This window comes from Pseudogulbenkiania sp. MAI-1, from assembly GCF_000527175.1.
GTDB lineage: Bacteria > Pseudomonadota > Gammaproteobacteria > Burkholderiales > Chromobacteriaceae > Pseudogulbenkiania.
This window is the reverse complement of record NZ_AZUR01000001.1, coordinates 1-115,343: the sequence shown is the minus strand read 5'-3', so window position 1 is coordinate 115,343 and position 115,343 is coordinate 1. Positions and strand designations below refer to the sequence as shown.

Genomic DNA, 115,343 nt, shown 5'->3' with positions numbered 1-115,343 from the left:
GCCCCCGTCGGCCAACAGTTCGGCGATCGCCATCTGGTTGGGCAGCGGCGAGGCCAGCGTGGTGCTGACCTTGAGCCGGCACACCGCGTCGAGGTAACGCCCCGGCGCGATCCAGCCGACACGATAGCCCGGCGCCAGCGACTTGGAGAAGGTGGCGCAGTACAGCACGCGGCCGGCCGTGTCGCGCGCCTTGAACGGCGCCGGGGCCGGCGCCGCGAACGCCAGCTGGCGGTAGGCATCGTCTTCGATGATCGGCACGTCATAGCGCTCGGCCAGCCGCCACAGCGCGGCGCGGACGGCCTCGCCCAGGCAATGCCCGGTGGGATGCTGGAAGTTGGCCATCACCGCGATGCCGTGCACCCGGCCCTCGGCCAGGCCCTGTTCCAGCGGCGCTAGGTCGAGCGCGCCGTCGAGCCCGACCGGCAGCGCCAGCGTGGCGATGCCGTGCTGCGCCAGCAACCCCAAGAGGCCGGGGAAGGCCGGCGTCAGCACCGCCAGGCAGGGTTCCGCCACCTCGTGGGTCACCACCTGCACCGCCAGCGCGAGCGCCTCCATGCCGCCGCAGGTGATGACGATCCGGTCCCAGTCCAGCGCCATGCCCTCGGCGTGGCACTGGCGCGCGAGCTGGCGTCGCAGCGCGTCCAGCCCGAGCAGCTCGTGCCGCGCCAGCAGTTCGGGGTAGCGCCGCTGCACCCGGACGAAGGCCTGCGCCAAGGCGCGGCCGTCGAACAGCGCCGGGTTGATGAACGGCGAGCCCCACGGCAGCACCGTGTCCGCCTTGGCCGCCGCCGTCGCCCCGCCGCCCGCCGCCACGCGGAAACCGGCACGCGGCTGCGCCTCGACGTAGCCCTGCCGTTCCAGCTCGTAGTAGGCCCGCTTGGCGGTGTTCATGCCGACGCGGTGGGTGTCGCACAGGCGGCGCAGCGACGGTAGCGCGTCGCCGGGGCGGTAACTGCCGTGCTCGATGGCGGCAACGAAGAAATCGACCAGCGTGGCGTACTTGGACATCGGCACAGCTTCTGCGGCGGGAAAAACCCGCAGTGTAGCGGAGAAACCCCCGCTCAGGCCGGGTCGGACGTCGTACGGCGCAGCTGCCGGCCCAGCCACTCCGGCACCTCGTCGCCGGCGAGCAGCAGGTCGGCCGGCGCCACTGGCACCAGCCGGCAACCGGCGGCGCGCAGCAGGGCCTGCTGCTCCTCGTCCTCGACGCCACTGGCCACGACCTGCAGCTTGAGCAGTTGCGCCAGTTGCAGCAGGGTTTCGAGCAGGCCGGCCCGGCCATGTTCCTGGCCCAGGTGGCGAAGGAACTCGCGGTCCAGCGTCAGGTGCCGCAGCGGCAGCCGGGTCAGCTGCGACAGCGAAACGTAGCTGGTGCCGAAGCCGTCCATGAACAGGCTCACACCCAGGCCCGCCAGCTGCTGCAAGACGGCGCGGCCCAGCTCCGGGTTGCGCATCAGCTGCCCTTCGTCGATGCCGATGGTCAGCCGCGACGGCGCCAGCCCGGTCTGCAACAGGATGTCGCGCAGCAAGTCCGGCAAGCCGGCCTGCAGCCCTCCCGCCCCGGACAAGCGCACCGTCAGCGACACATTCCGCCCCTGCTGCTGCCAGTCGCCACCATCGCGGCAGGCCTGGCGCAGCATCCACTGGTTGAGCGTCTGGCTCAGTCCCGCCTCTTCGGCCTGGCCCAGGAAGTCCTCCGGCATCAGCACGCTGCCGTCCGGCTGGTTCCAGCAGGGCAGCGCCTCCACCATCGGCGTGCCGTCGACGCTCAGCGGCCGGTAGCACAAGGAGAGCTCGTTGCGCCCCAGCGCCGCGTCCAGCCGCACGCCGAAGGCCAGCCGCTGGCTGGAGCGCTGCTGCATCTCGCGGTTGAACAGGCTGCACTGCCCGCCGCCGGCCAGTTTGGCCTCGTACAGCGCCATGTCGGCGTGCCGGCACAGCGTGTCGGCGTCGTCGCCGTGCTGAGGGAAAAAGGCGATGCCGACGCTGGCGCTGACGAACAGCTCCTGGCCGTCCAGCAGCACCGGCTGGCTGACGCTCTGGATGATGCGCGCCGCCACCTGCAGCGCCTGCTCCTCGCCGTGCAGCTCGGCCAAGAGCACGGTGAACTCGTCCCCGCCCAGCCGCGCCAGGGTGTCGGCGTCGCGCACCACGCCACGCAGCCGGCCCGCCACCTCGCTCAACAGCCGGTCGCCGGCCGGATGGCCCAGGGTGTCGTTGACGGACTTGAAGCGGTCGAGGTCGATGTACATCACCGCCAGCTGCCCCGGTTCGCGGCGCGCCCCCGCCAGCGCCATCTGCAGGTGGTCGGCGAACAGCGCGCGGTTGGCGAGCCCGGTCAGCGGATCGTAGAACGCCAGCCGCTGCAGCTCGCGCTCGCCCTGCTTGAGCAGGGTGATGTCGCGCGAGATCCACACGGTATGCAGCAAGCGGCCGCGCTCGTTACGCAATTCGTTGAGCGTCACCCACGAGATGAAGCGCTCCCCGTCCTGGCGCCGGCCGGGCAGCTCGCCGCTCCAGCAGCCGCTCTCGCCCAGCGCGTGCTGCAACTCGCGCAGCGCCGGCGCCCCCAACAGCCCCTGGGTGGTATGGAACAGCGGCTTGCCGATCAGTTCCTCGCGCGCCGCGCCGCAGGCGACGGCATAGGCCGGGTTGACCTCGATGATGTGCCCCTCCGGGTCGGCGATCGCCACCGCTTCGCCGGTACTGCGGATCACCTCGGCGTAGAGGCGCAGGTCTTTTTCCGCCTGGCGCCGCCAGCTGGCATCGCGGATGTCGCTGAATACCAGCATGCCCTGCGAGCTGGGAATCAGGCTGACGCTGACCTCGATCGGCAATTCGCGGCCGTCGCGGCAGCGGATGTGAATGTCGGACAGGATCTCGTCGGGCGCGGCGAACTCGCCGTTCTCCACGTGCCGATACCAGCCGCGCAACGCCGGGCGCAACCGCTCCGGCACCAGGAGCTCGAACGGCTGGCCCTGCAACTCCTCGGCGGGGTAGCCCAGCAGCGTCTCGACCCGGGCGTTGGTCATCACGATGCGGCCGTCCCGGGTGCTGATGATGACCGCGTCGGGCGCCGCCTTGAGCAGGCCGCGCGCCCAAGCCTCGCTGTCGTGCAGCGCACGGGTGCGTTCCTCCACGCGCTGCTCCAGTTCCTCCTGGGCGCGCTGCAGGTCGCGGTTGAGCGCCAACAGCTGCTGCTCCTTGCTGCGCACCCGCCCCAGCACCATGCGGAACGCCTCGATCACGCCGCCCAGCCGCGCCAGTTCGTCGCCGCCACCCAGCGCGTGCAGGTTGGAACCGGCCTCGCGCCCCAGTTCCACCAACGCGGCGAACTGCTGTTCCAGCGAACGCGACAGCCAGCGCGTGCCCAGCAGCGCCAGCCCCAAGAGGGCGATGCACACCCCGCCGCCAGCCAGACTCCATCCCACCAGTTGCTCCTGGTTGCGGCTCACCTGGCGCTCGACATCTTGCCCCAGGGCACGGGTTTCCGCCCGCAGCATCGGTTCGAACAGCATGGCCAGTTGCAGGAACTGCCGGTCGGCCACCTCGAAATGCCGCCGCGCCGCCGCCGGATCGGCCGGCAGCTGCGCCGCCGCGACCGATACCTTGCGCTCGTAATCGGTCAGGCCGAGCAGGAACTGGCCGATGCCGGGGTCGCCGCCCTCGGCCAAGGGGGCCGGCGTGGACTTGTTCAACTGCGCGGCGGCGCGCACCAGCCCGGCCAGGCGCAGCCGGGCGTGTTTCACCAGCGCCGGGTCGGATGGCTCGCGCAGTAGGCCGCCCAACTCGGTGTGCAACTGCGTCAGGCCGGCGAACTGGGCCGCCAGCGCGTTCATCTGCTGCAGCCGCGCCGCGCTGACCTCCACCGCCGACAGGCTCTGACGCTGGGACGTCAACAGGAAGCCGCCGATCAGCGCGACGATCAGCACCAGCGCCAGCAACGGTGCCACCAGCAGGCGCTGGCGCAGCGATAAGGCATTCAGCCAGCCTGGTCGTGCATAGGCCCGCTTCGTTTCAGTCATTGCCATTCCCCCCTGCGCTAAACGCGGTGGCCGGGTCGAGACGCCCGCCATGTCAGGCATGATCACGCACCGCATTACCTACTTATAGTGCATATTCGCCGTCGGCAACGCGGCAAAGTGGGCGAGGCCGTATAATGCGGCCATGACGACACCACCTCCGCCGCCCTTCGCCGGGCTCACTCCCGACTGCCTGCTCGACGCGCTGGAAGGCCTCGGCCTGCCGGTCAGCGGCCAGCTGTTGGCGCTCAACAGCTACGAGAACCGCGTCTACCAGGTGGGACTGGACGAGGCGCCGCCGCTGGTGGCCAAGTTCTATCGCCCGGCGCGCTGGAGCGACGAACAGATCCTGGAGGAACACGCCTTCGTGGCCGAACTGGCCGAGCGCGAGATCCCGGTGGTGGGGGCATTGAGCCTCGCCGGGCGCACACTGCACCACCACGCCGGCTTCCGCTTCGCGCTGTTCCCGCGTCGCGGCGGACGCGCTCCGGAGCTGGACCGGCCGGACACACTGGAGTGGCTGGGGCGCTTTCTCGGCCGCATCCACGCGGTCGGGGCGGTGACGCCGTTCACGCGGCGGCCGACGCTGGATGCGGCCAGCTTCGGCGAGGAGCCGCTGGCCTACCTCGCCGGCTGCCCGTTCATCCCGGCGGAGCTGCACGAGGTCTACCTCGGTGTGGTACGCCAGGCGTTGGAAGGGGTGGAACGCTGCTACGGCCGTGCCGGCGACGTCGTGCTGCGCCGCCTGCACGGCGACTGCCACGCCGGCAACGTGCTGTGGACCGATGCCGGCCCGCATTTCGTCGACTTCGACGACAGCCGCATGGGACCGGCGGTGCAGGATCTGTGGATGCTGCTGTCGGGCGGGCGCGCCGAGCAGAGCGCCCAGCTGGCCGACCTGCTGGCCGGCTACGAGGATTTTTGCGAGTTCGATACGCGCGAGCTGTACCTGGTCGAGGCGCTGCGCACGCTGCGGCTGATCCACTACAGCGCCTGGCTGGCGCGGCGCTGGCACGACCCGGCCTTTCCCGCCGCCTTCCCGTGGTTCGACAGCCCGCGCTACTGGCAGGACCAGATCCTGGCGCTGCGCGAGCAGATCGCGCTGATGGACGAGCCGCCGCTGTGGCCGGTGTGAGCGGCATGCCCCCCCCGGCGGGAAGCCCCAATGCATCCCGTTAAGAGCCGCTGAAACCCAGCGCAGCGGTCTTGGCTAGGCGTGCGGCCGCAGACAGTACAAGTAGTACGGCAAGTGTTTGCTGGGCGAATCCCTGCAATGGATTCGCACGCGAGCACAACAACGCCAAGAGGGTTTGGTTAGCGGCTCTAAACCGCCGGACTGTCGGCCGTTTCCTCCACCAGCCGATGGCGGCGCGCCAGGCTCGGGAACAGCCGCATCCACAGCGCCGCTACCGCCAGCGTCCCCACCCCGCCCAGCACCACCGCCGGCACCGTGCCGAACAGCGCCGCGGTCGCGCCGGACTCGAACTCGCCCAACTGGTTCGAAGCGCCGATGAACAGCGAGTTGACCGCGCTGACCCGCCCGCGCATCTCGTCCGGCGTCTCCAACTGCACGAAGGTCTGGCGGATCACCACGCTGATCATGTCCGCGGCCCCCAGCACCACCAACGCCGCCAGCGACAGGCCGAACGAGGTGGACAGGCCAAAGACGATGGTGGCGAGCCCGAACACCGCCACCGCCGCGAACATCACTCGCCCCACGCGGCGCGCGATCGGAAAGCGCATCAGGTAGGCCGACATCAAGAGCGCGCCCACCGCCGGTGCCGAGCGCAGCAGGCCCAGCCCCCACGGTCCGGTATGCAGGATCTCGCCCGCATAGATCGGCAACAGCGCGGTGGCGCCACCCAGCAGCACCGCGAACAGGTCGAGAGAAATGGCGCCGAGGATGTCCGGCCGGCTCCGGATGTAGCGCACTCCCGCCAGCAGCGACTCCAGCGTCATGCGCTCTTGCGACGACTCCTGCCGCCGTGCCGGCAGGGTTGCGATCACCAGCGCGCCGGCCAGGTAGAGCAGCAGGTTCAGGGTGTAGGTGAACTCGGCACCGACCGCGTACAGCAGGCCGCCCAGCGCCGGCGCCAGGATCGTCGCCGCCTCGTTGGCCGAGGCCGAGGCCGCCACCGCCGGCGGGAACAGCGAGCTCGGCACCACGTTCGGCAGCAACGCCTGCATCGCCGGCATGTCGAAAGAGCGGCAAGTGCCAATCACCACCGACAGCACGAAGATCAGTTCGCGGTTGACCGCGAACCCGGCATGCATGCTGCCCAGCGCCAGCACCGCCGCCACCGCCGCCTGCACCACCAGGCTGATCATCACGATGCGCTTGCGGTCGAAGCGGTCCACCGCCGACCCCACCACCAGCACCAGCAACACCCGCGGCAGGAACTGCAGCAGCCCGACCAGGCCCAGGTCGAGCGCGCTGCCGGTGAGCGAGTACACCTGCCAGCCGATGGCGACGGTGAGAATCTGGAAACCGCTGGTGAGGCAGACCCGGGTCAGCCAATAGCGCCAGAACGGTCGGAAATGACGCAGCGAAGGGGGAACGGCCGGTGAGGCAGAGTTCATGACTGGGCAATAAAATGACGGGGGTGACGACAGCGTACGCCGGCTCCGCTCCGAGCGCCAGCCTGCGCCGTCGTTGCAGCCTGACACAGTCGCCGTCCCCGGCCGGTGTGTCAAGCTGACACAGTGTTGCAGAGTGTCGCAACCAACCCGGACGGCCCCGCCACGCCGCGCACCGGCCCCGCCCGTCGGCCGACGGCCAAATCCGGCAAAAACCCATTGCTTTCAACCAGATGGCCCACTCCATACCAAAGTCGTAGACGGATTTTCCCCTGCTGGGAATGGCGCTTGCACCTTGTGGCCGGCAGTCGCCTCGTTCGCCACCTCAAGGGAGAAATCATGAAAACCAAAACACAAACCACCCTGCTCGCCAGCCTCGTCGCCGCGCTGTTCGCCGGCCAGGCCATGGCGCTGGAAATCTACAACGACAAGGGCTGGTCGCTCGACATCAGCGGTTCGGTCAACGCCTTCTACACCACCAGCAAGGCCGACAACGGCGAGCGTTCCAGCCAGATCGAGAACGGCCTGTTGCCCGGCTACTTCAACATCACCGCCGCCACCAAGCAGAAGGGCTTCGACGTCAAGGGCGTGATCGGCATCTGGCCCGGCATCGACTCCGACTCGCCGGCGTTGCAATCCGCCACCGCCGGTGTCGGCAAATCCACGGTGGACGCCCGTACCAACTACCTGAGCTTCGGCAACGACAAGATCGGCACCTTCAAGTTCGGCCGCGACATCGGCCTGTTCCAGTCCAACGCCATCCTCAACGACATGACGCTGATCGGCGTCGGCGGCGGCGCCGGGCTCGCGCGCAACATCAACACCACGCTGGGCGGCATCGGCGCCGGCTACATCTACGCCGAATTCCAGCCGCAGATCACCTACACCACGCCCGATTACAACGGCTTCCACGCCAGCCTCGGCGTGTTCGACAACAAGGACGTCGACAGCAGCGGCACCACCGGCAGCCATCCCGGCTACCAGGGCCTGGCCGAATACGGCTTCAAGAGCAACGCGGTGGCGGGCAAGGCCTGGCTCGGCTTCGTCAACCAGCACTTCGACAAGCTCGCCAGGGACAACGCCACCGGCTTCGAGCTGGGCGCCAAGGCCGACATCGGCAACATCGGGCTGATGGCACAGGGCTTCACCGGCAAGGGCATCGGCGACACCATCCTGTTCGCCGGCGGCACCGACGCCGCGGGCGACAACCGCCGCTCGAACGGCTACCTGGCGCAGGCCACCTACAAGATCGACGACCTGAAGCTGGGCGTGAGCTACGGCGAGAGCCGCACCAAGGCCACCAGCGCCGAGGGCAGCGGCTACATCAACCGCGTCGCCGGCACCACGCTCGGCGCCTACTACAGCCTGACGCCGAACCTGACCCTGGTGGGCGAGCTGAACCGCCGCCAGGACAAGGTCAGCGACGTCGACACCGACAGCGTATCGGTGGGCGCCATCCTGTTCTTCTGAGGCGTGTGACCCGCCCGCCACCCGGCGGGTGCGGCCCCTTCGCCGCTTGGCGGCAAAACCACAAGCCCGGCGATCCACCGATGGATCGCCGGGCTTGTGTCGCCAGCAGAAGCGGGCCCAACCGGGGCGCGGGCAGGCCCGCCTCGTCAGCGGCGCACCGGCTTGAGGCGGCGATACAGCGTATTGCGGCTGACCCCCAGCCGGCGCGCGGCGGCGCTGACGTTGCCGTTGCAATCGGCCAGCACGCGGCGCATCAGTTGCAGTTCGACCTCGGCCAGCCGCTCGCCGTGGGCGGCGGCAAGGCTGGGCGGCGCCTCCTCCACCCCGCCGGTCTCCTCGGCGTCGATCTCCGGCATGACCTCCAGCAGCTCCTCCGGCAGATGGCTCAGTTGCAGCGTCTCGCCCGGTTCCAGCAAGGCACACAGCGTGCGCAACACGCCGTGCAGCTGGCGCAGGTTGCCCGGCCAGCGGTAGCGGCCAAACACCTGCCACACCGCCGGTGCCACCGCCACGACATGGCCGCCGGCTTCGTCGGCCAGCAGCTGCGCCACCAGCGGCACCAGGTCGCTGCGCTCGCGCAAGGGCGGCAGCGCCAGCCGCACGCCGTTGATGCGGTAGTACAGGTCGGAACGGAAACGGCCGGCCGCCACCGCCTCGGGCAAGGCACGGTGCGTGGCGCACACCAACGAGAAATCGACCGGCAGCACCCGGTTGGAACCGAGCGGCGTCACCTCGCGCTCCTGCAGCACGCGCAGCAGCCGCGCCTGCAAGGCGAGCGGCATGTCGCCGATCTCGTCGAGGAACAGCGTGCCGCCGTTGGCCTGCAGCAGCTTGCCGACGTGGCCGCGCCGGCGCGCCCCGCTGAACGCCCCCTCCTCGTAGCCGAACAGCTCCGATTCGATCAGCCCCTCGGGGATCGCCGCGCAGTTGACCGCGACGAACGGTTTGTCGAAGCGCGGCCCGCTGCGGTGGAAGGCGCGCGCGAACAGCTCCTTGCCGGTGCCGGTCTCGCCCTCGATCAAGAGCGGGATGTCCTTGCCGACGATCCTGAGTGCGCGCCGCGCGATGGCCGCCAGTTGCGCGTCGCCGCCGAGAAAGTCATCCAGCGTGCGCGGCCGGCTGCTGCCGGATGACCACGCTGTCTCTCCCGTCCGGGGCGCCGCCGGCGGCGGCACCGTGTGATGTTCCAGATAAGGCATGCCGTCTCTCCCAAGTCGCCGGGTTGACCGCCCCCGATGAAGGCACCCGGTCTATCCTGCTTTGTACAAGGGAGTAAGAGGCCCCACCATTCATCTTTGGTCGGGGATGGCTGCTGCCCGCGCTACAATGGCGCCATGTCCGACCTCCCCTACCTCGCCGGCTATCCGCCGGCCCTGCTCGAACACGTACGCGCGCTGGTCGCCGGAAACCGGCTGGGCGCGTGGCTGACCGAACGCTATCCCGGGCGCCACGACGTGCAGACCGACCGCGCGCTGTACCAGTACCTGGCCGAGCTGCGCCAGCGCTACCTGAAGAACGCCGCCCCCTTGGCCAAGGTGCGGTACGACAACCGCCAGCATCCCGTGCACGGCACGCTCGGCACCAACACCTTCGTGTCACGGGTGCAGGGCGGCAAGTTGAAGAGCAAGAACGAGATCCGCATCGCCACGCTGTTTCGCGAGGCGCCGCCGGAATTCCTGAAGATGATCGCGGTGCACGAGCTGTCGCACCTGAAGGAGAAGGAGCACAACAAGGCGTTCTACCAGTTGTGCTGCCACATGGAGCCGGATTACCACCAACTGGAGTTCGATTTGCGGCTGTGGCTGACAGAGCGCGAACTGAACCCGATCGCCGGCGGCTAAGCGCGTGGCTCAAAATGGAAAGGGCCGGCCGAAGCTTCGGGGCGTCGACCGGCCTTGAGACGGAAAAGACTCAGTAGTTCGTGCTCGCCGCCGGCGCAACGTTCGCCGGCTGCACGTCGACCGTCAGCTTCAGGCGCCGGCCCGGATCGTTGGGCAGCGTCACCGTGCTGCGCTTGCCGCGGTATTCATAGGTCACGTCGTAGCCGACCAGTTCCTCGCGCTGCGTCGGGCGGCACACGGTGCGCGTCGTCGCCGTCGGACGCGTGCCCTGGGTATTGCGCGCGATCTGCTGCCCGGCCATAGCGCCGCCGATGGCGCCGACGATGGTCGCCGCGGTCTTGCCCTTGCCGCCGCCGACCTGGTGGCCGAGCACCCCGCCGACGATACCGCCCAGCAGCGCCCCGCCGTTCTCCGCCGTCATCACGTCGCCCAAGCCGCCGGTCGTGGCCGGCGCCGCCGCCTGTTCGTTCACCTGCTCGCAGTTGTCGTCCTTGACGTTCTCATAGCGCGGCTCGCTCTTCAGCACCGTGGCGTAGTCGGTGAAGGTCATCGCTTGGGCGCTGCCGGCGGCTACCAGCAGCGCGATGATCAGCATTCTTTTCATGTTCGGGTTCTCCGTCGGCAACCGCCAAGGCGGCGGTGACGGCCAGTATAAGCAGGCGGTATGTATGCCTTGTAAATGGTTGTTAACGGATGTTAAGCCCGCCCCTTGCCCAGCTCGGCCACCAGCACGCTCGCCACGATCAGCGCGGCACCGCACACGGCCAGCACGGTGAGCCGCTCGCCGGCCAGCCAGCCCACCACCCCGCCCCACACCGGCTCCATGGCGTAGATCAGCGTCGCGCGCGTCGCCGGCACGGTCTGCTGCGCCCAGTTCATCGCCACCTGGATCAGTGCCGTGGCGAGGCCCAGCCCCAGCACGCAGCCGATCAGCCCCGGCGTCGGCTGCGGCGGCGCCTCGCCGGTCGCCACCGCGGCCAGCGCCGAGAGCAGCGCCACCGTCAGCAGCTGCACCACCGCCATGCGGCGCGGCTCGCAATGACCGGCGTAGCGGCCGAGCAGGCAGATCTCCAGCGCGATCATCGCCGCTCCGGCCAGGGTCAATGCCTCGCCTTTCCCGAACGACCACTCCAGCCCGCGCGGATCGGACAGCAGCACCAGCCCGGCGAAAGCCACGGCGATGCCGAGCCAGGCCGCCAGCGGCGGTGGACGGCGGAACAGCAGCAGCATGATGAGCGGCACCAGCGGCACGTAGAGCGCGGTCAGGAACGCCGACTTGCTGCTGGCGATCATGCCCAGCCCCATGGTCTGCAGCCCGTAGCTGCCGCACAGCACCACCCCCATCAGCACCCCGGCGCGCCACTCGGCGCGGGTCAGCCCGGCGAGCAGCCGCCACGACAGCAGCAGCGCCAGCCCCCCGGCCACGCCGAAGCGCAGCGCGACGAAGCCGAACGGCCCGGCCCATTGCAAGGCGGTCTGCACCGCGAGGAAGGTGCCGCCCCAGATCATGGTGATGCCGATCAGCACCAGGTCTGGCAGGCGCGACGGACGCGGCGAGGCGGAAAGCGGCAGGGCCGCAGAAGAGGAGGTCATGGCAGGGCTCCGGACAGGGAAACGGAAATTGCCGGGAAAGGCTTTTGTGCACTATACTGCACATATCGCTCAATGTGCAATATAGTGCTCAAATCATGCCCGATACCCCGCCGCAAGTGCTGCTCGACGTGTCCGCCAACCTGCGCCAGGCGCGCCAGTTCCTCGGCTGGAGCCAGGACAAGCTCGCCACCGCCGCCGGCGTCAGCCGCCGCATGCTGGTCAACATCGAAAGCGGCGACAGCAACGTCAGCCTCGGCACGCTCGACCGGCTGGCCGCCGCGCTCGGCCTGTCGTTCGCCGAGTTGGTGCGCCCGCCCGCCGCCAACCCGATGCAGGCCACGGCCCCGGTGACGGTATGGCGCGGCCGGCACGCCAACAGCCACGCCAGCCTGCTGCAAAGCCTGAGCAGCGCCGGCCGCACCGTCGAACTGTGGGTCTGGCAGTTGGCCGCCGGCGAGCGCTACGAGGCCGAGGCCGATCCCACCGGCAGCCATGAGATGCTCTACGTCATTGCCGGTGAGCTGGAACTGGAGCAAGCCGGAACGCGCCGGCGCCTCGCTGCCGGCGACTCGCTGGCCTTCGCCTCCGATTGCGCCTACAGCTACCTGAACAGCGGCGACATCCCGGTGCGCTTCACCAAGAACGTGCTGCTGCCGCGCTGAGCACCGGCTGCCGCAATAGAAAAAGCCGCCCCCCCGAAGGGCGGCGGCTGTGTGGTACTGCCCGCTACGCTCAGTAGCCCAGCGTGGCGCCATCCGGGTTGCGCGGATCGGAGTAGCCGTACAGGCCGTCCTCGCGCAGCTGGATGGTCTGGGTGCGGCCCATGGTCGGCTTGATCGACACCTTGTAGCCCTGCTTCTGCAGAATGGACAGCGTGTCCGGGCTCAAGCCCTTCTCCACGCGCAGCTCGTCCGGCAGCCACTGGTGATGCACACGCGGCGTGGAAGCCGCTTCGGCCGGGTTCATGCCGAAGTCGATGGCGTTGACGATGGTCTGCAGCGTGGTGGTGATGATGCGTGCACCGCCCGGGCTGCCGGTCACCAGCCACGGCTTGCCGTTCTTCAGCACCAGGGTCGGCGACATCGACGACAGCGGACGTTTGCCCGGCTGGATCGCGTTGGCCTCGCCGCCGATCAGGCCATAGGCGTTGGGCACGCCCGGCTTGGCCGAGAAGTCGTCCATCTCGTCGTTGAGCAGGATGCCGGTGCCCTTGGCGACGATGCCGCTACCGAAGTTCAGGTTCAGCGTGTAGGTCACCGCCACCGCGTTGCCCTTGGCGTCGACGATGGAGTAGTGCGTGGTCTGGTCGCTCTCGTACGGCTGCGGCTTGCCCGGCTTGATGGACGCGGCGGCCAGCACCTTGACCGGGTCGATCTTCTGCGCCAGCTCGTCGGCGTACTTCTTCGAGGTCAGCCCCTTGACCGGTACCTTGACGAAGCCCGGGTCGCCCAGGTACTCGGCACGGTCGGCGTAGGCCAGCTTCATGGCCTCGGCCATATAGTGGATGGTCTGTGCGCTGTTCACGCCGGACTGCGACAGCGGGTAGCGCTCCAGCATGTTGAGGATCTGGATGATGTGGGTGCCGCCCGAGCTCGGCGGCGGCATCGACACCACCTTGTAGCCGCGGTAGTCGCCGCTGACCGGCGCGCGCTCCTCGACCTTGTAGTTCTTCAGGTCGTCCTTGCCGATCAGGCCCCCGTGCTGCGCCATCTCGGCCACGATCTTGTCGCCGATCTCGCCGTTATAGAAGGCCTTGCTGCCCTGTTTGGCGATCAGCCGCATCGATTTGGCCAGATCCTTCTGCACCAGCTTGTCGCCGGCCTTGAGCGGGGCGCCGTTCTTGAAGAAGATGGCGCGCGTGGTTTCCCACTTGCCGAGGTTGTCCTTTTCCACCTCCAGCATCTTGGCCAGCGTCGGGCTGACCACGAAGCCCTCTTCGGCCAGCTTGATCGACGGGGCGATCAGGTCGGCGAGCTTCATCGTGCCCCAGCGCTTGAGCGCGTGCTCCATGCCGGCCACCGTGCCCGGCACGCCGACCGCGAGGTGAGTGTACAGCGAGCGGCCTTCGGCCACGTTGCCCTTCTCGTCCAGGTACATGTCGCGGCTGGCCTTGGCCGGGGCGATCTCGCGGAAGTCGAGCGCCACGTCCTGGCCGCTCTTGGCGTCGTGCAGCACCATGAAGCCGCCGCCGCCGAGGTTGCCGGCGTTGGGCAGCACCACCGCCAGCGCGAAGCCGACCGCCACGGCGGCATCGACGGCGTTGCCGCCGCGCTTCAGCACCTCCAGGCCGATGCGGCTGGCCAGCTCGTGCTCGGCGGCCACCATGCCATGCTTGGCGTAGACGGGGTGGAAGATGTCCTGCTCGTAGTCGTACTTGACCAGCGGTGCGGCGACCGGCGCTTCGGCCTGCGAGGCGACCGGGGCGAAGGCCAGCGCCAGGCCCAGTGCCATGGCACCCAGCGCGAAGGGACGACGGATACGGGAAGACTGCATGAATGACTCTCCTTTGTTGACGGCATCGGCCAGGCGTCTCTGCGCCCCGGCCAGGGGTGGCGGGCATGTCGTGCCGAAGACGGCACGGTCAGGCCCGGTGAAGCGGCAGGCTCTGCGGCCTGTTGAGATTTCATCCCCGTTTTGCCTGCATGATTCATGCCTGCGATGACAACATGATCGGCTGCGCTAACTCCTTCATTCTATGACGTAAGATTGATGATGAAATCGGCGAGCGTTCGGATTTCCGTTATTGGACGATTTTTCCCGTTCGGCAACTCGAACACCATGACAACCACCGACACGGCTGGTGCCGCCTTTGCGCTATCATCGCCCCATGCTTCTTTGCAACCCGAGACCGACATGAACCAGTCCGCCCCCGACACCCTCAAACCCTGCAACAAGTGCGGCTCACGCGCCGAGCTGATCAAGAGCGGTTCGCGCCGCTACTGGGTGCAATGCACGCGCTACGCCGGCAACGGCAACTGCAACGCTATCGGCGCGCAGGCCGACAACAAGAAGGAAGCGATACACAACTGGAACAGCACGCGCTGAGAGCGTGTGAATAAATCTGCTGCGCCCCCCGATCCCGGCCCTGTGATGCTCGCCGTACCATTTGTACGGCTGTGCTTCTCAAGCCGGCCTCGAGGCGCTCGCGACGATTTCTTCCCCACGCTCTGAGTTGCTGCTGGATATACAGGACTTAGGACACTCCCCCCATGTTCGCCTGGTTTGAAAAACGGCTGCACCCCTACCCCGACACGCCGCCGGCCCAGCCCCCCCAGGGCTTCTTCCCCTTCGTCTGGGCCTGCACCCGCGGCCTGAGGCCGCTGATCGCGGCGATGACCTCGCTGACCGCGCTGATCGGCGCCTTCGAGGCGCTGCTGTTCTCGATGCTGGGCTCGGTGGTCGACTGGCTGAGCAAGGTGCCGCCGTCCCAGCTGTGGCAGACGCAGCAGCACAACCTGCTGCTGTTGGCCGGCATCCTGCTCGCCAGCCCGCTCTTGATCGCGCTGCAGTCGCTGTGCAAGTACCAGGGCCTGGCCGGCAACTTCCCGATGCTGCTGCGCTGGAACTTCCACCGCCACCTGCTCGGACAGAGCATGAGCTTCTATCAGGACGAATTCGCCGGCCGGGTTTCGGCCAAGGTGATGCAGACCGCGCTGGCGGTGCGCGAAACGGTGATGATCGTCGCCGACATCCTGGTATTCGTGGTGATCTACTTCGTCACCATGGTGGCGGTGGTCGGCCGCTTCGACCTCACGCTGATGCTGCCCTTCCTGGGCTGGCTGGCACTCTACGTCGCCACGCTCGCCTTCTTCGTGCCGCGCCTTGGCAAGGCGGCCAGCGCCCAGGCCGACGCGCGCAGCCTGATGACCGGGCGCATCACCGACGCCTACACCAACATCGCCACCGTCAAGCTGTTCTCGCACGGCCAGCGCGAAGCCAGCTTCGCCAAGAGCGCGATGCAGGAATTCATGCACACCGTGTTCCGCCAGATGCGGCTGGTGAGCGGTTTCGAGGTGGTCAACCACACCCTCAGCATGGCGCTGATCGCCAGCACGGCCGGCTCGACGCTGTGGCTGTGGAGCCAGGGCCAGGTCGGCGTCGGCGCGGTGGCCGCCGCCACCGCCATGGCGCTGCGCCTCAACGGCATCTCGCACTGGATCATGTGGGAGATGTCGAGCCTGTTCGAGCACATCGGCACGGTGCAGGACGGCATCGCCACGCTGTCGCGCAGCATCGCCGTCACCGACCGTCCCGACGCCAGGCCGTTGCAAGTGACGCGCGGCGAAATCCGCTTCGAGGCGGTCGACTTCGGCTACGGCGGCGCCAACAAGGTGATCGATCAGCTCACGCTGACGGTGCGCCCCGGCGAGAAGATCGGCCTGGTCGGGCGCAGCGGCGCCGGCAAGTCGACCATCGTCAACCTGCTCCTGCGCTTCTACGACGTGGAAGGCGGCCGCATCCTGATCGACGGCCAGGACATCGCCCACGTGACGCAGGACAGCCTGCGCGCCCAGGTCGGCATGGTGACGCAAGACACCTCGCTGCTGCACCGCTCGGTGCGTGACAACCTGCTGTACGGCCGCCCCGACGCCAGCGACGAGCAGATGATCGCCGCCGCACGGCGCGCCGAGGCGCACGAGTTCATCCAGACGCTGACCGACCCGCGCGGCCGCCACGGCTACGAGGCCCACGTCGGCGAGCGCGGCGTCAAGCTGTCCGGCGGCCAGCGCCAGCGTGTGGCGATCGCGCGCGTGATGCTGAAGGACGCGCCCATCCTGCTGCTCGACGAGGCCACCAGCGCGCTCGACTCGGAAGTGGAAGCGGCGATCCAGGGTAGCCTGTACCGGCTGATGCAGGGCAAGACCGTGGTGGCGATCGCGCACCGGCTTTCCACCATCGCCGCGATGGACCGGCTGATCGTGCTCGACCGCGGCCGCATCGTCGAGGAAGGCACCCACGCCGCACTGCTGGCCCAGGGCGGGCTGTACGCCCGGCTGTGGGCGCACCAGAGCGGCGGCTTCCTCGGCGAGGAGGTGGAGGACGACGAGACGGTGGCGGCGGGTTAGCCGCCGATCAGCGGGAAGGCCCCGGTCAGCAGCGCCGCCACCATGATCAGCAGGCACACCAGCGCAGCCCACTTCAGGGTGAAGCGCTGATGGTCGCCGAACTCGATCTTCACCATCCCCAGCAGCAAATAGGTCGACGCCACCAACGGGCTCAGCAGGTGCACCGGCTGGCCGACGATCGAGGCGCGAGCGATCTCGGCGGCGCTGAAACCATACTCGGCCGCCACCTTGGCGATCACCGGCAGGATGCCGAAGTAGAACGCATCGTTCGACATGAAGAAGGTGAACGGCATGCTGGCCAGCGCGGTGATCACCCCCATGTGCGGCCCCAGTTGCGGCGGCAGCACGGCGAGGAAGCTCTGCGCCATCGCCTCGACCATGCCGGTCCCGCTCAGGATGCCGGTGAAGATGCCGGCGGCGAAGATCAGCGAGACCACGGCCAGGATGTTGTCGGCGTAGGCGGCGATGCGCTTGCGCTGCATCTGCGGGTCCGGGTAGTTGATCACCATGGCGATGGCGAAGGCGATCATGAACAGCACCGGCAGCGGCAGCAAGCCCTTGACCAGCGCCACCATCAGCGCCACGGTCAAGAGCGCGTTGACCCACAGCAGTTTCGGACGGCGGATGTTCTCGTGGCCGTCCACGCCTTCGACGTGGTGATCGCTGTTCTGCAGCTCCAGCACCCCCACCCGTGCCCGCTCACGCAGGCCGAACAGCCCGGCCAGCAACACGATGCCCAGCGCCCCGACCACCATGGCAGGAATCATCGGCACGAACACGTCGCTCGGGTCCACATGCAGCGCGCTGGCGGCGCGTGCGGTCGGCCCGCCCCACGGCGTCAAATTCATCACCCCGCTGGACAGCATCACGATACAGGCCAGCATCAGCGTATTGAGCCCCAGCCTGCGATACAGCGGCAGGAAGGCCGAGATCGCGATCATGTAGGTGGTGGAACCGTCGCCGTCGAGCCCGACGAACAGCGTCAGCAGCGCGGTGCCGACCAGCACCTTGAACGGATCGCCCTTCACCACCCGCAGGATGGCGTGCACCACCGGGTCGAACAGGCCGGCATCGATCATGATGCCGAAGTACAGAATGGCAAACATCAGCATCACGCCGGTCGGCGCCAGCTTGCGGATGCCTTCCAGCATCATGTCGCCGACGTCGGGGGCGAACCCGCCAGCCAGCGCGAACAGAATCGGCACCACGATCAGCGCCAAGAGCGCCGACAGGCGCTTGCGCATGATCAGGTACATGAAGTTGCTGACCATCCCGAATCCCAAAAGCGTCAGCATGATGTCACTCCTTGTTGTCCCATGTTCACTCCATCTCTATCGCTATTGTCGTGGCGCCGTCTGGCGCAAGGTCGCCACTATACAAACGAGAGCTGTCAAAAAGCTTTCAGTGGGGGGAGGGTGGAATATGTTGCGGGAGGGGGTGCAGCCAGGACGGGAGGCCTTTGCCGGTGGCTCCATGTTGCACTCCACGATGGGGAGAGGCGGACATGTGGGGGATTGGGGTGAGGTGAAGAATCAGGGAGAGGCCGCACGCTCGGACTTCCACCAAGCGATATTGGAACTTAAGAATCAAACATCAAAATTGATCAAGGAGACTTATATTAAAGTTAGCACGCAAAGAAATGCCTCAAGAAACCGGGAAACAACTTCCGAAAGGAAGATAGCATGTTTCATGATTTAGTAATCACATTCGTAATCGGGTTGCTCGGGGGAACCCTTGGTGGAACCATTTTTGGAGCTCTCCAAGCAATTTTTCACCCCAAGGTCATAATGACAGGCAGGGACAGTGCCATCAGGAATTCGCTTGCAAAAATTGGGGCCCGGCTTGGGCTAATGTGGGGTGCTATTTTAGGCATCCTTTTTGCGGGGCTGTCGGCAGGAATCTCACTCCTGTTCGAAGCAAACGTACATGGTATCATTGCCGCAGTCCTCATGCTGGGTGCAGGTTTTCTCGCTTGGCTTCTTGCATATCGGATGGAGCGCCGCCATGGAGAAGACGCCATAGGTTTCCTTGGCGCCTCAAGTGGAGGAGCGGCATTTGGCGCGCTCGGCGGTGTAGCAAGCCAACACCTAAACGAACCTGTCTTTTGGACCCAGTTTGTCACTTCACTAATAATCCTAACGATCCTTTCTCCGCGAGTTCAAAAAGTAAGTGCAACAGTCAATAGGTAAATCAATTCAGTGATTTGCTTCCTTCGAACAGCATCCTTGGCGTCTTCCAGTCCAGCCGTTTCCTGGGACGGTCATTCAACTTTCTTTCCACTTTGACCAGCGCAGCCCGAGTAATCCTCCTGAAGTCAGTCCCCTTTGGGAAGTATTGCCGGATGAGCCCGTTCAGGTTTTCGTTGCAGCCGCGCTGCCAAGAACTGTACGGGTCGGCAAAAAAGCAATCTGCTTTCAACCGCTTGGCAACCGTCTGGTGGCCAGCAAACTCCTTGCCGTTGTCGAACGTCAGCGTCAGCACCTGTTTCTGGTGTGGACGGAGCGCTTGGACAATCGCCTTCGTGACGCCCGCCGCTTCCTTGTTTGGCACCAGCATCAGCTTGGCGTAGCCGGTCTTGCGCTCAACCAGTGTCACGATGGCACCCTTGTTCCCGGCTCCGATCATCGTGTCAGCCTCCCAATCACCGACCCGGCTGCGCGCCTCAACTTCGGCGGGACGCTCCGTAATCGGCCGGCGGTTGGCTATCTGACCGCGACGCTCCGGCTTGCCGTAGCGCTTTCTGCGTTCTTTCTGGCAGCGCAGCGCTTTGTAGACATCACCGCCTTGGCGCTTGTTCTGCAGGACCCGCTGGTAAATCCATTCATGGCTGACTGCATAGTCACTACCTTTGAACACGCCGCTGATTTGTTCAGGACTCCAGCCCTCCCTCAGCAACGGGACGGCGATCTCGTCGAATACCGGCCCCCATGGCTGCCGCAATTTGCCCTTGGCTTGCAGGCGCTGGCGATAGCTGCGCTGGGCATCGCTGGCATGGTAACGGCCGCGCAGGCGATGGCGCCGCAGCTCTCGGCTGATCACGCTTTTACAGCGACCAATGCGCTGGCCGATGGCCGTAGGGCCAAAACCCTCGGCACTCAATGCCTGGATCTGGTATCGTTCACCCTCGGTGAGATGGCGGTATTTCATTCCTTGTGCTCCTGACTGGCCGGTCAAAGAGCGGGGGAATTTACCTCATCTCACCCCCTTCCTCCAGACCTGCCTGCCGTTGCACTTACTCCCTGAATCCGCCCTCTAATATTGATCTTCAATACATCCCCCTTCCTCGAAGCAATACAAACACTCAAATCTGTGCGGAGCCAAGCACGCGCTTCAGAAGCCACAAGAAACCTGGCCGATATCGAAAACATCCAATCAGAAGAGGACCTTGACATATTCCTTAACTCTTACTACCAGCATCCACGACCGGAGCAAGTTACCGAAGCCATTGGGGTATTGGGTGCAAGTGATATCCTTGAGAAGGACTCTGCTGCTGCACCAATTGTGGGATTTTTCAGCGAACTGTTTTCGGTCAACCCAGACAAGATTCCACAATGGCAAGCCATTATTGAAAAACAGCCACCACGAGCAAAAGACATTCTCAAACAAGCCATCCTGATCTCCAAAAATGGTGGAATACTTAGAAACACAGACCCCACCCCTCAATTAAATGACATGTGCTGGGGTGCTTTTCTAGCTAGTGGGCGAGCCGATTATATAAGGCAATTAATTAACCATATCAAATATTTTAACGAACAAAACGACCCCACACTCTTCATAACAGCTGGAACAGCCCGCTGGTCTTTAGCTAGTATGGCGATAGGCCACAAAGCAGTACGCTCCATTCTTGAGGCAGAGAGAGATACCCTCGACGGAAGGAGCAAGCATGATATTGAAAAGTTGCTATCCACCTCTCCTGATGATTTACATAAAGAAATGGAAGACATCGTTAGGAAGAAACAGGCGAGTGGAGAATGGTCTTCTTAAACAGGTAGCCCAGAGAAAATTACGTGCATCTTAGTTTTCTCATCCTAAAACAACAAAGCCCACCGGCCGTCAGGCACGATGGGCTTTGCTTTTCCCCGCGACGATCAAACCGTCGCACTTGGCTCAATAACGCACTATGAACGCGCCGCCGCCGCCACCACCGCCGGGCGGCTCTTGCTCCACGGCGTGCCGAACAGGCGCGAGCGCACCCAGCCCACCACCAGCAACGCCAGCGCCAGCACCCCGGTGCCGATCACTTCGACCTGGTGCTCCGGACGGATCGCCATCATTGCCACCACGCCGCAGATGAACAGGATCACCGCCCAGGTCAGCCACGGGAACAGCCACATCTTGAACGCCGGGGTCTCGCCCTTGGCGATCATGCGCTGGCGCATGCGCAGCTGCGAGATGGCGATCACCAGGTACACCAGCAGCGCGATGGTGCCGGAAGTGGCGAGCAGGATGTCGAACACTTCCTTCGGCATCAGGTAGTTGGCGATCACGGTGAGAAAACCCACCACCATCGAGCCCAGCACGGCTTTTTGCGGCGTGCCGTTGGACGCGGTTTCGCCGAACATCGCCAGCGCGTCGCGGCGGGTGGACAGCGAGTACAGCATGCGCGAGGCGGTGTACAGCGCCGAGTTGAGGCAGCTCGCCACCGAGATCAACACCACCACGTCGACGATGGCCTTGGCGTTGGGGATGCCGATCAGCTCCAGTGTGCGCTGGTAGGAGCCGGACGAGGCCAGCAGCGGATCGTTCCACGCCACCAGCGCGGTCACCACGAAAATCGAGCCCAGGTAGAACAGGCTGATACGCCACACCACCGAGTTGGTGGCCTTGGTGATCTGCTGCTGCGGGTTGTCGGATTCGGCGGCAGCGATGGTGACGATCTCGGTGCCGAGGAAGGTGAACATGGTGGTCAGCATCGCGCCCAGCACCGCGCCGAAGCCGTTGGGCATGAAGCCGCCGTGGGCGAACAGCTGCGACACCCCGCTCACCTGGCTGCCCGGGATCAGGCCCAGGATGGCGGCGCCGGCGATGGCGAGGAAGGCGACGATGGCCACCACCTTGACCAGCGCGAACCAGAACTCGAACTCGCCGTAGTTCTTGACGCTGAACAGGTTGGTGATGGTCAACAGCACGGTGATGCCGAGCGCGAACAGCCACATCGGCACGCCAGCAAACCAGGTGTGCAGGATGGTGGCGGCGGCGTTGGCCTCGAGCGGAATCACCAGCACCCAGAACCACCAGTACAGCCAGCCGATGATGTAGCCGGCCCAGTGGCCGATGGCGCGGTCGGCATAGGTGGAGAAGGAACCGGTATCGGGCGCGGCCACCGCCATCTCGCCCAGCATGCGCATGACGAGGACGACCAGCAGGCCGGCGATGGCGTAGGCGATCAGCACCGCCGGGCCGGCCTCGGCGATGGCGTGGCCGGAGCCGACGAACAGGCCGGCGCCGATTACCCCGGCGATCGACAGCATGGTGACGTGACGTTGCTTGAGCCCGTGGCTCAGCCCTTGGGATGAAACACTCATGAATAGATTCTCCTGACTACCCGGCCCCGTGCGCGGAACGCGCCGGGGCCTGTGCCCGGCTGCGGCAAGGGAGGCGGCGGCCGGTGTGTTATCGGTCTTTTTTTATGCATGGGGAAATGCAGGACGGGAGTGTAAGCGCGGATTGGCGATACAATTAGACCCAATCCGGTTTTTTTGATGGAGCCAATCCGGCTCAGACCCTGCCATGGCGCAACGACCCAGCCCCTCCGCCACCGCCTCGCCGCCGCTGCTGGCCGACCTGCTGCAACAGCATTTCGACCCGGCCAGCGCCGAACCGAACAACCGCCAGCTCTACCGCCTGCTGCGCGACGCCATCCTGCAGGAAACGCTGCCGCCGGGGCTGCGCCTGCCCTCCTCGCGCCAGCTGGCGAGCGAGCTGGGGCTCGCGCGCAATACCGTGATTCACGTCTACGAGCGGCTGGGCGCCGAGGGCTACGTCTCGGCCGGCGTCGGCCAAGGCACCTTCGTGCTCGACACCCGGCCGGACAAGCTCGCCAGCCGCGAGCCGCCCAGCCCGACCCGCCCCGTGCCGGCCAGTGGGGCGGCGATCTCGCGCCGTGGTGCGCAGTTGGTCGAGCAGGCCGGCGCCGGCGAGAAGCAGTGGGGTGCCTTCATGCCCGGCGTGCCGGAGGTGCGCACCTTCCCGTCGCGCACCTGGATGCGGCTGCACAACCGCCAGTGGCGCAAGCCGCAGCCGGACCTGCTGACCTACGCCGTCGGCCCCGGCCTGCCGGCGCTGCGCAACGCGCTGGCCGATTACCTGCACAGCTCGCGCGGGGTGCGCTGCACGCCGGAGCAGATCATCGTCACCAACGGCTCGCATGCGGCGCTGCAGCTGATCGCGCTGCTGCTGGGCGATGCCGGCGACACCGCCTGGGTGGAGAATCCGGGCTATTGGGGGGTGCACAGCGTGTGGCGCAGCGCCGGGCTGGCCACGCTGCCGGTGCCGGTGGACGGCGAGGGGCTGCAGGTGGACGAAGGCGCCCGGCTCGGGGTGCCGAGGCTGATCTACGCCTCGCCCTCGCACCAGTACCCGCTGGGCGCGGTGATGAGCCTGGCGCGGCGGCGCCGCCTCCTGGCCTACGCGCGCCGCCACGATAGCTGGATCGTCGAGGACGACTACGACAGCGAATTCCGCTACGGCCGCCCGCCGCTACCCTCGCTGCAGGGGCTGGACGGCCATGGCCGGGTGATCTACCTCGCCACCTTCTCCAAGGTAATCTACCCCGGGCTGCGGCTGGGCTACATGGTAGTGCCGGAGGAACTGGTGGAAAGCTTCCAGACCGGGCTATCGGAGCTGTTCCGTGGCGGCCAGTACCTGACCCAGGCGGTGCTGGCCGACTTCATCGCCGAGGGCCACTTCGTCTCGCACATCCGCCGCATGCGCCACCTCTACGCCGCCCGGCGCGAGGCGCTGCTGTCGGCCATCCGCCACCACTTCGACGACGGGCTCGCCATCCACGACGGCGCCGCCGGGCTGCACCTGGTGCTGGGTCTGCCGGAAGGCTGCGACGACCGCGCCGTCAGCGCCGCGGCGCTCGCACGCGGCATCCTGACCCGGCCACTGAGCGCCTATTACCGTGGCGACGCCCAGCACCAGCCCGGCCTGCTGCTGGGCTATGCCCACGTCGACGAGGATGATATCGCGCGCCACTTCGCCACGCTGGCCGGGGCGATCGGGGCCTGAGCGGCGCCGAGGCGGGCCATGCCGCACGCTCAGTCGGCGGTGGGCGCCTCGCGGGTTTCCGGTCGGCAGGCATGGCTCTCCAGCCACAGCAGCAGCAGGTGCTCCGGCATCGGCCGGGCGAACAAATAACCCTGCATCTGGACCACCCCCAGCTCCAGCAGGCGCAGACGCTCCCGCTCGGTTTCCACGCCTTCGGCGATCACCGCGAGCGCGAGATTGCGCGCCAGATCCGCCACGGTGCGGGCGATGGCGTCTTCGCCGTACTGCAGCGGGGTGACGAAGCGGCGGTCGATCTTCAGCGTGTGGATGGGCAGGCTCTGCAGCCGCTCCAGCGACGAATAGCCGGTGCCGAAATCGTCCAGGTGGAAGGAGAACCCCTGCGCCACCAGCCGGCTCATGGTCGGCAACAGTTCCTTTTCGTGCTGCGCCACCATGCTCTCGGTCAGCTCGAGGTGCAGGGCCGCGGCGGGAAGCCCATAGCGGGCCAGCACGGCCGGAATCTCGACCGCCAGCTCGCCATCGGTGAACTGCCGCACCGACAGGTTGACATTGCACGTCAGCGCCGGATGCTGCTGGCGCAGACGTGCCAGCACCTCGCAGGTCCGATCGAGCACGAAGGCCCCGAGCCGGTCGATCAGGCCGCTCTCCTCGGCGATGCCGATGAACTCGTCCGGCGGCACATAGCCGTCGTCGATCGGCCAGCGCACCAGCGCCTCCATGCCCACGAGACGCTTGTCGCGGCCATCGACGATGGGCTGGAACCACACCGCCAGGGCATCGCTGTCGAGGGCAGCGCGCAGGGCGTGCTCGAGCCGCAGCCGCCTGGCCGCCGAGGCGAGCAACCCCTTGTCGAACACGCTGATGCGGTGCTTGCCGAGCCGCTTGGCCTCATACATCGCCAGATCGGCGTTGCGCAGCCAGTCGGTCGCATTGAGCGAGGGCTCGGCCGGCGCGATGCCGATCGAAGCGCTGAGCGACAGCCGGTGCTCGTCCAGGTAGATGGGCTGGCGCAGCTCGGTGAGCAGGCGCTCGGCAAAGCTCGACACGGAGGCCAGCGAGGTGGCGGGCACCAGGATGGCGAACTCGTCGCCGCCGAGACGGACCGCGGTATCCTGCCGGCGAATCACGCGACCGATGCGGTCGGCGGCGATATGCAGCACCTCGTCCCCCGCCATATGGCCGAGGCTGTCGTTGATCAGCTTGAAGTCGTCCAGATCGATCAGCAGCAGGCAGCACACCCCCTGCGCCGGCCGGGGCGGTGCACCAGTCGCCGCCGCCAGCGCAGCCATCAGCTGGCGGCGGTTGCCCAGCGAGGTCAGCGCATCATGATCGGCCAAATACGACAAGGTGCCGTGCTGGCGGTCGATCTGGCTCATCATCTCGTTCAGCGACTGGCCGAGGTTGTCGAGCTCGTCCGTCCCGCCGACCGGCCAGCGGATGGTGAGGTCCTGGGAGGCGCGGTAGCTGTCGGCCAGGTGCGAGAAGTGCGCCAGGCGGCCCAGCACCTTGCGCCGCAACAGGGTCCCGGTGATGACGAGGGCGATCAGGCTGAGCGCCACCAGGTTGGCCGCCAGCAGGCCGTACGTCGTGGTCCGCTCGCCGTCCAGCCGCGGCGGACCGAGCGCCTCGATCGAGGCGGGCAGGCGGCCCAGCGGCGCCCGGCCCAACCAGTTCCCCTCCCCGGTCTGCGCCACGACGGGCGCGCCGGCGCCGGGACGGAGATGGAAGTCCACGCCGGTCAGCCGGACCAGCGCGTCACGGTAGCCGCCGTCGAGAAAGCGGGCCATCAGCAGACAACCCCGTGCCGGCTTGGTCATATCGGAGTCGGTCACGTCGGAATAGGCCACCGCCAGCGGACGCTGCCGATGCCAGAACAGCACCACGCCGGGCTTGGCGCAGGCGCCGTGGCGGGAAAAGTACTGCTCCAGCATGTGCCATTGCGGCCCGCTCAGCGGCTGGCCGACGGCCGGCCCCGACAGCTGGCGCGTCTGCACCGGCCTGGCCTGCACATCCAGCACCGCCCCCCAGTCCAGGCGCAGGTTGGCCGCCACCTCGACCGTGAAGTTGGCGTCGAAGAAGTCCGGTTTGGTCCCACCCAGGAACTGGTAGGCATCGTCCCAATGCGCGTAGTCGTTCGCCGAAGCCAAGAGCCCCTGCAGGTCGTTCTGGATAACGACGCTCACCCGCTTGAGATGACTCCGCACCTCGTGCCGCTCGAACTCGTCGAAGGTCCTCTCGAGGAGGAGATAGGAGCCCAGCAGCGCGGCGCAGCAGGCGGCGCCGAGCACGCCGGCCATGCGCCACGCGGCCCACCGGCCGAGTCTTACCCGCTTCATGCCACCCTCCCGCCAACAGGCGATCCCTAAAGCATAAACCCTTCAGAATCCACTTGCATTGGTACTTCATGGCAGCCGGGGTAGCGTCCTCAGCGCGCCGGCGGCTTGAACGACGGCCGGCCCTGCGGTGCCGGCAGGTGGTAGCGCTTCGCCAGCGCCTCGTAGAAGCCCTGCTGGTGCAAGAGGCGCAGCGCCTTGTTGAAGCGATCGCGCGCCACCGCATCGCGAAAAGCCAAGCGGTACGGCGTCGGCGGGAACAAGGCGTAGGGGCAGGGCGCCGGCTGGGCATCGATGCCGGGGCCGAGCTCGTCGTTGAACTGCAGGAAGACGTTGATGTCGGCCACCGCCACGTCGGTGCGGCCGGTGTACAGCAGGCGGTTGACGGTGATCTGCGGCGACTGCTCGACGTAATCGGGATTGCCCGCCGCCATCGCCGCGTAGTCCGGCCCGAGAAAGCGCTGCGCGTTCTGGAACGCCGCCACCCGGTAACGGCCGAGGTCCAGCACGCTGTCGAGCCGGATCTGGCGCCGGCACAGTGTGATCGCCATGTTCTGGTAGGCGATGTAAGGCTCGGACAGGTAACCGCCGTCGTTGGCGATGGCGGCGTCGACCCGCCCGGCGGCGAGCCACTCCTGGGCGCGCTTGTTGGGGGCGAACGACACCTGCGGCTGGTAGCCGGCCAGCTGCAGCGCGCTGGTGACCAGCTCGTACTCCACGCCGCGCTGCTCCTCCGCCATCACGTACGGCGCCTTGGTCTCGCCGATGGCGACGCGCAGCGGCAAGCCGGGCTCGGCGCCCAGCGCCGGCAGCGACAGCAGCACATACAGCAAGGCCGCCATGCGGCGGCCTGTGCGCGTGGAGAGAATACCCTTCATGACCTTCATCCCGGGGACGATAGCGCAGCCGTGGCCGCCGCAGTCGACGTTTACGTTTCTTTACATGGTGCAGCAAAGTCAGGCGGCCCGCCGTGAGCCAAGTCAATCTCCGCAGCCGGGCCGGGCATGCCAAAAAGTTGGCCGAAACCCAGAGGTTTCTGGCCAACCTTCGTCTCTCGCCGACGAGCGGAAGCCGGGCATTGTAGCCCAGCTTCGGCGCCGTGTCGGCACAGCGCGGCAGCGTCTCAGGCCGCACCGGCTTCCTCCTGCCGCAGCGCCGCGATCAACCGATAGAGCCCGTCGGTCAGCGCCCGCACCGAGCCCTCCAGATCCCAATCGTCGTGCCCCGGCTTCACCACGTTGGAAATGGCGCGGATCTCGACGAAGCGCTGCCCTTCCTCCAGGCAGACATGGAAAAACGCCGCCCCCTCCATGTTCTCGATCTCCACCTCGCGGCTATCGACGAACGGCGCCAGCGCCGCGTTCAGCGACACGCTCTTCGTCCGCGCGAAGCCCTCCGGCAGCCGCGGGCAATGCAAGGTATGGCGGCGCTCGAACGCCATGTCGAGCGGCAGATGCGCCAAGTGGGTGAACCCCTCGGGCGTGAAAAAGCCCAGATCGCCCTCCACCTCCGACTCCACCAGCACCACGTCGCCGATCTGCAGGCTCGCGTGCGGGTACACCCCGGCCACGCCGGCCAGGATCAGCACATCGGGCCGGTGCTGCTGGATGGCCTTCAGCGTGGCATAGGCGGTGGCGGTCAACCCGACGCCGGAAACGATGGTGGTGACGCCGGGATGGGAAAACAAACTCGCCTCGGTGGCGGTGGGAAACAGCACGGTGATGTTCATGGCAATCCAGCAGTTCTGAGCGGAGCGACGACGGCATTGTAAAACGGATACGCCGGGGCAGCAGCCGTCCCCAGCCAGCGGCTATAGTGAACCGAAGAGCCCGCCCATCCCGGGCCAGGAGGGACGCCATGAAGTACGAGAGCATTCTGGACGCCATCGGCCACACCCCGCTGGTGCGGCTGAACCGCCTGACCGCAACGCACCGCTGCGCGGTCTACGCCAAGCTCGAATTCATGAACCCGGGCGGCTCGGTGAAGGACCGCATCGGCCAGTTCATGGTCGGCGAGGCCGAGCGGCGCGGCGAGATCGCGCCGGGCGGCACCATCGTCGAATGCACCTCGGGCAACACCGGCATGGGGCTCGCCATGTTCGCCGCGGCGCGCGGCTACAAGACCGTGTTCACCATCGCCGACAAGCAATCCCGCGAGAAGATCGACATGCTGCGCGCGATGGGGGCGGAAGTGATCGTCTGCCCCACCGACCTGCCGCCGGACCACCCGCGCCAGTACATCGAGGTGGCGCGCCAGCTGGCGGCCGAGATTCCCGGCTCCTTCCTGTGCAACCAGTACCACAACCCCGACAACACCCAGGCGCACTACGTCAGCACCGGCCCGGAAATCTGGCGGGACACCGCCGGCAAGATCACTCACTTCGTCTGCGGCATGGGCACCTGCGGCACCATCAGCGGCATCGGCCGCTACCTGAAGCAACAGAACCCGGCGGTGCAGGTGATCGGCGTCGACCCGGAAGGCTCCATCCTCTACGACCTGTTCCACAGCGGGCGCGAGGTCGAGCCGCACGTCTACAAGCTGGAAGGCATCGGCGAGGACTTCGTGCCCAAGGCACTGGACTGGAGCGTGATCGACGACGTGGTGCAGGTGAACGACCGCGACAGCTTCCTGATGGCACGGCGCCTGGCGCGCACGGAAGGCATCTTCGCCGGCGGCTCCAGCGGCGCGGCGGTGCTGGGCGCGCTGCGCGTGGCCGAGCGGCTCGGGCCGGACGACCTGATGGTGGTGCTGCTGCCGGACGGCGGCCGGCAATACCTCGGCAAGATCTACAACGACGACTGGATGAGCGCCAACGGCTACCTCACGGCACGCCCCGCGCTCAGCGCCGCCGACGTGCTGCGCACCAAACCGCCACGCCCGCTCGCCCGTGTCGCCCCGGGAGACGCGCTGGCTCATGCGCTGGCGCGGCTGAACAACACGCCCTGCGCCCAGCTGCCGGTATTCGACGGCGACGAGCTGCTGGGCACGCTGTACCGCCAGGACGTGATCGCCGCACTGCTCGCCGGCAAAGAGCTCGCCACCCTGATCGTGCGCGAACTGCTGCGCGAGCCGCTGCCGGTGCTGGACGCCGGCACCCCGTTCGACGAGCTGGCGCGGCGCGTGCCGGGCCAGGTGCCGGCCGTGCTGGTGCGGCGCGGGGACGGCTACGACATCATCACCCAGGGCGACCTGCTGCGAGCGCTGACCGCCACCCACTAGCGAGGCAACCATGCGTTTCTCCACCAAGGCCATCCACGCCGGCCTGACGCCGGACCCGGCCACCGGCGCCGTCATGACCCCGGTCTACCTGACCTCCACCTTCGTCCAGCAGGCACCCGGCGTGCACCAGGGCTACGACTACGCGCGCACCGCCAACCCGACGCGCAGCGCACTGGAAGCCAACCTGGCGGCGCTGGAGGACGGCGCCTACGGCCTGGCGTTCGCCAGCGGGCTGGCCGCCGAATCGGCCATGCTGCAGACGCTGTCGAGCGGCGACCACGTGCTGTGCGGGCAGGACCTGTACGGCGGCACCTACCGCCTGATGACGCGGGTGTTCACCCGTTTCGGCATCACGCCGAGCTTCGTCGACGCCACCGACCCCGCCGCGGTGGAAGCCGCCTTCACCCCGGCCACCAAGCTGCTGTGGCTGGAGACGCCGAGCAACCCGCTGCTGACGGTGTGCGACATCGCCGCACTGGCCCGGCTCGCCCACGCGCGCGGCGTCAAGGTGGTGGTCGACAACACCTTCGCCTCGCCCTACCTGCAGCAGCCGCTGACGCTGGGGGCCGATGTGGTGCTGCACAGCACCACCAAGTACTTGGGCGGCCATTCCGACGTCGTCGGCGGCGCACTGGTGACCAACGACGAGGCGCTCTACCAGGAACTCAAGTTCCTGCAGAACGCCGTCGGCGCGGTGCCGGGGCCGATGGACTGCTTCCTGGTGCTGCGCGGCATCAAGACGCTGGCGCTGCGCATGCGCCAGCACTGCGCCAACGCGCTGGAACTGGCACAGCACCTGGAACAACACCCCGAAGTGGTACGCGTGCACTACCCCGGCCTGACCGGGAGCCCCTGGCACGAACTGGCACGGCGGCAGATGTACGCCTTCGGCGGCATGATCTCGCTGGAACTCAAGGGCGGCGCCGAGCGCAGCGCCCGCTTCACCACCCACACCAAGCTGTTCGCGCTGGCCGAAAGCCTGGGCGGGGTGGAGTCGCTGATCAGCCTGCCCACCACCATGACCCACGCCGCCATCCCGCCGGAGCAGCGCCAGAAAGCCGGGCTGCCCGACGCGCTGGTACGGCTGTCGGTGGGGCTGGAGGATGTCGAGGACCTGATCGAGGATATCGATCAGGCGATTGTGGCGTCGTGACCGGCCAGTATCGCCATCAAGCAGAAACCGCCCTTGCCGGGCGGTTTCTGGTGAGCCGGACACGTCCCGGCTTGGCATCACGGCGGAGCATCGCCCGGTGCGGGCGGTAAGGCTCAGGCGTTGTAGCCCAAATTCGGCGCCAGATCGCGCTCGGCCTGCTCGACGCTGACGCCGCGGCGCTGGGCGTAGCTCTCGACTTGATCGCGGCTCACTTTGCCAACGCCGAAGTAGCGCGAATCCGGGTGGCTGAAGTAGAAGCCGGACACCGCCGCGGTCGGCAGCATGGCGTAGCCCTCGGTCAGCGTCATGCCGATGGCCGGGGCGTCCAAGAGCTCAAACAGTTCCTTCTTCACGGTGTGGTCCGGGCAGGCCGGGTAGCCCGGCGCCGGGCGGATACCCTGGTACTTCTCTTCGATCAGCGCCTCGTTGTCGAGTTGCTCGTCCGGCGCGTAGCCCCAGAACTCGGTGCGCACGCGGCGGTGCATCAGCTCGGCGAAGGCTTCGGCGAAGCGGTCGGCCAGCGCCTTGAGCAGGATCGCCGAGTAGTCGTCGTTGGCAGCTTCGAAGCGCGCCACGTGCGGGTCGATGCCGAGGCCGCCGGTGACGGCGAAGGCGCCGATGTAGTCGGCCACGCCGCTGTCCTTGGGGGCGACGAAGTCGGCCAAGCACCAGTCCGGGTTCTTGTTGCCGTCTTTGTCGGTCTTGACGATCTGCTGGCGCAGGCCGACCCAGGTCATCAGCTTCTCGCCGCTGTCCGGGTGGTAGATCTCGATGTCGTCGTGGCCGACGCTGGCGGCCGGGAACAGGCCGATCACCGCGTTGGCAGTGAGCCAACGCTCGTCGATGATCTGCTTCAGCATGGCCTGGGCATCGGCAAACAGGCTGCGGGCGGACTCGCCAACCACTTCGTCGTCGAGGATGGCCGGGTAGCGGCCGGCCAGCTCCCAGCTTTGGAAGAACGGCGTCCAGTCGATGCAGGCGGCGATCTCGGCCAGCGGGTAGTCGCGGAACTCGCGCACGCCGAGCCAAGCCGGCTTGGGCGGGGTGTAGTTCGCCCAGTCGATCTGGTGGCGCTGTTCGCGGGCTTCGGCGATCGGCAACAGCTTGGCGTCACCGCGCCCCTCGAAGATGGCGCGCGCCTTGGCGTAGTCGGCGGTGACTTCCTCGACGAAAACGTCGCGCAGCGTGTCGGACAGCAGATTGGAGCACACGCCGACGGCGCGGCTGGCGTCCGGCACGTAGATCACCGGGCCGTGGTAGTTGGGGGCGATCTTCACCGCGGTGTGCACGCGGCTGGTGGTGGCGCCGCCGATCAGCAGCGGAATATCAAAGCCCTGGCGCTGCATTTCCTTGGCGACGTGCGCCATCTCTTCCAGCGACGGGGTGATCAGGCCGGAGAGGCCGATGATGTCGGCGTTGTGCTCGCGCGCGGCATCCAGAATGGTCTGGCACGGCACCATCACGCCCAGATCGATCACCTTGTAGTTGTTACAGCGCAGCACCACGCCGACGATGTTCTTGCCGATGTCGTGCACGTCGCCCTTGACCGTGGCCATGATGATCACGCCCTTGGCCGGCGCGTCCTGCAGGCCCATGGCGATCTTCTCTTCCTCGATGAACGGCTCGAGGTGGGCCACGGCGGCCTTCATCACGCGCGCGGACTTCACCACCTGCGGCAGGAACATCTTGCCGGCGCCGAACAGGTCGCCGACCACGTTCATGCCGTCCATCAGCGGGCCTTCGATGACGTGGATCGGGCGCGCGGACTTGAGGCGGACTTCTTCGGTGTCTTCGACGATATAGGTGGTGATGCCCTTGATCAGCGCGTGTTCCAGCCGCTTCTCCACCGGCAGGCTGCGCCACGCCAGGTCTTCGCCCTTGGCTTCCTTGGCGTCGCCACGGAAGCTTTCGGCCAGGGTGATCAGCGCCTCGGTGGCAGCCACGCTGTCGTCGCCGCGCATCAGCACTACGTCCTCGATGCGCTCGCGCAGCACCGGGTCGACCTCGTCGTACACCTCCAGCGCGCCGGCGTTGACGATGCCCATGGTCATGCCGCGCTTGATGGCGTGGTACAGGAACACGGCGTGGATCGCCTCGCGCACCTTGTTGTTGCCGCGGAACGAGAACGACACGTTGGAGACGCCACCAGAAATCTTGGCGTGCGGCAGGTTCTGCTTGATCCAGCCGGTGGCCTCGATGAAGTCGAGGCCGTAGCGTGCGTGTTCTTCGATGCCGGTGGCCACGGCGAAGATGTTGGGGTCGAAGATGATGTCCTCAGGCGGAAAGCCCACTTCGTCCACCAGGATGCGGTAGCTCTTCTCGCAGATCTCGACCTTGCGCGCATAGGTGTCGGCCTGGCCGGCCTCGTCGAAGGCCATCACGATCACCGCCGCACCGTAGCGACGGATCAGGCGCGCCTGCTCGACGAACTTGTCCTTGCCTTCCTTCATCGAGATCGAGTTGACGATGCCCTTGCCCTGAATGCACTTGAGGCCGGCCTCGATCACCTCCCACTTGGAGGAGTCGATCATGATCGGCACGCGCGCGATGTCCGGCTCGGCGGCGATCAGGTTGAGGAAGCGCACCATGGCGGCGTGGGCGTCAAGCATGCCCTCGTCCATGTTGATGTCGATCACCTGCGCGCCGTTCTCGACCTGCTGGCGCGCCACGTCGAGCGCGGTGGCGTAGTCGCCGTTCAGGATCAGCCGGGCGAAGGCCTTCGAACCGGTGACGTTGGTGCGCTCGCCGACGTTGACGAACAGGTCGTGGTCACCGATGTTGAACGGCTCGAGGCCGGACAGGCGGCACTTGGGCTCGATCGCCGGCAGCGCGCGCGGCGGCAGGTCTTTCACCGCCTGGTAGATCGCCGCGATGTGCTCCGGCGTGGTGCCGCAGCAGCCGCCGATGATGTTGACCAGGCCCGATTCGGCCCATTCCCTGACCGAGACGGCCATGTCCTGCGGGCTCAAATCGTAGCCGCCGAAGGCATTGGGCAGGCCGGCGTTGGCGTGCACCGAGACGAAGGTGGACGAGATGCGCGCCATTTCCTCGACGTAGGGGCGCAGCAGATCCGGCCCCAAGGCGCAGTTCAGGCCAAAAGAAATGGCGTCGGCATGCGATAACGAGTTATAAAATGCCTCTGTCGTCTGCCCGGTCAGGGTGCGGCCGGACTGGTCGGTAATGGTGCCGGAAATCATGATCGGCAGCCGCGGCGTTTCGGGGTGCTCGTCGAAGTACTTGTGGATGGCGAACACCGCCGCCTTGGCGTTGAGCGTGTCGAAGATGGTCTCGACCAGCAACAGGTCGGCGCCGCCCTTGACCAGGCCGTCGATGGCCTCGCTGTAACTCTCGACCAGTTGGTCGAAGGTGACGTTGCGGTAGCCCGGGTCGTTGACGTCCGGGCTGATGGAACAGGTGCGGTTGGTCGGGCCCAGCACGCCGGCGCAGTAGCGTGGCTTGGCCGGGTTCTTCGCGGTTTCGGCGACGCACAGCTCCTTCACCAGGCGGGCGGCGGCGTGATTGATCTCCCACACCAGCGCTTCCATCTCGTAATCGGCCATGGCGATCGAGGTGGCGTTGAAGGTGTTGGTTTCGACGATGTCGGCGCCGGCGTCGAGGTAGGCCTGGTGGATGGCGCCGATGATGCCGGGCTGGGTCAGCACCAACAGGTCGTTGTTGCCCTTGACGTCGCAGTGCCAATCCGCGAAGCGTTCGCCGCGGTAGTCCTGTTCGGTGAGCTGGTGGCGCTGGATCATGGTGCCCATGCCACCGTCCAGTATCAGGATACGGCGCGACAGGTGATCGTATAGGGTGGGATTGGTGGCGATCGTCATGGCAAACAAGTAGTTATCGTCTAAAACGGGAAGGTGGCATCATCGGTCTGGCATCTTACCATGCTGTTCGCACCGAACCGGCCAACCTTTAAGAAGAAGAGAGCAGAAGCTTATGTTCAGGGCGCATAAACGGGTGCTGGCGATGGTGCTGGCCTTGGGGGGGGCGCTGTCCGCGCAGGCGGCAGCGGTATTACGCATCGGCGTGGCGGATTCGGACGGCCCGCCGATCGTCGAGTTGGCCAGCGATCCGCAGCACGGGCTGGTGGGCGGGCTGTACAAGGAGCTGGGCACGGCGCTGGCGGAAGAGCTGGGCACCGCGCCGCAGTTCATCGTCGTCTCGCGCAAGCGGGTGGAGCAGAACATCGAGAGCAACAAGGTCGACATCCACTGCAACGCCAACCCGCTGTGGTACGGCAACGCCAGCCGGCTGGGCTGGACGCAGGAGCTGTATCCGCAGGTGGAGCGGCTGATCGCGCTGAAATCGGCCACCCCGGTCCGGCGCGTCGAGGATCTGTCGGGCAAGCGCATCGGCACCACGCGCGGCTACCATTACCCGGCAGTGGAGGCGCTGTGGGCCAGCGGCCAGGCCACGCGCGTGGACGAGGCGCGCATCGACCTGTTGATGAAGTCGCTGCAGAAGAAGCTGATCGACGTCGCCATCCACTCCGAGCTGGAATTCGCCTACTGGGCGCGCAGCTACCCGTTCGAGGCGCGCAAGCTGGAGATGCTGCCGGTGGTGATTTCCACCATGCCGACCATGTGCGCGGTGGCCCCGGCCAGCCGTTACAGCGTGGCCGAGCTGAACCAGGCCATCGCCCGCCTGCACAAGAACGGCAAGCTGAAGACCATCCTCAAGGCCTACCAGTGGCAGCCCGACTGAGCGGGAATGGTTGATGGGGGGCATTGGGGCCGGCCGGTACGGGCCCTGCCGTGACGGCAGGGCCGGATAGGAGGGGGGGCGGCGGTCTTGCCGCTGTGCGGCGGAAACGGCGCCCCGCGCCTAGTAGCGCAGCTGGTAATACAGCGAATAGGCATCGAGGCCGCCGTTGGGCTTCTTGAGCCCGGCATTGGAATAATGCATGGCGCGCAGGCCGAGCGCGTGGCCGGCGCCGAAGCGGAAACCGACGCCCAGCCGGTCTTCGAACTGCCATTCCGACCCCAGCTTGTGCTCGTCGATGGTGTCGTTGCGGAAGGCGGCGAGCCCGATGCCGGCCTCGATGAAGGGACGGATGCCGTTGCCGCTGAATTCGTAGACCAGCACCGGGGAGACCGACAGCGACTGGGTGCTGCCGCCGCCTTCCCCATCCCAGTGGGTCAGGCCGGCGTCCCAGTAGCCGGTGAGACGGCCGGTGGAGCTGTTCCACCAGCTGCGGGTGAACTCCTGCTGCACCCCGAGGCGGTAATAGGCGTTGGCGTCTTCGCTGGCGCCGACGCCCAGCGACAGATCCAGCGCATGCGCCGGGGGCAACAGGCAGGTAGCGGTCAACAGGCCGGCGACGACGGTGCTTGTTTTCATTATCGGCATCCTTTGGCGACAGACAGGTGACGGGCAAAGACCAGTTAAAAAAAGTATAGTGGCCCACATGTCATGTACAAGGCGATGCCCTGATCCGTCCCCGATGCCGGCACCGGCCATTTCATCAACCTCGTTATCAGGTCCGCCATGCCACACATCGTTTACCTGCACGGTTTCAATTCCAGCGAACAATCGGCCAAGGCGCGCGAAACGGCGGCCTTTCTGGACGAAAGGGGGCTGAGCGACACCTTTCACTGCCCGCGCCTGCCGCCGCACCCGGCCGACGCCATCGCCGCCGCCTCGGCCTTGCTGCAGACGCTGCCGGCGGACACGCTGCTGATCGGCAGCTCGCTGGGCGGCTTCTACGCCAGCTGGCTGGCCGAGGCGCTGAACCTGCGCGCGGTGCTGATCAACCCGGCGGTGCGCCCCGACCGCTCGCTCGCCGCCTATCTCGGGCCGCAGACCAACCCCTACACCGGCGAGCGCTACACGCTGGGCGAGGCCGACCTGGCGGCGCTGCGCCGGCTGGTGGTGGAACGCCCGACGCCGGCGCGCTACTGGCTGATGCTGGGGACCGCCGACGAGGTGCTGGACTGGCGCGAGGCGGCGCGCCACTACCGCGGCGCGCGCCAGACCGTGTTCAACGGCGACGACCACCGCCTGGCGCGCTGGCCGGAATGCCTGCCAAGCGTGCTGGCCTGGGCCGGCACCTAGCCACCGTTCGCGCCAGGAAACAGCCTGTTCTGCCACGGCCATTGCTCGTGCCGTGCAACGCCGCGACACTACTCCCCTATCGACATCGCCCAGAGAGGAGACCCGACATGACGCTTGCCATCCGCTTTTACCAGACCGGCGGCCCCGAGGTATTGCAAACCGAGACCGTGGAGGTGGGCACGCCCGGCCCGGGCGAGGTGCGCCTGCGCCACAGCGCCATCGGCGTCAACTTCATCGACACCTACGTGCGCAGCGGACTGTACCCCGCTGCCCTGCCGTCCGGCCTCGGCACCGAGGCGGCCGGAGTGGTCGAGGCGGTGGGCGCCGGCGTCGAGCACGTGCGGGTGGGCGACCGGGTCGCCTACTGCGGCGGCCCGCTGGGCGCCTACAGCGGGGAGCGCCTGATCCCGGCGGGGGTGCTGGTGAAGCTGCCGGACGAGATCGGCGACGAGGCGGCCGCTAGCATGATGCTGCAAGGCATGACGGTGGAGTACCTGATCCGCCGCACCTACCCGGTGCAGCCGGGCCAGACCGTGCTGTGGCACGCCGCCGCCGGCGGGGTCGGGCAGATCGCGGTGCAGTGGCTCCGTTCGCTCGGGGTCAACGTGATCGGCACGGTGGGTTCGGCCGCCAAGGCCGAGCTGGCGCGCTCGCTGGGCTGCGCCCACGTCATCAACTACGGCACCGAGAACGTGGTGGAGCGGGTGCGCGAGATCACCGGCGGGCAAGGCGTGCCGGTGGTGTTCGATTCGGTGGGCAAGGATACCTTCGAGATGTCGCTGAACAGCCTCTCGCCGCGCGGCATGTTCGTCAGCTTCGGCAACGCCTCCGGCGCGGTGCCGCCGTTCGCCCCGCTGCTGTTGGCGCAGAAGGGCTCGCTGTACTTCACCCGCCCCCGGCTCGGCGACTACACCGCCACCCGCACAGAGCTGGAGGAGTCGGCCAACGCGCTGTTCGAGCGAGTGCGGGCCGGCGCGGTCAAGGTCGCGCCGTCGCACCGCTACGCGCTGGCCGACGCGGCCCAGGCGCACCGCGACCTGGAGGGGCGCCGCACCACCGGCTCGCTGATCCTGCTGCCGTAACGGTCTTCCCGCCCCCCAAAAAGCTCGGCCGACGCCCCGATGGGTGTCGGCCGGGCTTTTTGGACTGGTCTTCTCTTAGCGCATCGCCTTGGCGACGCACTCGCGGTACTCCGCCCCGTAGCGTTCGCCGCAGGCCTGCTCGGCCTCGACCCGCTGGCGACACCGTTCGGGCACGGCGGCGCGGGAGCAGTCCGGCGCCGGCAGACGCTCGCGGATACAGATCCGGCGCGCCTCGCCGCGCTGGGCATCGCAGTTCTGCTGCGCCTGCTGCAGCGCCTTGCACCAGCGGTCGTCACGGCTGCGGGAACAATTGAGCGGGGGAGTGAACAGCTGCTGGCATTCGCGCTGGTATTCCAGCGGCAGGTCGGAACACGTCAACTGGCCCTGGCGCATCAGCTCGCAGCGCTGCGGGGCGATGCTCTGACGGCAGGAGGGCGAAAACAACGGCTCCGCCGGCCAGCCCGTCGCCGGCCAGCTCGACAGCAGCGCCATCATCATGGCCAGCATCCGTCGCCGCAGCATCCATCCCCCTTGTAGATCCAGCCGGGCGGGCAGACAGGGGGAGCCCGCAACGGGCCTTCTCACTCCTGCCTGCACCTGCTCGGACTGTCGTCGGCACCGTGGCAGGCACGGCGCCTTGCGCCCCTTTAACAGTAGGCGGCGTTCCGGTTTCTCGCATGCCGCCCGAGCAACGGGCTTTTAATCGTCCTGGTCACGCTCGTTGGCTTGTCGCCGCTTGTCGCGCCAGTAGCGTCGCTTGTTTTCCGGACCGCCGCGCTCCTCGCCGGCCGAGTTGCCCGGCGCAAACGGCCAGACCTCGCGCGGGGAAGGACGCTGCTGGCGGGCCTCTTCGCGGCTCAGGTCGCCATGGCGGATGGCTTCCTGGAGACGCAGCTCGCGCAGCCGCCGCATGTCGTTGCCCTGCTCCGGGTCCTTGCCGGCCTGCATCCAGCCGGGCGGCACGAACCCACCCATTCCGCCAGCGCCGGGCGGCCCGTGGCGACCGGCCAGCGCCGGCGGCGTGAGCACCAGAACAAGACAAGTCGCCAAACCGGCGAATACGCGTCGTTTCATGCTTTCATTCTATCCTGAGCCAAGCGCGCCTGCCATCTGTCGCATGCATGGCGCAAGGGGGCCTCACACGTCGGCCTCGAACGGCAGGCCGGCGCCACGCTGCCCGACCGCGGGGGAGATGCGCACGGTCTGGGGGGCGACCGCGGGAGACGGTTGCAGCACCGGCGTGGGGGGTGCCGTGGGGATGGAGCGGAAGGGGGATGCCGGCGGCGACGGCGGGGCACTGACCCAGAGGCCCAGTGCGCCACCACCGAGCATAGCCAACAGCACGAGCGGAACGGTAGTGCGGATCATGGGGAACTCCTGACAGCGGGGGGATGCTGCCAGTCTAGGCACAGGGTGTTGCCGAACCATGTGCAAAACCGGGCCAAGTGTTAACGAGTTTGAAGCCGGCGCGGCAGTGTAATATCTGTTCATTATCCGAACTGACAGCCGCCACCACGACAGGCTACTCTTGCCACTATGGAAAACAGCAAAATCCTGGTCGTCGACGACGACGCCAAACTGCGCGACCTGCTGGTGCGCTACCTCGGTCAGCAAGGTTATACCGTGGACACGCTGCCGGACGCGCGTGAGCTGCAGCGCAAGCTGGCGCGCAACCGCCCCGACCTGATGGTGCTCGACGTGATGATGCCGGGCGAGGACGGGCTGGCGGTGGTGCGCCGGCTGCGCGCGCAGGGCGAGATGGTGCCGGTGATCATGCTCACCGCGCGCGGCGAAGACATCGACCGCATCCTCGGCCTGGAGATGGGCGCCGACGACTACCTGCCCAAGCCGTTCAACCCGCGCGAGCTGGTGGCGCGCATCCAGTCGGTGCTGCGCCGGCATAACGCCACGCCGGCGCTGGCGGCGCGCCACGAGGAAGGCGACGCGGTCGAGTTCGGCCCGTTCACGCTGCACCTGGGGCGACGCGAGCTGACCTACCAGGGCAAGGTGGTGACGCTGACCAGCGCCGAATACGCGGTGCTGGCGGTGCTGGCGAGCCATCCGCGCCGGCCGCTGACGCGCGAGCAGCTGATGGAGATGGCGCTCGGCAAGGGCAGCGGCGAATCGCTCGACCGCAGCATCGACGTGCACATCTCGCGCCTGCGCCGGGCGCTCGACACCGACGACGGCGGCCCGCGCTTCATCCAGACGGTGTGGGGCTACGGCTACGTGTTCGTGCCCGACGGCGCGCCCAGGGAGTAAGCCTTGCGTCGCCTGTTCGGCTCGCTGTTCTTCCGCCTCGCCCTGCTGGTGGTGCTGGTGGTGTTGGCCAGCCAGGCCTTCACGCTGTGGATGAGCGCGCGCCAGCGCGAGCACCTGTTGGCCGACCAGCTCTACGCCCAGGTGATCGACACCTTGGCGGACCTGGAGGGCGCGCTCGACAATCTCAGCCCGCTGCAGCGCGTCGACTTCCTCATCGCCTACAACCGCCCCGGCTTCCCGCGCCTGCTGCCGGCCGCCTCGCGCCAGGATGCGCACTTCAGCCCCAGCCTGCCCGCGCTCGGCCAGGCCTTGCGCGACCGCCTGTCGCTCGGCATGAACGAGCCGGTGACGGTGCTGTGGTCGCAGCAGGGCGAGCGCCAGGAGATCTGGCTCGACGTGCAGGTGATCGGCCAGCGCTACTGGCTGGTGATGCCGGCCGGGCGCTACATCCCGCCGTCGGTGTCGCCGGTGCTGCTGGGCGGCCTGCTGTTCTCGCTGTTGGCGATCCTGGCCGCTTCGCTGCTGGCCTGGCGCGTCACCCGCCCGCTCACCAAGCTCGCCCACGCGGCGCGCCAGCTGGAAGCCGGCTACAAGCCGGAGCCGGTGCCGCCGTCCGGCCCCAGCGAGGTGCGCATCCTGGCCAAGCGCTTCAACCGCATGGCGGAGGCGCTGGACGACGCGGCGCGCGAGCGGCGGCTGATGCTGGCCGGGCTGTCGCACGACCTGCGCACGCCGCTGACCCGGCTCAAGCTGACGGTGGAGCTGCAGCAGGACAGCCAGGACAAGGACGACATGCTGGCCGACATCGACGAGCTGTCGCGCATCGTGCGCCAGTTCGTCGACTTCGCGCGCAGCGAGGAGACCACCCGGCGCGAGCCGCTGGCGCTGGCGGAGCTGGCCGCCAGCGTGGTGGCGCGCTTCCGCCGCGAGGGCATGGAACTCGCGCTGCGGCGCGGCGCCGAGCCGGAGATCGAGGCCGACGCGCTGGCACTGGAGCGACTGCTCACCAACCTGATCGAGAACGCGCGCCGCTACGGCCGCCCGCCGGTGGTGGTGGGGGTGGACGCCGACCCGGCGGCGGTGACGCTGACCGTCAGCGACCGCGGCAGCGGCATCGCCCCGGCCCAGCGCGAGAACGCGCTGGCGCCGTTCGAGCGCCTGGCGGAACACCGCGGCACCGACGGCGGCAGCGGCCTGGGCCTCGCCATCGTGGCGCGTATCGTCAAACAGCATGGCGGCGCGCTGTTCCTGGAAGACGCCCCGGAAGGCGGCTTTCGCGTGCGCATCACCCTGCCGTTGAACCCGCAGCCTGCCAGCCTCCTCCCAGCGCCTTGATCAGCGCCACGCGCGCCGCGAGCTGGCTGCCGAGGATGGCGAGGCCCTCCTGCTCGGCGGCAAGCCGCGTGCTCTGCACCGTGACCACATCCAGATAGCTCACCAGCCCGGCCTGGTACTGGTTGCGCGCGATGGTTTCGGCCTCGCGCGCCGCGGCCAGCGTTTCCACCTGCAAGGCCGCCTGCTGGTCGAGCAGACGGATCGCCGTCAGCGCGTCCTCCACTTCCAGGAATCCCTGCAGCACGGTCTGGCGGTAGTTGGCCACGCTGGCGTCGTAGGCGGCGATGGCCTCGGCGGTCCTGGCGCGGGTCAGGCCGCCGTTGAACAGCGTCATTGCCAGCTCCGGGCCGAGCGACCAGAAGCGCGCCGGCAGGCTGAACCAGTCGGCCAGCCGGGAGGCGGCGTAGCCGCCGCTGGCGGCCAGCGTCAGGCTCGGGAAGTAGCCGGCCTTGGCGACGCCGATGGCGGCGTTGGCGGCGGCCACGCGGCGCTCGGCGGCGGCGATGTCGGGGCGCCGCTCCAATAGTTGCGACGGCAAGCCGGCCGGCAGCAGCGGCAGCGCCGGCGGCTGTTGCCGCTCGGCCAGCGAGAAGCCGGCCGGCGGACGGCCGAGCAGCACGGCGATGGCGTGCTCGAGCTGGCGGCGCGTGACGCGCCTGGCGAGCAGGCTGACCTCGGTGCTCTTGAGCTGGGTTTCGGCCTGCACCACGTCGGCACGCGACACTACGCCCTGGCGGTAGCGGTTGCGCGTGATCTGGAGCTGCTGGCGGTAGGCCGCCACCTGCTCGTCCAAGAGGCGCAGCGTGCGGTCGGCGACGTAGTGCTGGAAGTAGGCGCCGGCGAGCTGCGCCTGGGCGCTGAGCCGGGTCGATTCGAGATCGGCGGCGCTGGCCTCGGCGCTGGCGCGGCCGGATTCCACCGTGCGCCGCACCCGTCCCCACAGATCCAGTTCCCAGGCCGCGCTCAGTTCGGCGCGGTAGCTGGTGACGACGGCACTGTCGCCGCTGGCGCGGCCGCGATTGGCCGAGGCCCCGGCGGTAACGCTGGGGCTGTAGCCGGCCTCGGCCTGCTTCAACAGCGCCAAGGCCTGGCGGAAGCTGGCCTCGGCGGCACGCAGCGTCTGGTTGTGCGCCAGCAACTGCTGTTGCAGCTCGTCGAGCCGCGGATCGGCGAATTCCTGCCACCACGCCGCACGCGGCAGGTGATCGGCCGGGGTCGCCGGTTTCCAGTCCCCCGCCTCCTGGTAGGCCGCCGGCACCGTCACGGCCGGGCGCTGGTAATCCGGCCCCACCGCACAGCCGGTGAGCAGCAGCGCCGCCAGCGGCCACAGCGCATGACGCTTGCTTGTCTTCATTTACCCTTCTCCTACGCCTGCACCGTGGCGGAACGGCGCCAGAAGCGCCAGTTCCAGCGCCGCAGGCGGTCCATGTACAGGTACACCACCGGCGTGGTGTACAAGGTCAGCAGCTGGCTGACGATCAGCCCGCCCACCACCGAGACGCCGAGCGGCTGGCGCAGCTCGGCGCCCTCGCCGTGGCCCAGCGCCAGCGGCAGCGCGCCCAGCAGCGCCGCCATGGTGGTCATCAGGATGGGGCGGAAACGCAGCACGCCGGCCTCGAGGATGGCCTCGCGCGGCGCCAGCCCCCGTTTGCGCTCGGCATCCAGCGCGAAGTCGATCAGCATGATGGCGTTCTTCTTGACGATGCCGATCAACAGCAGCACGCCGATCATCGCCACCACGTTCAGTTCGCCGCCGGACAGTTGCAGCGCCAGGATGGCGCCGACCCCGGCCGAGGGCAGCGTGGAGAGGATGGTGATGGGATGGATGGCGCTCTCGTAGAGGATGCCGAGCACGATGTACACCGCCGCCAGCGCCGCCAGGATCAGCCAGGGCTGGTTGTCGAGCGAGGCCTGGAAGGCCCGCGCCGCCCCCTGGAAGCTGCCGACCAGCGAGTCGGGCATGCCGAGCAGCTCGACGGCGGCGTCGATGGCGGCGCGCGCCGCCCCGATCGACACGCCGGGGTCGAGGTTGAACGACACCGTGGTGGCGGCGAACTGGCCCTGGTGGTTGACCGCCAGCGGGGTGGTGTCGGGCTGCACGCGGCTCACCGCGGCGAGCGGCACCGGCTGGCGCTCGGGCGTGATCAGGTAGATGTCACGCAGCGATTCGGGGCGCTCCAGATAGGCCGGCGCCGCCTCCAGCACCACCTTGTACTGGTTGAGCGGGTTGTACAGCGTGGCGATCTGGCGCTGGCCGAAGGCGTTGCCGAGCGCGCTGTCAGCCTCCTGTTGCGTGAGGCCGAGCCGTGCCAGGGCGTCGCGGTCGAACAGCAGCGTGGTCTGCAGGCCACGATCCTGCTGGTCGGTGTTGACGTCGGCGAGCCCGGGCAGGCGGGACAGCGCCTGGCGCAGGCGCGGCTCCCAGGCGCGCAGCTGGGCCAGATCGTCGCCCTGCAGCGTGTACTGGTACTGGGCGTTGCTCTGCCGCCCGCCGATGCGCAATTCCTGTGCCGATTGCAGGAACAGCGTGGCGCCGGGCTCGCGTGCGAGCTGCTTGCGCAGCCGCGCGATCACCTGGTCGGCGCTTTCGCTGCGCTCGCTGCGCGGCTTCAGGCCGACGAAGAGGTTGGCGCTGTTACGCGCGCCGCCGCCGGTGAAGCCGACCACGCTGGCCACCGCCGGGTCGCGCCGCACCACGTCGACGAAGCGCTGCAGTTTCTGGCGCATGGCCTGGAACGAGATGCTCTGGTCGGCACGCACGTTGCCGATCAGCCGCCCGGTGTCCTGCTGCGGGAAGAAGCCCTTGGGCACCGCCACGTAGAGCGCCACGTTGGCGACGATGGTGGCGATCAGCACCAGCAGCATCAGCCGGTGATGGTCGAGCGACCAGGCCAGCGAGCGGCGGTAGCCGGCGACGAGGCGCTCGAACAGCTGCCCGCGCCAGCGCGCGAAACGCCCCGGGGTGACCGGCCGGCGCGGGCGCAGCCAGCGCGAGCACAGCATCGGCGCCGTGGTCAGCGACACCAGCAGCGACACCAGGATCGCCGCCGACAGCGTCAGCGCGAACTCGCGGAACAGCCGGCCGACGATGTCGCCCATCAGCAGGATCGGAATGAACACCGCGATCAGCGACAGGCTCATCGCCAGCACCGTGAACCCCACCTCGCGCGCGCCGCGGAACGCCGCCGCACGCGGCGTCATGCCGTTCTCGATATGGCGCGCGATGTTCTCCAGCACCACGATGGTGTCGTCCACCACGAAGCCGGTGGCGATGGTGAGCGCCATCAGCGACAGGTTGTTGAGGCTGAAGCCGGCCAGGTACATCACGCCGAAGGTGCCGATCAGCGACACCGGCACGGTGATCGCCGGCACCAGCGTGGCGCGGCCGCTCCTGAGGAACAGGAATACCACCAGCACCACCAGCGCCACCGCGGTGACCAGGGTGCGCTCGACGTCGCGCAGCGAGGCGCGGATGGTCGAGGTGCGGTCCTGCGTCACCGTGAGCGTGGCGGTCTGCGGCACGGCGGCCGACAACTGCGGCAGCAAGGCGCGCACCCGCTCGACGGTGTCGATGACGTTGGCGCCGGGGGCGCGGAACAGCAGCAGCACGATGGCCGGCTTGCCGTTGGCGAGCCCGTCGTTGCGCACGTCCTGCACCGAATCGCTGACCGTGGCGACGTCGGCCAGGCGCAAGGCGGCGCCATCCTGGTAGTGCACAATCAGGCCGCCGTAGTCGGCGGCACGGTTGAGCTGGTCGTTGCTGGCGAGCTGCCACTGCCGGCCGGCGTCCTCCAGCACCCCCAGCGGCAGCTTCAGCGTGTGGTTCTGGATCGCCCGGCGCACCGTGTCGAAGCTGATGCCGTGGCGCGACAGCGCGGCGGGATCGAGCGCCACGCGCACCGCCGGCAAGGCGCCGCCGCCCACCGTCACCTGCCCCACGCCGTCGACCTGCGCCAGCTTCTGCGCCAGCACGGTGGAGGCGAGGTCGTACAGCCGGCCCTTGCTCAGCACGTCGGAGGTCAGCGTCAGGATCAGCACCGGCGCCTCGGACGGGTTGACCTTGCGGTAGGTCGGCGTGCCCGACAAGGCGCTGGGCAGGCTGGCGAGCGCGGCGTTGATCGCGCCCTGCACGTCCTTGGCGGCGCCGTTGCTGTCGCGGTTGAGGTCGAACTGCAGCACGATGCGCGTGCTGCCCTGCGAGCTGGTCGAGGTGATCTCGTTGACCCCGGCGATGCGCCCCAGCGTGCGCTCGAGCGGCGTGGCCACGGTGGCGGCCATGGTCTCCGGGCTGGCGCCGGCCATCTGCGCCTGCACCTGGATGGTGGGGAAATCCACCTGCGGCAGCGACGACACCGGCAGCAGCCCGAACGCCAGCAGCCCGGCCAGCGCGATCGCCAGCGTCAGCAGCACGGTGGTCACCGGGCGGCGGATGAACGGCGCGGACGGGATCATGCCGCGTCACCCTGCGCCGCCGGCGCCTTGCGCCAGCGCCGCGCCAGGCGGTCGAAGGCGAGGTAGATCACCGGCGTGGTGAACAGCGTCAACAGCTGGCTCAGCAACAGCCCGCCCACCAGCGTGATGCCGAGCGGATGGCGCAGCTCGGAGCCGACGCCGGAGCCCAGCATCAAGGGCAGCGCGCCCAGCAGCGCCGCCAGCGTGGTCATCAGGATAGGGCGGAAGCGCAGCAGGCAGGCCTGGTAAATCGCCTCGCGCGGGCTGAGCTTCTGTTTGCGCTCGGCCTCCAGCGCGAAGTCGATCATCATGATCGCGTTCTTCTTGACGATGCCGATCAGCAGAATGATGCCGATCACCGCGATCACGTCGAGCGCGGTGCCCGACACCAGCAGCGCCAAGAGCGCGCCGATCGCCGCCGACGGCAGCGTCGACAGGATGGTGACCGGGTGGATGTAGCTCTCGTACAGCACCCCCAGCACGATGTACATCGTCACCACCGCCGCCAGGATCAGCCACAGCGTGTTGGAGAGCGAGCTCTGGAACGCCGCGGCGGCGCCCTGGAAGCGCGTCTCGATGCCGGCCGGCAGGCCGATCTCCTGCTCCGCCTCGCGCACCGCCGCCACCGCCGCGCCCAGCGACACGCTGGGGGCGAGGTTGAACGACAGCGTGGCGGTGGGGAACTGGTCGAGGCGGTTGAGCACCAGCGGGGCGGTCCGCTCGCTGACCTTGACCACGCTCTTCAGCGGCACCGGCGTGCCGTTGCTGCCGGTGAGGTAGATGTCGTCGAGCGCGGCGAGCCCCTTGCCGGCGGCGCCGGCCGACTCCAGCACCACGCGGTACTGGTTGGTCTGGGTGAAGATGGTCGAGATCAACCGTTGTCCGAAGGCGTCGTACAGCGCGTTGTCGACGGCGGCGGCGCTGACCCCGAGACGCGCCGCAGCGTCGCGGTCGATGGTGAGGAAAGCCTGCAGGCCCTGCTCCTGCAGGTCGCTGGCGACGTCGGCCAGCTCCGGACGCTGGCGCAGCGCCTCCAGCAGGCGCGGCACCCACTGCGCCAGCTCGGCGGCGTTGGCGCTGTCGAGCGCGAACTGGTACTGGGTGCGGCTGGGCGTGGTCTCGATGGTCAGGTCCTGCACCGGCTGCAGGTAGAGCGTGATGCCGGGCACCTGCGCCGCCGCCTGCTGCAGCCGCGCGGCCACCGTGGACACGTCGTCGCGCGTGCCGTGCGGCTTGAGGTTGATCTGCAGGCGCCCGCTGTTGAGCGTGGCGTTGCTGCCGTCGACGCCGACGATGGACGACAGGCTCGCCACCGCCGGGTCGTGCAGGATGACGGCGGCCAGCCGCTGCTGGCGCTCGGCCATGGCGGCGAACGACACCGACTGCGGCGCCTCGGTCACCGCCTGGATCGCACCGGTGTCCTGCAGCGGGAAGAAGCCCTTCGGCACCACCAGGTAGAGCGCGGCGGTCAGCGCCAGCGTGCTCACCGCCACCAGCAGCGTCAGCGGCTGGTGCTCCAGCACCCACTCCAGCGCGCGGCCGTAGCGCGCGATCATGCCGTCGATGAAGGCGCCGCTGGCGTGGTAGAAGCGCCCCTGCTTCTCCTCCGGCACGTGCTTCAGGATGCGTGCGCACATCATCGGCGTCAGCGACAGCGAGATCGCCGCCGACAGCAGGATCGACACCGCCAGCGTGATGGCGAACTCGCGGAACAAGCGCCCCACCACGTCGCCCATGAATAGCAGCGGGATCAGCACCGCGATCAGCGAGAAGGTCAGCGAGATGATGGTGAAGCCGATCTGCTGCGCACCCTTCAGCGCCGCCTGCAGCGGCGACTCGCCGTCCTCGATGTAGCGCGCGATGTTCTCGATCATCACGATGGCGTCGTCCACCACGAAGCCGGTGGCGATGGTCAGCGCCATCAAGGTCAGGTTGTTGAGGCTGAAGCCCGCCAGGTACATCACGCCGAAGGTGCCGATCAGCGACAGCGGCACCGTCACGCCGGGGATCATCGTCGCCGCCACGTTGCGCAGGAACAGGAAGATCACCATCACCACCAGCGCCACCGCCAGCATCAGCTCGAACTGGACGTCGTGCACCGCGGCGCGGATGCCGTCGGTGCGGTCGCTGAGCAGCGTCACGTCGACCGAGCCCGGCAGCGTCGCCTTGAGCTGCGGCAGCAGCGTCTTGATGCGGTCGACCACCTCGATCACGTTGGCGCCGGGCTGGCGGCGGATGTCGACGATGATGGCCGGGGCGCGGTTGGCCCAGGCGCCCAGGCGGCGGTTCTCCACCCCGTCCACCACCGCGGCCACGTCGCCCAGGCGCAGCGGCGCACCGTCCTTGTACGCCAGCACCAGGCGGCGGTAGTCGTCGGCCGAGGCGAGCTGGTCGTTGGCGTCGATGCTGGAGGCCTGCAGCGGGCCATCGAAACCGCCCTTAGACTGCTTGACGTTGGCGCTGCCGATGGCGCTGCGCAACTCGGCCAGGGTCAGGCCGTGCGCCGCCAGCGCACGCGCGTCGGCGCGGATGCGCACCGCCGGACGCTGACCGCCACTCAGGCTGACCAGCCCCACCCCGGACAGCTGCGACAGCTTCTGCGCCAGGCGCGTGTCGACCAGGTCCTCCAGCTTGGACAGGGGCAAGGTCGGCGAGGTGATGGCGAGCGACACGATCGGGCTGTCGGCCGGATTGACCTTGCTGTAGATCGGCGGCGACGGCAGATCGGACGGCAGCAGCGAGCTGGCGGCGTTGATCGCCGCCTGCACTTCCTGCTCGGCCTCGTCGAGCGCGAGGTCGAGGGAGAACTGCAGCGTGATCACCGAGGCCCCGCCGGAACTGCTGGTGCGCATCTGGCTCAGGCCCGGCATCTGGCCGAACTGGCGCTCCAGCGGCGAGGACACCATCGCCCCCATCACCTCGGGGCTGGCGCCGGGATAGAGCGTCACCACCTGGATGGTCGGGTAATCCACCTGCGGCAGCGCCGACACCGGCAGCAGCCGGTACGCCACCCAGCCGGTCAGCACCAGCGCCAGCATGCACAGCGTGGTGGCGATCGGGCGCAGGATGAAGGGACGGGACGGGTTCATCACTGCGCCTGCCCTTGCGCCGCCGGCCCCAGCGCCGCCGGCGCCGAGGCCGCGCGCTTGCCGTGGCGTTTACCGCCGCCGGCCTGATCGTCCGATCCCGCCGCCCCCGGCGCGCGCGGCTTGACCTGGCTGCCGGCACGCAGCCGGTCGAGACCGTCGAGCGCCACCCGCTCGCCCGCCGAGAGGCCCTGCTCCACCGCCAGCTGGCCGGCGTCGGCCGGGCCCGGCACCACCGGGCGCAAGGCAATACGATTATCCGGCTGGATCAGGTAGACGAACGGGCCGTCCTTGCCGCGCTGCAGCGCCGCCTCCGGGATCAGCACCGCGTCGCGGCGCACCTCGGTCAGCAGCTTGACGTTGACGAACTGGTTGGGAAACAGCGCGTCGTCGCCGTTGGCAAAGCGCGCCTTGAGCTTGACCGTGCCGGTGGCGCTATCCATCTGGTTGTCCAGCGTCTCCAGCTTGCCCTGCGCCAGCAGCTTGCCGCTGCGGTCCCACGCCTCGACGGCGAGCGGGCGTCCGGCGAGATACGGCTTCATCACCGCGGCGAGCTGAGCCTCTGGCAGCGCGAACAGCACGTGGCTGGGCTGGGTCTGGGTGATCACCACCAGGCCGTTGGCGTCGTTGGCGGTGATCATGTTGCCGGCGTCGACGCGGCGCAGCCCGACCCGGCCGGCCAGCGGCGCGGTGATGCGGCTGTACGACAGCTGCAGGCGGGCGTTGTCCACCACCCCCTGGTCGAGCTTGACCGTGCCGCGGTACTGCTGCACCAGCGCCGCCTGGGTATCGACCTGCTGGCGCGCGATGGAATTCTCCGCCAGCAGCGACTGGTAGCGCGCCAGATCGATCTCGGCGTTCTTCAGCTGCGCACTGTCGCGCAGCAGCTGCCCCTCGGCCTGCGCCAGTGCCGCCTGGAACGGGCGCGGATCGATCTCGGCCAGGAGCTGCCCGGCCTTGACCTGCTGGCCCTCGGAAAAGTGCACGCGCATCAGCTGGCCATCGACGCGGCTCTTCACCGTCACCGTCTCGCTCGGCGTGACCGTGCCCAGCGCCGTCAAATAGACCTTGAGTTCGCCGCGCCGCGCCGTCGCCGCCGTCACCGTCTGCGGCCCGCGCTCCGCACCGCCGCGCCGCTGCGCCACCGCCGCATCGGTCCCCGACGGGGACTGCCAGCGCTGCCAGCCGACCGCCCCGGCCACCAGCAGGCCGAGCAGGGCCAGCCACAACAGGCGGCGGTGCGGACGCGGGGAGTGGGAGGAGGACGGGGGGGTGGCGTCGGAGGGTGTCGGGCTCATCGTGTCGGTTCGCAGTCAGGGGCTGGGCCAGGGGAAACGGGGCGACGCCCGGGCCAGCCTCGACGCTCCGGGCGAGACTCCATCATATCGGCTAAAGCTTGCGCAAACATGGAGACAATGCGAATTCGCCCCCTCCCCGGCGCCGGGGCGCACTCGGCGGCACCGTCGCCTTGCGCTATGCTGTATCGGTTCTCCAGCCCCCATCACAGCCATGAGCGCCCCGCACCCGACCGCCCACCCCGAAGACATCCACTTCCTGCTGCTGCCGGAATTCTCCATGCTCGGCCTGCTGTCCGCGATCGAGCCGCTGCGCGTGGCCAACCGCTTCCGGCCCGAACTCTACCGCTGGCATCTGCTCAGCGTCGACGGTGCGGCGGTGAGCGCCAGCAACGGCATGTCGCTGGCGGTGGAAGGCAGCCTGGAGGCGCTGGCGGACGCCCGCACCGTGTTCGTGGTGGCGGGCTTCAACCCGCTGGCGCACAGCACGCCGGCGCTGACGGCCTGGTTGCGCCAGCTCGACCGGCAGGGCGCGACGCTGGGCGGCATCGACACCGGCTGCTTCGTGCTGGCCGAGGCCGGCGTGCTGCGCCAGCAGCGGCTGACGCTGCATTGGGAGGCGATCGCGGCGTTCCGCGAGCGCTACCCGCGCCTCAACGTCACCCAGGAACTATACGAAATCGACGGCGCGCGCATCAGCTCGGCTGGCGGCACCGCCTCGATCGACATGATGCTGGCGCTGATCGGCCAGCGCCACGGCCACACGCTGGCCACGCAGGTGTCCGAGCAGTTCGTGCTCGGCCGCATCCGCGCCAAGTCCGACCACCAGCGCATGCAGATCGCGGCGCGCTACGACGTGCACAACAAGAAGCTCGTGCAGGCGATCGGCGCCATGGAGCAGCACACCGAAGCGCCGCTGTCGGCCGACGAGCTGGCCGACAGCGTCGGGGTGACGCGGCGCCAGCTCGAGCGGCTGTTCCGCGCCCAGTTCGACGATACCCCGAGCGGGTTCTACCTCAAGCTGCGGCTGGAGCGGGCGCGCGAACTGTTGCGCCAGACCGGGATGAGCGTGATGGAGGTCGGCGTCGCCTGCGGCTTCGAATCGGCCACCTATTTCGCGCGCGCCTACCGCCAGCGCTACGGCGTGACGCCGAGCCACGACCGCCACGAAGACGGCGCCGTGCGGCAAAACGCCTAGACGGCCAGTTCGGCCAGATCGCGGAACAGCGCCAGCGCCTCCGGGTTGGCCAGCGCCGTCACGTTCTTCACCGGCCGGCCGTGCACCACCTCGCGCACCGCCAGCTCCACCAGCTTGCCGCTTTGCGTGCGCGGGATGTCGGCCACCTGCACGATGCGCGCCGGCACGTGGCGCGGGGTGGTGTGAGTGCGAATGCGCGTGCGGATCGTCTGCTGCAGCTCGTCGTCCAGCGTCAGCCCGGCGGCGAGCCGCACGAACAGCACCACGCGCACGTCGCCCTGCCAGTCCTGGCCGATGGCGAGCGACTCCAGCACCTCGGGCACCGTCTCCACCTGGCGGTAGATCTCGGCGGTGCCGATGCGCACCCCGCCGGGGTTGAGCACGGTGTCGGAGCGGCCGTGGATGACCAGCCCGCCACGCGCAGTCAGCTCGGCCCAGTCGCCGTGCACCCACACGCCGGGGAAGCGTTCGAAATAGGCGGCGCGGTACTTCGTCCCATCGGCATCGTTCCAGAAGCCGAGCGGCATCGACGGGAACGGCTTGACACACACCAGCTCGCCCTTCTCCCCCACCACCGGCTCGCCGGCCTCGTTCCATACCTCGACCGCCATGCCGAGCCCGCGCGCCTGCAGCTCGCCGCGGTACACCGGCTTGGCCGGGCAGCCGAGCGCGAAACAGGACACGATGTCGGTGCCGCCGGAGATCGAGCACAGCGCCACGTCCGGCTTGATGGCGCGGTAGACATAGTCGTAGCTGGCCGGCAACAGCGGCGAGCCGGTGGAATAGATGAAGCGCAGGTCAGCCAGGTCGTAGCGTTCGCCCGGTTCGACGCCGGCCTTCTCCAGCGCCGACAAATACTTGGCGCTGGTGCCGAAATGGGTCAGCCGTGTCTCCTCGGCGATGCGCCACAACACGTCCGGCGCGTCGTTCAGCAGCGGCGCGCCGTCGTACAGCACCAGCGTCGCCCCGACCGCCAGAGCCGACACCATCCAGTTCCACATCATCCAGCCGCAAGTGGTGTAGTACAGCAGGCGGTCGCCGTCCGCGAGATCGCCGTGCAGTATGTGCTCCTTCAGATGCTGCAGCAGCGTGCCGCCGGCGCCGTGCACGATGCACTTGGGTTGGCCGGTGGTGCCGGACGAATACAGGATGTAGAGCGGCGCATCGAACGGCATCGCGGCGAAGGCGATCTCGTCGGCCCGGTACGGCGCGACGAACTCGTCCAGCGCCTGCGCCCGGGGAATCGCCGCCAGCTCCGGCGCACCGCCGGCGTAGTTCCACACCACCATGCGTTCGAGCCCCGGCAGCGCTTTGGCCAGTTCGGCCAGCTTGTCGCGCAGGTCGATCGCCTTGCCGTTGTAGCGGTAGCCGTCGCTGGCGAACAGCACCTTGGGCCCGATCTGGCCGAAGCGGTCGAGCACGCCCGCCACGCCGAAGTCCGGCGAGCAGCTGCTCCACACCGCGCCCAGGCTGGCGGCAGCCAGCATCGCCGCCACCGTCTCCGGCATGTTCGGCGTGAGGCCCACCACCCGGTCGCCGGGGCCGACGCCCTGGGCGCGCAAGGCCTGGGCCAGGCGCGACACGGTGTCGTACAGCCGGCGCCAGCTCCAGGTCGCGCGCACCCGGTCCTCGCCGTAGAACTCCAGCGCCACGCCGCCGTCGCGCCGCCGCAGCAGGTTGGCGGCGAAGTTCAGCCGCGCGCCGACGAACCAGCGCGCGCCGGGCAGGCGCTCGCCATCCACCAGCACCGCGTCGGCCTCGCGGCTGGAGCGCACCTCGGCGAAACGCCACAGCGTCTGCCAGAACGCCGCCGGTTCGCGGATTGACCAGTGGTACAGCGCATCGTAGTCGTCAAGCACCAGGCCGAACTCACGCTCGACCTCGGCGCGGAAGGCGTCGAGCCGACAAGGCGCGCTGGGCCGCCACAAGGGCTCGCTCAGGGAGAATTCGCTCATGTCGGCCCGCCCTCCGTGCCGGCGCGCCGCGGCAGCCCGATCACCCTGCCGGCGTAGGCCGGACGCGGTAGACCGGCGTGCGCGGCGGCGAGTTCGGCCACGCGCGCCAGTACCGCCGCACCGAACGGCGCCGAGCACGCGCGCTCGGTATCCACGTGCAGCAGCATCTGCTCGCTGGCGGCCACCGGCTCGGCCTCGTCGCCACGATGCAGCGTGAAGTAGACGTGCAGGCGCTTGCTGTCGTGGGCCAGCAACTGGCAGTCCACCCGCACCGCCTCGCCCTGCTTCAGCTCGTGCAGGTAATTGAGATGCACCTCCAGCGTGTAGATCGAACGTCGGCTGCGCTCGCGCTCCGCCGCGTCGAGCCCGATCGCGTCGATCAGCGCGTCGGCGGCGTAACTGAACAGCAGCAGGTAGAAGGCGTCGCGCAGGTGGCCGTTGTAGTCCACCCACTCGGCGCGCACCTCGTCGCGGTACAGGGTCAGCGCGCTCATCTCACTCCTCCGGGCTCAGGCCGTGACGCGCCTTGGCCGCCGCCACCGCCGCCTGCACGCCCAGCAGGCAGTCGTCGCGGTAGCGCTCCAGCGCCTTGATCGAGCGCTCGCCCTGCTGCGCCGCCGTGCCCTCGACCACGCGCTCGATCAGCTCGTCGGTCAGCTCCGGCGCCGGCAGGTAGGTCCATGGCAACTGGAGCGCCGGGCCGAACTGCTGCATGAAGTGGCGCATGCCCGCCTCGCCACCGGCCAGCGTGTAGATCTGGAACGTGCCCATGAAGGCCCAGCGCAGGCCGGCGCCGAAACGGATCGCGTCGTCGATCTCGCCGGTGGTCGCCACGCCGTCGTTGACCAGGTGCAGCGCCTCGCGCCACAAGGCTTCCAGCAGGCGGTCGGCGATGAAGCCGGGCACCTCCTTGCGCACGTGCAGCGGCCGCATGCCGAGGCCGGCGTAGATCGCCTTGGCGGCGGCGATGGTCTCCGGCGCCGTTTTCTCGCCGCCCACCACCTCGACCAGCGGCAACAGGTACACCGGGTTGAACGGATGGCCGACGATGCAGCGCTCCGGGTGTACCGCGTCGCGGTAGAACTCGGACGGCAGCAGGCCCGAGGTGGACGAGGCGATGATGGCCCCCGGCTTGGCCGCCGCCGACACCCGGGCGTGTAGTTCCAGTTTCAGTTCGAGCCGCTCCGGCGCGCTCTCCTGGATGAAGTCGGCGTCGGCGACGGCCTCCTCGATGGTGGCGACGAAGCGCAGCCGCTCGGGCGAGGCGCCGGGCTTCAGGCCGGCCGGCTCCAGCGCCGGCCAGGCGTTGGCGACGTTGGCGCGCAGCTGCGCCTCGGCGCCGGGCGCCGGGTCCCAGGCCACCACGTCGAGGCCGTTGGCGAGCGCGCGCGCCACCCAGCCGCTGCCGATCACGCCGACGCCGAGCGCGGCAAAAGTCTTGATTTCGCTAATCACAGGCATGACTGCCTCCTCTCGCTTGGGCCGGACGGCCCAGCATGGAATCTATCGTCGTATTCAGAAGTAGGATGGGTGGGGTGGAGCGCAGCGCAACCCATCACTATGGCAATGCCTCGATGGGTTTCGCGTTGCTCCACCCATCCTACCAAGGCCCAACCGACAAAACCTAGCCGCGCTTCTTCAGCCCCAGCTTCTTGCGCCCCTCTTCCGGCGTCAGCGTGCGCGCGCCGAGCTTCTGCACCAGGTCGACGGCCCGCTCCACCAGCGAACCGTTGCTGGCGAACACGCCCCGGTCGAGGTACAGATTGTCCTCCAGGCCGACGCGCACGTTGCCGCCCAACAGCACCGCCTGCGCCACCATCGGCATCTGCATGCGGCCGATGCCGAAGCCGGCCCAATTCGCCCCCAGCGGCAGGTTGTCGACCATCGCCTTCATCGTGGTGGTATCGGCCGGCGCCCCCCAGGGGATGCCGAGACAGAGCTGGAACAGCGGCGCGTCGTCGAGCAGGCCCTCCTTCAGGAGCTGCTTGGCGAACCACAGGTGGCCGGTGTCGAACACCTCCAGCTCCGGCTTCACGCCCAGCTCCTGGATGCGCTTGGCGCCGGCGCGCAGCTGCGCCGGGGTCGAGACATAGATGTAGTCGCCGTCGCCGAAGTTGAGCGTGCCGCAGTCGAGCGTGCAGATCTCCGGCAGCAGTTCCTCGACGTGGATCAGGCGCTCCAAGCCGCCCACCAGGTCGGTCCCTGGGCCGAATTCCATCGGTTTTTCCCCCGGGCCGATCTCCAGATCGCCGCCCATGCCGGCGGTCAGGTTGAGGATCATGTCGACGCCGGAGGAGCGGATGCGGTCCACCAGCTCGCGGTAGAGCTTCGGGTCGCGGCTGGCCTTGCCGGTGTCCGGGTTGCGCACGTGGCAGTGCACCACGGTGGCGCCGGCGCGGGCCGCCTCGATGGCGGCGTCGGCGATCTGCTTGGGGGTGACCGGGATGGCGGGATGCTTGCCGACGGTGTCGCCGGCGCCGGTCACCGCACAGGTGACGATGACTTCATGGTTCATGCTGTGTCCTCTTTGCGTGAGACTGTCGTCGGTTTCACTGCGCCAGCGACGCCTTGACCGCCTCCAGGCCGGGCTTGCCATCGAAGGTGGTGACACCGTCGAGCCAGGCGGTCAGCACCTGCGGGTTGCGCTGCAGCCACTGCCTGGCCGCCACTGCCGGGTCGACCTTCTTCATGATCGGGTCCATCACATGGTTTTCCATGTCGAGGGTGAACTTGAGGTTGCCGATCAGCTTGGCGGCGTTGGGACAGCGCTGCTGGTAGTCGTTGGCCACCACCGTGTACACCTTGGAGCCACCGTAGTTGGGACCGAACTGCTTGTCGCCGCCGGAGAGATAGGTCAGCTTCATCATGAAGTTCATTGGGTGCGGCTCCCAGGCCAGGAACACCACCGGCCGCTTCTGGCGGTACGCCTTGGTCGCCTCGACCAGCATGCCGGCCTCGCTCGACTCGATCAGCTTGAAGCCCTTCAGGCCGAACTCGTTGTTGTCGATCATCTTCTTGATCTGCGCATTGCCCTGGCTGCCGGGCTCGATGCCGTAGATCTTGCCGTCCAGCTCCTTGCGGAATTTAGCAATGTCGGCAAAGCTCCTGAGCCCCTTCTCGGCGGCGAAGCTCGGCACCGCCAGCGTGTACTTGGCACCGTCCAGGTTGGCGCTCGGCAGCACCTGCAGCGCCTTGCTCTGCACGAACGGCGTGATGGCCGGAGTCTGCGACGGGTCCCAGTAGCCCAGGTAGACGTCGAGCTGCTTGCTCTTCAGCCCGGAGAACACGATGGGCTCGGAGGCAATGGTCTTGCTCGGGCTGTAGCCCAGGCCCTTGAACACCGTCGTGGCAAGCCCGGTGGTGGCGGCGATGTCGGTCCAGCCGACGTCGGCGAAACGCACGTTGCGACAGCTTTCCGCCTCGCCGGCCAGGGCCGGCAGCGCCAGCAGCGAAGAGAAGCCCAGCACCAGCGATCTGATATCCAGTTTCATGTCCTAGCTCCGTCAATAGAATCGGTTCTGTTTCGACCCGCGCGAACCCGGTCCCCCTGCGGGTGGGGTGGTGCGATCAATGTAGCGGCATCGGCCCCCGGCCCAGCGACCTCTGGCGACATTTGATCGGACTGGTGCGACACGCTGGCGCCACCATGAAAAACGGGGAGCCACAGCTCCCCGTTGGGTGAAAAGATGGGCTCTCAGCCGCGCCGGCGCCAGCCCAACAGCAACACCCCCGCCAGGATCAGCACCCCGCCCGCCAGCATCGCCGCGCTCACCGCCTCGCCCAGCCACATCGCGCCCCACAGCACACCGAACACCGGCACCAGGTAGGTGACGCTGCTGGCGCGCGTGGCGCCGAGCCTCTCGATCAGGCGGTAGAAGATCACGTAGGCCAGCGCGGTGCAGGCCAGCGCCAGCAGCAGCACCGCGCCCCACACCGTGCCCTGCGGGGAGACTGACGGCCAGGTCATGAGCGCCAGCGGCAACAGCAGCACGGCGCCCGAGGCCAGGCTGCCGGTCGCCGTCACCAGCGGCGGCAGGCCCGGCAGCCAGCGCTTGGCCATGTGGCCGGACCAGCCGTAGCTGGCAGTGGCGCCGAGCATCGCCAGTACCGGCAGCCCGCTATCCAGGCCGAAGGCGGCCCCGCGCCCGAGCGTCAGCACCAGCACGCCGGCCAAGCCCAGCGCCAGGCCGGCGGCGCGCTGCCGGCTCATCGCCTCGCCCGCCAGCGGCATCGCCCACAGCGCCGTCATCAGCGGCGTGGTGGCGTTGAGCACCGAGGCCACGCCGGCCGGCAGGCTGAGCGTGGCCCAGGCGATCAGGCAGAACGGCAAGGCCGACAGGAACACCCCGACCACGGCGATGGCGCGCCAGTGCCGGCGCCACAGCGCGAGGCCGCCCGGCTGCCACAGCAACAGCGGCAGCAAGGCCAGCGCCGCCACGCCGAGACGCAGCGCGATCAGCGGAAACGGCCCCAGCTCCGGCACCGCCACGCGCATGAACAGGAACGATCCGCCCCACATCGCGGCCAGCAGCACCAGCCACAACCAGTCGCGCCGTTCAGCCATGGGCCACCTCCGTCAGCGCCGGCGCGGCACGGCGGCAATCGGGATAAGTATTCGGTTCACTCATCGGACTATCCTCGCAAAACGCCAGTGTAGAGAAGCGCACGCGCTATGACGATCCGATTCTTGCTGCGCAATTCGAAAAAAAGCCGCCGACGAAGGCATCCGCCACAAACGCCACGGGCCGCCCGAAGGCGGCCCGTGCGGCGGCAAAACGAAAGGAACGGCTCAGTCGCCCATGGCGGCCAGCAACTCGGCCTGGTGCTCGGCGACAAGCGCGTCGGTGAGTTCGAACAGGTCGCCGTCCATCACGTAATCGAGCTTATACAGCGTCAGGTTGATGCGATGGTCGGTGATGCGGCCCTGCGGGTAGTTGTAGGTGCGGATGCGCTCGGAGCGGTCGCCGGAACCGACCAGGCTCTTGCGCTCGGCGGCCACCGATTGCTGCTGCTCGCGCAGCTGGATGTCGTAGATGCGCGCCGCCAGCACGCGCATGGCGCTGGCCTTGTTGGCGTGCTGCGAACGGCCGTCCTGGCACTCGGCGACGATGCCGGTGGGCAGGTGGGTGATGCGCACTGCGGAGTCGGTCTTGTTGATGTGCTGACCACCGGCACCGCTGGCGCGGAACGTATCGATGCGCAGGTCGGCCGGGTTCAGCACCACCTCGGCGATCTCGTCGGCCTCCGGCATCACCGCCACGGTGCAGGCCGAGGTGTGGATGCGGCCCTGGGTCTCGGTGGCCGGCACGCGCTGCACGCGGTGGCCGCCGGACTCGAACTTGAGGCGCGAGTAGGCACCGTCGCCGGCGATGCGCACGATCACTTCCTTGTAGCCGCCGAGATCGGACTCCGACGCCGACACGATCTCCACCTGCCAGCGGTTGCGCTCGGCGTAGCGCGTGTACATGCGCAACAGGTCGCCGGCGAACAGCGCCGCCTCGTCGCCGCCGGTGCCGGCGCGGATTTCCAGCAGGATGTTCTTGTCGTCGTTGGGATCCTTCGGCAGCAACAGCTTCTGCAGTTCCAGATCGAGGTTGGCCAGGCGTTCCTTGCCCTCGTCGATCTCGGCCTGGGCGAACTCCTTCATGTCCGGGTCGGACAGCATCTCGGTGGCGGCATCGATGTCGCTCTCGCACTGGCGATAGGCCTGGTAGGTCTCGACCACCGGGGTCAGTTCGGCGTGTTCGCGCGTCAGCTTACGGAACGCGTCCATGTCCTGGGTGGCGGCTTCGCTCGCCAACAGGTGGGTGACTTCTTCCAGCCGGTCCGCCAGCTGGCTCAATTTCGTCGCAATCGACGGTTTCATTACGACTCCGGGTGTAAACGGTAAAGGCGCGCGATGGCGTGCACCAGCGCGTCGTGCTCGGCGCCGTGGCCCGCGGACAGCGCCTGGGTCGGCGGGTGCATCAGCTTGTTGGTGAGCTGCTGCGACAGCGCTTCCAGCACCTTGGCCGGGTCCTCGCCGCGCGCCAGCTGCTTGTGCGCCGCATCCAGCGCGTGGCGGCGCACGCGCTCGGCCTCGTCGCGCAGGCTGCGGATCAGCGGCACGGTCTCGCGCCGCTTGAGCCATGCGACAAACTCCTGCACGCGCGCCTGGATGATGGCCTCGGCCTCTTCCGCCGCCAGCTGGCGCGCCTCGCGCCCGACCTCGACCACGCTGGCGATGTCGTCCACGGTGTACAGGAACACGTCGTCCAGCTCGCCCACCTCGGCCTCGATGTCGCGCGGCACCGCCAGGTCCAGCATGAACACCGGGCGATGGCGGCGGATCTTGATGGCGCGCTCCATCAGGCCCTTGCCCAGGATGGGCAGCTGGCTCGCGGTGGAGGTCACCACCACGTCGTAGCGCGGCAGCGCCTCGGGCAGGTCGGACAAGGTGATGGCGTTGCCGCCGAAGCGCTCGGCCAGCTTCTCGCCGCGCTCCAGCGTGCGGTTGGCCACGGTGATACAGGACGGACTGCGCGCGGCGAAGTGGGTGGCCACCAGCTCGATCATCTCGCCGGCGCCGATGAACAGCACCTTCAGCTCGCGGATGGTCGGGAAGATCTGCTCGGCCAGCTTCACCGCCGCCGCCGACATCGACACCGAGTTGGCGCCGACCGCGGTCTTGCTGCGCACTTCCTTGGCCACGGCGAAGGTCTTCTGGAACAGCGCGTTGAGCTGGGTGCCCAGCGTGCCGCTCTGCTCGGCGGCGCGCACCGCGTCCTTGATCTGGCCCAGGATCTGCGTCTCGCCCAGCACCATCGAATCCAGCCCCGAGGCGACACGGAAGGCGTGGCGCGCGGCGGCGGCGGCGTCGAGCTGGTACAGGTAGGGCGTGAGCTCCTCGAGCGGCAGGCCGTGGAACTGCGACAGCCACTCCAGCGCCGCCTGCGGATTGTGGCTCGCGCAGTAGATCTCGGTGCGGTTACAGGTGGAGACGATGGCCGCCTCGCCGGCGGCGTCGGAATTGACCAGACTCTCCAGCGCTCCCGGCAATACCTCCGCCGGAAAAGCGAGCTTCTCCCTGACCGACAACGGCGCGGTTTGATGATTGAGACCGAAAGCAACCAGATGCATGGGCGGAAAGGCCGCAGATTAAATGGCTTATTCTAGCCTAAACTGGTGGCGGGCGTCCCTACTACCCTCGGAGGAGAAGCCGGCCGGGCCCGTCCTGCCCGGCGCCGCCACGTTCCCCTCCCCCCACCCCGGCCAAGGGAGTAAGATAGCGCCCCACAGGAGGACGCCATGTCGCTGAAGCTCGCCGATATCCGCCAGGATTACGCCCAGAAGGAACTGTCGCCGGACGACTGCCTGCCCGACGCCGTCGAGCAGTTCACGCTCTGGCTCAACGAGGCCATCGCCGCCAAGGTCAACGAACCGACCGCCATGCACCTGGCCACCGTCGGTGACGACGGCCGCCCCAGCGCGCGCATCGTGCTGCTCAAGGGCGTCGAGGACGGCCGCTTCGTGTTCTACACCAATTACCACAGCCGCAAGGGCCGCCAGCTGACGGCCAACCCCTGGGTCTCGCTGACCTTCTTCTGGCCCGAGCTGGAGCGCCAGGTGCGCATCGAGGGCAAGGCCGTGACGGTGGCGCCGGAAGTGTCCGATACCTATTTCCACAGCCGCCCCTACGCCAGCCGGCTCGGCGCCTGGGCCTCGGAACAGAGCAGCGAGATTTCCTCCAAGGCCGAGCTGATCAAGCGCGCCGCGCTGTTCGGCGCCAAGTACCCGCTGCACGTGCCGCGCCCGCCGCACTGGGGCGGCTTCGCCATCGAGGCCGACCGCGTCGAATTCTGGCAGGGCCGGCCGAGCCGCCTGCACGACCGCGTGGTGTACACGCGGGGCGAGGACGGCCAGTGGCAGAAGTCGCGGCTGGCGCCGTAACGGCCCGCCCGGCAAGGAGCCGGCACCATGAACAGGCAAAAAGGTTGGCCCACGCCAACCTTTTTGCTTTCTGTCACGCCCCGCGACGCTACGGCGCCTCGTCGAGATCGCTCTTGAACTCGGCCGCCTTGTGCGAACCGTCGCAAAACGGCTTGTTCTTCGACTGGCCGCAGCGGCACAACCAAACCTGATCCTGCTCGACGGGAATCTCCCGGCCACCCTGGGTGACGATGGTGAACTCGCCCTTGATGTGGTAGGGACCGTTGTTACGCGGGGTGATGATGGCTTTTCCCATGGGGAAACCTCGGCAAACCGTTGCGCCAGCGCCGCGCGCACGCAGACACCCCCGCCCGCGGGCGGGGGTGGTCCACACCGCTCCTACAATGTCACGCGCCCCGGCGGTGGGCGAAGCTGACCCGCTCGGCCTTGTCCATCAAGTCGAGGAACTGATCGGTACGCATGTGGATCAGGTCCTCGTGGTCACCCGCCTCGAAGTAGACGTCCGGCTGCATCGTCAGGCTCTCGTCGAGGTAGGTCTTCATGCCGTAGGCCATGCCTACCGGCGGCACCGCGCCGATTTCGCAGTCCGTGAACACATCGGGCAAGGCCGCTTCCGGCACCAGCTCGAGGTGCCGTCCGGTCTTTTCCCACAGCTCGGACATTTCCAGACGGAAGGTCGACGGCAACACCGCCGCCACGTAGCCGCGTTCGTCCGACAGCAGCACCGTCTTGGCCAGGCGGTCGCCCGGCACGTGCGCTACCTCGGCAGTCTCGCTGGTGGAATGGGTGTGCGCATGATGCACGATATCGTACTGACTGCCCTTGCGGCGGAGGCAGTCTTGCAATGTGGCAGAGATTGACATGATCGTCCTCCTCCTTCATCGGATAGACCCAAATTGTTCCTTGGTATCTATTAAACCTAGTCCGGTTTCCTCCACATGTGAAGGCGCCAGCCCCACCGCACACCGCCGTCCCGCACGCACGCGTTCAGCGAAGGGCTGACCGCGGTGCCGCCGCGGCACCGGGCCATGGTCCGCCGGCCGCAAAAAACCCGTCGCGGGGACGGGCTTGGCTGGCGAAAGCGCAGGCGGGCTTACTTGGCGGCGCCGGCGTCCTTCACGCATTTCTTCACGAAGCTGGCCTTGGCCGCGCCGGCCAGCTTCTTCTCGGCGGCCTTGCCTTCGCAACTCGACTGCGCGGCGGCGGCCTTGGCGTCTTTCTCGCACTTCTTCAGGAAGCTGGTCTTGGCCGCGCCCGCCAGCTTCTTCTCGGCGGCCTTGGCTTCGCACGCGGCGTCACCGGCGAAGGCCATATTGGCCGAGGTCAGGGCCAGCAGAGCGATCATCACGAACTTGCGCATCGTTTTCTTCCTTGTGGTTGCAGTTATGGTCGAATCACGGTCAAGAGCCGTCAGAGCCGACGGCATGGCGGCGTAATACGGGCCGCGCCTCATGCAATGTAGCGCAGAAAAGCGCCGCCCCCCAAGCGCTCGCCGCGCCGGCCCCCGCGTCAGTTGTGCTGGCCCACCGGCAACAGCCCCAGCTGATCCTTGACCTTCTTCATCACGATGTAGGAGCAGATGTCGCGCATCCCCGGCAGCTTGTTGAGCTTCTCCACCACGAAATTCGAAAACGCCGTGAGATGGCGCGTGCGCACGTGCAGCACGTAGTTGGTGGGCCCGCTCACCACGTACGCCGCCGCGATCTCGTCGAACCCGGCGATCTGCTCGAGAAACTGCTCGTGCCACTCCTCGCGCGAACGGTCCAGCGTGACGTGCACGATGGCCTCCAGCTCGAACCCCAGCTGCTGCGCATCGAGCTCGGCGTGGTAGCCGCGGATCAGGCCGTTCTCCTCCAGCGCCCGCACCCGCCGCAAGCAGGCCGACGGCGACAGCGCCACCCTGTCCGCCAGGTCCTGATTGCTCAGGCGGCCATTCTGCTGCAGCGCGGCGAGAATGCGCCAATCTATCGCGTCGACCTGCATTCGCAATACTCCATCTAAAACCAGCTGAAAATCGAATATTCTGCGAAAAATCAGCCACTCACAAGCCAAACTTGCAATTTTTCCGAGGCAGGCCGGTGCTAGGATAGTTCTCAGTCCCTGCCCCCCAAGGAGCCACACCATGCACACCCGCGAAGCCTGCCTGCAAGCCGACCAGCAAGACCCGCTGGCCGCGCTGAAACACCATTTCGAGCTGCCCCCCGGCGTGATCTACCTCGACGGCAACTCGCTCGGCGTCTTGCCCAAGGCCGCCCGCGCCCGCAGCGCCGAGGTCATCGACCAGGAATGGGGCGTCGGCCTGATCCGCAGCTGGAACACCGCCGGCTGGTTCGACCTGCCGGCGCGGCTGGGCGACAAGCTCGGCCGCCTGATCGGCGCCAACGCCGGCGAAGTGGTCGTCACCGACACCACCTCGCTCAACATCTTCAAATCGCTCGCCGCCGCCCTGCGCATCCAGCAGCAAGACCAGCCACAACGCCGCGTGATCGTGTCCGAACGCGACAACTTCCCCACCGATCTCTACATGATCCAGGGCATGATCGACCTGCTGCAGCAAGGCTACCAACTGCGCCTGATCGACGACGAAACCCCACTGGAACAAGCGCTGGGCGACGACGTGGCGGTGCTGCTGCTGTCGCACGTCAACTACCGCACCGGCTACCTCTACGACATGGCCGCCACCACCGCGCTGGCGCACCGCCACGGCGCGCTGACCATCTGGGACCTGGCGCACGCTGCCGGCGCGGTACCGGTCGACCTCAACGGCGCCGAAGCCGACTTCGCCGTCGGCTGCACCTACAAATACCTCAACGGCGGCCCCGGTTCGCCCGCCTTCATCTGGGTGGCGGCGCGCCATCAGGACCGCTTCTGGCAGCCGCTCTCGGGCTGGTGGGGACACCAGCAGCCGTTCGCCATGGCCACCGACTACCAGCCCGCCAGCGGCATCCGCCGCTTCCTGTGCGGCACCCAGCCCATCGTGTCGATGTCGCTGGTCGAATGCGGCCTGGACGTGGCGCTGCAAGCCGACATGACGGCGGTGCGCGCGAAATCGCTGGCGCTGACCGACCTCTTCATCGAACTGGTGGAACAACGCTGCGCTGACCACCCGCTCACCCTGGTCACCCCCCGTGAACACCCCCGGCGCGGCAGCCACGTCAGCTTCCGCCACCCGCACGGCTTCGCCGTGATGCAGGCACTGATCGCCCGCGGCGTGATCGGCGACTACCGCGAGCCGGAAGTGCTGCGCTTCGGCGTCACCCCGCTCTACCTCGGCTACGCCGACATCTGGGACGCGGTCGACACGCTCAAGGACATCCTCGACAGCGGCAGCTGGGACCGCCCCGAATTCCACCAGCGCGCCTCGGTGACCTGAGCTCAGCCGCTTTCGCGGTTGCCAGGATGCCCTGGCCGAGCAGGGTGCTGGACAGCCACCACGTGGAAAGGCCAACCGCAACCGGTTGGCCTTTCCCGCTTGTTCGGAACGCCCCCCATACCGGCGAGCCGGTCCCGGCGTGGTCACTGGAACAACTGATAGCGCCCGCCCCCGTTCTTTTTCACGACATACATGGCCTCGTCGGCGTGCCGGAGCAACTGCTGCTCCCCGTCGCCATGCTCCGGATAGTGCGCCACGCCGATGCTCGGCAGCACGCACACGCGATGGCCATCGATGTCGAGCGGTTGATTGAGAGCGCTGCGGATCTTCTCGACGACGATCATCACGTGCTCGGGCAACGGGAGGCCTTCCAGCAGCACGACAAACTCGTCGCCCCCCATGCGCGCCACCGTATCCGCCTCGCGCACGCACTGCTTGAGGCGCTTGGCCACCTCTTTCAGCAGCAGATCGCCCGCGGTATGGCCCAGGGTGTCGTTGACTTGCTTGAATTTGTCCAGATCGAGGTAGAGCACGGACAAGCGCCCCTGCTCCCGCCGCGCCCGGGCGAGCGCCGTTTTCAGCCGGTCGTGCAGGAAGCCCCGGTTGGGCAGATTGGTCAGCGCGTCGTATTGCGCCATGTACTGCAGCCGGGCGTGCAGCTGTTTGCGCTCGATGGCGGTGGCCACCTGGGTGGAAACGTACTGCAGCAGCTCCTTGTCTCTTTCGGTGTAGCACGCGCCCCCGGCCCCGCTCTTCAACACCAGGGCGCCGATGGTGCCTTTGTGGGAGTTGAGCGGAACGCCCAGCCAGCACAGCGCGCTCTTGCCGACGATGGCTCTCAAATGCTCGGGAAGGGAGGCCCGCGTCTCGGAGGTCAGCAGCAGCGGCTGCCCGCTGCGGATGACCTCGGCGCACAGCGTGCCGGCGGCGGGTTTTTGCGGCCTGGCCGTGCGCTCGCGCGCCTCGACGTGGTAAGGAAAGCTCAGCTGGTCGTTGCGCTCGTCGTACAGCGCGACGGCAAAGCTCGGAGCCGGCAGCAGTGTGCCGATGATCTGGTGGATGCGTTGGAACAAGGCCAGCAGATCCTCCGCCGCGTGCGCCGCTTCGGAAATGGCATACAGCGCCGCCTGCATCGACTCGGCCCGCTTGCGCTCGGTGATGTCACGCGCGACGGCGATCCGCAGCCGATCGGCCTCCGACCAGCGGGCCGACCACATGATGTGGACGATCTGCCCGTCCTTGCGCACATAGCGGTTCTCGAAATGAGGCTCGGGATGCCCCGACATGATCTCGCTCGCCGCCTGCAGCGTCCTGGCGCGATCCTCGGGGTGCACCAGCTCGATCATGGCCCGGCCGATCATCTCCTCCGGCGTATAGCCGAAGATGCGCTCGCTCGCCGCGCTGACAAAGACGAAACGCCCCTCCGCATCGACGACGCAGATCGCATCGAGCATGAAATCGATGAAGCTGGCCAAGGATGCGTAAGTTTTTGTTTCCATGGGGAAGCATGCCGCCAGAGAACGTTGAGCGATAGAAGCCGAAATTCAGGGAGCGGCACGCGCCATCACCATAGCGGCGCCTGCCTTGCGCCTCCCAGTCCACCAAGCACACATGAAAGAGCGTTACCCCGACAGGCCAGCCTCGGCCCGGGGCCAAAGCTGCCAGGCAAGAAACGAGAGCCTGCACCACGCGCCCCGTCCAACGGCGCCGGAGACATTGCCGTTAGCTGAAGTGTTGGCTATATGGGGTGCCATTGCCAGTTCTATGGCCGAAAAAACGCGATGTCCCTCGCTGCTCGCCTGTCCTTCGGCATGCCCGATGACGATGCCTGCCTGGGAGACTGCGCCTCGGCAACGTTCCCGCCGTCGTGGGCGAACTCGCCCGCAAACGACAACACAGCCAGCCTCCTCCCCCTCCGCCGGGCTCCCCCTGCCCACTCCCCGTGGCGAAATTCAGACACCCCTCCACGTCCCGGCAATGGACCCGCATCGACGCGCAAAATGACATTGACAAGAACCCCGGCTGGGAGCCTACTTCAGCGTCATGCCAAATGGGTTTGGCTGGCGCAGCGGCGAGCCACGTTGGGCAGCATTTTCAGACTTTATCCCGCAACACCACGACACGGAGCGTAAAGATGAATAAGGCAACTCGGCAGTTCAAATTCAGCGGCATGGCCGCCCCGCAAAACCTGGCTCATCAGATCACCGAGACAGCCCCCAACGCCGCCGCCCCCGACGAACACTATCTGGCCCCCATCACCGTCCCGGTCACCATCACCAATCCGGCCCCGGTGCGAGTCATCGGCATCCCCCAGTACAGCCCCACCGTCGTCGGCGGCACCTCGGGCTACAACCCGCCGGAAGACTGCGACGGCAACTTCATGTCGTACAAGTTCCAGCCGCACAACAACTGCTACGCCTACGGCTGCAACATCACCTCCAACACCTTCCCGCAGCCTGGCCGGGCCAGCGGCAACCTCATCACCGCGGCCACCCTCAACGGCCCGTCCATCCGTCACTTCGCCGAACAGGACGGTCTCATCTACGTCGGCACCACCCTCGACGACATCAAGGCCTTCGCCCAAAAACGCAAGGCCACCAGCCCGCATGGCCTGATCGGCGCCGGTGCCCTGGGCGGCCACTTCGTCGCCCTGATGATCTCCCCGGCCGGCGATGCCAACTGGCCCGGCGACTACCACTGGGCGCGCTGCGACGACGTGGTCAATTTCAACTCGTGGTCGCAGAAGGACGGCGGCGACCAGGTCACCAACTTCGACTTCGCCGGCAACCTGATCCAGGACCCGGCCGTCGCCAACTGGACTGTCAACCAAGGGCCGGTGCAGCCCGACAAGAGCCAGCCCGACTACAACCCGGACGACCTGATCGTCGAGTACGCGTTCTACTGCTACATGTTCGTTCCCGACACCGGCGTCAAGATCATCTGATGTTCCACCCCCTGAAACAGGCCCTTACCGAGGAACATCATCCCATGAACATCGCCATTCTCTACACGGGCGGCACCATCGGCTGCGTCGGCAACCCACTGGCGCCGATGAACACCGACGATTTTTCCAACGCCTTCAAGAACCTCATCACCCCGATCCTGCGGCAGCAGTATCCGAACATCGCCATCGACTTCCCGCCCATCTCCTTTCCGGAATCCAGCAGCGGCACGCTGGATAGCACCAATCTGCAACCCTCCGACTGGTGCCTGATGGCGGAATGGGTGTTGAACACCTACGGCCAGTACGATGGCTGGGTGGTGCTGCACGGCACCGACAGCATGGACTTCACCGGCCCCGCCCTGTCCTTCCTGCTGTCCGATTGCAACGCGTTGGGCTTCCCCACCGCCACGCTGAGCAAGCCGGTCATCATCACCGGCTCGCAAGTGCCCTTGTTCCATCGGGCCTCACCGCAAACCGCCCTCGCCATCAACTACAACACCGATGCCTTCCAGAATGTCTGCGGCGCGGTGGCGGCGGCACAAAGCGGCGTGCCGGAAGTCGGCGTGTACTTCCAGAACCAGCTGTACCGCGGCAACCGCACGGTCAAGACCAACGCCAGCCAGTTCAACGCCTTCTCCTCGCCCAACTACCCCGCCCTGGGCGAGTACGGCATCGAACTCGACATCGACTTCGCCAACGTCCTGCCGCTGCCCGCCACCCCGGACGTCAGCCTGGACACCCCCGCCACCCTGTCCGCCCTGCAGCAGCGTCTGGCGTACATCGCCCAGCACATCGATGCGTTTCCCGCCATGCAGTTCAACGCCTTCCCGGCGGCCTACTCGGCGTCGGCGGGCACGGCGGTCATCGCCAACCTGATCGATGCCTGCGGGGCCACCGGCATCAAGGGGCTGGTGCTCGAATCGTACGGCGAGGGCAACTTCCCCTCCGGCAACCCGGACAACCCGGCAGAGGGCGCCATCTACCAAGCGCTGGCCCGCGCCGACGCGGCAGGCGTGGTGATCGTCGATTGCACCCAGGTGCTCAGCGGCACCGTGAACGACAGCGCCTACGCCGCCGGCGCCTGGCTGCCCTCGGTCGGCGCCCTCAGCCCGGCCGACATGACCCCCATGGCCGCGCTCGCCAAGGTGATCATCCTCTCGACCGTGGCGGCCTACCACGGCTGGTCGGCGAACACCGTCAAAACCCTGGTGCAAACCGATCTGGTCGGGGAAATGCAAAGCGTGAACCGCCTGGATGACTGGAGCCAGCCGACCCTGGCGGCCGGCCAAGCCATCGCCACGCTGGACGGCAGCGCCACCTTGCGCAACGACCCCACACTGGGGCCGGTACTGCTGGGCAGCGGCAGCACCAGCCCGCTGTGGCAGGCGCTGGCCCACCCCATGGCCAATCCGCCGGGGCGCCTGGTGATGGAACAGGACGGGAACCTCGCCTTCTACGACCGGACCAACACGCCGCTGTGGAGCACCAACATCGTGCCGACCGGCCCGACCCGCAGCGCCCTGGTGCTGGGGGGCTCGTACACCGACGAAACCCTGTCCCTGTACCTCTACAACGCCGCGCTGCAAGAAGTGGCCGAGGTGCTCTACGACGAGTCGGGCGGGAGCTGACCACGGCGGGCCATGCCCGCCAAGGGATATGCCCTGTAGGGGGAGCGCTGCTTACGCAATGGGCCTCGCCGAGAGGCTCATTGCGTGCCCGACAACGCCGGACGACACCCGCCCTGGCTGGGAACGGGCACGCCCCGCCAATGCCTCCTGCCGCCGCCCGGATTAATCCATTGTCATAGACGTTATTTATGCCCGATCAGACCCGCATCAATTAATTTTTATTCTTTCGTCATTGAAATCACGGCGCCACTATGTATGATGAATGAATGCAGCGTTGGTGCTACCCAGCCAAGATCGCGATGTCATGAAACTGGCGGCATTTATCCGCCAATGTCGGCGATCGGTATGGAAATCCCGCTGAATTTGATTTCCCTTAACTGTAAGGTTGCAGCAGTTTCGGGGCTCTTCAAGTGCAACCATTTTTAAAGGTGAACATTATGTCGAATACCGTTGTTGGCGGTTGGACCGCTTTTGACTTCGAACTCACCACCGAAGCCAAAAAGGTTTTTGCAGAAGCTGTGAACCTGATGGGCGTGAAATACACCCCGTTTGCTTTTGCCACCCAGGTGGTTGCGGGCACCAACTACTCCTACCTGTCCCAGGCCCAGGTCGTGGCACCGAACACCCCGCTGCGGGTGGTGAAAATCCACATCTACCAGCCGCTGCCGGGCGAGGGCCAGCCGCACATCACGCAGATCATCGACATCAATCCGTAACGGCAGCGGCCTGACCAGACAAGAACGGTTTTGACGACGGGCGATGGCCCGGCGAGACGGTTCCTGTCGGCCAAAAACGATGCGGCCACCCCGGCAAAGGGGTGGCCGCATTGCCATTTATCACGCTGCAACGACTCTACGCCGCGACGCGGGACAGAAGCGAACCGTCACTGCACGTCAACCCGATCAGCTTGTGGGCGACCACTGCGGGACAAGATGCTGGACTGGTGCACGACCGACCTGCCGGCACGCAGCGCGCCATAAGCGGGCACCTCGACGCGGCCACGCCGGCCGGGCCTACTTCGGCTTGCCGTACTGTTGATCGAGGTAATCGAGGATCAGCGGCACGTCTTCCTCCCTGATCGGCGCCCCCATCACCTTGATCATCTTGGTCACGCTCGCCTCCCAGCCCTTGCGGTCGAGAAAGCGCGAGTTCATCTGGATGTAGTCCAGGCTGTGGCAGGCCACGCAGTTGCGGGCCACCACCTCCTGATTGGCACCCGGCCGCAGCTTGACCGCGCCCTCGTCCGCCAGCGCCAGGACGGGCCAGCACACCAGCAGCGCACACAGAGTCTTGTTCATGGCTTGGCCCTCATACCACGTCCACCACCACCCGCTGGACCAGGTTATGGTGATACCCGGCCGGGTTGGCGATCAGCTCGGAGGTCTGGGTCTGGCCGACACGGTTGGTCGCCTTGGCCAGCAGCGTGTAGCGGCCCTTGCGCGGCGCCTGGAAACGGTAACGCCAGGGACGGAAGGAAAAGCGGCCGTGATCGGTGCCGAGCTCCGCGTTGCGCCAGCTCTTGCCGCCGTCGGTGGACACCTCCACCCGGCGGATGCCATAGCCCCCGTCCCAGGCGATGCCCGCCAGCTCCAGCGGCTTGTCCAGCGGCAGACGGTCGCCGTCGCGCACGCTGGTGATGAGCGAATTGACCACCATCTCGGTGATCGGCGTGTTCACCGCCGTCTCCTGCGACAAGAAGCGCTCCACCAGCGGAAACTTGCCGACCGGCACCCGGTAGGCGCTCTTGACCCAGAAGCCGTCGAACGGCGACGACACCACGTTGATCGACGTCAGGTGCTTGATCCAGTAGGTGGCGGTCCAGCCCGGTACGATCAGCCGCGCCGGAAAGCCGTTCCAGTGCGGCAACGGCTCGCCGTTCATCTCGAAGGAGATCAGGGTGTTTTCGTCCAGCGCCTTCCACAATGGCAGGCTCTTGACGTAATCCGGGGTCTTTTCCAGCACCGGGCCGTCCGCGCCGTCGAGCACGATCTCCAGCGCCCCCTTCTTCACCCCGGCCTTGTTCAGCAGGTCGCGCAGCCGCACCCCGCGCCAGCGTGCGTTGCCCATGGCGCCGTAGCCCCACTCCACCCCCGGCACATGCGGCTGGAACAGCCCGCGCCGGTTGCCGGAACACTGGCAGACCGCCGCCAGTTCCACCGTCTCGAAGCGGCGCAGCTCGTCCAGCGTCAGCACCAGCGGGCTATCCACCTCGCCGCCGATGCGCAGCTGCCAGGAGCGGGCATCCACCTCGGGGATATTGGCCAGGTGATAACGGACGAAAAACGCCTTGTTGGGGGTGAACACCTCGCGGAAGTACTCCAGCGGGGTTTCATAGTTGGGCGGGCGGAAAGTGCGCTTGATCAGCGGCGCCTTGCCGGGCAAGGCCTCGAGCAAGGCCGAGTCGCGCGTGCCGTCCGGCAACCCCTCCTGCCCCAGCAACTGCGCGCCCCTGACCCAGGCCGGCACCAGCAAGCCACCGCCAGCCAGGAGCAAGCCACCCGAACCGACACGCAGAAATTCTCGCCTGTTGATCCCCATCGCCGCCCTCCCGAATGATTGGAGTTTGCTCCATGGTAGTCCGTGGCAGGGGGAATACAACGTACTTCACCGCCAGGAGTGCGGCAACCGAGAAGCAGGGGATAAATCAGGCGGCCAGCAGCTTCTCGACATGCGGACGGGGCCGCTGCTCTGCTTGCCACAAATCCCAGGCGGTCTGCATGTTGAGCCACAGCTCGGGGCTAGTTCCCAGTGCCTCGGCCAGGCGAAGCGCCATATCAGCGCTGATGCCGGCATGGCCGTGCAGAATGCGCGACAGAGCGGGGCGAGTCACGCCCAGCTTACGGGCGGCATCGGTTACGCTGATGCCTTCCAACCAGTCTTGCAGCACCTCGCCAGGGTGTGCCGGGTTATGCATACGGCTCATGTTGAGGTCTCCTAGTGGTAATCCTGATAATCGACCAGCTCGGCATTGCCATTGGGCAGAAAGCGAAAGGTCAGCCGCCAGTTGGCATTGACCGTCACGGCATAATGCCCGGCCAGATCGCCTTTCAGCGGGTGCAGCTTCCAACTCGGCACCGCCATGTCGTCCGCGCTTTTGGCCGCGTCCAGTGCCGTCAACTGCTTGCGCAGCCGTGCCGCATGATCGGGCCGGATGCCTGCTTTGCTACCTGTCGTGAAAAAGGCTTCAAGCCCCTTGTGGCAGAACGAAGTGATCATGTGTGCACTGTATAGCTACGCTGCACGAAAATCAAGATATTAACTAGGCTCTTGATCAAGCTGTTCATGTTAGGCCTGATTTCGATAGCGGGGGGTTTTGTTGCATAAATACGATTCAGCTTGCCGGCTAATGGGTGTCCCCTTTTATTCCCCCATGTCAGATCGTGGCAGGGGGAAGGCATGCGATTTGGGGGCGGACTGACCTGCCCGCTGCAGCTTACAGCTCAGGCCACTTCAACAGCTCGGAAGCCGACACCTCGAGCGAGTTGGCGATCTTCTCGATGTTATCGAGCGATACGTTGATCCTGGCCCGCTCGACCTGGCTGATAAAGGTACGATCCAGCCCGGCAACGAAGCCAAGCTGTTCCTGGGAAAGCTTCTTCTCGACTCGATGCAAGCGCACATTGAAAGCCAACACGTCTCTTAACGACCTGATGGGTCGGCTTGGGTCCGGGGCTTTTAATGAGGCTGGCATGGCCTCAATCTTTAAGCTATGCTGTCTTAACATCTACGGCTTTTACATCACGTATCAGCCGTTTTCTTTGTCCTTATACGTGATGTAAAAGCATCGTCACTTGTAGTCTAGCCAACCAGGACAGGGAATTCTGTAAGGACAAGTTTCTGCTGTCTTTAGCAATTCAAGAAGAGGAATGCAGAATGAAGCCGATATCCTTGAAACTACAGCCCGGCGACTCCAGGTAGCGCTCCGCGATGAGCTCCATCAGGAGTTCCTGCACCTCGATGGGCGAGCGGCAACCGAACCAGCCACGTGCATCAAAGCGATCCAACAATCCGATAGGCTCACGGCTCGCGTACGTTGCGCTCGAGCAGCAGGACATCTGCCGGCCCACCTTCTAGTCTAGGGTATTTTTCCTAGATTGATAGTTTTTCATAAAACTATCAATATTCCAAGGCATTCACATTATTTTATATCTTCGAACACTCCAGCCAGGCTGACATTATCGATAAGCACCCTTGATTTTATTGAATTACTGACTCCAAAGTCAGTGGTGGCGGCACCACAAAAATACCGTGATAAGTATGAAGTGCGTTGTAAACTTTAGAGAAATCACGGCATTTATTTTATATAAATGGCGTTTTTTGTTAGTTATTTTCGTAAAGCATCAATTATACAAAACTCACAAAAAAAACAGCCCAACCGCATGAGGGCTGGGCTGTTGATTCGACCGTTTAACTTTTCAGACTCTGCTGAAAACTTTCACGAACTCTGCAAAACTACTGTAGGTTTGCAGAGTTCGTGAAAAACTCAACCCTTGATTTCAAAGGCTTTTTTCATCTTCGTGCAAATTTTCTGGCCCCAAAATTTGCTGAAATCGTGAAAAAATCCTCCAAAATTTGCGCTCTTCGTGAAAATTTTGTCGCAAACCATTACAAATCAAAGACTTACGATCGACGTATTGATAGGCTCTTGGTAGCGATTCTACCAGAGGTTTTGGCGTGGACCAGGGCATGCCTGGCGTAGGTGGTTCGGAATGGTCAGTTGGACCCGCTGCGTTCGCTTGGTTCATTGGCAGTACCTCGTGCTATGGATCGTCACGGGTGGGTCGCTCGAAAAGTTCGAGCACCTCGTACATGAGCTTGGCAATGTCTGGCAGCTTGGCTGTGGCGATTGCGTGTGGGCGGTCCGCCATATGCATAACACATTCCAAGACTCTATCCGAATGACGGATGAGAGCCACCAAGTAGTCCCCTGACGGGCCGCTTTCCCCGGAAATCCAGTTCTTCACGCTCCTTTCGCTCGCTCCTGTCCAGCCCATCACGGTCTTGATGGCGCGATGGGATTGTCCGAGCTCCTTTTGCAACGCCATCGCAATTTCCAGGGCATAGCTCGCACCGGAGCCACCGGTCGACTCCATGGGCAGAACTTTGCCCATTTCCGGCAGAACTCTGCCCATTTTAGGCCCCATATTTCCGATCTCCCCCGCTAGATTGAGAAATGGAACCACCACGCCGGCAATCCTCGCCGATGCCTGGCGCCTGGCCCCCCATCCGTTGAACCGGCCAGTAAAGCAGGAGCTCGCCATGAACCACTTGTCGAGCAGTGGCATAGAAAGAACGCAATACCCCTACCCTGTCAGGGCGGCGGCATACGTCCGCATGTCGACCGAGCACCAGCAGTACTCCACAGAAAATCAGGCGGCGGCCCTATTCCTGTACGCACAGCAACGAAACATAGACATTGTCCGTACTTACGCCGACGAGGGGAAAAGTGGCCTACGCCTGGATGGCCGTCATGCGCTGAAAAACCTGCTGGAGGACGTCGAGTCGGGGCAAGCGGACTACTCCACCATCCTGGTCTACGACGTGAGCCGCTGGGGGCGCTTTCAAGATCCGGATGAAAGCGCCAGTTACGAGATCCGCTGCAAGCACGCCGGTGTGTCCGTCCAATACTGCGCGGAGCAGTTCGTCAACGACGGCAGCCCGGTATCGAGCATCATCAAGAGCGTCAAACGCACCATGGCTGGTGAATACAGCCGTGAGCTGTCAGTGAAGGTGTTTGCCGGCCAGGCACGGCTGATCGAGCGGGGCTACCGGCAGGGGGGACCAGCTGGTTACGGATTGCGCCGACAGTTGGTCGATCACACCGGGACACCCAAAGCCCTGCTGACACGAGGAGAGCACAAGAGCATTCAGACCGACCGGATCATCCTGATCCCGGGCCCAGCGGAGGAAGTGGCCATCGTCGGGGACATTTACCGGGCCTTTGTGGAGGAAGGGCGAAGCGAACGGGAAATCGCCAGCATGTTGAACCAACGCGGCATACAGACGGACCTGGGGCGAGTATGGACACGTGGCACAGTGCACCAGGTGCTCATCAACGAAAAGTACATCGGCAACAACGTCTGGAACCACGGCTCCTTCAAGCTGAAAAACCAACGGGTGCGTAACAGCCCGGAGCAGTGGGTACGCGCCGATGGCGCCTTTGAGCCCATCGTCAATAAAACGCTGTTCGAGGCGGCGCAAGCCATCATCCAGTCCCGTTCGTATCGCCTGTCGGACGAAGAAATGCTGGAGGCACTACGTAGACTGTATAAACAGCAGGGGTACCTGTCCGGCCTGGTGATCGACGAGGCAGAAGATTGTCCCTCCAGCAGTGCCTACCAGAGCCGGTTCGGCAGCTTGCTGCGGAGCTACACCCTGATCGGTTACACCCCGGATCGCGATTACAGCTACATCGAGGCCAATCGCAGCTTGCGTGAGCGCTATCCGCATCTGGTCGAGGAAACGATCGAGCACATCCGGTCATTGGGAGGGAGGGTGATGACCGATCCGGAAAACGGCCTGCTCACCATCAACGAAGAATTTACCGTCTCACTGGTGCTCAGCCGATGCCGAGAGACCCAAGCAGGCTCGAACCGCTGGGTTATCCGCTTCGATACCGGGTTGTTTCCCGACATCACCGTGGCCGTGCGAATGTCCCCAGAAGGCACGCAGGCATTGGATTACTACCTGTTGCCGGCGATCGATATGACGCTACCTAAGCTGACCTTGGCGCAGCAAAACGAAGCCGGGTTGGAAATCTACCGGTTCGACACGCTGGATGCGCTATTTACACTGTCGCGGCGTACTTCTTTGCGGGAGATGCTGTCATGACACTCGCGCTCCCAGTTCTGCACCATGTAAACGGGGAATCGGAGATCCGCCTCGTCGAGCTTAGCCGGATCAGAGTGCTCAACCCTCGTGTTCGCAACAAGAAGATTTTTGCGCGCCTGGTGGAAAACATTGCCACCCTTGGCCTGAAACGGCCCATCACGGTTGCGGAAGGGGGCAAGGACGAGACGGGGCAGCACTATGACCTAATTTGCGGACAGGGTCGCTACGAGGCTTACCAGATGCTGGGGGAGAAGGAAATTCCCTGTGTCGTGGTCCAGGCTTCTGAAGTAGACCGCTACCTGATCAGCCTGGTGGAAAACCTGGCCCGGCGTAAGCATTCCAACCATGACTTGCTGGATGCGGTCCGGATACTGGAAGACCGGGGCTATAACAACGCACAGATCGCGCAAAAGACCGGTCTGGACCCGAGCTACATCTATTCCATCATTTATTTACTACGCCAAGGGGAGGAACGGCTGATTGGCGCCGTTGAAGCAGGCTGGCTTTCTATTTCTCTGGCAGCTGAAATTGCACGATCGGGCAATGACGAAATCCAAAGTGCCATGATGCAGGCCTACGAATCAGGCTTGCTCAAAGGTGACCAGCTGATGCGGGTACGGCGACTGATCACGCAACGGACCACATTCGGTAAAGGCTATCGAAGAGGATGGCATCGTCGAGGAGACAAGAATGTCACCCCACAGAAGCTTCTGAAGACCTATCAGGCCGAGGTACGCCGGCAAAAGCTAATGGTCAAAAAAGCGGAGATCAACGACCAACGCCTCCTTTTCGTCACTACCGCCTTGCGCCGTCTGATGGCTGACGAACATTTCCTGACCTTGCTCCGGGCAGAGAATATTCAAGACATGCCACAACCTCTCGCGGAACGGGTACGTGGAGGGGGGCATGCATGACACAGGTTCGGATGGGTTTCGAGGCCGAAACCATCAGGGTTCCAATCCAGAATATCTTGCCGACGCGCCTAGTTGGCCAGGACGTGCTGAAGTCGGTCAAGTACCAAGCCATTCTAGCCTCCATCCGTGAACTCGGCATCGTCGAGCCGCTCGCCGTACACCCGGAAAAGCGGGTCAACGGAGACGCTCAGCATTTCATCTTGCTGGATGGCCATTTACGGCTCGAGGCCTTGAAAGAGTTGGGTGATCAGGAGGCCGTTTGCCTGGTCTCAACCGACGATGAAGGATTCACCTACAACCGTCAGATCAACCGGATCAGTGCCATCCAGGAGCACAGGATGATCCTGGCGGCGATCAAGAAAGGCGTGCCGGCCGAGCGCATTGCTCAGGTGCTCAATGTCAACGTCGACCGCATCCATGCTCGCCAGCATCTATTGGACGGTATCGCCCCGGAAGTGGTCGAACTGCTCAAAGACCGCATGATCGGCCAGCAGGTGTTTCGCGTACTGCGCAAAATGAAGCCCATGCGCCAGATCGAGGCGGCCGAGATGATGCTCTCAGCCAACCGCTTCACCCAAAGCTATATCGACATGATTCTGGTCGCGACCCGACCTGAACAGTTAGTCGAAAAGAAAAAGACCAAGCACTCCGAGGTGACACCGGAAGACATCGCACACATGGAGCGTGAGATGGAAAAGCTCCACCATGATTACCAACTGGTGGAGGAGACACTGGGTGAAACCATGCTGGTGCTGGTCGTTGCGAAAGGCTACATCTCACGCCTGATGCGTAACGAGGCCATTTCGGACTACTTGAAGCGCCATCACAAAGACCTGGCGGAAGAACTTGCGTCGGTCATGGAGGCTGTCACTACCGATACTCGTAATCAGGAGAGGGAGTAGTCACAGCTGGGCAAGTCTCCAACGAGCATCTTCAGTTCTACCACCACTTCGGCTTCATCAGGCCATCGATGTCAGCGATTATCCTGTCACTCCGCCGGAGTGTCTGCTTCTACGGTCAGATGTGAAGGGGCCACCTCCACGCCTCAATATTCTTCTTGTCCAACAGCCACTACAGCTCGTGGATCTGCTTCAGCACTTCGGCTAGCCCCAACGTGGGGAGCGGGACAGACCAGGCTTCTCCTGCCTTCACCGCGAATAGACGGCCTTCCTGAAGAAGCTTGCGCCAATGTAAGAGCTCGTTTGGTTTGATACCGAGTCATCGTGTTACCAGTGACACCGTTTATCCTAGCTAGAAGCTCTCACGCACCATGGCCAGCTTCTCTTCGACAGAACAGCGGCGACGGTGCTTCGGTTTCATAGGACTCGCCCAGCAACCCAGAGCCATACCGTTACGCTGTTGAAATGGGAAGAGCTGCCTCTAGGGCAGCTCTTCTTTATAAGATAAGGGATTCGAACCCTTGGACCCATTTGCATGGGTCGCCCCAGTATCAATGGGGTGCCTTAGACCGCTCGGCCAATCTTCCATTTGTTACGATACAGACAAATATTGACTATGTCAATATTATATGATGTGTACGTTATAGATGACGATGGGTCTGCCCGAGTATGAATCCGTAACACAGCCAGCCATGCCTTTGCTGATCGGCCAAATGCCATAGCTAGGGAAGACCGACTAGTTACTCGTCATCTTCTTCATCTTCTTCATCTTCTTCATCTTCTTCATCCTGGAAACCTAGTTCCGTAAGAATGTCTTCGAAGGATAGCTTCCCTGTTCTCAAGCGCATCAGATCAGTGGTGATAAGCCCTGACGAAGCAGGGGGAGCCCCCTCCAGTGCGCTCGCAGCGACAAGCGCAAATCCGCCGCGCTCAAGGTCAAACAAGACGACCCCAAGATCCTCAAGCCCAACTCGCACTAATTCAATGAAGGATCTATGCAATCGAGCACGTTGAGACATCACCTCAAAAGTTTTCTTGCTGACTCGACATCGTGTCTTTCCTGATCGATGCAATAGCAGGGCTAGAAGAATTGCGGTTTCATCATAGGATCTACGCACGAGACACCTCCATATAAAATCCCGAATTAGGATTTAATAGATCCTAATTTAGGATCAATCTGCCATGCTGTCAACCCCTAGTGGGCATGTGGGTAGCTGAAGCAGTCACGAGGAGACAGCCCCCATGAAAACGCTCGTTCTCATGACAGGGGTTGCCACGCTGCGAAATAGCATCCCAACTGCACACCTAATTGCATCCTCACTGCGCACCCATGACACCATTCGTACTGCACGTGTCAGGCGACATCGTAAATTGACCCCCTAGCGACACGAAGAACTGACCCCCTTGTTTGCAAGGAGGCAGTCGTTGGAAACGCAGTATTCAGCGAGTCATCCTGTACCCCGTGAGGTTTGTGGAGTACGGGAGATGTTGGAGCCGGAAGCAGTAACGGCAATCGTTCGACTGGGGCAATCCGGCTGGGGGGCGAAGCGGATTGCCAAGACGCTGGGGATCGCCCGAAATACCGTGCGGCACTATTTGCGTGCCGGCGGCCCGGTGCCATACCAGCAGCCGCAACGCAGCGGCGTGCTCACCGGGCACGAGGCCTGGCTACGTGAGCAGTTTCTAACGCACAAGGGCAACTGCGACGTGGTGCGTCAGCTACTGGCTAAGGAACACGGTATTGCCACCAGCCTGCGCACCGTTGAACGCGCCTGCCGGCCATATCGGCAGGAGCTTGAAGCCAGCCGGCGAGCGACGATCCGGTTCGAGACTGCTCCTGGCGAGCAGATGCAGATCGACTTCGGCCAAGTGCGCATCCAGATCGGTGGCGAACTGGTGCGTGTGTACCTGTTCGTGGCGACGCTTGGCTACTCGCGCCGTGGCTTTGTTTGCCCATTCCGTCACGAACGGCAGAGTGCTTGGTTTGGCGGTATCGAAGCGGCGTTCGAGCACTTCGGTGGACGGGTGCAGACTCTGCTGATCGATAACGCCAAGGCCCTCGTGGTCGAGCACGACATGCAGACCCGGCAGGTCCGCTTCAACAGCCGCTTCGAGGCGTTCTGCCGGCATTGGGATGTGCGCGTGAAGGCCTGCGCGCCGTTCCGTGCGCGCACCAAGGGCAAGACCGAGAACGGCGTTGGCTATGTGAAGAAGAATGCTATCGCCGGTTACACATTCGAGAGCTGGGCCGCATTGGAGGCTCACTTGACCCGCTGGCAGCGGGAGGTGGCCGATACCCGCATCCACGGGACGACCGGCATGGCGCCCAAGGAGCGGTTCGACGGCGAACGTCCGCATCTGCGTCCTGTTGCCGGCATAGTGCCGTTCCTGCAAGTGCGGGAGCTGATCCGTCGCGTCAATGCCGAAGGCTGTGTCGAGCTCGATACTAATGCCTACAGCGTGCCCTGGCGGCTGATCGGCGAGATGGTCACGGTCGCTGTACGAGCAGGCACGGTGACGGTCCATTACGCCGGCCAGGAAGTAGCGCATCACGCCGAGTTGGCCGGCAGTCGCGGACGGCAAATTGACCGCGCCCATCTGCTTGGGGTCGTGCCGCCGCTATCCGAGCCGGTCCCGCCACACGGCGGCGCTTTGCTGCGCCCGCTGGCAGAGTATGAGGAATTGGTCGGAGGGGGCTGGTGATGATCGAACCCGACCGACTGGAAGAACTGTTGACCCGGCTGCACTTGACGGCGATCCGGGATCAGCTGGATAGCCTGCTGGACGAAGCGAGCCGTGCCCAAATGACACTTCGCGAAGCGCTGCTGTTCCTGGCCGAGCGAGAGGTGGCCCGGCGCGATACGCGACGCATCCAGATGGGGATGAAGCTGGCTCGATTCCCCTGTGTACGCACGCTGGAGGGCTTCGACTTCGATGCGCAGCCGTCGATTGATCCCGGCCAGGTCCGGGATTTGGCCACCGGGCGCTGGATTGGCCACGGTCAAGCGTTGTTGCTGCTGGGACCGCCCGGAGTCGGCAAGACGCATTTGGCGGTAGCACTCGGGCGTGAGGCGGTAGAACGGGGTTACACGGTGCTGTTCAGTTCTGCTGCATCGCTGATGGCTGGACTGACGAAGGCGCATGCCGATGGGCGCTTGGAGGAGAAGCTGTTGCAGCTATCGAAACCCAAGCTGCTGATCGTCGATGAATTGGGCTACCTGCCGCTGGAGCCGGCGGCAGCGCACCTGTTCTTCCAGCTGGTCTCGCGGCGCTATGAGCGGGCAAGCCTACTGATCACCAGCAACCGCCCGGTGGGGGAATGGGGCCAAGTGTTTGGTGACGCAGTGGCGGCAACGGCCATCCTGGATCGGCTGCTGCATCACAGCCAGGTGGTCACGATCCGGGGAGATAGTTACCGGCTACGCGACAAACGACGGAGCGGCCTGCTGCAGAAGGCGACGGCCGAACCGATTACATCAACTAGTTGATTAACCCTGGGGGTCAATTCCAGATGTCGCCAGGGGGTCAAATCCTCGTGTCGCTTGACAGCACGCCAGTTGCATTGCTCTGAACAGGCCGTTGGAGCCCATTAAGACAGACTTCTCTACCTGCCGAGCTTCTTGGCGATGTTGGTTACGCTATTCTGGGAATTTGCGTTTTAAAGCATATCGAGCACCATTCCTGCTCCTCCCGCGGGAACGAGCAATCCGATGATTCGCACCAGGTCCGCATGTGCAAGCCTCGCGAGGTCGGCCTCTGCAACCGGCGAAATCAACCATCCGCGCTCGGCCTCAATTTGAACGGGAAGCTGTTGGTGAGGAGGAGAAAACAATACTGCCCGTTGGGAAAACACTGCTGACCATAGAGACTGAGCATCTTCCCCTCGCTCCTTGAAAATAATGCTCACGTGCTTGCGGTTGCAAAATTGTCGCAGACCTACATGAAAGGCCGCACGCAGGTATCCCAATGCAGCGTGTAGTTGTTCGCTGGTAGCTTGGGCAGCGCCGATAAGCTCTTGTGCGGCCTGAAGCGGATCGCCATCCGTACTGCGCTCTACTACAGCCAGCAATTTTTCAACCGCCAAAATCGCGCCATCCACCTCGGCGCGGGCAATATTCGGTGGAGCAGCATGGGAATAAGGGTTGAGTACGACTTTGCGGAACAGCTTGACCCGCTCGATGACACCGGCCAAACATCCCTTGGCAGTATGACCTTTGAGCCATCCCTCAATGGCCGCCAAAAGCTTTTCTGTATCCACATGACGCGGGTCAGACTTGAATACCACCGGTACACCAAAGCGCTCGCAAAACGACTTCAAGGCCAACTCGAAAGCCGACCGCGTGTAGTTCGCGGCCGCTGGAATGTAATGGGAGTCGAGAAAGTCGCGCGCCTGGTCGAGACAAGCCTTTGCCGCCTTGTCCCCCGGGGCTCGTACTGTCGGTGCCGGAATATTCCGTACAACATCCGCCCCCTCAAACACCTCCAGGCACTTCCAGTGTCCCGTATTGCCAAGGTGAAAACGGGCCATCTCGAACCACACCCGGTCGTGAGTCAACAGCAGCACTTGCCAGTCGGCGAAATGGGTGCGCAAGACATCTAGTACTGGAAGCCGATTGGAGTGATCAAGCCCGATCAAGACGTCATCGAGTACCAGTAGCTTCAATGCATTCGGTGTTGCTGTAGGGGTACAGGCAAGTCGTCCCGCCAGATAGATCGCCAGTGCTAGCGCGGAGAGTCGTGCTTCATTCAGGAAATGCTGTGGCACCGTGAGCTGATGGGTACGATAGCTAACATCCAGTGTGAGCAAGCGGCCGGCAATCGTGCGGTCGCGTTTGTAATGGGCAGCCGTGTAGGTGACCCCACCGAAGACAAACGTGGCAACTGTTACATCTGATCCAATCAGTTCGCCAAGCAAAGTACCGACGAAAGGAAGCAAGGCAGCTAAAGCTTGATTTAGTCCGCTGTTGAATTCAGAGCACGCGCTAAGCGCTCGCTGGTATGCGGTACTGGGAGCACTGCCGGATTTCGGAGCTGACGGTTGGCCACGCGTGGCACTTTCTACAGCTGCCCACAGTTCTCTGATCGTACGCGATTGCCCGCCGCTGACTGGCACGAGGAAATCACCCAATAGCTTTTCAACGGCGATTTCGAAGAGGTTGACTGCGCCATCGCCGTGCTTGTAGTTCGTATCAAGTAGCGCTCGGTAATCTAGGCAGGCCCTGCGTAGCGCTGTCTGAATCACACGTGGATCATTGCCGCCAGAAACTGCTGCAGGATGCCGTTCGCGTATCGAAGCTGCGCCACCAATGGAATGGCTACCAAGGGGCGCGGCACCTAGAACACCAGAGCCTACTTGCAGGCACCAGCTTGCCTCCGGCGCACCATCATTGAACTCGATATTGACCGCGCAACCTGTTTCCGACTCACCTGAAAACACATTCTTGAGTCCACGCAGACTTCGGCTAGGCTTGAGCGAGAAGAACTCGGACAGCGCATAGAAAATCGAAGACTTGCCCGCACCATTCTCCCCGTAGACCAGCATATTTTTACTGTCGAGATCAAAATGCACGGGAGCAGGTCCAGGGAAAGCCCGAAAATCCGTGAGAGTGAGTCGCTTTATACGCAATGGGTTTGGCGGCCTAGTCATTCTCGGCCCTCGACGATACGCACCACATCCAGGCCCTGCAGGTCGAACAACATTCCGTATATGGGATGACTGGTGGCGAAGATACCGTTGAGCAGTTCACTTGCCGCAATGGCGAGTGCTTCATCCTTTAAGAGAGCTAGCTTGCCGATGCCTGTTTTCTCGAGCGCGTCGAAGAGGCGAATGTTGGCACGGTGTAAGTCGTCGGGGAAAAATAGCTCGAAAACAAGGCCGTTGATGAGTTGTTCGAAGCGCGCGTCAGCAGTAGCCAGAACACCATTGACGAGCGTGCCCAAGATAGTTTTTTCTTGCGCGGAAGCAGACGGGATTGGGATTTGCGAAACGTACATCGGTTTGAATTCGTAGAAACCGCCTTGCTTACCAGAGAATGTCTGCTGTGTGATCCACCAGGAAACCGAGGAGTTCAGCACGGCGAGAACATAGCGCCACTCTTCCGTAACAATGATGTTTGTCTTGTCATTCCCGTAATAGCCAGCCAAGTCCGGCGCATAATCAACACCATCCTCAATCGCGGGAACGAAAATCTTCGGTTGCTCGAACTCAGCAAGGTAGGTCCCCTTCGGGTTGTTATCAAGTTCTAGCCAATGATGCTGCCCTACACCTTTGCCGTTTCGTGACGAAGTGCACTGTCCGCGCTTGCGCAACCCCTCCTCGAACTGGGATAGGTGCCTCAAGATTGCAGGGTAATTCTTTAGGTTCTCATGGAAGCCAAATGGAAAGGCAATGAGATATAGCCCGGCCCATTCGACTTTCCAGCGTTTGACGTCACGACCTCGAAGGTAAGGTTTGATGAGTTCTGCTGACTTCGGATCTTCCGTAATCAACCTATCCCGAGTTGCCGCATCGATGACAAATGCTTCGTTCAGACCAGTTTTGATTCCATAATAGAATCGGCCATTCACATACTCGCCCAGCGGAGTCCCCGCCGCACGGATTCGGGCCAAAAGTTGACGTTTATCTGGGGATTCCAACTGCCAGCCGTCTTTTCTCAATTCTGCTTGCGGTACTTCAAAATTCCCGACGGCAAACACAGAAGGGAAGGTTTCCACCGGGTGCTCTTGTGTCCAATTCAGTGCACGCACCATATCCGTCGCCGGCGGCGGATTAAGTGGCTTGTCTCGCCTGGTGGCGATAACGATGGTGGGGTAGGCAATAGCCGTGAAGACGGCTTCGTCACCAAAATCAATGATGCTGTTCAGGCGCGTGTGCGTTGCCATGAACTGACGCAAAGCCTCGCCATATTTGGCGCGGTACCATTTGTTGGAAGTGATAAATGACAGCACTCCCTTGGGCTTGAGCAGCTTCACCGACCGCTCATAGAAGAACACATATAGATCGGCGCGACTGCTGGCGCACTCATAGTGGTATTCATTCTTCAGAACCGGCGTCAGGTCCTTGATGTCCTCATGCCGCACATAGGGCGGATTGCCGATGACGATGTCGAACACTGCCTCTGAGTTGTCGCGAGCGCGCGGCATGCCGAACATCCACTCTACGTCGAAAAAATCTGCATAGCGGTTCTGGTCGAATGGATCCCAGCGCGCCATGCGGTCAGCATCGCGCACTGTAACGAAACCGTCGCGCCTTAGCAGCGCGACCAGTTCCTCATGCAGCTCCTGCACCTTTTCCTTGCGTCGTCTCTTGGTGGCGCGGCTACGAGCGGTAAAGTAGGCGGCGTTGGCATCACGCAGTTCCGCCTCTTTCTCGGCGATGGCCGGGTCGTCCAGCAACGAACCTTGAGCACCGTGGCGCGGCACGCCGAAAAGCGTGTTGGCGGCGACGATCTTGGTTTCTAGGTTGGGTAGTGGGGTGATGTTCCAGTTGGGCCTGGTTCGATCAATAGGTTGGCTGACGATCAACGCGATGAAGAAGCGCAGCTTGGCAATCTGCACGGCGATAGGCTGGATGTCAGAGCCGAAGATGCACTTCTCGATGAGGTAGAGCTTGCGCGTGTAGTCGGCATAGGCGGGGTCGGCAAAATCCTTTTTGTGTTTTTCCAGTGCAGTCTCGGCATCGCTGATTTCCGCATCGCGCTGTACCGGGTCGGGCGTCTTGCGCGCCCCGGCTAGGCGCTGCTGTAGCGGGATCAGGTTTCGTTCGCGCCACCGGCGGTTGTCCGGATCGAGCTTCTGCAGTGCGACGAAGAGCTTGGCGAGGATGCCCATCGGGAACGCGCCGGACCCGCATGCCGGATCGAGCACTTTGAGGTTCTCGATGGCGGCGACGAGGGTTTCTGCCTCAGCTTCGCTGAAGTCATGGCCTTTATCGGCGTGGGACAGCAGGCAGCGCAGCTTTTCCTCGCACTTGACCGTTTCGGGCAGTTGGCGAGCGAAATAGGCGATAAGTGCCTCGTCCACCATGTAATCCACCACCTCGCGTGGGGTGTAGAACGAGCCAGACTGCTTGCGGGCGGTGCTGCGGGTATCGGGGTTATAACTGGCCAGCAGGTTTTCGAACACCTTGCCGAGCAGTTCCGGATCGAGGGCGACTTCCTCTTCCAGCGGAGTGTTTTCGTCGACAGTGAACTTGTAGCCGTTGAGGAGATCAATCAGGCCCTTGGCCGGGTAGCGCTTGCCCTTAGTCTCGAACTCAGCATTGAGCGCTGCATCATCAGTGCCGCCGAAGAACAGTTTGTTGGGCACATGAGCACGCGCTTCCGGACGGCGCGAGAAGCCGTCAATCCTCAGTACCCAGCCACTACCCTCCTTCACAGCTAAATCAAGCAGGCCGGGGTTGCGCTCAATATCATGGTCGGTCAGTACCTCATCCAGACATTCGAACAACCCGCCGTTGAGAAAGGGTACATTAGCAAAAGTGCCCTTCAGCACGGCATCGGGGTCACGGAAAGCCTCCTTGTAGCGATACACGAGGGAGATCAGGTAGTCCCCCTTTATACCGCTGCCCTCTTTTGCCCAGCGGCGCTCATCTCCCATTTCCACGTTCAGGGTAGCGAAAAATAGGTTTTGCAAGATAGCCTGGTAGTAGTTGCTATCTTCGGGGTAGGCGTCGGGCGCCTGTTTAAGCATGGTCTTGATCGTGCTGAGGTCAAAAAGGTCGTCGGGAACTAAGCGGCGCTCCTTGATGAACCAGACGAAGATTAGGCGCGTGAGGAGACGAATGACGCCGATGGCGTCCCTGTCCGCTCCGCCGCCTTTCGGAAAGCGCACTTCCTTGACCGCCCAGAGATACCACCAGGCCAGTTGCCTGTAGAAGTTTTCGTTAAGTTTTTGGGTGGAGAGAGTTCCGATCCAAGCATCGTAGAGGTCGCGGAAATTGGAGGGGCGCCTCTTCTCTCCAAGGTTGTCCAGGGCAAGGCTGGCGAGAATGTCGAGGTGTGCCCGGTGCGGGTTTGCGAGCCGCACATCCTTGATCACCGTAATACGGCTATCGATGACATCCCGGCTGACGTCGCGCAAATTCTGGCGCCGGTCGATGACGGCGAGCGAAAAGAGGCTACCATGCCGGAACAGCAGGATGCCCGGCATGGGAAAACGCTTGTTCAATTCGCGGGCAATGGTCGCGAGATCGGAACGTGACCATCGCTCATCCTTCAGATCGATGGCCAGAAACACGAAGGACTCGATCTGGCCGCGCGCGACCTTATGGTCTGCGCCCAATGGAGCTTGACCGACTGCCAGCGAGGGAATCTCATCATTAGTGAGTTGAAATAAGAATGCACAGGATTTCCAGCAGTCAGCTTTGACTTTGGCGCGATTGATTGCACCAAGGCCTGGTTTGAACTGCTCGATGTTGCTGAGTAGAGATTCAGCATTGCTGCCAAGGTCGGCTGTCTTCTCGCTAGCATAACCCAGAGCGTTCAAAAGTTTGATAGATGCGATTGGCAGTGGCGCATCCGACATAGCTTGCAGTGCAGCATGTACGGCCTGCAGGCGTTCGAAATTATTGTCAGGCATTATTCTTATCCTTGATTACTAGCCAGGTAATGAGATCGAAATCGGCAGCGTGCTTCACCAGTTTCGAAGCATCAGTGAGTTTCCCTCCTCGCCCAGCAAAGAGATTGCCGACGCTCTTCTTGCTAAACTGTGCGGCAATTGCAGCGACTGCTTTGTCAAGCAAGGTGCTGTATCGGCTCATATCCTCACCGCCCTTCGTTTCATCATCGAAGATTTGGCACAGGTCGGCATAAGGCTCCGACTTGCCCTGGCTCACAGCTCGGAAGATTTCGAGCACTTGTTTCGGGTTGGTGAAGTTGTATCTGACTTCTCCATCGTCGCGGATGTATACGAGGAAAAAAGGCTGAAGCGGATTGACGGCTTCGTTACCGGCGGCGTCGATGCGCTGTTTGAGGCAATAGATGGCGCCAGGTTTGATGGTTTGGTACTCGGCATGAGGCGGCACCACAGCATAGAGACCGAAGGGCGCTTCCTCTAGCTTATCCCGGTTGGCCTCAATGTAGGCGGCCAGCTCCATACGGAAATCGTCGAGAGTGAACTCGTTAAGTGCGACTGACTCATTGAAATCCTCCAAGTCAAGCACTTCATCCTTGAGCCTGAGCAGTTGCTTGTCGCGGTAGCGCAGGTCTTCCTGTATCAGTTCCCGCAGGTCTTCCGCCTGCAGGATGTTGTCCTCGGCAGTGGCTGCGATGTCCACTAGTGCCATCCGCGCTTCGACACGATTTTTCAGGTTGATGTATTTGTTGAGGTCAGGTGTCGGCCAGAAATTGACAAGCTGAATGGCTGAATTCGGACTCCCGATCCGGTCGATACGACCGAATCGCTGGATAATGCGCACTGGGTTCCAGTGGATGTCGTAGTTCACCAGCAGATCGCAATCCTGCAGGTTCTGGCCCTCGGAGATACAGTCGGTAGCGATGAGGACGTCGATCTCGCCATTCTGGGGCATGGATTTCATCTTCGCGCGCTGCTTAGCGCGGGGTGCGAAGTTGATGAGGATTTGAGTGAAATCTGCATGGCCGAAGGTCGTGCGGTTCGGTTTAGCACCGCCGGAAACCAGTGCGACATGCACCTTCAGTTTTTTACGTACCCACTCCTCTATTTTTTCGTAGAGGTAGGCGGCCGTATCGGCGAATGCACAGAACACGATGATCTTGCGGTTCTCATGCCCAAGGGTATTGGTCGTTGGATGCGTGACCTTTTGCTCGATGATTTTCTTCAAGTCGGCTAGCTTTGCATCACGATCAGGGGAAACCTCTTTCGCGACGCTATGCAGCAAAGCCAGACGTTGCTTGTCTGACTTCAAGTCCTTGAGCCAAGCATCAACCTTCAAGTGCTCCATTTGAAACTTGAGTGCACTTCCCACCTGAAAGAGGTCCGCAAGCTCGGCATCCTCGTCCGATTCATCCGCAAACAAATCATCCTGGACAAGCTCTGCATCCCTGGCCTTGTGAATTTTGAAATCCAATAAGCGCTTTTCCAATGCCTCAATTTTCTCGACCGTGCGATCCATGGTGATTGCAAACGAATGAACAGAGCTTTCGAGTCGTTTGAGAAAATTCACCTTCATCATGCCTATCAGGAAATTTTCACGTGTTTCCTGTGAGAAATTCCTGATTTTCTTTTCTGCATACTGTGACTTGAACTCATCACATACATAGCGCGACGGGTTATAAAGTGAGAGCTGGTACTTGTCGATTTCATCGTGAAGCGTGTCGTAGGAAGGGAAACGCTCTTTAGTATCAATTATCGAGAACACCGACTCGGGTTTTTTTCGTTTCGGGAACTGGCCGATCCGCGCTAGCGAAGCCCGATAGTATTTCTGGATATGCTTGCGTGAGCGGGCAATGGTCAACTCATCGAGCAGGGTGAAAAAGCCAGCCGAGAGACGATCCATCAGGTCACGAGCATCCTTTTCGCCAGCACGCTTTGCCCACTCCATAAAAATCTTTTGCGCGGTGGTTAGCGTATCCTTGATGCTGTGAATGGCGAAGCTTTGCGAGAACGCGGCATCTCTACCCTCGGTCACGAAGTAAATCTGATTGCGGAGATCCTTGAGGTCGTTGTTAACCGGGGTGGCGGAGAGCAGCAAAACCTTGGTTTTTACGCCAGACTGGATGATGTCCTCCATCAGCCGCTCGTATCGACTCTTGCGGATGATGTTGCCGTCCTCGTCGCGCTTGCCTTTGGTGTTGTTACGAAAATTGTGGGACTCGTCGATGACAATGAGGTCGAAATTGCCCCAGTTGAGGGTTGCGAGATCAACGCCATCGACCTTGCCACTTTCCCGCGACAGGTCGGTATGAGAGAGCACTGTGTAAGCAAATCGATCTTTGAGGAAGGGATTCAGTTCGCTGTTGTTCTGTGCAAGATAGACTGTCCAGTTGTCACGCAACTTCTTGGGGCAAAGCACGAGGACGCGGTGGTTGCGTAGCTCGTAGTACTTGATGACGGCCAATGCAGAATAGGTTTTGCCCAAGCCGACGCTATCTGCGAGGATGCAGCCGTTATGTGCATTGATCTTGTGGATGGCGCCTTTGACGCCGTCCTTCTGGAAGTCAAACAAGGCCCTCCAGATTTCCGTGTCGACGATGGCGGTCTGATCAAACAGGCGCGCGTCGTCCTCTTGGCCCGACAGGAATCGCTCGAAGACGTGGTAGAGCGTCTTGAAGTAGATGAATTCGGGGGCGTGATTGACGTATAGCTGCTCTAAGTATCGCAACACCTCATCCTTGACGTCCGCCACCACTTTGTCGTCTGCCCAGATATCGTCGAACCACTGCTTCAGATCGGCGCGATCACGGTCACTATCGACGATCAGGTTGAGTTCGATATTGGGAGTTGCGGACAGACCAAGACCACGCCGGGTAAAATTGGAACTACCTAGAATGGCATATTCCCGATGGCCATCGTGGATATGATAAAGCTTGCCGTGGAGCAGATTCGCCTGCCTGACGGATCGAATTTCCACCTTGTTTCGTATCCATTCGGCGCAACGACGGGCAATTTCCTTCTGCTGTAGACGATTGGCCAATTCCAGGCCCTCGTCCTCGATCTTGAAAGACTTCTTGTCGGTCTTTTCTGGGTCAAGCGATGCAATGAATCGCGGTTCACCAAACAGAAAGTTCAACTGGTCGATCTGGTCTAGCTCGGCCGACAGCGCCTCATAAGCATAGATAGTAAAATATGCCGAGACTATGGATAGCTGGCTTCCTGCATCGATTTTCTCGATGAGGAAATCGGCAACTTTCCCACGGGAATGGTTATCCCGAATGCCGAAATTGTTCGCCCCATTAGCTGCCATCACGCTTCCTGACATCATCATCACTCGCTCCTCCATGACGTACCCAGTCATCAACCTCGGAAATCTTAAATTTCCAGAGGCGACCGATCTTGTGGGCAGGCAGTCCCTTTGTGTCGATCCAGCGATAGATCGAGTCGCGGGTCACGCCAAGATGTTCCGCCATCTGCTCGACGGAAATCCACGGCTCACTCATATTGGGACCTTTCGATGACAACTTAGTAGTGTTAAGTCGGATACAATCGTAAAGAGTCTAATTTATCAAGTAAATGCTAGCGCTGTCTGCAAGCACTGCAATCAGACCGGAGTCACCGCCGAATCGCTAGTATCGAACTTGGCTTGTAACTCATGCCACAGCGTATCGTTGGGAATTCTCCCTGCTGTGCCGCGGTTCAGGTGAGTCCACCCCCACAACCAGTACAGATATCGATCTCGCCAAAGCCACCATTGCTTCCGGGTGGGCGGACCATCTCGCCAGTCGGGCAACAGCAGGATCTGTAGGCCAAACTGCACATCCAGGCCCTTCTTGCCATTGAGCAATGCCTGCATGGTCTGGCAGCGGGCAAACCAGGACGAGAAGGGGTTAACGTCCTTGATTTTGTACAACAGGCAATACAACAGGTGCACGCCGCGCACGTAGAGGGCTTCTGGGGTAGCCTGATTCCCGCGGACAGTTCCGATTGTTACCATTGACAATCGGGAGTGTGAAATGAAGACCAGAAAGACATATCCAGTAGAGTTCCGTTCTGAGGCGGTAAAGCTGGTACTTGAGCAAGGGCTCAGCCTTGAAGGGGCGGCCAGGCGGCTGGGTATCCCCAAGGGTACATTGGCTAACTGGGTTGTAGCGGCGAGGTCTGGCGGTGACCAACCGGCGCCGGGGGCGCGCAGTGTCACGGAGCTGGAAGCAGAGAACGCCAAGCTGCGCAAGGAGTTGGCAGAGGCACGCCTGGAGCGAGACGTCATAAAAAAAGCTGCAGCGTACTTTGCTCAGGCATCACTGCCCGGTACGCGTGGATAGAAGAGCACCGAAACCTATTCCCGGTGGTGGTGGCCTGCCGGGTTCTAGCGGTGTCCCGTGCTGGGTACTATGGCTGGCGTGGACGTTCTCCATCTGAGCGAGAACAAGAGGACGAGCGGCTGAAAGTGGCGATCCGGGCGGCACATGCCAAAACACGGGAAACCTATGGCGTACGCCGTTTGCAGCCAGAACTGGCGGCGATGGGCTTTGAGGCCGGGCGTGATCGCATCGACCGTTTACGACGCCAGATAGGCATCCGGTGCCGGCAGAAGCGCAAGTTCAAGGCGACCACCAATTCGGCCCACTCGTTGCCGGTCGCGGAGAATGTCTTGGGTCAGGTGTTCGAGCCGCCCCGCCCGAATCAGGTCTGGACGGGTGATATAACGTACATCCCGACGGACGAGGGCTGGCTGTACCTAGCGGCACTGAAGGATGTGTTTAGCTGCGAGATCGTTGGCTATGCGATGGGCGCGCGGATGACGACCGAACTGGTCAGCAAGGCGCTGTTCCGGGCGGTCCAGCACCAGCGGCCGCCGGCCGGCTTGATCCACCATACGGATCGTGGCAGCCAATACTGCGCCAAGGCCTACGGGGATTTGCTGACGCAGTTCAGGATGCATAGCTCGATGTCACGCAAGGGGAACTGTTTCGACAATGCGCCGATAGAGAGCTTCTGGGGAACGTTGAAGAACGAGCTCGTCCACCATCGCCGTTACGCAACGCGGGCGGAGGCGGAGGCATCGATCAGGGAGTACATCGAAATCTTCTATAACCGCCAACGCCGTCACTCGCGGCTTGGCTACTTGGCGCCGGCTGAATTTACCCGGAGGTACTGGAATTCAGCCAAGGCCGCTTGAATCGGAGCTGTCCGCTCTTGCCAGGACACCCCAGGACTTCTCATGACACTTTTGAGCCGTTGTTGGACTGTCTAAGGATAAAACAAGCCCTTTCCTCTACATGGCACCACCAAAATTTAGCACCTCATAAAAGGCTTCCCTCCAGCTCAGCTCCCATTAGCTCAATAAGATGTGGCTTTTTGGTAAAAACCATAGCTGTAAATGCTATTAGGTCAGCAACAATGATAGAAAGTTGTTCATGAGAAAGGTCAGCTTGAATCAGACGATTCACTCGGTCAAGCAAGGACCCTAATTCCTCATCTTTGATCTTTAAACCATGCACAACATAGTTCTGTGGTTGAATTGCAAGAGCATGAACGCGAGACTTCAGAGCATACTCTTCTGTCAGAAGTCGATATGTTTCTCCAACATTCATACTGTTCGCGTCTGACAAACGTCGCAATGTCGCGTGCAGAGAATCACCTATCTTTAGCAAACCACTGGCTAGATTATTCACAGCAGCCGGTGATGCAAGTCCATTGCTCATGACTACCTCACCATCTATATTTATGCAATAAAAATTCCGAAAATCTCAAGCAGGTTTCATCTCACCTAGAGGCTACTTGACGCTTCATTTTCGGTGAACGACGAATAAACCCAACCAAATGCTCAGCTAATTGTTGATACTGTCGTGGGGTGTTCTCAATATGGTTCCAAGCTACAATTTCGGAGTCAGAAAATGACCAGTGCCCTGATGTCCAGGCAGTTTTTCCCACAAGAGGCTTTAACCCAGACCTAAATGCATCAATCGATGCATCTCCAGTTCGACAGAATATTTCATCCATCACATAACCCATTGCCACGATACCCGCTCCATGGAGTAATCTTGAGGTGGCCGGTTTATGGTTGATCCAGTCCTCAGCGAATACATCTTGGACTGCTGCGTAGAAATTACTGACAAGGTCGGCCATTGGACCAACATCTGGTGATCGCCGAGACAGTACTTGTAAAGCACCAGATGACTCTGAGTTCATGATTGCCTTTTGCAGCGTCGTATCGTTGATAATCCCGGCTGGATTACTTTGCATTTTCACTTTTCCAAACAGGGAGCTCTGCTTGGAAAAATTTAGTTTTTCCGTTACTGCTGCTGCCAATGAACGGGAAGACAAGCGATCAGGCAACTCCCTTACTGAGGGCAGAAGTTCGTATATCAGCGACTTTGGCAGCGGTTTAGTATTGTTGATAAGGATAAATTGGCGGCGCAGTTCGTCTATGTCTTTGCATATGAGACATGATACAAAAAGCTGAAAATCATCTCGCTTAGTCTGCGTCAATGCAGACAGACGCTGCTGACCGTCGACAACCAATGCAGGCTTTCCATTACTGGCATTTACCTCAAGAACATCGCCTCCATTTTTATCAGTTATCACGCGGGCATCCCCAACAAATGCTAGAACAATCGCATTAGGGAGCACTGCGTCGGACTGACTCAAATATCTTCGAATCTCCGCAATGTGACTGGCAATTTGAGGCCTTTGGAATCCGCTCACGGCACCTTCTTCATCGCGCCCAAGCCGGTCAACCTGGGCTATCTGATGAATTTCTGCAGCAGTAGCCCTAATCATCAATACTTCATGCGCAGTACTCTGTTTAGCGACCAGCGCGTCAAATCTGAAGATGTTATTTCCCATGAATTATTCTCTGCAAATGCTGGTAGTAGACCTGAAGGTTGTGAAACCCACGGCGCCGATTTCTGTTGCTGGAGCGGAAGATTGCCACCTCAATCCCAACTGATGCACAAACCTTGCATTGGCATGCTTGCCAAGGCCGATCCGTTAAAGTGCGAAGAAGGTTTTTCTCCACCTTTGACATCGCTTTATCGAGCGCCACCTCGGTCTTGTAATCGACGCTCAAGAACAACCGCTGATACTTAAGCACCTCATAAACGACATCTTCCACACGGGCTTGCCCCTGATCGAACAGACGCAGCAAATGAAGCGCTTTGGCCTCTCGTTGAGCTAACTCATCTTGATCTAGCCTGCCTTCCTTTACTGCGCGAGTCAGTTTCAAGTTCTCTAACGCAAGCGGAATCCTAATCGCTGTATAGTAATCCAGCCCGTCACTTTCCTTGCCAACATAATAATTGCTTTTAGCATCTTTAAATGCACGAATCAATGGCGAAGTCGAGTCGAAGCTGGCAATACCATAACCATTAAAATCCTTGATTTGCTCAGCCTTTGCAAAACCCAATATGTGTAACCTTGTTGATGGCTTGAGGCGGTCTCTTATGGCCTGCAATGCAAGGTGAATCTGTGGTGCATCGAGGGGGACCATACCACCCACGGCTAGGTAGTCATACCCCATCTTTTCCAGGTTTTGTGCAGCAATGGCCATACTATCCGGAGACCACCCCTGCACAACCCCTAAGGGAGTAAAGCTCTTGCTTTGTCTCGTTCTTTCCAGAAACTGTCGGGCATTTTCCTGAGTAATATCGAAGCGTTCCTTCTCATCGCCTTCAGCACCGTCCAAATCTTTATTTTCTGGACGGAAGCCAAAGATGATATGATCGACTGAACACCCATGACTAAATTGTCCATCCTCGTAAAACTCAGCCATGTCATCGGCTGAATAGGGGGGGACCTTCTCGGCAACATACGAAAATGCCCCACAGTCGCCGAAAACAGACAAATTTTTGTGCTTATCACGGTCCAATCGAAGAAATTCGCGCGCGCCCTCGCGACGAAGACGCATCGCCTGGGCATCAGTATACTTACCCTTGCGGCGAGAATCCCCCACAATACCTCTTGATATAAGAACTCCGTCATATGGGGGGCGATCAAAAAACTCATGGGGATATTGATCATCCCAATATGCTTTCCGACCAGGAGTATTCTCGTCAGTTAGAAAGTTGTAGCCCGGATCTATCTGATCAAGAGCATCCGCGAATATAAACTTCATGCAGTAACTGTTTCCATATACATACTATTTAATGTACGAGTGAGCTCATTGATTCCCCTTGGGGTAACCTCAATAGCATTCCACGGGAGGTTTGTATATGGCCAAGTCCCTGACGTCCAAGCACATCGTTCCGCAAGTGGCGCCAATTCACTTTTGAAAGAAACCTTTAGATCTTTCCTCTTCAAATCTACCCGACTAGCCATACGGTCTAACAAAGAACCCATTGCACGTATTCCAGCACTGTGTGTCAAACGACTCCGCTCTGGGGGTAGAACCCAAGCATCAGGAAAAGTTTCAGCAACTGCCGACCAGTAGGCATCTAGTACCCTGTACATCATGTCGATGTCACTACAACGCGACTGGTATCCCTTTAAGTGGGCTAATGCGCCTATAGGATTATTAATCCTCTCCCGAATCATTACGATGATGGCGGAATCCGTGAACGTATCTACACGTGCAGGCTTACCAGATGGACGGCTTATTCGGCCAAAGAATGGTGACCGCGAGTTCTCATGCAGAGCCGCACATAGTTGGGCAGGAATCTTGTTGGCAGCCAGGTCTCGAGGAAGGAATGTGTCATCAGTCTCTGGTAACAATTCATTCACAAGTCGCTGTGGTAGAGGCTTTGCCCGGTTCACGAGAATAAATTGCTGCCGCTGCAATTCAAGCGAGTTGGCAACAAATGCAATCACCGGAACCAACAGATCCCCCTTGTTAGATCTTGCAAGAGCAAGGGATCTTTGTTGCCCATCTACAATCCACGCGACCCTTTCCCCTTCTGCCCTTGCTGGCAAACTAAGGTAACCTGGGCGGGAGTTCGCCGGCACTCCGGTCCTTGCAGGGCCCCGTGGGCATGAAAACTTCACGTCTGGAGAAAGAGCAAGGATTATCGCATTCGGAAAAAGACCGCTTCCTTCGTTAAGATAGTCAGTGATCTGCTTGACGTGCTGCTGAATCTCCGGGCGCTGAAATCCTTCGAGGCCCCCATCATCGTCTCGTTTAAGTCGGCTTAGATCCGCGATGCGCGTAAGCGCCCTACCTTCAACAACGAAGCTGTATAACTGCACATCACCCTGCTGGAAAGCGATTGCAGATACCTTGATTTCGGTCGGCTGAATATTCATAGTCTCTCACAACTACCATGCAGGCAAGCTTCGGCTTGCGCAAAAATTCCCCTGAACCTACGCTCCTCACAGGCGATTCCTAGTTCATTCCTTAGCTTTCCCAATGTATAAGAGCGTCCCCAACGTTCATCAGATTTCATCGCTAGAATGGCCGACAGTATCTGATCATCGCTAGCGAACTTGCGCACGGGTTTAACCACTGGGGTCACGGCATCCAGAAGCCGTTGAATCTCGGCCCGTTGCGCGTCTATATCCAATAGCGTGGGTACTTCACGGATCAGAGAGATGAAATGGAACGCTGCGCGTGCAGCCAGCGAAGACACACTTCCAGAGCGGGCTCCTGCCAGCTGGTTAAGTCGAGAATCATATGGAATAGCCCATTGCCTCAGCCTGCCAGGGACCTTTGCTTTCCGTGCGACGATGATTCGCAACTTAGCCATATGCTCCTCTGTAAGCGAACAAAGGTCATCTTCAATCATGGCTAGGTACGTCTCAGGCAAGGCAACAATGGCAAGGTCGTCACGACACTTGATCATCTGAGCCAGCACATTTTGGCACCCTCTGGCACGACAAAGAGCACTCCACCATGCGCTCGGGGTGGCTGAAGAACCAAGTGAATGGCACGGGCCGGGGCCAAGCTTTGATACAGTTAAGTCATAGAGGGGTATGACTTCATCTGCAGAAATTACACCAAGGCCAGCAGACACAAATTGCAGTTCAACACCACAGCGTTCTTCTGTAGCACGCGCAGAAGCGGCGCCTTGCCCCGCATAGAGATGCCTCGCTTGTGCCACTGCAGGTGCATTCGACACAGCATCTACCCAAGCTCTTGCGTAACTCTCTAGATCGGAGGCGCACATGCTTCTCGCATTTAATACATGGCCATCAAGTGGCCTTTTTTTAGAACTACAATTTGTTATAAGTAGCATGTCAAATTAACTACAAGGCAAAATTTTTTGACATTCTACAGTTATCAACATCAACAACCAAGCACCCTTGGGGGGCTAAGTCATAATTGGCAAAGCCTCAATACTGGCTACCCCGGTCTGGGTGGAGAATGATTTTCCCAGCAGGCCTGCGGCGAGCTACGGCCATCGTGAGGGCCGCATGTCTAAGCTCTTGCTGCACCCGATGATGCATAGCCCAACCACCACGGCCCGGGAATACAGGCCGAGTACCACGGTGCAGCCATGCATGGTAGCCACTGCGGGAGACGCGAAAGAGTAAATGGCACATCGGGGTCACCGGGTAACGGCTCCGATAGTGTCCGAATCGCGCGGAATCTCACTTCGTAGGTTACGAGAAGATGGCAAGCGCTTGTTTTAGGACATCGCGCACCATGGTGACGCGAGCAAGATCGTCGCGCAGCCGTTTGAGTTTGGCTGCTTCACCGCTCTGCTTGCCGCGACTGGGGAAAGCAGCTGCCCCGGGCTCTTGAAGCTGCCGCTTCCATTTGCCCAGAATCGATTCAGTGATGTCGAAAGCCTGGGCGACATGCCGCAATGGATTGCCAGGTAACACCTACTCAACAGCTCGTGTTTGAGAGCCTCGGGGCAAGTACATCAGGTTTTGGTCATGGACACTGCGCCTTGGTGGTGATTATCCACCTTAAGTTAGTGTTCACGGGGAGCTGGACAGATCAACCGCGAGAGCCCAGGGCGGCTCATGGTACAGGAGGCGGCTCAATCACATATGAAGCATCCTTACCTGCGGGCTGAGGGCAAAAGTACCTGAAGTCGCACGCTATACAGGTACTAGTGTCTTGGCAAGAAGGTTGCCATACATGTGAAATATCACCAAGAGCGATCTCTGACGAGATCCGTTGCTCGATATCGAGTACGACATGATCGAAAGCCTGACCTGCTGCCTGCATGCTGGTTGGCGTAACAGGGATAACCCTAAGAGCCCGCTGAATTCGGAAGGACTCGCTCAACTCACTCCGTGCATCAGATCCGGCGCGAGCAGTTTGCAGAACGTAATAGTCCTCGCTTCCTCTTTCAGGCACAACATCGGACTTTCCGCCCCGAATTTGGCTACGTAACCCGATAACATCGGTTGTACTAGGCAACAACTCATTTACATATAGAACTACACCTGCGACAACAGGCTTGGTTTCCGCTTTTCGTGCACGCAACCACGCGTACATCTGGATCTGCCAGTCATGCTGTTGCCAATAGTCTTTCTGCTCGTATCCGATGTCCGGGCGAGCTGCCCCTTTATAGTCAACAATCACTTCAAACTCAGGAGGCAAGGCCACGCCTTGTAGCTTCAGTTCGCGTTCAATCGCAACTCGTAGCAGATTATTGGTGGGTACCTGGCTCAGACTGATATTGGTTAACACGTCAGCAACGCCAGTAACTCCGTAGCGTTCAGCCCGCAAGCTGGCTATGCCAGACACAGGGGGCAGTGGACGAGACCCCGCTAAGGGTTCTTCGGCGAATACGACTAGAGGGAACAGGTGAGGACCAATGAGGTTAATGGCTGCTGCCGCACGTGCATATGCGGTCATCCTTGCATCACGGTTACGCGGAATCTTACCCTGCACTGCGAGTACAGCCTCTACGCGTCGCCCGATTTCACCAATATCGTGCTCTGGAAGACCTTTGCCCTGTTCGCGCTCATTCCACTCAATCGTAGTCGACGGCCAAGGGAGCGGGATACCTCTTTGTTTCCACAAAGTGTAAGCCATCTCCATCACACCATGGATGAACTCACCAAACCATAATTGGACAGGGCGTGCAGGCGGCAAAGCGCTCCCATTTTGATACCTATACTGCAGGCCGCACCGAAGGTAGGACAACAAGTCCCCAGTAAGGCTATAGCTAGGAATAGTGGTCGGTTCGTGTCGTGCGTCGAGGGCCATATGATTTGCTCAAAGCAGAGTTAGTGGCATACGTTCCGGCCGTGTTGGCGTGGCACGAGTAAGTGGAGGGTTATTGTTTCTCCACGACCAAGAGCCATCGCGCCTCCAGAACGTGGCGATGTTTTGGACTGTTGTTTTGTATTCAATGCTCTTGGTTAGGCCAACAAGCAGCAGAGCAACCTGTGCTCGACTGTAGGCAACATAATAAAGCCGCATCAAATCATCAAATGTTCGATCAATGTTGCTTCGTGCAATACGTATCGCGCCAACAGGTGTGTGCGGGGCAAGCGCCGATTCCATCAAAACGGTACTTGATGGGTCTCGGGGAAACCGACGAAAAGCCTGTTTAGCATGGTTAGTCTTAAATTCTGATCCGATGTCAATGATCACCAGTGGGTACTCCAACCCTTTGGACTGGTGAATCGTCATGATGTTGAGACGGTTTCTTGGAATAGCAAACAGCAAATCTTCGTCGATCTCGATCACCTTCTCGGCAATGGGCGCGAGTAGGTCCGTGATCACGACAGAACGGCTGCGCGAGTCGTGTGGCGCGCGCTCCAGAATCGCGAACCCATAACTCGAATAATGAGCTCCTTGCACCACGCAACGCATGATGGCTTCTAGATACACTTGGTGCTCCGGGTCGCGCTGAAACTCAGGCATCCACACAATCAACTTGTACAGCAGATCGAGTAGCGGAATGTCATCTGGCCAAGTGCCAGACGTTGCTATACGAGTACGCCACCCATTTACATAGGTACTCAAGGATGCAGTGTGCGTGTGCGGAGCTGGATTTGAAGTCAGAAACGTTTGAGCGGCCAACCGCCATTGGGGAATATACCGCTGGGTATCACGGGTTAGTGGCATTCCTATTTCTATTGCATCCGAGGGGTCAATACAAAGTAATATAAGACCCAATAATCGCTGCACACTCAAAATATCGCGTAAGTCTTGCCCACGAGGATTGAATACACCGAGTCCAGCACTTTGGAGATGCTGGCGCATTTGAACGGGGAGACGCTCCACAAGCCCCCCCTTATTATCATCCTTGTATTCCCGTACACTTGAAGCAAGCAAGACAGCGTCCCCGATGGCACCGCCTTCTGTGCTCGCACGCAAAGTGACAGAGGTACCAGGAATTGTTCGTCCTGCCCCTTGGAATACATCCACTAGAAATTGCGACAGATCCGCAGACAGATCCGCCATTGAGTCTCTGAACATTCCTAGCACCGGAACACCACGGCTCGGGTTAAACGGTGCGATCGCCGGCTTTCCCGCCACCCGTGCAGCCATGAACAAAGGATCATGCTGTGAAAAATCATTGAATAGCTGGATGATCTCCGGGGTCGAACGGTGGTTGGTAACCAAATAGACAAGGCGGCTAGTTGCACCCACTATCACACTGGAATAGCGCTGCTGAAAGTTTGTAAACAGCTCAACGGTTGCGCCCCGAAATCGGTATAGCGCCTGATCATCATCTCCAACAACGGCAAAGGCGCAACCTGATTGCCGCACGATCTCAAAGTAAATCGCTTCTTGCATCGGGTTTGTATCTTGGTACTCATCAACCAGAAGTGCATGTATTGGGGTAAGGCCAGGATATAGGGTGCCAGCTTTGAAGCCTTCGAGGATACGTTCAGAACAAAGGGAAAAGTCGAACATCTGCTGACCTTGGAGATACTGACGGTAGTCAGCAAGTAAGGTCGCCTGAGCCTGCTCAGCATTTCCACTTGTGCCGTATGTTCTAACGTCGACCAAGTCCTGGATCAATCGGTTGTTAACCGTGATCGAGAGGTCACAGGCTTGGCCTTGATTGCGAGGCACTTGCTGCTCGAAACTAAACTGGGCCAGATAGGGATCGAGAGTTGCCTGCTGCCCAGCGCGATAATAGGCTGGGGAGAAGACTTTGCGGCGATATACAAAGTGCGCCGCAAACTCTTCTAACATCACAGGGGCCGGAGAACCAACTTGCCGTGTGCTGCCCAGCCATTGCTGACAGAAGCTATCAAGGGTACCCGCTTGAATGGCGTTGATATCAAGACTTGCAAGCCAATTGTCCCTGGCATCATCACCTGATACCACGGCCTCCGCGCGGAAGTGATCAACGAGCTTCAAGCCCCAGCTGATGAGGCGACTGGATAGTTCAGCAGCCGCTTTCCGAGTGAAGGTTGTGATGACCACGGAGTCCGGGGGCATTCTGTCAACTAACACGTGACGCAAGGCCCGCAAGACCAAGACTGTGGTCTTGCCGGAGCCAGGCCCCGCGACGATCATCAATGCAGGTGACTGTGGGTGCTTAACACATTCAAGCTGAGGATCATTCAGTTTCCGAGAGAGCACTGAATTTACGGCAGCCAAAAACTCATCGAGTGAAATCACTCCCGGCCCTCAATATGGGTTGTTTTAGATAGTATGCACAATCGCAAGAAACCATGCCATGCAATATACTATCAGCATACACATGACTTCTAAAAGCCTGCCGTGCATTGCACATGATGTATGAATTTTAATGGATGGCGTGGTCCACTCCACCGTCGGTGTAATGGCTACACTTTGGCACGGAATATGGAAGGGCGCATGGGCTAACAGTTGCCACCGAACATTAGAAGTCCCTGTTAGGTTCGTTGAAACCACACTCATCTGAACCCAACCTGGCATCGGTTGGCTACCAACGACAGGGGCATAGATTCATTGCGAACCAGCCCTGCCACCAGACTAGCAGGTCACCTCACCCGCGTGTCTTGATATTTCGCAGATGATTTCTGCAAAACGACTCATCGCCGGCATGGCGCGTATAGACGGTCTGTGACGAGGCATGCTGCTGCACCACGCCTTCCGTCTTGTTCACGAAGGAGCGGACCTGCTCGCACACATCAACCTGCCCGACGTGTCTGAGCGCCTTGGTTATATTGAGGTGAGGGCTCTTCATGGCGTCGAAACCAATAGTGGATTATTGATGAACGATAGCAGGGAGCAGTGTCGAGCCCCAACCACACTGTGCCCAGGCAGCAATGCTGTGTCAGCTACCCGACTCTCATACGTCACCTTTGCTCATTGCGGCAATCAATGCCATTCGCTGCTCTGCAGACAATGACCGTTCAGGGTCATCCGCCTGATCGACGATTCTCACACTGTCCGGTGTATACCCCAGGTGCAGCAACTCTTCGCCCAGTTGCTCCACGTCGGCTCTTTCGATCACTCGGTCATCGGCCAACGTGGCGGCAAACCAGCCACCGTTACAGTCCACCACGGCCATTTTTCCTGGCGTTATGTCTCGTGGTGCGCGGGCCTCTTGGCACAGGTGCGATAATAGCTTGTGGTGTGGGATACGGTCGCGGAAAAGCGGCATCAGCGAATTAAACAGTGCCTGGATGCGTTCCGGCTGCCCCTGCATGTCGCGCAACGCGTGTAGACCGATGGCAGCTAACACTTCCAGCCGGGCTTTCTCAGATAGATCGCTCATGGTTGTAGCTCCTCAGGGGCACGCTCCGGGTTCGCTGCTTGCCATGCCAGAAACCCGGCACGCAGCGCACGTGCGTCCGCGAGAGCATGGTGTGGAGGCCAGTCGGAGCTATACGTGGCCATCAGTGCTTGCTGGAAAATCGGGTCGCTGACGATCTCGTGCGACAGCAACCACTTTTCCCCCACGTTGGTGGGTAGGTGTTCGTGTATTCCACCACCCAGCAACGCATCAGCCAGCAGCTCCCAATCCGCAAAATAGTCGAAAACCAGCGTTACCGGCTCGCCCAGGTCCTCGAACCATTCCCGCAAGCGGAAGGAAAGATGCGCTTCGCTGCATCGGGCATCAGGAATACGGTGCAACAAGGGTAGTACGCCTGACACCACAAAGTCGTTGCAATCCTCACGCCGATAATCGTTGCGCTCGGCATAGAACTCGCGCCCATCCTCCGTCACCAACCCGATACTGATCAGGTCGATCTGGATGAAGTCGGTAAACTCGGTATCCACAAACACAAGCATCAGAGGTTCCTCGCACCGAGATTAGAAATCCAAGCGATCATCTTTGTCCTTCTTCTGCCTTACCCGCTTAGGCATGTTATGCCTCTGTTGCCAGTTGGCAAACTGGTCAGTCTCGGGCGCAGCAATCTGCGCCAAGCGGTCAGCAAAACCAAGGACAAACAAGGCGCTGGCATAAACGCCAAGACTGACGCCCGGATCGCCCGCCTCGACACGCCGAACCGTCTTTGCGGTCACAAACATGTTTTTTGCTAGTGCCTCTTGCGTCATGACTCGACGCTGGCGAGCCAATTTGATGTCCATCCCAAGTTTTTGAATGGCTACCTGCACCTTGTCGGGAAGGGCCGTGGTTCCCAGTGTCTTTCGGGTCATATCACACCTACAAACTTGCCTTAAGGGGTAACTAATGACCCCTTTTGTGATCTGTAAATGTACCAAGACATTCGCCTGCAGCCGTGTCTCAGCAGACTGGGGCGTGGCCACGTCTATTCGAGTCGACGCTTTTGCGCGAGGTACACCTCAACATCAGCTCGCAGAAACAGATAGGTCGTCCCCCCATCCACGGATGGGCCGGTAACGGGCCACACTCCCTGGGCCAACATGGCACGAGACGCCGACTTTTCGCCAAAGCCGGTCAACTGCCCCAGCATGCGGCCCCAGACGTAACGCTCCTTGAAGCGATCTAGCGTCTCTCGCGTGAGCCGGGGTTTGTTTGGCCCATCCGGATACACAAAACCAAATAGCAACCCTCGGTCGCGCAACCAGTACAACACATGTTCCTTGATGCCCAAATAGCGGGCGGCCGGAGCCAAGGCGAACACCTGCTTTTCTGGCAGTATCCCGGCAAACCAGGACTCAAACTGCTCTCGTTCCAATAGCAAGCCCTGCAGCCCCCGCCTGCACGGATCTCTGGCGACCACCTGAAGCTTTCCCTCCTGGAGAGCCTGCAATACGGTTACCAAGTCTGCACCATCGCGGGTACGGCCGCGACAGATCTGCGCCAATGAAACCAGGCTGACACAGTCTGGAGTGGCATGCAGCTTTACCTCCAGCCCACCCAGCAAGCGATCCAGCTCCTTTTTCTCAAAAACCCAATTAGCATACGATTCAGCCTTGCCTTCGGGACGATACGCCGGTGACAGCAATCCCGATGCGACAAAGAGCCGCATCCGCCCCTTGGTCGTACCGAGATACTCGGCGGCCCCCATCAGGTTGAACAACTGACCATCACTTCCCTGCTTGAAACGGTTTACCGACTCCCGGTCGACGACCAAAAATTGCCGGCTTCCCTGCGACTCCGGGTACCAGCCCCGAATGTGTCCTTCATTGACCAAGGCCACCACCTTCTTCCGGGTGATATCCAGCATCTCTGCCGCCTCTTTGGCGGTAATGACTGAGTGATGGTCGGCAATGTACTGGTTCACGAAACGATGTCGATTAACGATGACCCCCTTCCACTTATCGGAGACAAACCGTTCAAACTCGTGGCGGACGAAATGCAACTCCGGATGGCTGAGCGCCTTGCTGAGGGCCTGTAGATGGATCCCTAGAAACAGCCGGAGATTGAGGGCGTATTGCTGCGATTGATCGGACAGGTCTGACATGAAGTCGTGAAAGGCCTGCGGCCAGCGCACCAGCAAGGCACTACCACTCTCGACAATCGGTAGCGCGACGTGCACGCGGTGGTGATCCTGTACTTTCAGCGGCTTCTTGAGTGATCGGTCATGGGTGTAACAGCCGAGCGTCCACACCAGATCGAGTAGCCTGGCAAGGTGTACCGGCTCCAGCAATGTGTCGAGGGTCGTTGATGGTACCGATTCGGACGAAGACATTCCGCAGGCGGCGGCAAACTTGTCGCTGATGAGCCGGGAAATCTCGAGAACGGCGGGCGATACCGTGGTTACCGGCCCCTCATCCAAAGGCTGACCACAGCGGCACAGTGTCAGCCCACCACTGTACCAACCCACGGGCTGGTGGCAGGCGGGGCATTGCTCATGGAGCGCACGTTGATGAACTGGGCAGGCCACCTGCAAGGTGACCAGCCATTCTGCTTTCCAGTAGGGCTTTTCACGCAAGCAATCCGGGCACCAGCGGCGATGGTGAAGGTTCCAGTAGATCGTTTTGATCCCCAGCCTCTTTTCTGGCCGTGCCGGAAGCGCCGAGCTGGAAGGCCCCCAGAGTTGTTGAAGGGTATGGGGCGGGTGACCTGTTGCTTGTAGAAAAAACTGTTCGAAGTCTTTTACCTCGATTGCCACATGCTTGCGATAAGCCTGCAACCAGGTCAGCGAGGCAAAATCGTTGGCCACGCCAAGGCGCAGCAAATAGCCCATCGCGCTTTCCAACGGGAAAGGCAGCGGACGGGATGGAAGACGAATTGTCATAGGTATTGAGCCTCCTCCAGACAGACCGGAGGAGGCTCCCTTGGGTTAAGTAGCGGACCTGGCCGTCGAGAACGCGGTCGGGGCGAACAGTTCGTTGGTCTTGGTCAACGGGCGGAAGGTGAACTTCTTATGGAACGGATTCAGCGTTCCAACCCCCTCTGCCCAGAGATTCTGTGTAAACGACTGTTCCAGCATCCAGAGTTCTACCTGTTTGCGGCCATGGTCGAAACGGATCTCCATCGCCCCGATCAGCAGTTTGCTCAGATAGCCAATCAAGCCATTCGAGGCATAGAACAGGCGATTCAACATGTCCCCCTGGCACAGTCCGATGGCTTTGCCGCCATGGATTTCCGCATCAAACCATTTCACGACCCCGGCAAATTCGGAAGCGGCGTCGTCATCGTCAACCGTAAATGGCAACATTTGGCACACCCCCTCCACGCGCCGCCGTAGCTGCTCATTGATGCTCAACATGGCCTCGGCGTAGGGCAGGCCCGATAACACCACCGGAATGTTGATCTGATTGAGCAGCGTCTTGAGCCACTCCGTTTCATCGTTGGAACCGAAGCTGCGTTTGGTCGCACCGAGAAGGTGCTGCACCTCGTCCAGCATCAGAAGTTCGACCTGAAATTTTTGTAACGAGGAAATAACCCGATCAGTCTTCTCGTTGACCGTGCCCCGGTAAGCCATAGGCACCCCCATGGCTTTCAGGATGTCTTCTGCCACACTGCGCACGGTGGGAGATGATTTGATCTCGACCCGCAGGACGGGTATCCGTTTTTGCTCCGGCTCCTCCACTGCGGGAAAGTGACGAACATACTCTTCCATGACCGAGCTTTTACCAGCCCCAGACGGGCCCAACACCATGACATGGCGCGGAGTATTGCCAGCCCGAGCCATCTGATGGACCCGGCTGACACGCCGAATAGCCTGTTCGAAAGCAGTGAAGTACAGTCGCCGGCGCTCCACCTCGCCCAGTTCGGCAATCCAACTGTCTACGACGGTGTTCATGGCTTGCCTCCTTGTCCCCACGGACGGAAGCTGCACTTGAACTGCTTGGGAGTAACGGTTATCCGATGAGCCCCCTTTGGTGGTTTGGAGGCTGACGTTGCCCTGGGTGCAGCGACATGGTGTGCATCTTGGGAGTTCGCGCCGGAGAGACGGGCAGCGCGCTTGCGCTGCTGCAACTTCTTGCCACCCAATGACTGGCCGATGACATCTCGTATCCGTTCCTTGGCCTTCGCCAGATTGAGAGGATTAGCCTCGGCCAAACCGGCTTCGCGCACCTCCCGGCAGATAAGCTCATGAACTTCCAGCCGTAGACCAGAGGCATAGTCGAACTCGATAGCAGGTACCTTGATCGCTTCGCCGGTACTGGGATGGATGACATAGATGTGGCCCAAGTCACCACGGTTGTAGCGCACCTGGACGGTGACCTTCTCGCCATGTTGATGCCGGATGGGAAAGAGTTCTTTGCTGTTGTAACGCAGTTTGTGAAGCTCGATGCCGTAGTGCCACAACGTACGCTCGGTGTACTCGGTCAGTGCTTGGTCCAATACCTTCAAGTCCGGCAAGCGGGGCGGGTTGTCATGTACCCCGTTTTGCCAGACGGCCAGTGGAGTCCGCTTCAACCCCCGGTTAATCCGCACCGAGTAGACATCAACGATCCAGATGTGCAGCGCGTGCAAGAACTCGTCGAACGTAGCGACAGCCGTCTTCAGTGGGTCATAACCATGGCGGTCCATCCAGTTGGCCAGGCTTGTGCCCTTCTGGGCATGGAAGAACCCTCTGGAAATCGACCGGAATGCCCGCTCGACCATGCCCTTGAAGTAAGGCTTCCTCTTCGGACAGAACTGCAATGTGATCCCAAGCTCAAAACAGGCCTGCTCCAGCGCCTTGCTGTGAAACTCCAGCCCGTTGTCGCAGACCAGTACTTGCATCAGGCCAAAGCATGGCCAGAGACCTTCGACCCGTGGGTAACGTTCACGGAGGTAATTTTTTGGCAGAATGGCGTGCCGCAAGCATTGGAAAACAGCCTCCGTGCTGGGGCCTCCAAAGCTGACATAGATGCCAAGAATCATCTTGCTCTTGCGATCAACCAAGATCGTTAGCGTCGGGCGCCCCAGTGGTAAGCCAGTACGCTCATCGACGACGAACAAATCGACCGGGGTATGATCAATCTCCGCCACCTCCAATATGTACTTCGCCTTCGGGCCCGCCATGCTGGTCCGAAACCGGATGGAGGCCTCCTGCTGCCCGTATTTCGCTACGGCGTGCTCATAAGCCGGATATGCCTTGATCGCTCGGCGTACCGTGTCGTAGCTAGGAAGCTCGAGTTGAGCATCTGTGGCGCGGAGAACATTCAGGTCATCAAGTCGTTTACGCAATGCGTCAAGGATATCTACGATTGAGCACCCTGGTGGCTCCAGATACCTTTCTTCAATCAGTTCAATGAGGGCTTCCTGTACCTCGACTGGAAAACGGCAGCCAAACCAGCCTCGGGCCTCGAATCGATCCAACAGGACAGCAGGACTATCGCTTCGTTTCTCTTTGGTAAACCAGCGATAGATTGATGATGGGCTGGGAGGATGGAGGTCTCCCAGTTGGTCAGCAATCTGCTTTATGAGCGGCTTGAGCTTCATGCCAGTAAAGGCAATCTTTACTCCCAATTGCCGGAGGCCATCCAAATAGCGCTTTTTCCAAAGGGCCTTGTCGACCTGCTCTGGCGGGTAGCTACTCAGGACCGCGTCCGGGTTCCTGCGTTGCAGCAGAGACTGCTCCTGATCCGCGTGAGACTTAGGAGCCACCCGCCCTTCGGCCCACCATGTGAGAAGTTGCTCCATGGAGTACTGATACACCACCAGCGACATCACGTCCTCCAGCGTGACCAGTTCGCCATTGATGACACGGGTTACCTGCACCTCCCGACCGTCCAGCAGGAAACTGCCTCCCTTATTAAAGCGAATCGACGAAGACATAGTCAGCCTCCTGCGGAATCAGTGAAACCAACGTGTCAGCGGTCAGGGGTTGCGAGAGATCGCAACTGAGTTCCCCATGAGCCAAGTACCAAAAGACGTCATCCATGCCATCCAGGTACTGGGCGAGTGAATCAAGAGGGAGGATGGTGTGCTCTCCCGACCGAGTCCGTAGCTGGCGCAAGTGGCGCCGCTTCTCAGGGGTTAATGGGAGCCCAAGAAAGCGATGCAACCTCTTGAGGTTGTCCAAGCGGGATGGCATACGGATCGTGTCACTGGACAGCACGATGAACTGGTGCCCTTGCCGAACCATAGCCTCACGGATGTACTGCAGCTTTTCATGTACCTCCGGCTTGGCCAGCGAACGGCGTGGCTTCACTTCGACAATGAGGATGTCGCCATCTCTGAGGATCAGCGCGTAGTCGGGGGTGTAGCGCCGAACTTTGTTGCCATTTGCATATTGCAGTTTGAACGGCTGTTCACGGATATCGACAACCTGCGGAGCAAACTCGAACTGGTACAGCGCATCTAGTTCAAGCAATTGCTCATAGGCAACCATCCTCCCTGCTTTTGTTGAAGGAAACAGCCCGCGGATGATGCTCCCAGTTGGGGCAACTACCAGGCGGGCAGGAGTGTGAACTGGGGTTCGCTGACGAACCCAAGGGCTCACAGCGTAGGAATGCTGGGTCATGATTTCTCCCCGGCCCCGCCAGGCTTAGGGCGTGACAGGGCCTCTCAAGTGAATGAGTACGTTGCAAAACGCAAAAAAGGGGCTTGACCTCAGGAGGGGAGAGGGACGATACTCAGGTTGTCCAGACCTTCGGGTATCGTGTCTCCCACGGTTTCCTGAGGAGCTAAGAAAAGGCGGGTGGTCTCCATCCGTCTTTTCTTTTTTGCGCGATGGTGATGCTACTTAAGCTAACTGTCCGTATACCTGCTCTCTCCCTTCTTCCAAAAGAATGCACTCACAAAGTGCCTTACAGTCGAGACCCTTCTCGACCATCTACCATTCTAGACCAAATTTTTAAAAATGGCATTATCAAAAAATAAATAACCAAGCATCCCGACAAAGCCATGTTTCGCCATCATTACGATGGAACCCGCCCTAAAAGACGAGTCGAACAGCGGCTAAGATGCTTGATATATCGAGGCTACAGCCAAGAAATCGCTCTTGACCTGTGCCAGCCATCGACTAGAGGCCACACCAAACAAGTTCGTCTCAAACAGCGTTTTTGCGACAAAAAGGCCAAACAAAAAGTCAAAAATAGAAATATAAACTTAAATATTTATAGAAAAACGTAAAAAACACACATTTCCCAGCAGAATCCGGGCTGTAAACATAAAAAAAGATCCCTGCCACACCTGACAGGGATCTCATGAACGACCGTTTGATTTTTCAGTTAAGTGCTGAAAAATGTCACGAACTCTGCAAACCTACAACTACAACATCACACATCAATATTCCGCGCAATCAGCGCATTGCCTTCGATGAACGCCCTACGCGGCTCGACGTTGTCGCCCATCAGCGTGGTGAACACGTCGTCGGCGCCCATCACGTCTTCGATCTTCACCTTGAGCAGGCGCCGCACGTTCGGGTCCATGGTGGTTTCCCACAGCTGTTCCGGGTTCATCTCGCCCAGACCCTTATAGCGCTGGATGTTCATGCCCTTGCGCACTTCGGCCAGCAGCCAGTCGAGCGCTTCGCCGAATTCGGCCACCGGCTTGACGGTTTCGCCGCGTTTGACGGTGGCGCCCTCGCGCAGCAGGCCCTTGAGCAGGTCGCCGGTCTTGGCCAGTTCGGCGTAGTCGCCGGAGTCGAGGAAGTCCTGGTCGAGCACCGTCACCAGCACGTTGCCGTGCAGCTTGCGGGTGATCTTGATCATCCAGCCGTCGTTCTTCTCGTCGTGCAGCAGGTCGAGCTGGATGAACTCGGCCGGCAGTACGGCGTTGAGCGCGGCGATGGCGGAACGGGCGTCGTGCTCGGTGTCGAGCGACAGGCGGCCGACCTTGAGCATGGCTTGCAGCACCAGCGGGTCCACCACGCGGCTTTCGCGTTCGATCACGGCGCGGGCGAGCAGGAACTGGCGCGCCACTTCGGCCAGGGTGTCGCCGGAGAGCGCGGCTTCGCCTTCGGCCGGCACCAGCTCGGCCTTGTCGAGCGCGAGCTGGAGCAGGTACTGGTCGAGCTCGTAGTCGTCCTTGAGGTAGCGCTCCTGCTTGCCGTGCTTGGCCTTGTAGAGCGGCGGCTGGGCGATGTAGATGTGGCCGCGCTCGACCAGTTCCGGCGTCTGGCGATAGAAGAAGGTGAGCAGCAGGGTGCGGATGTGCGCGCCGTCCACGTCGGCATCGGTCATGATGATGATGCGGTGGTAGCGCAGCTTGTCCGGGTTGTATTCGTCCTTGCCGATGCCGCAGCCGAGCGCGGTGATCAGGGTGGCGACTTCCTGGCTGGCCAGCATCTTGTCGAAGCGGGCGCGCTCGACGTTGAGGATCTTGCCCTTGAGCGGCAGGATGGCCTGGAACTTGCGGTCGCGGCCTTGCTTGGCGGAGCCGCCGGCGGAGTCACCCTCCACCAGGTAGAGCTCGGACATCGCCGGGTCTTTTTCCTGGCAGTCGGCCAGTTTGCCGGGCAGGCCGAGGCCGTCCATGATGCCCTTGCGGCGGGTGATCTCGCGGGCCTTGCGCGCGGCTTCGCGGGCGCGGGCGGCGTCGACGATCTTGCCGCAGATGATCTTGGCGTCGTTGGGGTTTTCCAGCAGGAAGGTTTTCAGCGCGTCGCTGATCACTTCGTTGACCACCGGGCCGATCTCGCTGGAGACCAGCTTGTCCTTGGTCTGGCTGCTGAATTTCGGGTCGGGCAGCTTGACCGAGAGCACGCAGGTGAGGCCTTCGCGCATGTCGTCGCCGGAGGTGTCGACCTTGGCCTTCTTGGCCACTTCGCTTTCTTCGATGTAGCCGTTGAGCGTGCGCGTCATCACCTGGCGCAGCGCGGTGAGGTGGCTGCCTCCGTCGCGCTGCGGGATGTTGTTGGTGAAGCACTGGACCGATTCCTGGTAGGAGTCGTTCCATTGCATCGCCACTTCGACCGTCATGCCGTCCTTCTCGCCGATGGCGTGGAACACCTTGGGGTGCAGCGCGGTCTTGTTGCGGTTCATGTATTCGACGAAGCCCGCCACGCCGCCGGAGAAGGCGAAGCTTTCTTCCTTGCCGGTGCGCTTGTCGATCAGGGTGATGGCCACGCCCTGGTTGAGGAAGGACAGTTCGCGGATGCGCTTGGCGAGGATGTCGAAGTGGTATTCGATCACGCCGAAGGTTTCTTCGCTGGCGCGGAAGGTGACTTCGGTGCCGCGGTAGGTGGTGTGGCCGGTGACGGTGAGCGGGGCGACCGCTTCGCCGCGGCGGAATTCCATTTCGTGCACCTTGCCGTCACGCCAGATCTTCAGGCGCAGCCAGTCGGACAGGGCGTTGACCACCGACACGCCGACGCCGTGCAGGCCGCCGGAGATCTTGTAGCTGTTGCTGTCGAACTTACCGCCGGCGTGCAGCACGGTCATGATCACTTCGGCGGCGGAGCGGCCTTCTTCCGGGTGGATGTCGGTCGGGATGCCGCGGCCGTTGTCTTCCACGGAGATGGAGTTGTCCGGGTTGATGGTGACCTTGATGGTGTCGGCGTGACCGGCCAGCGCTTCGTCGATGGCGTTGTCCAGCACTTCGAACACCATGTGGTGCAGACCGGTGCCGTCCTGGGTGTCGCCGATGTACATGCCCGGGCGCTTGCGTACGGCATCCAGACCCTTGAGAACCTTGATGCTGTCGGCGCCGTATTCCTGTTCGCTCATAAAACCTTCTCTGTCGTGTGGCAGGTGTCACCGGCAGGGACAAACGTCCCTGCCTTCGTCTTCGACCAACCCGGGGGGCCCGAAGTTGGCCGAAACCACGTTAGATGCGCATCGGCATCACGATGTACTTGAACTGGCTGAAGTCCGGAATGGTCACCAGCGTGCTGCGGTTGGCGTCGCCGAAGGCGAGCTGCAGCGTGTCGGCCGGCAGGTTGGTCAGCACGTCCAAGAGGTAATTGATGTTGAAGCCGATTTCCAGCTCGCCGCCGCCGTAGTCGATTTCCAGTTCTTCCTCGGCTTCTTCCTGCTCGCTGTTGGTACACAGGATGGACAGGCTGCCCGGCTTGAGCACGAGGCGCACGCCGCGGAACTTCTCGTTGGCGAGGATGGCGGCGCGCTGCAGCGCGTGCAGGAAGGTGAGGCGCTCGATCAGGAAGATCTTGTCGTTGTCGAGCGGGATCACGCGGTTGTAGTCGGGGAACTTGCCGTCCACCACCTTGCTGATGATGACGGTGGAGCCGAAGGTGAAGCGCACCTGGTTGGCCAGCAGCTCGATGGTGATCGGCTCGTCGCTGTCCTGCAGCAGCTTGTACAGTTCGAGGATGGTCTTGCGCGGCAGGATCACCTCGGCCTTGGGCAGCGAGGCGTCGATTTCGGCCGCGGCGTAGGCCAGGCGGTGGCCGTCGGTGGCCACCAGGCGCACCTGGGTGTCGTCGGTCTGCAGCAACAGGCCGTTGAGGTAGTAGCGGATGTCCTGCACCGCCATGCTGTACTGCACCTGCGAGATCAGGCGCTTGAGTTCCTTCTGCGGCAGGCTGAAGGTGGCTTCCGGCACGCCGTTGACCGACAGCAGCGGGAAGTCTTCGGCCGGCAGGGTCTGCAGGTTGAAGCGGCTCTTGCCGGCTTTCAGCGTCAGGCGGGTGTCCTGCTGCTCCAGCGACACGGTGGAGTTGCCGGGGATGGCGCGCAGGATGTCCTGCAGCTTCTTGGCCGAGGTGGTCAGCCGGAACGACTCGCCGGGCAGCGTCTCGGCGCTGGCGGTGGTGATCTGGATTTCCAGGTCGGTGGCCAAAAAGCCCACCGCGCCGTCCTTCTTCTCGATCAGCACGTTGGACAGGATGGGCAGCGTGTGGCGACGCTCGACAATCCCCGTCACCGCCAGCAGCGGTTTCAGCAGGGCATCGCGTTCAGCTTGCAGAATCAGCATGTTCCAGGCTCCCGAAAGGTATTAATTGCGCAGCATTTGCAGCAGGGTATCGTAATCGTGGGCGATGTCGGCGTCACTGCCGCGCATCTCCGCTATGGTCTTGCAGGCGTGCAGCACCGTGGTGTGGTCGCGCCCGCCGAAGGCGTCGCCGATGTTGGGCAAGGAGAGCTGGGTCAGCTCCTTGGCCAGGGCCATGGCGATCTGGCGCGGGCGGGCGATGTCGCGGCTGCGCTTCTTGCTGTGCATGTCGCCGAGCTTGATCTTGTAGTACTCGGCCACGGTCTTCTGGATGGCGTCCACCGTCACCTGGCGGTTGCCGGCGGCGAGGATGTCTTTGAGCGCCTCCTTGACCAGTTCGAGCGAGATGCTCTGGTTGGTGAAGCGGGCGTAGGCCACCACGCGCTTCAGGGCGCCTTCCAGCTCGCGCACGTTGGAGCGCACGTTCTGGGCGATGAAGAAGGCGACGGTGTGGTCGAGCTTGATGCTGTCGGCCTCGGCCTTCTTCATCAGAATGGCCACGCGCATTTCCAGCTCCGGCGGCTGGATTTCCACCGTCAGCCCCCAGGAGAAGCGCGAGATCAGGCGCTCGTCCATGCCTTCGATCTGCTTGGGGTAGGTGTCGCAGGTCATGATGACCTGCTTGCCGCTTTCCAGCAGGGCGTTGAAGGCGTAGAAGAACTCCTCCATGGTGCGGTTCTTGCCCGCGAAGAACTGGATGTCGTCGATCAGCAGCAGGTCGAGCGAGTGGTAGTAGCGCTTGAACTCGTCGAAGGCCTTGTGCTGGTAGGCGCGCATGATGTCGGCCACGTAGCGTTCGGCGTGGATGTAGCGGATCTTGGCCTGCGGATTCTTGTGGTAGACGTGGTTGCCGATGGCCTGGATCAGGTGGGTCTTGCCGAGGCCGACGCCGCCGTACACGAACAGCGGGTTGTAGGCCTGGTCGCCCGGATTCTCGGCGATCTGCATCGCCGCGGCGCGCGCGAGCTGGTTGCCCTTACCGGTCACCAGGGTGTCGAAGGTGAACGCCGGGTTGAGCCGGGTGCTCTCGTGTCCGCCGCCGATGGCCTTGACCGCCGCCTGCTTGGCCGGGGTGGCGGCGCTCGGGGCCGGGGCCGCGCCGCCGGCCGGGGCGCTCTTGCCGCTGGGCGCGGCCGGCTTGGCCGGCGCCGCCACCGGCGCGGCGCTCGGGCTGCCCAGCTTCAGCTCGACCGGCACCTCGCCCATCAGCTCGACGGCCAGCTCCTCGATGCGGCCGAGGAAGCGGTCCTTGATGAACTGCATGATGAAGCGGTTGGGCGCCAGCAGCTGCACGCCGTCCTCGGAGAGCTCGGCGGCCAGCGGCTTGATCCAGGTGTTGAACTGCTGTGAAGACAGTTCGGCCTCGAGGCGGGCGAGGCACGCAGGCCAGAAGTGATCCAGTTCGGTCATTAAGTACACGCAATAAAAAGCAAAAAATCCCGCCGTGGTCCGCTGTTGCGAAGGCGGGAGATACCGCCGCGCCGGGCCTTGTGGGCGGCGCGGCGGTCGGTAT

Annotated in this window: 94 protein-coding genes, 1 tRNA gene and 1 pseudogene (1 of these 96 running past the window's edge); 28 read left to right on the top strand and 68 right to left on the bottom strand. The window is 63.0% G+C overall.

Features of this window, described 5'->3' with window-relative positions; translation table 11 throughout:
* Both PSEMAI1_RS0100460 and PSEMAI1_RS20815 read right to left on the bottom strand, forming a co-directional pair.
* Nucleotides 1–1,008, bottom strand: the 5' portion of a protein-coding gene (locus PSEMAI1_RS0100460; RefSeq protein WP_024300964.1) for a PLP-dependent aminotransferase family protein. It extends 339 nt beyond the left edge of the window; the window shows 1,008 of its 1,347 coding nt (coding positions 1–1,008); its start codon is at nt 1,006–1,008; its stop codon lies off the left edge, out of view.
* Nucleotides 1,009–1,061: 53 nt separating this feature from the next.
* Nucleotides 1,062–4,025, bottom strand: a complete 2,964-nt coding sequence (locus PSEMAI1_RS20815; protein ID WP_024300963.1) for a bifunctional diguanylate cyclase/phosphodiesterase — start codon at nt 4,023–4,025, stop codon at nt 1,062–1,064.
* A 142-nt stretch (nt 4,026–4,167) separates the two neighbouring features.
* Between PSEMAI1_RS20815 and PSEMAI1_RS0100450 the strand changes: the two genes are divergently transcribed.
* Nucleotides 4,168–5,157, top strand: a complete 990-nt coding sequence (locus tag PSEMAI1_RS0100450; protein ID WP_024300962.1) for a serine/threonine protein kinase — start codon at nt 4,168–4,170, stop codon at nt 5,155–5,157.
* A 188-nt stretch (nt 5,158–5,345) separates the two neighbouring features.
* On the opposite strand, the gene PSEMAI1_RS0100445 is transcribed toward PSEMAI1_RS0100450, so the two are convergent.
* Complete coding sequence (locus PSEMAI1_RS0100445) at nt 5,346–6,602, bottom strand: MFS transporter (RefSeq protein WP_024300961.1); 1,257 nt, start codon at nt 6,600–6,602, stop codon at nt 5,346–5,348.
* 336 nt (nt 6,603–6,938) lie between these two features.
* Between PSEMAI1_RS0100445 and PSEMAI1_RS0100440 the strand changes: the two genes are divergently transcribed.
* Complete coding sequence (locus PSEMAI1_RS0100440; RefSeq protein WP_024300960.1) at nt 6,939–8,069, top strand: porin; 1,131 nt, start codon at nt 6,939–6,941, stop codon at nt 8,067–8,069.
* A 146-nt stretch (nt 8,070–8,215) separates the two neighbouring features.
* Here the strand turns inward: PSEMAI1_RS0100440 and PSEMAI1_RS0100435 are convergent, their stop codons facing one another.
* Nucleotides 8,216–9,268, bottom strand: coding sequence for a sigma-54-dependent Fis family transcriptional regulator (locus PSEMAI1_RS0100435; protein ID WP_024300959.1), 1,053 nt, complete (start codon nt 9,266–9,268; stop codon nt 8,216–8,218).
* Nucleotides 9,269–9,403: 135 nt separating this feature from the next.
* Between PSEMAI1_RS0100435 and PSEMAI1_RS0100430 the strand changes: the two genes are divergently transcribed.
* Complete coding sequence (locus PSEMAI1_RS0100430) at nt 9,404–9,910, top strand: M48 family metallopeptidase (RefSeq protein WP_024300958.1); 507 nt, start codon at nt 9,404–9,406, stop codon at nt 9,908–9,910.
* A 70-nt stretch (nt 9,911–9,980) separates the two neighbouring features.
* Here the strand turns inward: PSEMAI1_RS0100430 and PSEMAI1_RS0100425 are convergent, their stop codons facing one another.
* Together PSEMAI1_RS0100425 and PSEMAI1_RS0100420 are read right to left on the bottom strand one after the other, a co-directional pair.
* A complete protein-coding gene (locus PSEMAI1_RS0100425) occupies nt 9,981–10,514 on the bottom strand; it encodes a glycine zipper 2TM domain-containing protein (RefSeq protein WP_024300957.1) in 534 nt (177 codons plus the stop codon).
* A gap of 92 nt (nt 10,515–10,606) precedes the next feature.
* On the bottom strand, nt 10,607–11,503 hold the full coding sequence (locus tag PSEMAI1_RS0100420) for a DMT family transporter (RefSeq protein ID WP_024300956.1): 897 nt from the start codon (nt 11,501–11,503) through the stop codon (nt 10,607–10,609).
* 95 nt (nt 11,504–11,598) lie between these two features.
* Here PSEMAI1_RS0100420 and PSEMAI1_RS0100415 point away from each other — a divergent pair, with 95 nt between their 5' ends.
* Nucleotides 11,599–12,165, top strand: coding sequence for a helix-turn-helix domain-containing protein (locus PSEMAI1_RS0100415; RefSeq protein ID WP_024300955.1), 567 nt, complete (start codon nt 11,599–11,601; stop codon nt 12,163–12,165).
* A gap of 70 nt (nt 12,166–12,235) precedes the next feature.
* Here the strand turns inward: PSEMAI1_RS0100415 and ggt are convergent, their stop codons facing one another.
* Nucleotides 12,236–13,996: a gamma-glutamyltransferase gene (ggt, locus tag PSEMAI1_RS0100410; protein ID WP_024300954.1), complete on the bottom strand. Its 1,761-nt coding sequence runs from the start codon at nt 13,994–13,996 to the stop codon at nt 12,236–12,238.
* 360 nt (nt 13,997–14,356) lie between these two features.
* Here ggt and PSEMAI1_RS0100405 point away from each other — a divergent pair, with 360 nt between their 5' ends.
* The gene (locus PSEMAI1_RS0100405; protein ID WP_024300953.1) at nt 14,357–14,548 is read left to right on the top strand and encodes a Lar family restriction alleviation protein; all 192 of its coding nucleotides are present in this window, start codon (nt 14,357–14,359) and stop codon (nt 14,546–14,548) included.
* Between the two features lie 164 nt (nt 14,549–14,712).
* Nucleotides 14,713–16,569 (top strand): ABC transporter ATP-binding protein, encoded by a 1,857-nt coding sequence (locus PSEMAI1_RS0100400; RefSeq protein ID WP_024300952.1) that lies wholly within the window; start codon nt 14,713–14,715, stop codon nt 16,567–16,569.
* Here PSEMAI1_RS0100400 and PSEMAI1_RS0100395 read toward each other — a convergent pair.
* The gene (locus PSEMAI1_RS0100395; protein ID WP_024300951.1) at nt 16,566–17,864 is read right to left on the bottom strand and encodes a CitMHS family transporter; all 1,299 of its coding nucleotides are present in this window, start codon (nt 17,862–17,864) and stop codon (nt 16,566–16,568) included. The genes PSEMAI1_RS0100400 and PSEMAI1_RS0100395 overlap by 4 nt on opposite strands.
* 387 nt (nt 17,865–18,251) lie before the next feature.
* On the opposite strand from PSEMAI1_RS0100395, the gene PSEMAI1_RS21625 reads away from it, so the two are divergent.
* Nucleotides 18,252–18,758 carry a hypothetical protein gene (locus PSEMAI1_RS21625; protein WP_156943069.1) on the top strand — a complete coding sequence of 169 codons (507 nt, stop codon included), beginning with the start codon at nt 18,252–18,254 and terminating at the stop codon, nt 18,756–18,758.
* Between the two features lies 1 nt (nt 18,759).
* Here PSEMAI1_RS21625 and PSEMAI1_RS0100385 read toward each other — a convergent pair whose 3' ends face one another.
* Entirely contained in the window at nt 18,760–19,716 is a 957-nt protein-coding gene (locus tag PSEMAI1_RS0100385) for an IS30 family transposase (protein ID WP_024300950.1), read from the bottom strand.
* A 111-nt stretch (nt 19,717–19,827) separates the two neighbouring features.
* Here PSEMAI1_RS0100385 and PSEMAI1_RS21620 point away from each other — a divergent pair, with 111 nt between their 5' ends.
* Nucleotides 19,828–20,553, top strand: a complete 726-nt coding sequence (locus PSEMAI1_RS21620) for a hypothetical protein (protein ID WP_156943068.1) — start codon at nt 19,828–19,830, stop codon at nt 20,551–20,553.
* Between the two features lie 134 nt (nt 20,554–20,687).
* On the opposite strand, the gene gabP is transcribed toward PSEMAI1_RS21620, so the two are convergent.
* A complete protein-coding gene (gabP, locus tag PSEMAI1_RS0100380; RefSeq protein ID WP_024300949.1) occupies nt 20,688–22,094 on the bottom strand; it encodes a GABA permease in 1,407 nt (468 codons plus the stop codon).
* A 205-nt stretch (nt 22,095–22,299) separates the two neighbouring features.
* On the opposite strand from gabP, the gene PSEMAI1_RS0100375 reads away from it, so the two are divergent.
* The gene (locus PSEMAI1_RS0100375; RefSeq protein WP_024300948.1) at nt 22,300–23,802 is read left to right on the top strand and encodes a PLP-dependent aminotransferase family protein; all 1,503 of its coding nucleotides are present in this window, start codon (nt 22,300–22,302) and stop codon (nt 23,800–23,802) included.
* A gap of 29 nt (nt 23,803–23,831) precedes the next feature.
* Here PSEMAI1_RS0100375 and PSEMAI1_RS0100370 read toward each other — a convergent pair whose 3' ends face one another.
* From PSEMAI1_RS0100370 to PSEMAI1_RS0100360, 3 genes are all read right to left on the bottom strand, one after another.
* Complete coding sequence (locus PSEMAI1_RS0100370) at nt 23,832–26,138, bottom strand: bifunctional diguanylate cyclase/phosphodiesterase (protein ID WP_084612603.1); 2,307 nt, start codon at nt 26,136–26,138, stop codon at nt 23,832–23,834.
* Nucleotides 26,139–26,227: 89 nt separating this feature from the next.
* The gene (locus tag PSEMAI1_RS20395) at nt 26,228–27,013 is read right to left on the bottom strand and encodes an ABC transporter substrate-binding protein (protein ID WP_051460186.1); all 786 of its coding nucleotides are present in this window, start codon (nt 27,011–27,013) and stop codon (nt 26,228–26,230) included.
* A 245-nt stretch (nt 27,014–27,258) separates the two neighbouring features.
* Nucleotides 27,259–27,864, bottom strand: a complete 606-nt coding sequence (locus PSEMAI1_RS0100360) for a purine phosphorylase (RefSeq protein WP_024300945.1) — start codon at nt 27,862–27,864, stop codon at nt 27,259–27,261.
* Nucleotides 27,865–27,992: 128 nt separating this feature from the next.
* On the opposite strand from PSEMAI1_RS0100360, the gene PSEMAI1_RS0100355 reads away from it, so the two are divergent.
* Both PSEMAI1_RS0100355 and PSEMAI1_RS0100350 read left to right on the top strand, forming a co-directional pair.
* Nucleotides 27,993–29,354, top strand: coding sequence for a pyridoxal-phosphate dependent enzyme (locus PSEMAI1_RS0100355; RefSeq protein WP_024300944.1), 1,362 nt, complete (start codon nt 27,993–27,995; stop codon nt 29,352–29,354).
* Between the two features lie 10 nt (nt 29,355–29,364).
* Entirely contained in the window at nt 29,365–30,507 is a 1,143-nt protein-coding gene (locus PSEMAI1_RS0100350) for a cystathionine gamma-synthase (protein WP_024300943.1), read from the top strand.
* Nucleotides 30,508–30,620: 113 nt separating this feature from the next.
* On the opposite strand, the gene metH is transcribed toward PSEMAI1_RS0100350, so the two are convergent.
* Complete coding sequence (metH, locus tag PSEMAI1_RS0100345; protein ID WP_024300942.1) at nt 30,621–34,340, bottom strand: methionine synthase; 3,720 nt, start codon at nt 34,338–34,340, stop codon at nt 30,621–30,623.
* 112 nt (nt 34,341–34,452) lie between these two features.
* Here metH and PSEMAI1_RS0100340 point away from each other — a divergent pair, with 112 nt between their 5' ends.
* A complete protein-coding gene (locus PSEMAI1_RS0100340; protein ID WP_024300941.1) occupies nt 34,453–35,220 on the top strand; it encodes an ABC transporter substrate-binding protein in 768 nt (255 codons plus the stop codon).
* Nucleotides 35,221–35,340: 120 nt separating this feature from the next.
* Here PSEMAI1_RS0100340 and PSEMAI1_RS0100335 read toward each other — a convergent pair whose 3' ends face one another.
* Complete coding sequence (locus PSEMAI1_RS0100335) at nt 35,341–35,856, bottom strand: acyloxyacyl hydrolase (RefSeq protein ID WP_024300940.1); 516 nt, start codon at nt 35,854–35,856, stop codon at nt 35,341–35,343.
* Nucleotides 35,857–36,003: 147 nt separating this feature from the next.
* On the opposite strand from PSEMAI1_RS0100335, the gene PSEMAI1_RS0100325 reads away from it, so the two are divergent.
* Entirely contained in the window at nt 36,004–36,570 is a 567-nt protein-coding gene (locus PSEMAI1_RS0100325) for a YqiA/YcfP family alpha/beta fold hydrolase (RefSeq protein WP_024300939.1), read from the top strand.
* A gap of 107 nt (nt 36,571–36,677) precedes the next feature.
* Nucleotides 36,678–37,652, top strand: a complete 975-nt coding sequence (locus PSEMAI1_RS0100320; protein ID WP_024300938.1) for a quinone oxidoreductase — start codon at nt 36,678–36,680, stop codon at nt 37,650–37,652.
* Nucleotides 37,653–37,727: 75 nt separating this feature from the next.
* Here the strand turns inward: PSEMAI1_RS0100320 and PSEMAI1_RS0100315 are convergent, their stop codons facing one another.
* The 3 genes from PSEMAI1_RS0100315 to PSEMAI1_RS0100305 all read right to left on the bottom strand — a co-directional run bounded on the left by PSEMAI1_RS0100315 (nt 37,728) and on the right by PSEMAI1_RS0100305 (nt 39,020).
* Complete coding sequence (locus PSEMAI1_RS0100315) at nt 37,728–38,174, bottom strand: hypothetical protein (RefSeq protein WP_024300937.1); 447 nt, start codon at nt 38,172–38,174, stop codon at nt 37,728–37,730.
* Nucleotides 38,175–38,351: 177 nt separating this feature from the next.
* Nucleotides 38,352–38,726 carry a hypothetical protein gene (locus tag PSEMAI1_RS0100310; RefSeq protein ID WP_029770411.1) on the bottom strand — a complete coding sequence of 125 codons (375 nt, stop codon included), beginning with the start codon at nt 38,724–38,726 and terminating at the stop codon, nt 38,352–38,354.
* Between the two features lie 63 nt (nt 38,727–38,789).
* Complete coding sequence (locus tag PSEMAI1_RS0100305) at nt 38,790–39,020, bottom strand: hypothetical protein (RefSeq protein ID WP_024300935.1); 231 nt, start codon at nt 39,018–39,020, stop codon at nt 38,790–38,792.
* A 168-nt stretch (nt 39,021–39,188) separates the two neighbouring features.
* On the opposite strand from PSEMAI1_RS0100305, the gene ompR reads away from it, so the two are divergent.
* Both ompR and PSEMAI1_RS0100295 read left to right on the top strand, forming a co-directional pair.
* Nucleotides 39,189–39,914, top strand: a complete 726-nt coding sequence (gene ompR, locus PSEMAI1_RS0100300; protein WP_024300934.1) for a two-component system response regulator OmpR — start codon at nt 39,189–39,191, stop codon at nt 39,912–39,914.
* Between the two features lie 3 nt (nt 39,915–39,917).
* Nucleotides 39,918–41,249, top strand: a complete 1,332-nt coding sequence (locus PSEMAI1_RS0100295; protein ID WP_024300933.1) for an ATP-binding protein — start codon at nt 39,918–39,920, stop codon at nt 41,247–41,249.
* On the opposite strand, the gene PSEMAI1_RS0100290 is transcribed toward PSEMAI1_RS0100295, so the two are convergent.
* From PSEMAI1_RS0100290 to PSEMAI1_RS0100275, 4 genes are read right to left on the bottom strand one after another with little or no spacing between them, the layout of a single operon-like run.
* Nucleotides 41,200–42,603: an efflux transporter outer membrane subunit gene (locus PSEMAI1_RS0100290; protein ID WP_024300932.1), complete on the bottom strand. Its 1,404-nt coding sequence runs from the start codon at nt 42,601–42,603 to the stop codon at nt 41,200–41,202. The two genes, PSEMAI1_RS0100295 and PSEMAI1_RS0100290, sit on opposite strands and share 50 nt — an antisense overlap.
* Nucleotides 42,604–42,614: 11 nt before the next feature.
* Nucleotides 42,615–45,701 (bottom strand): multidrug efflux RND transporter permease subunit, encoded by a 3,087-nt coding sequence (locus PSEMAI1_RS0100285; protein WP_029770409.1) that lies wholly within the window; start codon nt 45,699–45,701, stop codon nt 42,615–42,617.
* Nucleotides 45,698–48,790, bottom strand: a complete 3,093-nt coding sequence (locus PSEMAI1_RS0100280; protein ID WP_024300931.1) for an MdtB/MuxB family multidrug efflux RND transporter permease subunit — start codon at nt 48,788–48,790, stop codon at nt 45,698–45,700. The genes PSEMAI1_RS0100285 and PSEMAI1_RS0100280 overlap by 4 nt, the downstream gene beginning before the upstream one ends.
* Entirely contained in the window at nt 48,790–50,085 is a 1,296-nt protein-coding gene (locus tag PSEMAI1_RS0100275) for an MdtA/MuxA family multidrug efflux RND transporter periplasmic adaptor subunit (RefSeq protein ID WP_024300930.1), read from the bottom strand. The genes PSEMAI1_RS0100280 and PSEMAI1_RS0100275 overlap by 1 nt, the downstream gene beginning before the upstream one ends.
* A 211-nt stretch (nt 50,086–50,296) precedes the next feature.
* Between PSEMAI1_RS0100275 and PSEMAI1_RS0100270 the strand changes: the two genes are divergently transcribed.
* Nucleotides 50,297–51,280 carry a GlxA family transcriptional regulator gene (locus tag PSEMAI1_RS0100270; protein ID WP_024300929.1) on the top strand — a complete coding sequence of 328 codons (984 nt, stop codon included), beginning with the start codon at nt 50,297–50,299 and terminating at the stop codon, nt 51,278–51,280.
* On the opposite strand, the gene PSEMAI1_RS0100265 is transcribed toward PSEMAI1_RS0100270, so the two are convergent.
* From PSEMAI1_RS0100265 to hemA, 8 genes are all read right to left on the bottom strand, one after another.
* Nucleotides 51,277–53,235: an acetoacetate--CoA ligase gene (locus PSEMAI1_RS0100265; protein WP_024300928.1), complete on the bottom strand. Its 1,959-nt coding sequence runs from the start codon at nt 53,233–53,235 to the stop codon at nt 51,277–51,279. The genes PSEMAI1_RS0100270 and PSEMAI1_RS0100265 overlap by 4 nt on opposite strands.
* A complete protein-coding gene (locus PSEMAI1_RS0100260) occupies nt 53,232–53,729 on the bottom strand; it encodes a thioesterase family protein (RefSeq protein ID WP_024300927.1) in 498 nt (165 codons plus the stop codon). Before PSEMAI1_RS0100260 ends, PSEMAI1_RS0100265 begins: the two co-directional genes overlap by 4 nt.
* A gap of 1 nt (nt 53,730) precedes the next feature.
* On the bottom strand, nt 53,731–54,696 hold the full coding sequence (locus PSEMAI1_RS0100255) for an L-carnitine dehydrogenase (RefSeq protein WP_024300926.1): 966 nt from the start codon (nt 54,694–54,696) through the stop codon (nt 53,731–53,733).
* Nucleotides 54,697–54,859: 163 nt separating this feature from the next.
* On the bottom strand, nt 54,860–55,750 hold the full coding sequence (locus PSEMAI1_RS0100250; protein WP_024300925.1) for a 3-keto-5-aminohexanoate cleavage protein: 891 nt from the start codon (nt 55,748–55,750) through the stop codon (nt 54,860–54,862).
* Nucleotides 55,751–55,784: 34 nt separating this feature from the next.
* A complete protein-coding gene (locus PSEMAI1_RS0100245; protein WP_024300924.1) occupies nt 55,785–56,726 on the bottom strand; it encodes a choline ABC transporter substrate-binding protein in 942 nt (313 codons plus the stop codon).
* 203 nt (nt 56,727–56,929) lie between these two features.
* Complete coding sequence (locus PSEMAI1_RS0100240) at nt 56,930–57,799, bottom strand: DMT family transporter (protein WP_024300923.1); 870 nt, start codon at nt 57,797–57,799, stop codon at nt 56,930–56,932.
* Nucleotides 57,800–58,024: 225 nt separating this feature from the next.
* The gene (prfA, locus tag PSEMAI1_RS0100235) at nt 58,025–59,101 is read right to left on the bottom strand and encodes a peptide chain release factor 1 (RefSeq protein ID WP_024300922.1); all 1,077 of its coding nucleotides are present in this window, start codon (nt 59,099–59,101) and stop codon (nt 58,025–58,027) included.
* Nucleotides 59,101–60,354 carry a glutamyl-tRNA reductase gene (hemA, locus tag PSEMAI1_RS0100230; RefSeq protein ID WP_024300921.1) on the bottom strand — a complete coding sequence of 418 codons (1,254 nt, stop codon included), beginning with the start codon at nt 60,352–60,354 and terminating at the stop codon, nt 59,101–59,103. The genes prfA and hemA overlap by 1 nt, the downstream gene beginning before the upstream one ends.
* Before the next feature lie 168 nt (nt 60,355–60,522).
* Here hemA and pdxH point away from each other — a divergent pair, with 168 nt between their 5' ends.
* Complete coding sequence (gene pdxH, locus PSEMAI1_RS0100225; RefSeq protein ID WP_024300920.1) at nt 60,523–61,164, top strand: pyridoxamine 5'-phosphate oxidase; 642 nt, start codon at nt 60,523–60,525, stop codon at nt 61,162–61,164.
* Nucleotides 61,165–61,252: 88 nt separating this feature from the next.
* Here pdxH and PSEMAI1_RS0100220 read toward each other — a convergent pair whose 3' ends face one another.
* The 4 genes from PSEMAI1_RS0100220 to PSEMAI1_RS0100205 all read right to left on the bottom strand — a co-directional run bounded on the left by PSEMAI1_RS0100220 (nt 61,253) and on the right by PSEMAI1_RS0100205 (nt 63,147).
* Nucleotides 61,253–61,459, bottom strand: coding sequence for a CDGSH iron-sulfur domain-containing protein (locus tag PSEMAI1_RS0100220; protein WP_024300919.1), 207 nt, complete (start codon nt 61,457–61,459; stop codon nt 61,253–61,255).
* A gap of 91 nt (nt 61,460–61,550) precedes the next feature.
* Nucleotides 61,551–62,027, bottom strand: a complete 477-nt coding sequence (locus tag PSEMAI1_RS0100215) for an aminoacyl-tRNA deacylase (protein WP_024300918.1) — start codon at nt 62,025–62,027, stop codon at nt 61,551–61,553.
* Nucleotides 62,028–62,257: 230 nt separating this feature from the next.
* Complete coding sequence (locus PSEMAI1_RS0100210; protein WP_024300917.1) at nt 62,258–62,524, bottom strand: hypothetical protein; 267 nt, start codon at nt 62,522–62,524, stop codon at nt 62,258–62,260.
* A gap of 149 nt (nt 62,525–62,673) precedes the next feature.
* Complete coding sequence (locus tag PSEMAI1_RS0100205; RefSeq protein WP_024300916.1) at nt 62,674–63,147, bottom strand: Lrp/AsnC family transcriptional regulator; 474 nt, start codon at nt 63,145–63,147, stop codon at nt 62,674–62,676.
* A gap of 139 nt (nt 63,148–63,286) precedes the next feature.
* On the opposite strand from PSEMAI1_RS0100205, the gene kynU reads away from it, so the two are divergent.
* Nucleotides 63,287–64,537 carry a kynureninase gene (gene kynU, locus PSEMAI1_RS0100200; RefSeq protein WP_024300915.1) on the top strand — a complete coding sequence of 417 codons (1,251 nt, stop codon included), beginning with the start codon at nt 63,287–63,289 and terminating at the stop codon, nt 64,535–64,537.
* Between the two features lie 143 nt (nt 64,538–64,680).
* On the opposite strand, the gene PSEMAI1_RS0100195 is transcribed toward kynU, so the two are convergent.
* Nucleotides 64,681–66,036, bottom strand: a complete 1,356-nt coding sequence (locus PSEMAI1_RS0100195) for a diguanylate cyclase domain-containing protein (RefSeq protein WP_024300914.1) — start codon at nt 66,034–66,036, stop codon at nt 64,681–64,683.
* 635 nt (nt 66,037–66,671) lie between these two features.
* Between PSEMAI1_RS0100195 and PSEMAI1_RS0100190 the strand changes: the two genes are divergently transcribed.
* The 3 genes from PSEMAI1_RS0100190 to PSEMAI1_RS0100180 all read left to right on the top strand — a co-directional run bounded on the left by PSEMAI1_RS0100190 (nt 66,672) and on the right by PSEMAI1_RS0100180 (nt 69,825).
* Entirely contained in the window at nt 66,672–67,481 is an 810-nt protein-coding gene (locus PSEMAI1_RS0100190) for a hypothetical protein (RefSeq protein WP_024300913.1), read from the top strand.
* A gap of 44 nt (nt 67,482–67,525) precedes the next feature.
* Nucleotides 67,526–69,109 carry an asparaginase domain-containing protein gene (locus PSEMAI1_RS20810; protein WP_024300912.1) on the top strand — a complete coding sequence of 528 codons (1,584 nt, stop codon included), beginning with the start codon at nt 67,526–67,528 and terminating at the stop codon, nt 69,107–69,109.
* A gap of 437 nt (nt 69,110–69,546) precedes the next feature.
* Nucleotides 69,547–69,825 carry a hypothetical protein gene (locus PSEMAI1_RS0100180; protein WP_024300911.1) on the top strand — a complete coding sequence of 93 codons (279 nt, stop codon included), beginning with the start codon at nt 69,547–69,549 and terminating at the stop codon, nt 69,823–69,825.
* A gap of 297 nt (nt 69,826–70,122) precedes the next feature.
* Here the strand turns inward: PSEMAI1_RS0100180 and PSEMAI1_RS0100175 are convergent, their stop codons facing one another.
* From PSEMAI1_RS0100175 to PSEMAI1_RS21955, 7 genes are all read right to left on the bottom strand, one after another.
* Nucleotides 70,123–70,407, bottom strand: a complete 285-nt coding sequence (locus PSEMAI1_RS0100175; protein WP_024300910.1) for a sulfide dehydrogenase — start codon at nt 70,405–70,407, stop codon at nt 70,123–70,125.
* 10 nt (nt 70,408–70,417) lie between these two features.
* Entirely contained in the window at nt 70,418–71,647 is a 1,230-nt protein-coding gene (locus tag PSEMAI1_RS0100170) for a molybdopterin-dependent oxidoreductase (RefSeq protein ID WP_024300909.1), read from the bottom strand.
* Between the two features lie 106 nt (nt 71,648–71,753).
* Nucleotides 71,754–72,032, bottom strand: coding sequence for a HigA family addiction module antitoxin (locus PSEMAI1_RS0100165; protein WP_024300908.1), 279 nt, complete (start codon nt 72,030–72,032; stop codon nt 71,754–71,756).
* An 11-nt stretch (nt 72,033–72,043) separates the two neighbouring features.
* Nucleotides 72,044–72,325: a type II toxin-antitoxin system RelE/ParE family toxin gene (locus PSEMAI1_RS0100160; RefSeq protein WP_024300907.1), complete on the bottom strand. Its 282-nt coding sequence runs from the start codon at nt 72,323–72,325 to the stop codon at nt 72,044–72,046.
* A 217-nt stretch (nt 72,326–72,542) separates the two neighbouring features.
* Nucleotides 72,543–72,743, bottom strand: coding sequence for a helix-turn-helix domain-containing protein (locus PSEMAI1_RS0100155; protein WP_232219809.1), 201 nt, complete (start codon nt 72,741–72,743; stop codon nt 72,543–72,545).
* Between the two features lie 220 nt (nt 72,744–72,963).
* Nucleotides 72,964–73,116, bottom strand: coding sequence for a hypothetical protein (locus PSEMAI1_RS0100150; RefSeq protein ID WP_198019569.1), 153 nt, complete (start codon nt 73,114–73,116; stop codon nt 72,964–72,966).
* Nucleotides 73,117–73,869: 753 nt separating this feature from the next.
* Nucleotides 73,870–74,394, bottom strand: coding sequence for a hypothetical protein (locus tag PSEMAI1_RS21955; RefSeq protein ID WP_198019568.1), 525 nt, complete (start codon nt 74,392–74,394; stop codon nt 73,870–73,872).
* Between PSEMAI1_RS21955 and PSEMAI1_RS0100140 the strand changes: the two genes are divergently transcribed.
* The 3 genes from PSEMAI1_RS0100140 to PSEMAI1_RS0100130 are packed head-to-tail and all read left to right on the top strand — an operon-like array spanning nt 74,369 to nt 77,756.
* The gene (locus tag PSEMAI1_RS0100140; protein ID WP_024300903.1) at nt 74,369–75,940 is read left to right on the top strand and encodes a recombinase family protein; all 1,572 of its coding nucleotides are present in this window, start codon (nt 74,369–74,371) and stop codon (nt 75,938–75,940) included. The genes PSEMAI1_RS21955 and PSEMAI1_RS0100140 overlap by 26 nt on opposite strands.
* Nucleotides 75,937–76,854 (top strand): plasmid partitioning protein RepB C-terminal domain-containing protein, encoded by a 918-nt coding sequence (locus tag PSEMAI1_RS0100135; RefSeq protein WP_024300902.1) that lies wholly within the window; start codon nt 75,937–75,939, stop codon nt 76,852–76,854. Before PSEMAI1_RS0100140 ends, PSEMAI1_RS0100135 begins: the two co-directional genes overlap by 4 nt.
* On the top strand, nt 76,851–77,756 hold the full coding sequence (locus PSEMAI1_RS0100130) for a plasmid partitioning protein RepB C-terminal domain-containing protein (protein ID WP_024300901.1): 906 nt from the start codon (nt 76,851–76,853) through the stop codon (nt 77,754–77,756). Before PSEMAI1_RS0100135 ends, PSEMAI1_RS0100130 begins: the two co-directional genes overlap by 4 nt.
* Before the next feature lie 172 nt (nt 77,757–77,928).
* Here the strand turns inward: PSEMAI1_RS0100130 and PSEMAI1_RS22435 are convergent.
* The 3 genes and pseudogenes from PSEMAI1_RS22435 to PSEMAI1_RS0100120 form a co-directional block, all read right to left on the bottom strand.
* A pseudogene (locus tag PSEMAI1_RS22435) lies at nt 77,929–78,174 on the bottom strand (transposase); the annotation flags it as partial.
* 77 nt (nt 78,175–78,251) lie between these two features.
* Nucleotides 78,252–78,340, bottom strand: a tRNA-Ile gene (locus tag PSEMAI1_RS0100125).
* A 153-nt stretch (nt 78,341–78,493) separates the two neighbouring features.
* Complete coding sequence (locus PSEMAI1_RS0100120; protein WP_156943066.1) at nt 78,494–78,871, bottom strand: hypothetical protein; 378 nt, start codon at nt 78,869–78,871, stop codon at nt 78,494–78,496.
* A 367-nt stretch (nt 78,872–79,238) separates the two neighbouring features.
* Here PSEMAI1_RS0100120 and istA point away from each other — a divergent pair, with 367 nt between their 5' ends.
* Together istA and istB are read left to right on the top strand one after the other, a co-directional pair.
* Nucleotides 79,239–80,456, top strand: coding sequence for an IS21 family transposase (gene istA, locus PSEMAI1_RS0100115; RefSeq protein WP_029770402.1), 1,218 nt, complete (start codon nt 79,239–79,241; stop codon nt 80,454–80,456).
* On the top strand, nt 80,456–81,241 hold the full coding sequence (istB, locus tag PSEMAI1_RS0100110) for an IS21-like element helper ATPase IstB (protein WP_024300898.1): 786 nt from the start codon (nt 80,456–80,458) through the stop codon (nt 81,239–81,241). The genes istA and istB overlap by 1 nt, the downstream gene beginning before the upstream one ends.
* 170 nt (nt 81,242–81,411) lie before the next feature.
* Here the strand turns inward: istB and PSEMAI1_RS21615 are convergent, their stop codons facing one another.
* The 5 genes from PSEMAI1_RS21615 to PSEMAI1_RS0100090 form a co-directional block, all read right to left on the bottom strand.
* The gene (locus tag PSEMAI1_RS21615) at nt 81,412–83,400 is read right to left on the bottom strand and encodes an AAA family ATPase (RefSeq protein WP_156943065.1); all 1,989 of its coding nucleotides are present in this window, start codon (nt 83,398–83,400) and stop codon (nt 81,412–81,414) included.
* Nucleotides 83,397–87,332 carry an Eco57I restriction-modification methylase domain-containing protein gene (locus PSEMAI1_RS0100100; RefSeq protein ID WP_024300896.1) on the bottom strand — a complete coding sequence of 1,312 codons (3,936 nt, stop codon included), beginning with the start codon at nt 87,330–87,332 and terminating at the stop codon, nt 83,397–83,399. The genes PSEMAI1_RS21615 and PSEMAI1_RS0100100 overlap by 4 nt, the downstream gene beginning before the upstream one ends.
* Nucleotides 87,325–90,657 (bottom strand): helicase-related protein, encoded by a 3,333-nt coding sequence (locus PSEMAI1_RS0100095; protein ID WP_198019567.1) that lies wholly within the window; start codon nt 90,655–90,657, stop codon nt 87,325–87,327. Before PSEMAI1_RS0100095 ends, PSEMAI1_RS0100100 begins: the two co-directional genes overlap by 8 nt.
* A complete protein-coding gene (locus PSEMAI1_RS21055; RefSeq protein ID WP_084612601.1) occupies nt 90,626–90,829 on the bottom strand; it encodes a helix-turn-helix domain-containing protein in 204 nt (67 codons plus the stop codon). Before PSEMAI1_RS21055 ends, PSEMAI1_RS0100095 begins: the two co-directional genes overlap by 32 nt.
* Before the next feature lie 101 nt (nt 90,830–90,930).
* Nucleotides 90,931–91,269, bottom strand: a complete 339-nt coding sequence (locus tag PSEMAI1_RS0100090) for a hypothetical protein (protein ID WP_156943064.1) — start codon at nt 91,267–91,269, stop codon at nt 90,931–90,933.
* A gap of 73 nt (nt 91,270–91,342) precedes the next feature.
* Between PSEMAI1_RS0100090 and PSEMAI1_RS21050 the strand changes: the two genes are divergently transcribed.
* Nucleotides 91,343–92,508 (top strand): IS3 family transposase gene (locus tag PSEMAI1_RS21050; RefSeq protein ID WP_156943063.1). Its coding sequence is split into 2 segments (ribosomal slippage): nt 91,343–91,607 and nt 91,607–92,508, totalling 1,167 coding nucleotides; the frame shifts between segments, so codons are not numbered across the junction.
* A 124-nt stretch (nt 92,509–92,632) separates the two neighbouring features.
* Here the strand turns inward: PSEMAI1_RS21050 and PSEMAI1_RS21610 are convergent.
* From PSEMAI1_RS21610 to dnaA, 18 genes are all read right to left on the bottom strand, one after another.
* Nucleotides 92,633–93,034, bottom strand: coding sequence for a hypothetical protein (locus tag PSEMAI1_RS21610; protein WP_156943062.1), 402 nt, complete (start codon nt 93,032–93,034; stop codon nt 92,633–92,635).
* 61 nt (nt 93,035–93,095) lie between these two features.
* Nucleotides 93,096–94,178, bottom strand: coding sequence for a DGQHR domain-containing protein DpdB (dbpB, locus tag PSEMAI1_RS21045; RefSeq protein ID WP_084612600.1), 1,083 nt, complete (start codon nt 94,176–94,178; stop codon nt 93,096–93,098).
* Nucleotides 94,168–95,445: a tRNA-guanine transglycosylase DpdA gene (gene dpdA / locus PSEMAI1_RS0100075; RefSeq protein ID WP_024300891.1), complete on the bottom strand. Its 1,278-nt coding sequence runs from the start codon at nt 95,443–95,445 to the stop codon at nt 94,168–94,170. Before dpdA ends, dbpB (PSEMAI1_RS21045) begins: the two co-directional genes overlap by 11 nt.
* A complete protein-coding gene (gene dbpB, locus PSEMAI1_RS21040; RefSeq protein WP_084612599.1) occupies nt 95,442–96,569 on the bottom strand; it encodes a DGQHR domain-containing protein DpdB in 1,128 nt (375 codons plus the stop codon). The genes dpdA and dbpB (PSEMAI1_RS21040) overlap by 4 nt, the downstream gene beginning before the upstream one ends.
* Complete coding sequence (locus tag PSEMAI1_RS21605; RefSeq protein ID WP_156943061.1) at nt 96,566–97,429, bottom strand: hypothetical protein; 864 nt, start codon at nt 97,427–97,429, stop codon at nt 96,566–96,568. Before PSEMAI1_RS21605 ends, dbpB (PSEMAI1_RS21040) begins: the two co-directional genes overlap by 4 nt.
* Before the next feature lie 436 nt (nt 97,430–97,865).
* Complete coding sequence (locus PSEMAI1_RS20385) at nt 97,866–98,090, bottom strand: transposase (RefSeq protein ID WP_156943060.1); 225 nt, start codon at nt 98,088–98,090, stop codon at nt 97,866–97,868.
* Between the two features lie 142 nt (nt 98,091–98,232).
* The gene (locus PSEMAI1_RS21035; protein ID WP_198019566.1) at nt 98,233–99,258 is read right to left on the bottom strand and encodes a hypothetical protein; all 1,026 of its coding nucleotides are present in this window, start codon (nt 99,256–99,258) and stop codon (nt 98,233–98,235) included.
* A 183-nt stretch (nt 99,259–99,441) separates the two neighbouring features.
* Entirely contained in the window at nt 99,442–101,772 is a 2,331-nt protein-coding gene (locus PSEMAI1_RS0100055) for a DEAD/DEAH box helicase (RefSeq protein WP_255327058.1), read from the bottom strand.
* A 694-nt stretch (nt 101,773–102,466) separates the two neighbouring features.
* Nucleotides 102,467–102,895, bottom strand: coding sequence for a hypothetical protein (locus PSEMAI1_RS0100050; RefSeq protein ID WP_024300889.1), 429 nt, complete (start codon nt 102,893–102,895; stop codon nt 102,467–102,469).
* Nucleotides 102,892–103,413 carry a hypothetical protein gene (locus tag PSEMAI1_RS20805; RefSeq protein ID WP_024300888.1) on the bottom strand — a complete coding sequence of 174 codons (522 nt, stop codon included), beginning with the start codon at nt 103,411–103,413 and terminating at the stop codon, nt 102,892–102,894. The genes PSEMAI1_RS0100050 and PSEMAI1_RS20805 overlap by 4 nt, the downstream gene beginning before the upstream one ends.
* Before the next feature lie 21 nt (nt 103,414–103,434).
* The gene (locus PSEMAI1_RS0100040; RefSeq protein ID WP_024300887.1) at nt 103,435–103,782 is read right to left on the bottom strand and encodes a helix-turn-helix transcriptional regulator; all 348 of its coding nucleotides are present in this window, start codon (nt 103,780–103,782) and stop codon (nt 103,435–103,437) included.
* Nucleotides 103,783–103,895: 113 nt separating this feature from the next.
* A complete protein-coding gene (locus PSEMAI1_RS0100035; protein ID WP_084612596.1) occupies nt 103,896–105,791 on the bottom strand; it encodes a TniQ family protein in 1,896 nt (631 codons plus the stop codon).
* 45 nt (nt 105,792–105,836) lie between these two features.
* The gene (locus tag PSEMAI1_RS0100030) at nt 105,837–106,802 is read right to left on the bottom strand and encodes a TniB family NTP-binding protein (protein WP_024300885.1); all 966 of its coding nucleotides are present in this window, start codon (nt 106,800–106,802) and stop codon (nt 105,837–105,839) included.
* Nucleotides 106,799–108,769, bottom strand: coding sequence for a DDE-type integrase/transposase/recombinase (locus PSEMAI1_RS0100025; RefSeq protein WP_024300884.1), 1,971 nt, complete (start codon nt 108,767–108,769; stop codon nt 106,799–106,801). The genes PSEMAI1_RS0100030 and PSEMAI1_RS0100025 overlap by 4 nt, the downstream gene beginning before the upstream one ends.
* The gene (locus tag PSEMAI1_RS20800) at nt 108,747–109,457 is read right to left on the bottom strand and encodes a TnsA endonuclease N-terminal domain-containing protein (RefSeq protein ID WP_024300883.1); all 711 of its coding nucleotides are present in this window, start codon (nt 109,455–109,457) and stop codon (nt 108,747–108,749) included. Before PSEMAI1_RS20800 ends, PSEMAI1_RS0100025 begins: the two co-directional genes overlap by 23 nt.
* A gap of 757 nt (nt 109,458–110,214) precedes the next feature.
* Complete coding sequence (gene gyrB, locus PSEMAI1_RS0100015) at nt 110,215–112,605, bottom strand: DNA topoisomerase (ATP-hydrolyzing) subunit B (RefSeq protein WP_024300882.1); 2,391 nt, start codon at nt 112,603–112,605, stop codon at nt 110,215–110,217.
* Between the two features lie 100 nt (nt 112,606–112,705).
* Nucleotides 112,706–113,812 carry a DNA polymerase III subunit beta gene (gene dnaN / locus PSEMAI1_RS0100010; RefSeq protein WP_024300881.1) on the bottom strand — a complete coding sequence of 369 codons (1,107 nt, stop codon included), beginning with the start codon at nt 113,810–113,812 and terminating at the stop codon, nt 112,706–112,708.
* 21 nt (nt 113,813–113,833) lie between these two features.
* Complete coding sequence (dnaA, locus tag PSEMAI1_RS0100005) at nt 113,834–115,240, bottom strand: chromosomal replication initiator protein DnaA (protein WP_024300880.1); 1,407 nt, start codon at nt 115,238–115,240, stop codon at nt 113,834–113,836.
* Nucleotides 115,241–115,343 lie beyond the last annotated feature (103 nt).

Coding starts and splice junctions, on each gene's coding strand:
- PSEMAI1_RS20815 (WP_024300963.1), bottom strand. CDS start 4,025: ATGACTGAAACGAAGCGGGCCTATGCACGACCAGGCTGGCTGAATGCC.
- PSEMAI1_RS0100450 (WP_024300962.1), top strand. CDS start 4,168: ATGACGACACCACCTCCGCCGCCCTTCGCCGGGCTCACTCCCGACTGC.
- PSEMAI1_RS0100445 (WP_024300961.1), bottom strand. CDS start 6,602: ATGAACTCTGCCTCACCGGCCGTTCCCCCTTCGCTGCGTCATTTCCGA.
- PSEMAI1_RS0100440 (WP_024300960.1), top strand. CDS start 6,939: ATGAAAACCAAAACACAAACCACCCTGCTCGCCAGCCTCGTCGCCGCG.
- PSEMAI1_RS0100435 (WP_024300959.1), bottom strand. CDS start 9,268: ATGCCTTATCTGGAACATCACACGGTGCCGCCGCCGGCGGCGCCCCGG.
- PSEMAI1_RS0100430 (WP_024300958.1), top strand. CDS start 9,404: ATGTCCGACCTCCCCTACCTCGCCGGCTATCCGCCGGCCCTGCTCGAA.
- PSEMAI1_RS0100425 (WP_024300957.1), bottom strand. CDS start 10,514: ATGAAAAGAATGCTGATCATCGCGCTGCTGGTAGCCGCCGGCAGCGCC.
- PSEMAI1_RS0100420 (WP_024300956.1), bottom strand. CDS start 11,503: ATGACCTCCTCTTCTGCGGCCCTGCCGCTTTCCGCCTCGCCGCGTCCG.
- PSEMAI1_RS0100415 (WP_024300955.1), top strand. CDS start 11,599: ATGCCCGATACCCCGCCGCAAGTGCTGCTCGACGTGTCCGCCAACCTG.
- ggt (WP_024300954.1), bottom strand. CDS start 13,996: ATGCAGTCTTCCCGTATCCGTCGTCCCTTCGCGCTGGGTGCCATGGCA.
- PSEMAI1_RS0100405 (WP_024300953.1), top strand. CDS start 14,357: ATGAACCAGTCCGCCCCCGACACCCTCAAACCCTGCAACAAGTGCGGC.
- PSEMAI1_RS0100400 (WP_024300952.1), top strand. CDS start 14,713: ATGTTCGCCTGGTTTGAAAAACGGCTGCACCCCTACCCCGACACGCCG.
- PSEMAI1_RS0100395 (WP_024300951.1), bottom strand. CDS start 17,864: ATGCTGACGCTTTTGGGATTCGGGATGGTCAGCAACTTCATGTACCTG.
- PSEMAI1_RS21625 (WP_156943069.1), top strand. CDS start 18,252: ATGTTTCATGATTTAGTAATCACATTCGTAATCGGGTTGCTCGGGGGA.
- PSEMAI1_RS0100385 (WP_024300950.1), bottom strand. CDS start 19,716: ATGAAATACCGCCATCTCACCGAGGGTGAACGATACCAGATCCAGGCA.
- gabP (WP_024300949.1), bottom strand. CDS start 22,094: ATGAGTGTTTCATCCCAAGGGCTGAGCCACGGGCTCAAGCAACGTCAC.
- PSEMAI1_RS0100375 (WP_024300948.1), top strand. CDS start 22,300: ATGGCGCAACGACCCAGCCCCTCCGCCACCGCCTCGCCGCCGCTGCTG.
- PSEMAI1_RS0100370 (WP_084612603.1), bottom strand. CDS start 26,138: ATGAAGCGGGTAAGACTCGGCCGGTGGGCCGCGTGGCGCATGGCCGGC.
- PSEMAI1_RS20395 (WP_051460186.1), bottom strand. CDS start 27,013: ATGAAGGGTATTCTCTCCACGCGCACAGGCCGCCGCATGGCGGCCTTG.
- PSEMAI1_RS0100360 (WP_024300945.1), bottom strand. CDS start 27,864: ATGAACATCACCGTGCTGTTTCCCACCGCCACCGAGGCGAGTTTGTTT.
- PSEMAI1_RS0100355 (WP_024300944.1), top strand. CDS start 27,993: ATGAAGTACGAGAGCATTCTGGACGCCATCGGCCACACCCCGCTGGTG.
- PSEMAI1_RS0100350 (WP_024300943.1), top strand. CDS start 29,365: ATGCGTTTCTCCACCAAGGCCATCCACGCCGGCCTGACGCCGGACCCG.
- metH (WP_024300942.1), bottom strand. CDS start 34,340: ATGACGATCGCCACCAATCCCACCCTATACGATCACCTGTCGCGCCGT.
- PSEMAI1_RS0100340 (WP_024300941.1), top strand. CDS start 34,453: ATGTTCAGGGCGCATAAACGGGTGCTGGCGATGGTGCTGGCCTTGGGG.
- PSEMAI1_RS0100335 (WP_024300940.1), bottom strand. CDS start 35,856: ATGAAAACAAGCACCGTCGTCGCCGGCCTGTTGACCGCTACCTGCCTG.
- PSEMAI1_RS0100325 (WP_024300939.1), top strand. CDS start 36,004: ATGCCACACATCGTTTACCTGCACGGTTTCAATTCCAGCGAACAATCG.
- PSEMAI1_RS0100320 (WP_024300938.1), top strand. CDS start 36,678: ATGACGCTTGCCATCCGCTTTTACCAGACCGGCGGCCCCGAGGTATTG.
- PSEMAI1_RS0100315 (WP_024300937.1), bottom strand. CDS start 38,174: ATGCTGCGGCGACGGATGCTGGCCATGATGATGGCGCTGCTGTCGAGC.
- PSEMAI1_RS0100310 (WP_029770411.1), bottom strand. CDS start 38,726: ATGAAACGACGCGTATTCGCCGGTTTGGCGACTTGTCTTGTTCTGGTG.
- PSEMAI1_RS0100305 (WP_024300935.1), bottom strand. CDS start 39,020: ATGATCCGCACTACCGTTCCGCTCGTGCTGTTGGCTATGCTCGGTGGT.
- ompR (WP_024300934.1), top strand. CDS start 39,189: ATGGAAAACAGCAAAATCCTGGTCGTCGACGACGACGCCAAACTGCGC.
- PSEMAI1_RS0100290 (WP_024300932.1), bottom strand. CDS start 42,603: ATGAAGACAAGCAAGCGTCATGCGCTGTGGCCGCTGGCGGCGCTGCTG.
- PSEMAI1_RS0100285 (WP_029770409.1), bottom strand. CDS start 45,701: ATGATCCCGTCCGCGCCGTTCATCCGCCGCCCGGTGACCACCGTGCTG.
- PSEMAI1_RS0100280 (WP_024300931.1), bottom strand. CDS start 48,790: ATGAACCCGTCCCGTCCCTTCATCCTGCGCCCGATCGCCACCACGCTG.
- PSEMAI1_RS0100275 (WP_024300930.1), bottom strand. CDS start 50,085: ATGAGCCCGACACCCTCCGACGCCACCCCCCCGTCCTCCTCCCACTCC.
- PSEMAI1_RS0100270 (WP_024300929.1), top strand. CDS start 50,297: ATGAGCGCCCCGCACCCGACCGCCCACCCCGAAGACATCCACTTCCTG.
- PSEMAI1_RS0100265 (WP_024300928.1), bottom strand. CDS start 53,235: ATGAGCGAATTCTCCCTGAGCGAGCCCTTGTGGCGGCCCAGCGCGCCT.
- PSEMAI1_RS0100260 (WP_024300927.1), bottom strand. CDS start 53,729: ATGAGCGCGCTGACCCTGTACCGCGACGAGGTGCGCGCCGAGTGGGTG.
- PSEMAI1_RS0100255 (WP_024300926.1), bottom strand. CDS start 54,696: ATGCCTGTGATTAGCGAAATCAAGACTTTTGCCGCGCTCGGCGTCGGC.
- PSEMAI1_RS0100250 (WP_024300925.1), bottom strand. CDS start 55,750: ATGAACCATGAAGTCATCGTCACCTGTGCGGTGACCGGCGCCGGCGAC.
- PSEMAI1_RS0100245 (WP_024300924.1), bottom strand. CDS start 56,726: ATGAAACTGGATATCAGATCGCTGGTGCTGGGCTTCTCTTCGCTGCTG.
- PSEMAI1_RS0100240 (WP_024300923.1), bottom strand. CDS start 57,799: ATGGCTGAACGGCGCGACTGGTTGTGGCTGGTGCTGCTGGCCGCGATG.
- prfA (WP_024300922.1), bottom strand. CDS start 59,101: ATGAAACCGTCGATTGCGACGAAATTGAGCCAGCTGGCGGACCGGCTG.
- hemA (WP_024300921.1), bottom strand. CDS start 60,354: ATGCATCTGGTTGCTTTCGGTCTCAATCATCAAACCGCGCCGTTGTCG.
- pdxH (WP_024300920.1), top strand. CDS start 60,523: ATGTCGCTGAAGCTCGCCGATATCCGCCAGGATTACGCCCAGAAGGAA.
- PSEMAI1_RS0100220 (WP_024300919.1), bottom strand. CDS start 61,459: ATGGGAAAAGCCATCATCACCCCGCGTAACAACGGTCCCTACCACATC.
- PSEMAI1_RS0100215 (WP_024300918.1), bottom strand. CDS start 62,027: ATGTCAATCTCTGCCACATTGCAAGACTGCCTCCGCCGCAAGGGCAGT.
- PSEMAI1_RS0100210 (WP_024300917.1), bottom strand. CDS start 62,524: ATGCGCAAGTTCGTGATGATCGCTCTGCTGGCCCTGACCTCGGCCAAT.
- PSEMAI1_RS0100205 (WP_024300916.1), bottom strand. CDS start 63,147: ATGCAGGTCGACGCGATAGATTGGCGCATTCTCGCCGCGCTGCAGCAG.
- kynU (WP_024300915.1), top strand. CDS start 63,287: ATGCACACCCGCGAAGCCTGCCTGCAAGCCGACCAGCAAGACCCGCTG.
- PSEMAI1_RS0100195 (WP_024300914.1), bottom strand. CDS start 66,036: ATGGAAACAAAAACTTACGCATCCTTGGCCAGCTTCATCGATTTCATG.
- PSEMAI1_RS0100190 (WP_024300913.1), top strand. CDS start 66,672: ATGAATAAGGCAACTCGGCAGTTCAAATTCAGCGGCATGGCCGCCCCG.
- PSEMAI1_RS20810 (WP_024300912.1), top strand. CDS start 67,526: ATGAACATCGCCATTCTCTACACGGGCGGCACCATCGGCTGCGTCGGC.
- PSEMAI1_RS0100180 (WP_024300911.1), top strand. CDS start 69,547: ATGTCGAATACCGTTGTTGGCGGTTGGACCGCTTTTGACTTCGAACTC.
- PSEMAI1_RS0100175 (WP_024300910.1), bottom strand. CDS start 70,407: ATGAACAAGACTCTGTGTGCGCTGCTGGTGTGCTGGCCCGTCCTGGCG.
- PSEMAI1_RS0100170 (WP_024300909.1), bottom strand. CDS start 71,647: ATGGGGATCAACAGGCGAGAATTTCTGCGTGTCGGTTCGGGTGGCTTG.
- PSEMAI1_RS0100165 (WP_024300908.1), bottom strand. CDS start 72,032: ATGAGCCGTATGCATAACCCGGCACACCCTGGCGAGGTGCTGCAAGAC.
- PSEMAI1_RS0100160 (WP_024300907.1), bottom strand. CDS start 72,325: ATGATCACTTCGTTCTGCCACAAGGGGCTTGAAGCCTTTTTCACGACA.
- PSEMAI1_RS0100140 (WP_024300903.1), top strand. CDS start 74,369: ATGAACCACTTGTCGAGCAGTGGCATAGAAAGAACGCAATACCCCTAC.
- PSEMAI1_RS21955 (WP_198019568.1), bottom strand. CDS start 74,394: ATGCCACTGCTCGACAAGTGGTTCATGGCGAGCTCCTGCTTTACTGGC.
- PSEMAI1_RS0100135 (WP_024300902.1), top strand. CDS start 75,937: ATGACACTCGCGCTCCCAGTTCTGCACCATGTAAACGGGGAATCGGAG.
- PSEMAI1_RS0100130 (WP_024300901.1), top strand. CDS start 76,851: ATGACACAGGTTCGGATGGGTTTCGAGGCCGAAACCATCAGGGTTCCA.
- istA (WP_029770402.1), top strand. CDS start 79,239: ATGTTGGAGCCGGAAGCAGTAACGGCAATCGTTCGACTGGGGCAATCC.
- istB (WP_024300898.1), top strand. CDS start 80,456: ATGATCGAACCCGACCGACTGGAAGAACTGTTGACCCGGCTGCACTTG.
- PSEMAI1_RS21615 (WP_156943065.1), bottom strand. CDS start 83,400: ATGACTAGGCCGCCAAACCCATTGCGTATAAAGCGACTCACTCTCACG.
- PSEMAI1_RS0100100 (WP_024300896.1), bottom strand. CDS start 87,332: ATGCCTGACAATAATTTCGAACGCCTGCAGGCCGTACATGCTGCACTG.
- PSEMAI1_RS0100095 (WP_198019567.1), bottom strand. CDS start 90,657: ATGATGATGTCAGGAAGCGTGATGGCAGCTAATGGGGCGAACAATTTC.
- PSEMAI1_RS21055 (WP_084612601.1), bottom strand. CDS start 90,829: ATGAGTGAGCCGTGGATTTCCGTCGAGCAGATGGCGGAACATCTTGGC.
- PSEMAI1_RS21610 (WP_156943062.1), bottom strand. CDS start 93,034: ATGAGCAATGGACTTGCATCACCGGCTGCTGTGAATAATCTAGCCAGT.
- dbpB (WP_084612600.1), bottom strand. CDS start 94,178: ATGGGAAATAACATCTTCAGATTTGACGCGCTGGTCGCTAAACAGAGT.
- dpdA (WP_024300891.1), bottom strand. CDS start 95,445: ATGAAGTTTATATTCGCGGATGCTCTTGATCAGATAGATCCGGGCTAC.
- dbpB (WP_084612599.1), bottom strand. CDS start 96,569: ATGAATATTCAGCCGACCGAAATCAAGGTATCTGCAATCGCTTTCCAG.
- PSEMAI1_RS21605 (WP_156943061.1), bottom strand. CDS start 97,429: ATGTGCGCCTCCGATCTAGAGAGTTACGCAAGAGCTTGGGTAGATGCT.
- PSEMAI1_RS21035 (WP_198019566.1), bottom strand. CDS start 99,258: ATGGCTTACACTTTGTGGAAACAAAGAGGTATCCCGCTCCCTTGGCCG.
- PSEMAI1_RS0100050 (WP_024300889.1), bottom strand. CDS start 102,895: ATGAGCGATCTATCTGAGAAAGCCCGGCTGGAAGTGTTAGCTGCCATC.
- PSEMAI1_RS20805 (WP_024300888.1), bottom strand. CDS start 103,413: ATGCTTGTGTTTGTGGATACCGAGTTTACCGACTTCATCCAGATCGAC.
- PSEMAI1_RS0100040 (WP_024300887.1), bottom strand. CDS start 103,782: ATGACCCGAAAGACACTGGGAACCACGGCCCTTCCCGACAAGGTGCAG.
- PSEMAI1_RS0100035 (WP_084612596.1), bottom strand. CDS start 105,791: ATGACAATTCGTCTTCCATCCCGTCCGCTGCCTTTCCCGTTGGAAAGC.
- PSEMAI1_RS0100030 (WP_024300885.1), bottom strand. CDS start 106,802: ATGAACACCGTCGTAGACAGTTGGATTGCCGAACTGGGCGAGGTGGAG.
- PSEMAI1_RS0100025 (WP_024300884.1), bottom strand. CDS start 108,769: ATGTCTTCGTCGATTCGCTTTAATAAGGGAGGCAGTTTCCTGCTGGAC.
- PSEMAI1_RS20800 (WP_024300883.1), bottom strand. CDS start 109,457: ATGACCCAGCATTCCTACGCTGTGAGCCCTTGGGTTCGTCAGCGAACC.
- gyrB (WP_024300882.1), bottom strand. CDS start 112,605: ATGAGCGAACAGGAATACGGCGCCGACAGCATCAAGGTTCTCAAGGGT.
- dnaN (WP_024300881.1), bottom strand. CDS start 113,812: ATGCTGATTCTGCAAGCTGAACGCGATGCCCTGCTGAAACCGCTGCTG.
- dnaA (WP_024300880.1), bottom strand. CDS start 115,240: ATGACCGAACTGGATCACTTCTGGCCTGCGTGCCTCGCCCGCCTCGAG.